A 107508-nucleotide genomic window follows, 5' to 3' on the forward strand; every position below is an offset into this window, starting at 1 on the left:
AACAATGATGGTAATATCATTCGCATCCCACTTCCGATTCTTACGGAAGAAAGACGTCAAGATTTAGTAAAACAAGCGAAAAAAATTGCTGAGGCTTCTAGGGTATCCGTACGAAATGTGCGCAGGGATGCAAATGAAGACGTGAAAAAGATGGAGAAAAACAGCGAGATTTCTGAAGACGAATCTCGAAAATTACAAGATGATATTCAAAAGTTAACAGATAAGAACATTAAAGCTATAGATGAGATTTTGCAGGAGAAAGAACAAGAGATTATGGCTGTATAATGTAACCCCCTCTGGGTGAGGGGGTTTTTTAACAATATAGGAATTGGGGTTTTACAATGAAAGATTTTCTAGGGAAGTTTTTAAGAAAGAATAATAATGTTGATAAAAATATTTTTTCTGAAAAAAAAGAACTAATTCCAAAACACATAGCCATTATTATGGACGGAAATGGCCGTTGGGCGAACAAACGTGGCCTTCCAAGAATTGCTGGACATAAAGCAGGAATGAATGTAGTAAAAGAAATTACAAGGGAATCATCCAATCTTGGGATTCAATACTTAACGTTATATGCGTTTTCTACTGAGAATTGGAAACGTCCTACAGATGAAGTGAACTTTCTAATGAAACTTCCTGAAGAATATTTACAGTCTGAATTAAAAGACTTAGTCAAAAATAATGTACAGGTAAGAATGATTGGTGATATTCAACAATTACCTGATTTTACAAGGCGAGCTGTAGAACAAGCAATCGAAGATACGAAAGGCAATACAGGGTTGGTTCTTAATTTTGCTTTGAATTATGGTAGTAGACTAGAGATGCTAACTGCCATTAAAGAAATAGCTAATGATATTTCTAATCATAAAATTAAGATTGATGATATAACAGAAGCATCGATTTCTAGTCGTTTGATGACAGCAGGAATCCCAGATCCAGATTTATTAATTCGCACAAGTGGTGAAATTAGACTTAGTAACTTTCTATTATGGCAATTAGCTTACACGGAATTTTACTTTTCGGATACCCTCTGGCCTGATTTTTCAATGGACGAATATCATATGGCAATCGCGAATTATATGAAACGTGCTAGAAGATACGGCGGCCTAAAATAGGAGGGTTCATCTTTGAAGGATAGAATCATAACAGGGTTAATTGGCGGTACAGTTTTTTTGTCAATTCTGTATGTAGGGAATATATATTTTTATATTTTTGTATTGCTCTTATCTTTGGTTGGCTTTCATGAGTTATTAAAAATGAGAGGCAATCAATTACTTCAGATTTCTTCTCTATTTGGGGTGTCTGTAATCATTGCGATTTTCGGACAAATCTTATGGGAATATTCTTTTTTTTCTGAAGCTGGTATTATGACTGTATTATTATTTGGTTTAGCTATTCCAGTGATCACTAAAAACCAAGAGAATTACGAACAAATCGCTTTTTCATTTCTATCATCAATGTATATAGGCCTAGGTTTCTATTCGATTTATTTAGTTCGAAGTGAAACTGACTTTATTTTTACAATTATGATATTGCTAGCAATTTGGGCTACAGATACAGGCGCATATTTTACTGGATATATGTTGAAAGGTAGAGGACCGAAGCTTTGGGAATCGATTAGTCCGAAGAAAACTGTAGCAGGTGCCATTGGTGGCACTATTTGTTCTTTACTAGTTGTTTTATTGCTTTCTCCTCACAGTTCAATTGAGCTTTCTCTTTATACGCAAATAATTATCGGAGTATTGATTGCCGTTGTAGGTCAATTAGGTGACCTAGTAGAATCATCATATAAACGTTTTTATAATGTGAAAGATTCAGGCAATATTTTGCCAGGGCATGGTGGCATATTAGATCGCTTTGACAGCCTACTATATGTATTTCCTGTGATATACGTCCTGTTGATATACATAACTTTTTGAGGTGAATCATGAAAAAGAAAATAGCAATCATTGGGTCGACAGGATCCATTGGTACTCAAACGATAGATATAGTAAGGGAACATATAGAACATTTTGAAGTGGTTGGATTGGCAGCAGGAACGAATTTGGAAATTTTGGAAGCACAGATTCGAGAGGTTAAACCGAGAATAGTATCAGTAGCTAACATTCAATTAGCTAAAGAACTTAAAGAGCGCATTAAAGATATCCAACAACCCATAGAAATTGTATACGGAATAGATGGGCTAAACGCAGTCGCTACTATTGATGAAGCAGATGTTGTAGTTACTGCAGTTGTGGGTATAATGGGTTTACTCCCTACAATTAATGCAATTAAAAAAGGTAAGAAAATAGCACTAGCAAATAAGGAAACATTGGTTGCCGCAGGTTCATTAGTTATGAATTTGGCGAAACAATATCAAGCGGAAATTATTCCTGTAGATAGTGAACACTCAGCAATCTTTCAATGTTTGCAAGGGGAAAGCGTTAAGAGTGTCGAGTCAATTATATTGACAGCCTCAGGCGGGTCGTTCCGTGGAAAGAAGAAAGAGGAATTAAAGGGAGTTACGGTGACTCAAGCATTGAATCATCCAAATTGGAGTATGGGTGCGAAAATTACTATTGATTCCGCCACACTTATGAATAAAGGTTTGGAAGTAATCGAAGCACATTGGCTGTTTGGAATTCCCTATGATAAAATCAAAGTAGTTGTTCATCCAGAAAGTATTATACACTCCATGGTGGAGTTTGAAGATACGTCGATTATAGCCCAATTGGGACTGCCAAATATGAGAATCCCTATTCAGTATGCGCTAGCTTATCCTAAACGTATTATAAACCGACAACCAAAACTAGATCTTACAAAAATTTCTAAACTAAATTTTGAAAATCCCGATATTGAAACGTTTCAATGTTTACAAATCGCATATGAGGCGGGTCGTATCGGTGGTACAGCACCAGTAGTTATGAATGCAGCCAATGAGGTAGCAGTACAATTATTTTTACAAGAGCGAATCGAATTTTTAGAAATAGAGCATATAATTAAAGAAATGTTGTCCAGACACTCAGTTATTCAACATCCATCATTAGAACAAATTATTGACGTTGATGACTGGACGAGGAAACAAATACTTACTGGTGGTGAATAGTATGCAAACAGCATTAGCAACAATTATTGTTTTTGGAGTAATTGTGTTTATTCATGAATTAGGACACTTTTTAGTGGCGAAGCGAGTGGGTATTCTTGTTCGTGAATTCGCGATAGGTTTTGGACCCAAATTGATTTCTGTTAAAAAAGGTGAAACGGTGTATTCGATACGTGCATTACCATTAGGTGGATTTGTACGAATGGCAGGGGAAGATCCAGAGACTTTTGATATTAAAAACGGAATTAGAGTCGGTCTATCTCTTGAGAATAATATCGTTACTAAAATTGACTTAAAACCAAATGCAAGTCACCAAATTACTGGTAAGATTGAAGAATACGACTTAGAGAAACGTATGTTTATCCGTTTAGAGACAGAAACGGGTAGCAAGAGCTATCAAGTGTATGAATCAGCTATTATCGTAAAAGACAAGGAAGAAGTGCAATTAGCACCAATTCATAGAAAGTTTAACGGGAAAACTGTTGGACAAAGGGCTGCTGCTATTTTTGCTGGACCTGCAATGAATTTCCTTCTTGCTGGCTTACTATATGCAATGATTATAGGCATAACGGGCGTACCTTCTGAAGCAAATATAGTAGGTGATGTAGTTGCTGGAAATCCTGCTGCGGAAGCTGGTATTATAGCAGGAGATAGAATTGTTGAGGTAGATGGAATAACAATCACAACATGGCAAGACCTTGTGCAACAAATTAGTGCGAAACCTAACCAAGCAATTGATATTGCGATTCAACGTGGTGAACAAAATGTAACAATGTCTCTAACAACTCTCGAACAGGCAGGGACAGGGAAAATCGGTATTGTTCCTACTACAGAGAGTGCAGGCCTCATGAGTATTGTATATGGATTTGAACGTACATGGGAACTAGCGGTATTGTTATTGTCGCATCTTGGTCAGATGATTACAGGACAAATCGCAGCTGACGTTGCTGGTCCGGTAGGTATTATTCAAATTATTGGCGATCAGGCAAATGAAGGTTTATTACAGTTAATCAGTTTAGCTGCATTCTTAAGTCTAAACTTAGGAATTATTAATCTTTTCCCTATACCAGCACTGGATGGTGGAAGATTAGTGTTCTTAGCCTTAGAAGGATTAAGAGGAAAGCCGATAGATCCAAACAAAGAAGGAGTTATTCACTTTGTAGGGTTTGCTCTTTTAATGTTGCTCATTCTTGTTGTTACTTATAAAGACGTGATGCGGATTTTTAGCTAAAAAAAGGAGTTCAAATCCATGTATTTCAGAGAACAAACTAAATCTGTTCTAGTAGGAAATGTGCAAATCGGCGGTCATAATAAAGTTGTGATTCAGTCTATGACGAATACGGATACTTGTAATATTGAAAAAACATTGGAGCAAATCTATCAACTTAGTGAAGCCGGCTGTGAAATCGTGCGAGTTGCCATTCCTAATATAGAAGCAGCGAAAGCGATTAAGAAACTAAAAGATAAATCACCATTGCCTATTGTTGCCGACATTCATTTTGACTATAAACTGGCACTCGAAGCAATGGATAATGGAATTGATAAGATCAGAATTAATCCTGGTAATATTGGCAGCAATCAAAAGGTTAAAGAAGTTGTAGAGAAGGCCAAAACTTACCATGTTCCAATTCGTATTGGAGTGAATTCCGGCTCAATTGAACGTGAGTTATTAAAGAAATATGGCCATCCTACAGCAGAAGCGATGGTAGAAAGTGCAGAAAAACATATTCAAATACTGGAAGAATTTGATTTTCAAGATATAGTAGTATCCCTTAAAGCATCCAATGTGCCATTAAGTATTCGAGCATATCAATTAATGGCTGAGAAATACTCATACCCGCTTCATGTAGGGATTACAGAAGCGGGGACGGTTTACCAAGGTAGCATCAAATCTGCTGTAGGTTTAGGTGCTATTTTATCATTGGGTATAGGAGACACCATCCGTGTATCATTAACGGGAGATCCGGTGGAGGAAATAAAGGTTGCAAAAAGTATTTTGAAAAGTCTACAACTTTTTGAACCAGGTCCAGAATTGATATCTTGTCCTACTTGTGGTAGATGCCAAATTCAATTAATTGACTTAGCAAATCGTGTAGAGCAGGAGATACAACACCTTAAGAAACCGTTAAAAGTAGCTGTTATGGGATGTGCTGTAAACGGTCCTGGAGAAGCACGTGAAGCTGATATCGGTTTAGCAGGTGGGCACGGTGAAGGTTTAATTTTCAAAAAAGGTAAGGTCGTCCGAAAAGTAAAAGAGGACGAGCTATTCGAAGAATTTATGAAAGAATTGCGATCGTTATAAGAAAGGGGATACGAGCTTGAAACAGCAAAAACTACTAATACCAACACTACGCGAAGTACCTTCTGATGCAGAGGTTACTAGCCACAAACTTATGATGAGAGCAGGCCTAATCCGTCAATTGGTATCTGGTGTTTACACATATTTACCACTTGGATTTAAAGTGTTAAAGAAAGTAGAAGCTATTGTTAGAGAAGAAATGAATCGTAGCGAAGCTCAGGAAATCCTTACTTCTGCAATTCAGCCTGCGGAATTATGGCAGGAGTCTGGTCGTTGGGACGCATACGGACCAGAATTGATGCGTTTTAAAGATCGTCATGATCGTGACTTTGTACTTGGACCCACCCATGAAGAAGTTTTTACTTCTTTAATGCGTGATGAAATCAATTCATACAAAAAATTACCTGTAACGATTTATCAAATTCAAACGAAATATCGCGATGAGCGCAGACCGCGTTTTGGTGTGATTCGTGCGCGTGAATTTATAATGAAAGATGCGTATTCATTTGATGTGGATACAGCAGGACTGGATGAAAGCTATCAAGCAATGTATGATGCATATCATCGTACATTTAAACGTTGTGGCTTGAATTATCGTGCTATCGAAGCGGATGGTGGAGCTATTGGTGGAGAAGGTGGTACCCATGAATTCATGGCGCTTTCTGAAATTGGGGAAGATACAATAGTCCATTGCCCTACTTGCGGATTCGCCGCAAACATTGAAAAAGCTGAGAACATTAAAGTCCCTAAACAGCAGCAAAATTTAGAAGAATTGACACTCATCGAAACTCCCAACCAGAAGTCTATTAAAGAGCTAGCTAGTTTTCTACAAGTGGAAGAGAAGACTATCATTAAGACATTATTGTATAAAGCAGATGAACAACAGATAGTAGTTCTAATTGCTGGCGATGATGAAGTGAATGATATTAAATTGAAAAACCTTCTAGATGCTACTAATGTTTCTATGTTACAAGATGATGAGATAGAGGCACTTTTAGGACAAAAACCAGGCTTCTTAGGTCCTAAAGGCTTACCAGCAAATTTAAGAATTATAGCGGATTATAAAGTTGAGGCTATGAATAACGCAGTGATAGGTGCGAATAAGAAAGATTATCACTATAAAAATGCCAACCCTGGTAGGGATTTCAATGTTGAACAATTTGCTGACTTAAGAAATATTCAATTAGGGGATCCATGTCCTAAGTGTAACACACCAGTATTATTCGATCGTGGGATTGAAGTAGGCCATGTCTTTAAATTAGGAACGAAATATAGCAAAGCTCTTAGAGCAAAGTTCTTGGACGAGAATGGAAAAGAGCAATTAATGGTTATGGGTTGTTATGGAATTGGGGTATCTAGAACTGTTGCTGCTATTGTAGAACAGCATAGTGATGAAAATGGAATTATCTGGCCTAAGGAAGTTGCACCTTTTCATGTACACGTAATTCCTATCAATGTCAAAAATGAAAAGCAGTATGAAGTAGCGCTTAACATATATAACGATCTTTTAGCTAAAGGTGTAGAGGTCTTATTCGATGATCGATTAGACCGAGCTGGTTCTAAATTTAAGGATGCAGATTTAATTGGTATTCCATTGCGCATCGTTGTTGGTGGTAAAGTCGATGAAGGCTTTGTTGAGTTAAAGTATCGCAAAACTGGTGAAAGTAGAGATTTAGAAATCACTCAAGTTACAAGTGTATTGTTAGAGGAATTGAACCAATTAGACTTATAGAATTAGGAGTAGGCAATGATTTCAAAACAGCGACAAAATTTCTTGACTCTAACGGAAAAAATTTCATACACGCATTTAGATTCGCCATACTTTGTGGGAGCGCTTATTGAGAAGGTGGAAATCCAGCAGGATCAGAAAGTATGGCACGTCTATTTTCAATTGCCACAGGTATTACCTGTGGCAATTTTAAAAGATTTTTGTTTTCTTTTACACGAAACATATAAGGATATGGCTTCTATCATTTGCTATTTTTGTTATGAGAATGATTGCGTGAATGATGAAGTAATAAAAGAGTATTGGAATCATTATCTTTGGCCACAACTATTGATGGAACAGCCCTACCTAAATGGTTGGTTAACTAAGTTTACAAGTAATTATTTGGAAAAAAGCGTTGTGTTGTATACGTTAAATGATCTAGGAAAAACAACATTACAACAAAAGAACGTTCCTCAATGGGTCGCGAACTGCTTCCGTCGTTTTTTAGGTATAGACGTAAAGATTCAGTTAGAAGGTCAAGAGAATTCAGAAAAGGTAGAAACATTCCTTGCCGAAAAAAAGAAAGATGAAGATTTTTATATTCAACAGTTACTATCGGAAAGAAGCCATTTTACTGACGAAAAAGTGGACCCTAACACAAGAAATGATAATAAACAAGGAAACGGGACACTTTCAAATATCATTATAGGTAAAGAAATTAATCATACGGAACTTCAAAAACTCTCGAATCTATCAGAAATGACCGATCAGATGAGTATAGAAGGTCGGGTATTTAATATAGAAAAGAGAGTACTGAAAAGTGGCAAGCATCTTGTCAGTTTCAACCTTACAGATGAAACCGATTCTATTAAAGTAAAAGTATTTTTAAAAGATGATAAACAACTAGAATCCATTGATATTTTAGAGCAAAAGCCTTATGCGAGAACAAGAGGATTAATTCAATACGACACCTTCGATAAACAGATAGTTCTTATGGCTAAAGATATTGTATTAGCATCTCCTAAAGAAAGAATGGATCGATCGGAACGAAAGAGGATTGAATTACACCTGCATACTCCAATGAGTTCGATGGATGGTGTAAGTAGTGTAAAGTCACTCATATCAACTGCTGCTAAATGGGGTCATAAAGCTATCGCAATCACTGATCATGGGGTAGTTCAGGCATTTCCTGAAGCTCATGAAGTTGCTCAGAAGCATAACATTAAGTTGATTTATGGTGTTGAAGCATACCTTGTCAATGATGGAATACCTATTGTTCACAACTGTAGGGATATGACAATTGATGAAGAAACAACCTATGTTGTTTTTGATACAGAAACAACTGGATTATCAGCCGTAGAGAATTGTCTTACTGAAATTGCTGCTGTGAAAGTACGTAATAATGAAATTATCGATTTTTTTCAATCTTTAATACGGCCTAAAGAGCGAATCTCAGAGAAAATTGAAAAGCTAACTGGGATATCCAATCAAATGGTGGCCAATGCTCCTGAATTAGATATCGTATTAAAGGATTTTATCAATTTTTGTGGCGAAAGTGTTATGGTCGCTCACAATGCCTCCTTTGACATGAATTTTGTAAATACTAGTCTTGATTCAATAGGATTGAAATCAATTTCTATGCCTGTAATAGATACTGTTGCCTTCGCTCGTTTTGCAATACCTGGTTTAAAATCATATAAACTAAATAATCTATGTAAAGAACTAAACATAGAATTAGAACAACATCATCGGGCGTTGTTTGATGCGACTGCAACAGCAAAATTGTTAATAGAGTTACTGAAAAAAATAGATGTTTTAGAAATTGATAATTTGCGAACATTGAATGAGCAAGTAGTAGAATTTGATATGCAAAAATTACGACCTTACCATTGTATTCTTTTAGCAAAAAATCAAATCGGTCTAAAAAACCTATACAAGCTTATTTCTTTATCGCATATCAAATATTTCCATCGTCAACCAAGAATTCCTAAAAGTGAACTTGTTCGTTTAAGAGAAGGTATTATTGTCGGATCGGCCTGTGAAGCTGGCGAACTATACCAAGCAATGATTCTAAAAAAATCGGATCAAGAAATTCAAGAAGTTGCGAAATTCTATGATTATTTAGAGATTCAGCCGCTTGGGAATAATGACTTTATGGTGCAAAAAGGTATCGTCGAAGATTATAGCAAACTGAAAGATATTAATCGGAACATCTATATGCTCGGCAAACAGTTAAATAAGCCAGTTGTAGCCACTGGAGATGTACATTTTTTAAACCCTTCAGATGCAAAGTTTAGAGAAATCCTCATGGCAAGTAAAGGTTTTAGTGATGCAGCTGACCAACCACCACTATATCTGAAAACAACAGAAGAAATGCTAGATGAATTTTCATACTTGGGTACAAAAGAGGCTTTAGAGGTAGTTGTTGATACACCAGAGATGATATGTGAACAAGTGGAGGCATTGAAACCTTTCCCAGATGAATTGTTTACACCTGTAATAGAAGGCGCAGATGAACAAATTCGCAATATGAGCTACGAAAAGGCTAGAAACATCTACGGTGAAGTGTTACCAGCAATTGTCGAAGATCGATTGAAATTTGAACTAGATAGCATTATTGGCAATGGATTTGCGGTAATTTATTTGATTTCACATAAAATCGTAACGAAATCTCTGCGAGATGGCTATCTGGTAGGATCAAGGGGATCCGTTGGTTCTTCATTCGTAGCTACGATGACTGATATTACCGAAGTAAATCCGCTACCACCACATTATATCTGTACGAAATGTAAAAAAAGTATATTTATAACAGATGGTTCCATTGGATCTGGATTTGACTTGCCAAATCGTGATTGTCCAGATTGCAATATTGCGATGCTAAAAGAAGGACATGATATTCCATTTGAAACATTTATGGGTTTTAAAGGCGATAAAGTACCAGATATAGACTTGAACTTCTCGGGGGAGTATCAACCAAACGCGCATAAATATGTCGAAGAACTTTTTGGTAGAGACTATGTATTTAGAGCTGGTACGATATCTACGGTTGCAGAAAAAACAGCTTACGGGTATGTGCAAAAATATGCAGAGGAAAAGAATATTGTTCTCCGAAATGCTGAAATTGAGAGATTAATAAAGGGTTGTAGTGGCATTAAGCGTACAACAGGTCAACATCCTGGTGGTCAAATGGTTATCCCTAATTATAAAGATGTTCATGATTTTACGCCGATTCAATTTCCCGCAGACTCGAAGGATTCTGCCCATTACACAACTCATTTCGACTACCATGCGATTAGTGGACGTTTGTTGAAGTTAGATATCTTGGGGCATGATGATCCAACTGTAATTCGTATGTTACAGGATTTGACAGGCATCAATCCCAATGATATTCCGATTGATGATCCTCTAACGATGAGCTTATTTAGCACAACACAAGCAATAGAAGTTTCGTCTGAGGAATTGAATTCCCCTGTAGCCACTTTCGGTGTTCCTGAATTTGGAACGAAATTTGTTCGTCAAATGCTTGAGGATACTAGACCAACAACATTTGCTGAACTGGTTCGAATTAGTGGCCTTTCCCATGGGACTGATGTATGGCTGAATAATGCTCAAGAATTAATCAAAGCGAAAAAAGCTGTCTTAGCAGAAGTAATTTCAACTCGTGATGACATCATGGTATACCTAATTCATAAAGGCTTAGAACCAAGTACTGCTTTTAAAATCATGGAGAAAGTAAGAAAAGGTAAAGGGTTACAGCCAGAAGATGAAGAGGAAATGAGTAAGCATCATGTACCCGATTGGTACATTTGGTCTTGTAATCAAATTAAGTACATGTTCCCCAAAGCACATGCTGTAGCATATGTATTGATGGCAGTTAGAATTGCTTACTTCAAAGTACATTATCCATTACAGTTCTACTCTGCCTATTTCTCAGTGCGTGCTGACGACTTTGATATCGATATTATGATTCATGGTAAACAGGCGATTGCCAATAAGCTGAAGGAAATTCAGGAGAAAGGTAATTTAGCTACAACCAAAGAAAAAAACTTGGCTACTGTTCTAGAAGTAGCTTACGAAATGACGACACGAGGATATCGTTTTTATCCTATTCAACTTCATCGATCGGACGCCTTGAAGTTCCAAATTTATGAAGAAGGTTTAATTCCGCCATTTGCATCACTTGCTGGAGTTGGTAAAGCAGCTGCACAAGGTATTGCTGCTGCATGTGAGGATGGGAATATTCTATCGGTCGAGGATTTCCAAGAGAAAAGTAAGATTTCCAAAACAGTAATAGAATTACTAAAAGAACGTGGATGTCTGGAAGACTTACCAGATACCAATCAATTAAGTTTATTTTAAACATTTCTGTCTATACTAATATGGATAGGATATTGTTGCAATAGAAGACAATGAATGTTATAATTTCTGTAAGATATTGCATACGACAAATGCTAAAGAGTGGGGAAACCCACTCTTTTGTTCATAAATTGAACAGATTCATTTTATCGGTGTTGTAATTTAATACTTTAAACCTAAGGAGGTTTCATATGTCAGTAAATGTTGAACGCACCATTCAAATCATTGAAGAGATTGCTGGACCTATAGTTACCAAAGAGCAATTAGAGCTGATAGACGTTGAATACGTTCAAGAAGGAGCTAACTGGTTTTTGCGTGTTATCATCGATAAAGATGGTGGAATCGATATTGACGATTGCGGCAAAATTAGTGGAATAATCAGCAAAAGACTAGATGAACTAGATCCTATAAAAGAAAGTTATTTTCTTGAAGTATGCTCACCTGGTGCGGAGAAACCGATTAAGACTGCTGAAGACTTAACGGATTCAGTTGGCGAGTATATTAACGTGAAAACAAATGTAGAAATATACGAAGGCAAAGAATTTGAAGGCACACTTCTATCATTTGATGGTTTTACACTAGTCCTGGAAATAAGAATTGATTCTAGAAAGAAGAAAATAGAAATACCATATGAAATTGTTGCGAAAATTAGATTAGCTATTCAGTTTTAATTTTGGAAGGGGGAGAATTTTACATTGAAAGTACATTTTTTAGATGCGTTATATGATTTGGAGAAAGAAAAAGGTATAAACAGAGAAGTTCTGTTGGAAGCAATTGAAGCAGCACTTATCACAGGTTACAAAAAGAATTTCAATCAAGCTAGCAATGTAAGAGTAAATATTGATCGCGAAAACGGAACGGTGAAAGTATACGCGCGCAAAACAATCGTAGAAGAGGTAGAAGACTTTAATACCCAAATGTCACTCGAAGCTGCCAAAAGAGTCAATCCAGTATATCAAGAAGGAGATATCATAGAAGTTGAAGTAACCCCGAAAGATTTTGGAAGGATTGCAGCACAAACAGCTAAACAAGTGGTCACTCAACGTATTAGAGAAGCGGAACGTGGGATTATATATGAGGAATATGCAGACCGTGCGGATGACATTATCACTGGTTTAATTCAGAGAAAAGATGCTAAATCTGTATACATAGAGCTAGGAAAAACAGAAGCTGTTCTTCCTTTGACAGAACAAATACCGAATGAGATTTACAAGCCAAATGACCGTATTAAGGTGTATATATCAAAGGTTGAAAAGACCACTAAAGGCCCACAAATCCTTGTATCCCGTACGCATTCGGGATTGCTAAAAAGATTATTTGAATTAGAAGTACCGGAAATCTATGAAGGTATTGTCGAAATCAAATCTGTTGCTAGAGAAGCAGGACAACGTTCGAAAATTGCAGTTCATTCGAATAATCAAGAAGTAGATCCAGTAGGAGCTTGTGTAGGTCCGAAAGGATTACGAGTGCAGACAATCGTAAATGAACTGAAAGGTGAGAAAATAGACATTGTTCGATGGTCTGTGGATCCAGCTGAATATGTAGCTAACTCTTTAAGTCCATCGAAAGTTGTAAATGTACGAATCAATGAAACAGATAAATCTGCATTTGTTGTAGTACCTGATTATCAACTATCATTAGCAATTGGTAAAGAAGGACAAAATGCAAGATTAGCTGCTAAGCTTACGAATTGGAAAATTGATATTAAAAGTGAGTCGCAGTATGAACTAGCAGTACAAGAGGGGAAGATTGAACCCTTTGAATCTAGCATAGATTTTTCTGATTCTGATATGTTCAACGAGGAGTGATTGGCATGAAGCAACGTAAGATTCCTATGCGAAAATGTGTAGGCTGTCAAGAAATGAAATCGAAAAAGTCGATGCTTCGAATTGTGCATACTCCAGAGAATGAAACGGATGTTGATCCAACTGGTAAAAAAAGTGGTAGAGGATCATACATTTGTTATGATGAAGAATGTCTAGAAAAAGCAAGGAAACATAAAGGTCTAGAAAAAAGTTTAAAATCAAAAATTTCAGATGACGTATATGAAAAAATCTCGTACACAATTAAAAGATATATTCTTTTAAATAAAGGACCGAATGTATGAAGTTAATTTTGAATTTTCTTGGTTTAGCGAATAGGGCAGGCAAAATTGCTAGTGGTGATACAGTCATTAATAAAATTCAGAGAAAAGAAGCGAAGCTAGTTATTATAGCGACAGATGCTTCAGACTCTTCGAAGAAAAGATTAATTGATAAATGCTCTTTTTATAAAGTTCCGTATGTCGAATTTTTTGAAAAAGAACAACTTGGTTTAGCCATCGGGAAAAGTCATCGAAGTTCGTGTGCAATTTTAGATTTAGGATTTAGTAAAAAATTAGAATCAATGATTATAGAAAATAGCGGAGGTGAGTTTCATGAGTAAAATCCGAATTTATGAGTATGCCAAAAATGTAAACATGAGCTCTAAAGAAATTCTGGAAATTTTAAAACGTTTGAATAAAGATGTAGGAAACCACATGAGTCTAATATCAGATTCTGAAGTTGAATCGATTGAAAACTATATTAAAGGCTTAAAAAACAAAAGTACAACACAAACAAATAACCAAAAACAAGCAAAACCAGAAGGCCAAAATCAACAGACAAGTTCTCAAGCTTCGACTCGTTCACAGGAAACACAGACAAACAGACCTGATAACCGAACGGATAATAGACATCAACAAAATCGCCCGCAAAATCAGCAAAATCTTTCTGGAAATCGTCCGGAAGGAAATGTGAACAGAACGGATACTAGGTATAATAAGCCTGAAAACAGATTTAATAAACCAGACAACAAGGTTAATAACACACCTAGACCAGATAACAAGTTTAATAACAATACTAAGCCTGAAAATAAGTTTAGCAACAATACAAGACCAGATAATAAATACAACAAGCCAGAAAACCGCCCGGCTACCTCAGGTTATAAAAGTAGTGGGCCAGATAGCAGACCACCTTATAACAAGCCAGAAAACAAAGGCTTTAATAAACCAGCGTCAAGTGTTTATAAGAGTCAACAACCTACAAAACCTAATTTCAACGACAGAGAAAAAGAGAAAGAGAAAGAGAATATGATTGATACAACAGTGGATGCAAAGGGACAATCTAAAGTCGTTAAAAAAGAAAAAACTGTAAATAAATTCGACAAATTTAGTGATACGAGAGATATCAATGGAATCAAGAAGAACAAGTCAAAGAAGTATGATCATCGCTCAAGATCATCTCAGCCATCTAAACCAAATACTGAACCGCCGAAGATGCCTTCGAAGATTGTATACAAAGGTGAAATGACTGTTGGCGATCTAGCAAAAGCATTAAAGAAAGAAACCTCAGAAATTATTAAAAAATTAATGTTCTTGGGTTGCATGGCAACAATCAATCAAGAAATTGATTTTGATACTATTACACTTATTTGTGAAGAATATGGGGTAGCAATAGAAGAAAAAATCGAGTTACCATTAGAAGATTTCGAATCTATTGTGGAAATTGATGATGAGAAAGATCTTAAGCATCGACCACCTGTAGTTACAATTATGGGACACGTTGACCATGGAAAAACAACCTTACTAGACACTATCAGGGAAACAAAAGTTACTGAAGGGGAAGCTGGTGGGATTACTCAGCATATTGGTGCTTATCAAGTAAAGGTCAATGATAAGAAGATAACATTCCTTGACACTCCTGGCCACGCTGCTTTCACAAGCATGAGAGCCAGAGGAGCCAAAATTACTGATATCACGATTCTAGTTGTTGCTGCAGATGATGGTGTGATGCCACAAACGATTGAAGCAATCAATCATGCGAAAGCTGCCAATGTTCCGATTATAGTAGCGGTAAACAAGATGGATAAACCATCTGCAAATCCAGATCGTGTAAAACAAGAGTTAACAGAATATGCACTAGTTCCTGAAGAGTGGGGCGGTAGTACGATTTTCGTACCGATTTCAGCCCTCAAGAATGAAGGAATTGAAGAGTTGTTAGAGATGGTATTACTCGTTGCTGAAGTAGAAGAATTAAAGGCAAATCCTAACAAACGTGCACGTGGTACAGTAATTGAATCGCAATTGGATAAGGGTCGAGGATCACTTGCTACGGTACTTGTTCAATCTGGTACATTGAAAATTGGAGATGCAATTATCGTTGGTAATGCATATGGTCGTATTCGCGCCATGATTAATGACCAAGGAAAACGCGTTCGTACTGCAGAACCTTCTATGCCTGTTGAAATTACTGGATTATCAGAAGTTCCAAACGCTGGAGACCAGTTCATGGTTTTAGAAGACGATAAGACAGCAAGGGTAATCGCTGAAAAACGTCAGATGAAAGATAAACAATTATTCTTTAAAGCTTCTACAAAGATTACATTAGACGACTTATATAAACAAATAGCAGAAGGTACGATTAAAGACTTAAATCTTATTCTTAAGGCAGATGTTCACGGGTCTGTGGAAGCATTAAAAGGTGCTTTAGAGAAAATTGATATTCAAGGTGTGCAGGTACGTATTGTTCATACAGGGGTAGGTGCCATTACAGAGTCTGACGTAATTCTTGCATCAGCGTCCAATGCGATTATCATTGGATTTAATGTACGCCCGCAACCAAACGCTAAGAAAACGGCAGAGCATGAGAATGTTGATATTCGTTCACACAGTATCATTTATAAGGTGATTGAAGAGATTGAATCTGCACTTAAAGGCCTTCTTGACCCTGAATATAAAGAAGTAATTTTGGGTCATGCAGAAGTTCGACAAGTCATTAAATTGTCTAAAGTTGGGGCGATTGCTGGTTGCTATGTTTTAGATGGGAAAATCGTCCGTGATCGTAAAGCAAGAGTGATTCGTGATGGCATAGTTATTTTTGAAGGAGATCTTGGCACCTTGAAACGTTTTAAAGACGACGTGAAAGAGGTTGCTACGAATTATGAATGTGGTATCACTTTGGAGAAATATAACGATTATCAAGAAGGAGATATCATCGAAGTATTTGAAATGCAAAAGATAGAAAGAACCTAGTTGAGGTGATCGTGTATGGGAAATGTTCGTAATAATAAAATCGCAGAACAAATTAAAAAAGAAGTCTCCCAGCTTATCCAACAAGAGATTAAAGATCCAAGAATAGGTTTTTCAACGGTTACTGATGTCGAAGTTACTGGTGATGTATCTCAAGCAACCATATTTATTTCAGTTCTCGGTAACGAAACGCAGAAAGAAGACTCGCTTAAAGCATTAAAAAGTGCTGTGGGTTTTATAAGACGTGAGGTTGGGCGAAGAATGCGTTTAAGACATACACCTGAGATATTATTTTCCTTTGATAACTCCATTGAATATGGGAGTCGTATAGAGAAAATATTATCAGATATTAAAAGCAGCTCCCCTGGGGATACAAATGATAAATACTAATACAACTTACGCTTCCTTTACAGATTTTATCAAGGGTAAAGATAATTTTCTTATTGTATCTCATTTCAATCCTGACGGAGATACCCTAGGTTCAGCATTGGCGATTGCAAATATCTTGGACGGTTTTAGTAAACAATATACTTTGGTAAATCGCGATGTTGTGCAAGAAAAGTATCTCTTTTTGCCTAAAGCTACGGAAGTTCTATTACCGGAATCATTAGTGGATCAGACATTTCAATATGTAATTACAGTGGATTGTGCTGATTATCAACGTATTGGTGATGAAGTTACAAAGCTATTGACTCCAGATGTAGAGATATTAAATATTGATCACCATCCGACAAATACAAATTTTGGTTCCAGTAATATTGTGGAAGCTGATGCAGCTTCCACTACTTTCATTATTTACAATCTTTGTAAGAAACTTGAGATTCCTTTAAACCTTGATATTGCATTGTGTTTATACACAGGATTAATGACAGATACAGGCTCGTTTCAATATTCCAATACCAACTCAGAAGTGCATTCAGTTGCGGCAGAACTGATTTCATATGGGATTAATGTGTATGAGGTTGTAGAGAATATATTTGAGACGTCTTCAGTGGAGAGAATGGTTGTATTGAAGAAATCACTCAATACATTAGAAATTGACTCTTCTGGAAAGATTGCATGGTTAGAAATCATTCAAGAGCTATCTACGAAGTCTGAAGATATTGATGGACTTGTCAATTATCCGAGAAGTATTAAAGGAGTAGAAGTTGCTATTTCTTTTAAACAAGTTCATGACGGAAAAGTACGAGTAGGTTTACGCTCCAAGAAATACGTCGATGTGAGCCTAATAGCTATGAAATTCCAGGGCGGTGGCCATAAAAGGGCTGCTGGATGTACCATTGACGGAACGGTTGGAGAAGTTAAGGAAGTTATAGTCCAGGAAATAAAAAAATATATTATTTAGGTGTGGATTCTATGCTACACGGTTTTATTAATGTCAATAAACCAAAGGGTCTAACTTCTCATGATGTCGTTGCACGGCTTCGTAGAATTTTAAAGACTAAAAAAGTTGGTCATACCGGGACGTTAGATCCTGATGTTACAGGAGTACTCCCGATTGCGATTGGACAAGCAACAAAATTGACGGAATATGTGATGGAGAAGCCGAAAACCTATCGAGGGACTATGGTGCTTGGAATAAGTACAACTACTGAAGATATTTCTGGCGAAATTCTCAATAGAGTAACTCCTAAGGACATTTCAACTCAAAGTATTATGGATGTCTTTGCTACATTGCATGGAGAAATCGAGCAAATACCTCCAATGTATTCAGCGGTTAAAGTTCAAGGCAAGAAGTTATATGAATTAGCAAGGCAAGGAAAAGAAATTGAAAGAGAGCCTAGGAAAGTTCAAATCTATCGCTTTCAATTTTTAGATGTTTCAGATGTTGAAATCGATAACATGAAATTTCCTGCCATCTCATTTGAAGTTCAATGTTCTAAAGGTACATATGTGAGAACTCTATGTGTACAAGTCGGACAACTGCTACATACTCCTGCTTGCATGCTTTCTTTGCAACGCACAGAATCGGCAGGTTTTTTAATTGATGATAGTTTTACATTAGAGGAAATTGAAAAGCTAGCTTTAGAAGATAAGCACGTTCAAGTTTTAACACCTATGGATCTTCCGCTACAGCAGATGCCTCGATTGGATATAACTGAAATTGAATTTCAAAAAATGTTGAACGGTATGCCGTATAGGAACTATTCCATTCATTCAAAATCTATTGAATCCGTTCCGCTAGGTAATATCTTTCGCGTTTATAATCATGAAGGTATCTTCTTTGCTCTATATAAACTTACATATATCACAACGGACTATGAAGAGTGGAAGGCAGAAAAGGTTTTTAAAGAGGTGCTATCGTTTGAATCCTAAATTTATTCATTTGAAATTAGGGGAGATTCCAGCTAAAGCTGAACATTCCACCTGCCTGGCTTTAGGGAATTTTGATGGTGTTCATATAGGACATCAGAAACTTATCCAAACTGCAAGGAATATAGCAAATCAGCATTCTTCAAGCTGCTCGTTAATGACATTTTTACCTCATCCACGGAAAGTAGTCAATGGTAACGATGATTACGATACGTATATTACTCCGTGGGAATTAAAGTGTAAACTCCTTTACGAATTAGGAGTTGATCTCATCTATCTCGTAGATTTTAATGAGGGATTTGCACAATTATCGTCAGATGAATTTGAATCTATGTATTTGCATGAGATACAACCACGAGTCATTGTAGTTGGTGATGATTTTCGATATGGAAGATATGGTTTTGGAAATTCATCTACACTTTTAACAAACGGACTTGCAAATAATATCGGTGTAGAGGTAGTATCATCGGTATTACATAATGGGGTTAAAGTGTCAAGTAGTTTTATCAGAGATGCACTAAGTTCAGGACACATTACCACTGTAACGACACTCTTAAATCGTCCCTATCAATTGAAAGGAAAGGTTGTCCATGGTTCTAAGTTAGGTCGAACCATTGGTTTTCCAACTGCAAACATAAATTTAACAGGAAACTTTGTGCTTCCCAAATTTGGCGTATATTTAGTTCAAGTTACTCTATCGAATCATACTATTGTGAACGGAATCATGAATATTGGTGTAAAACCTACAGTGCAACAAGATAATCCACATCCTATAATTGAAATTCATTTGTTAGATTTTAACCAAGACATCTATGATTCTATGATTGAAGTTGATTTGATTCATTATATCCGAGAAGAAATGAAATTTAATCATTTACAAGAACTTAGTAGTCAGATTCGTAAAGATTTATTTTATGCTACAGAATATTTAGCGAAACACGTTTATTTAAATCAATAACGTACAGAAATTGCGCTTGTGGATAAAGGGAATATTTATTTTCTTTACATCATATAGCGCATTATGGTATAATTCAGCAGTATGATTACCTTGTGCGCGGATAATCGACACTCCGACGATTGCCTGGGCCATTGGTATTATAACAATAAAGGAGGTGAATAATATGGCACTTAATGCAGATCGCAAAACTCAATTAATTGACAACTATAAAGTTCATGATCGTGACACTGGTTCTCCAGAGGTTCAAATCGCCATATTGACAGAGAAGATTAATTACTTGAATGATCACTTACGTACTCACAAGAAGGACCATCACTCTCGTCGTGGATTACTTAAAATGGTTGGTAAGCGTCGTAACTTGCTTAACTACCTTAAGAACAACGACATCAATCGTTATCGTAATTTAATCGAAAGCCTAGGGCTTCGAAAGTAAAAAAAGCGGGATATTCCCGCTTTTTTTGTAGTTTATTTTTTTTTATGCAGGGAAAACTGATTATTATGTAGAAATATAGTTGATTGAAGGGAGGCATACATAATTATGGAAAAAAGATTTACCATGGACCTAGCTGGTAGAGAACTTACTATTGAAAGTGGAAAGTTAGCGAAACAAGCAAATGGTTCAGTACTTGTAAGATATGGTGATACAGCAGTATTAGCGACTGTGACTGCTTCGAAAGACGCGAGGGATTTAGACTTTTTCCCGCTTACAGTGAATTATGAGGAACGTTTATATGCTGTAGGTAAAATTCCAGGAGGTTTTATTAAAAGAGAAGGACGCCCAAGTGAAAAAGCGATTCTAGCATCACGATTGATTGATCGTCCTATCCGTCCGTTATTCTCCGATGGGTTTAGAAATGAAGTGCAAATTGCAACCTATGTACTTTCTGCAGACCAGAATTGTTCTTCAGAAATGGCTGCTATGGTAGGTGCTTCTTTAGCATTAGGAATCTCAGATGTACCATTTGAAGGGCCGATTGCTGGAGTGGTTGTAGGACGAGTGGCAGGTGAGCTAGTCATCAATCCGACAATTGAACAAGTAGCAAAAAGTGACTTAGACTTGATCGTGGCAGGTACCAAAGATGCTGTGAACATGGTTGAGGCAGGAGCAAAGGAAGTATCAGAAGAAACAATGCTTGAGGCTATTCTATATGGTCATGAAATGATTAAGAAAATTATAGCCTTCCAAGAGCAAATTATTGCTGAAATTGGTAAATCAAAGATGGCAGTTACTTTGGCTGAACCAAATGCGGATATTGCACAACAAGTGAAGGAATTTGCACTTGAAAAATTATCAACTGCGATTCAAACGGAAGAAAAGCAAGCTCGCATAGAAGCTCTAGATGCAGTGAAGAAAGAGGTATTGGAGCATTTTACAGGTATTCTTGAAGATGCTAAAAAGCTTTCTGATGTAAAGGAAGTTATGAATACACTAATCAAAAAAGAAGTCAGAAGATTGATTGTCGAAGAAGGAATTCGACCTGACGGTAGAACTCATGAAGAGATTCGTCCAATTAGCAGTGAAGTTGGTGTCCTACCTCGTACTCATGGCTCTGGTTTGTTTACTAGGGGGCAAACTCAAGTATTGAGTGTTTGTACATTAGGGCCATTAGGTGATGTACAAATCTTAGATGGTTTAGGATTAGAAGAGTCTAAGCGATTTATGCATCATTATAATTTCCCACCATTTTCTGTAGGCGAAGCACGACCATTACGTCCACCGGGCAGAAGAGAAATTGGTCATGGTGCTTTAGGAGAACGTGCTTTAGAAGTTGTAATTCCAGCGGAAGAAGATTTCCCATATACGATTCGCCTTGTATCAGAAGTGTTAGAATCAAACGGTTCCAGTTCTCAGGCAAGTATATGTGCTAGTACGCTTGCTATGATGGATGCAGGAGTACCAATTAAGGCTCCAGTAGCGGGAATTGCAATGGGACTAGTAAAAGATAATGATAAAATTGCAGTTTTAAGTGACATTCAGGGAATGGAAGATCACTTAGGTGATATGGATTTTAAAGTTGCTGGTACTAGAGAAGGTATTACAGCCTTACAAATGGATATGAAAATATCTGGTATTTCTAAAGAGATATTAGTCCAAGCTTTAGAACAAGCAAAAGCCGGACGTAATCATATTTTAGATAAGATGCTAACAGCTATAGATAAGCCAAGAGCAGAGTTATCTCAATATGCACCGAAAATTATCACATTAACGATTAAACCTGATAAGATTCGTGATGTTATTGGACCAGGTGGAAAAATCATTAACAAAATTATAGAAGAAACAGGCGTTAAAATCGATATCGAACAGGATGGTAAAGTGTTCATTGCTACTACAGATATCGAAAAAGGAAATCGTGCTAAGCAATTAATTGAGAATATTGTAAAAGAAGTTGAAATTGGACAAACATATTTGGGGAAAGTAACAAGAGTCGAGAAATATGGTGCTTTTGTTGAGTTAATCCCTAATAAAGAAGGTTTGTTACACATTTCTCAGTTATCTGATGAGCGTGTGAATAAAGTAGAAGATATAATAAATTTAGGCGATACCATTATGGTAAAAGTCACAGAGATTGATCCGCAAGGAAAAGTGAAGTTATCTCATAAAGCGTATCTAGCAGATGAAAAGAACATTAAGAAGCAAGCAGAGTAACACTAAGCTTGCTTTTTTGCTATAGTCATTCTTACGGATATCTTTCCAGCATACAATATAGAAAAAAGTTGTTGGAGGAGATACCGTTGAAAAAATATACATACTTTACTTTTCAATTTCCTAAAAAAACAATCATTATTGTTCTTATAGTAGTAGCAATTGTAGCAGCTTTACAGACGAGTTTTAATATTAAAGAAAGATGTATACGTAGTATTTTTGGAGTATCCCAAGGAGTTACCTTAGAAGGGGTAGCGATACAACACCATTTGGATCATGAACTCAAAGAATTTATTGATAAAGCAGCGAAAGATAAGTATCACGAACCTATTAATGCAAGAGTCGATAATGTTTGGAAAGGAATTCCTGGATTAAATGGCATTTCTGTTGATGTAGAAAAGACAATAGCGAAAGCAATGTCTGCTAAAAGAAATGAACAGATTCAAATCCAATACAAGCAATGGGAACCAGAGATACAATTAAAAGATTTAGGCGCAGTTCCAGTGTATCGAGGGAATTCTGATAAAAAAGCAATGTCTTTAATGATTAATGTTGCTTGGGGAACAGAATGGATTGAGAATATATTAGATATTTTAGAAGAAAATAATGTAAAGGCAACTTTTTTTGTTGCAGGTAACTGGGTTGAGAAAAATCATGAAAGCTTATTGAAGATACATCTTGCTGGTCATGAGATAGGTAGTCATGCGTACACCCATCGTAATATGAGCACATTAAGTAAAGCGGAATTGGCTTGGGAAATTGATAAAACAGATGAATTAGTGAAAAAAGTGATTCCTCATGCCAAAATCAATGTTTTCGGCCCACCTTCTGGTGATTTTAATCAATTAGTGGTTGATGTAACAAATAGCAAAGGGAAAATTCACGTCTTATGGACACTTGATACTGTTGATTGGCAAAAGCCAGCTTCACAAGTGATTATTCAAAGAATAGTGCCAAAGGCGGAGAACGGTGCTTTAGTTCTAATGCACCCTACGGAATCTACCGTAGAAGCTTTGAAGGCAATGGTGCCTGCTCTTCTAGAAAAAGGTTATAAGTTGATTACAGTATCTGAGTTGTTATCTTCTGAACGCAACGATTTAGTAATTGGTGATTCAATTGGTTTTCCATGAAATATTTAGTATAGTATAAGAAATAATTGATTTGGAGGATGTTCACTTGATTGAAAAAAGAACTTTACCTAACGGATTACGTGTAGTCATCGAAAAAATTCCATCTGTACGTTCTGTTTCGCTAGGTATTTGGATAGGTGCAGGTGCACGTAACGAAGTGCCTGTAAATAACGGAATTTCACATTATATAGAGCATATGCTTTTTAAAGGTACTCACAAATATTCTGCTAAACAAATAGCAGAAATATTTGATGGGATTGGTGGTCAGATTAATGCTCTTACTTCTAAAGAGTATACTTGTTATTATGCTAAAGTAATCGATCTACATTTTGATATGGCTTTAGAAATCCTTGCTGATATGTTTTTTGATTCTAAGTTTGCCGAAGATGATATTGATAAAGAACGTGGAGTCATATTAGAAGAGTTAGCGATGTACGAAGATACTCCGGATGATTTAGTTCACGACTTGATTAGCAAAGCAGCCTATGGGAATCACCCACTGGGCTATGCAATCCTAGGTACAAGAGAAGTATTGGAAACAATGAACCGTAAAGCCATCATTGAGTACATCCAGGATAACTATACTGCTGCAAATACGGTTATAACGATTGCAGGGAATATAGATGAATCTGTTTTTGAAAAGGTTGAGAAGTTGTTTGCTTCGCTAAAAGGTGACAAACCGAAAGCAAGCGATAAAGCGCTGCCTATTTTAAACGATAAATTAGTCATAAATAAAACCACTGAACAAGCGCATATATGTATTGCGAATCAAGGCTACCCAATTGGACATCAGGATATGTACGCGTTAGTTATTATCAATAATATCCTTGGTGGTAGCATGAGCTCTAGATTGTTTCAAGAAATACGGGAAGAGCGTGGCTTAGCATATTCTGTGTATTCTTATCATTCTGCTTATCTAGATACAGGCATGTACGTAACGTATGTTGGAACTTCTCCAAAGCATATTAATGAATGCTTACACATTATTAAAAAAATCAATCATGAAATGTACGAGAAGGGACTATCGAAAGAAGAGTTACATAAAGCGAAAGAGCAGTTGAAAGGGATGCTGATGCTTAGTCTTGAGAGCACAAGCAGCCGCATGAATCGTTTAGGTAAAAATGAATTATTGTTAAATCGGCAAATACCACTTGATGAAACAATAGAAAAAATCAATCAAGTCAATCTCGAGCAGACGAACGCAGTATGTCAGAATGTTTTTGTTAAGACTAGTGCGATAGCTGCAATTGGACCGTTCGATGATATTCAGTACTAATGCTAAAACTATGGGGATATTATGCAAAATTTACGAATAAAAATAAAAAAATTATCAGATAAGATTGGTACTGTTATTCAAGAACCTAACTATGCTACAGCAGGCTCAGCAGGTATAGATTTAGCTGCGTGTATTGATGAACCAATTCTATTAGAACCGAATAACTGGTGCAAAATTCCGACTGGTCTAGCTTTAGAGATTCAATCCTTCAATGTCGTAGGATTAGTTTTCCCTAGGAGCGGCTTAGCATTGAAAAAGGGTATTACCTTGCAAAATGCAGTTGGCGTGATTGATGCAGACTACCGAGGGTCACTTGATATTATCGTGAGAAACGAAGGGACAGAACCGTGGCGCATTGAATGTGGTGATCGAATTGCGCAAATTGTTTTTATGCCAATTTTTAGAGCAGAATTCGAATATACAGAACGACTAGAAACTACATGCAGAGGCGTGCAAGGCTTTGGATCTACAGGTAAATAATAAGTTATTAAAAAGCACAAGGTAATCTTTGTGCTTTTTTTCATGTTTCTTTTATACAATAATTCTAAGGAGTTAGTTATCTAAGCTGATACTAGGGGGATTATAAATGAGATATACAAACCTAAGCACGAAAGAAATTGTAGTGATTGAAACGGGGGAAAAATTAGGAGACTTACAAAAAGTTGATATGGAAATAGATCCGATGACTGGGCAAATTATACGGTTAATCATTCCACAATTTCAGAATTTTTCTTTCCAGCCGAGGAAATCACTGCATACTATTCCTTGGAACCAGGTCCGAATTTTTGGTGAAGATACAGTACTGATATCGATTCAACCAGCAGGAGCTAAGGAAATGTCACAAGACTAGGTAGTAGCGCATAAGATACCAGTAATGAAAAGCGAGACAAATTTAATAATTTCACTTGATATTTTTTTGTTTTCGCTTACAATGTTGGAAAGGGGTTAGAATCGATGCTTACAGGTTGCAAGATTGCCTTTTTAGGCGGTGACGCTCGACAAATTGAGGTCATACAACACTGCTCCGATTTAGATGCTTCCATTATACTGTATGGATATGAAAATTTGAAAAATGAATTTTCAGGTGCCATTAAAAAAAGTATAACCCCCGATTGTTTTCAAGATATGGATGCAATCATATTACCTGTTACTGGTATGCGTGAAGATGGAAAAATCGACTCGTGTTTTACAAACAAAGAACTGAAATTAACAGAAGAGCATTTTAAAAAAGCAAATAAAAATGTAGTTGTCTTTACTGGGATTGCGAATGAGAAGCTAACTGGATTTTGCACAGAAAATCAACGATGTTTGATTGAATTAATGAATCTTGATGAAGTTGCAATTCTGAATTCAATTCCCACTGCAGAGGGCGCTATACTGATGGCAATTCAGAATACTGATTTTACTCTTCACGGTTCAAATGCCGTAGTTTTAGGTCTTGGAAGAGTAGGTATCACTTTAGCTAGGACATTACAAGGCGTCGGTGCTAATGTATTTCTTGGTGCCCGCAAACCTGAGGATCTAGCTAGAGCTAGGGAAATGAGCTTACAAGGTTTTCATCTTGACGAATTACCACTGATTGCTGAGAAGGCAGACATAATATTTAATACAGTTCCAGCTACAATTTTAGACGCTTCTGTACTAGTGAAAATACAACCACATGCTTTAATTATTGACTTAGCTTCTAAGCCTGGTGGTACCGATTTCCGTTATGCAGATAAACGTGGAATTAAAGCAATGTTAGCACCCGGACTTCCAGGAATTGTAGCCCCTAAAACTGCTGGCAAAATCATTGCCAACTCTATAGCACGCTTGCTAGTAGAGCATAAGAGTAAGCTTGGGGGTGAAATATAATGAAATTTGCTGGAAAAACAATTGGTTTTGCATTGACGGGATCACATTGTACTTTTGCTCAAATTATGCCAATTATCCAAAATTTAGTTGATGAGGGAGCAAGGATTATTCCTATTATCTCAGAAAGTGTCAAAAATACCGATACACGCTTTGGGAAATCAAAAGACTGGATTTCTCAGGTTGAAAGTATTACGAATGAGAAATGTATTTCAACGATTGTTGGTGCTGAACCTATTGGTCCCAAAAAAATTCTAGATGGGTTAGTAATTGCACCATGTACTGGAAATACCATTAGCAAATTAGCAAACGCCATTACAGATTCTCCTGTTCTTATGGCTGCCAAAGCACATTTGCGTAATCAAAAACCTCTCATTATTGCTGTATCTACCAATGATGGTCTTGGATTGAATGGTGCAAATATCGGTAGAATATGTGCGATAAAAAATATTTTTATGGTTCCATTTGGTCAAGACGATCCTATAAATAAAGCGAACTCACTGGTCGCTGATATGGAACAAATAGCACAAACTATAGAACTCGCACTAGAATATAAACAAATTCAACCAGTCATTATCGAAGTATTTAATAAAAACAAGAGCCAGTAATCAACTAGAATCATTACTAGTTAAAATAAAGATAGAACATAAAAATACAAATTAAAGGAGTTGCAAGAGGGTTATGTTAAAAGAAAAGTTCAATGTCGCTGTTGTGGGAGCAACAGGAGCAGTAGGTCAAGCAATTGTACAAATTTTAGAAGAAAGAAATTTTCCTATCGATGAGTTAAGACTACTAGCTTCTAAGAATTCAGTAGGTAAAGTAGTAATGTTTAAAGGCGAAGGTGTCACTGTACAAGAAGCTAATACTGACGCTTTTAAAGGTATTGATATTGCTTTATTTAGTGCAGGTGGTTCAGTTAGTAAAGCATTAGCACCAGCAGCAGTAAAAAGTGGTGCTATCGTAGTTGATAACACCAGTGCATATCGTATGGATGCCAATGTACCTTTGATTGTTCCTGAAGTAAATATCGAGAGAGCAAAAGATCATAATGGAATTATAGCGAATCCAAACTGCTCTACCATTCAGATGGTAGTCGCATTAAAGCCTATCCTTGACAAGTGGGGTATCAAAAGAATTATCGTATCAACATATCAAGCTGTTTCTGGTTCTGGAGTAAAAGCAGTTCAAGAATTAAAGAATCAGTCACAAGCAATCTTAGAAGGTAAGACAGATTTCCCTAAAGAAATTTTACCTGTAGGTTCATTGCCTAAGCACTATCCAATTGCTTTTAATGCAATTCCTCAAATTGATGTATTCGAAGATAATGGATATACAAAAGAAGAGATGAAAATGGTAAACGAAACTATGAAGATTTTCGAAGATGACTCGATTCAAGTTACTCCGACAGCTGTAAGAATTCCTGTAGTCAATGGGCATTCAGAATCTGTGTATGTAGAGACGAAAGAGTCGTTTACAATGGATGAAGTAGTAGCAGCACTATCTAATTTTAAAGGGCTCCAAGTTGTGGATCAGTTAGAAGAACAAGAATATCCAATGCCAGCGGTAATCGATGGACAATTAGATGTGTTTGTTGGACGTATACGTAAAGATTTATATAACGATAAGGGTATCAATATGTGGGTTGTTGCTGATAATCTGTTGAAAGGTGCTGCATGGAATGCGGTACAGATAGCGGAATATTTAACTAAGACTGAAGAGGTATGGAACAAAAAATAAATTAACGATAAGCAGGGATCATCATGAGTATCATCGTTCAAAAATTCGGTGGCTCATCATTGACCACCAGAGAACTTAGAGAACATGCTATTCGTCATATTGAAAAGGCGAAAAATCAAAATAAGCAAGTTGTTGTAGTAGTATCAGCTATGGGTCGCAAAGGTGACCCATACGCTACTGATACATTACTTCAATTATTATCAGAAGATAATCATAAAGTTGCAAAACGTGAGAAGGACTTACTATTACATTGTGGTGAGATTATTTCTGCCACCGTATTAGCAAATTTGCTTGAGAATAAGGGGCATTCTACAACGGTACTTACAGGTGGGCAAGCTGGTATCCGTACAAATCAAGAGTATGGGAATGCTCAGATTCTTGAAATTGAGACTTCTAGGATTCTTTCAGAACTTAATCAAAATCGAATCGTGATTGTTACAGGCTTTCAAGGAGCAACTTACGTTGGGGACATCACGACACTTGGTCGTGGTGGTAGTGATACCACAGCAACTGCTTTAGGAGCAGCTCTAAAAGCTGATTATTGCGATATTTTCACAGATGTCGATGGAATCATGACAGCAGACCCAAGAATTGTGAAAGATGCTCGCAAGCTTTCCTATGTAACCTATCACGAGATATGTAATCTTGCTTATCAAGGTGCTAAAGTTATTCACCCTAGAGCTGTTGAAGCAGCAATGAGTGCTAACTTACCGATTAGAATTCGATCCACTTTTCTAGATACTGAAGGCACTTTAGTAGCTGATCAAACGTATTTCGATTCAAATGACCAAAAGCAGCAGTACATCAGTGCTCTAACGGGTATTACGCAGATGTCAAATATTACACAGATAAAGGTTATATTAGAAGAAGGTCCATTCGATTGGCAGATGAAAGTTTTCAAAGCAATGGCTGACCATCAGATAAGTGTAGATTTTATCAACATTAATATGAGTGGAGTAGCCTATACTGTAGCCGATGATTACAGCGGAAAAGTAGTTAAAGTTTTAGAAACATTAGGGCTTCACCCAAAAGTGGAAACTAATTGTGCAAAAATATCATGTGTAGGTGCCGCTATGGCTGGAGTACCAGGTGTAATGGCAAAAATCATAGAAGTATTAACTAAAGAAAATATTCGAATCTTACAATCAGTCGATTCACATACAACTATCTGGGTTTTAGTGAAAGAACAAGATATGGAAAAGGGAGTACAAGCGTTACACGAAGCGTTCTATTTATAATTCACTTATATGGGAGGGATTAATTTTGGTTTTCGGAAGATTGATTACAGCCATGGTAACACCTTTTACAGAGCAATTAGAGGTTGACTATGAGAAGGTAATGTCGCTTGTTGATCATTTAATTCAACAAGGTAATGATGGAATAGTCGTTGCTGGGACTACAGGAGAATCCCCTACTCTAACCAAGCAGGAAAAAATTAAACTTTTTGAAACTGTAGTATCGCATGCCAATGGTAGATTAAAAATCATTGCAGGTACTGGAAGCAATAATACGAAAGATTCTATAGAACTATCGCAAGCAGCAGAGAAAATTGGTGTAGACGGTGTTATGCTAGTTGTACCATACTACAATAAGCCTTCCCAGGAAGGATTATACCTTCATTTTAAAGCAATTGCTGAGTCCGTCAAATTGCCTGTAATGCTATATAATGTTCCTGGAAGAACGTCCATGAACATGGTTGCTGATACGGTAATAGAATTATCGAAAATCAAAAACATATGTTGCATAAAAGAAGCGAGCGGGGATTTGGGGCAAATTAATAAAATTATTATTAATACTGATAGCAATTTTATTGTCTACAGCGGTGACGATAGCAATACACTTCCAATACTTGCGATTGGTGGATATGGTGTTGTAAGTGTTGCTGGCCACATTGTAGGCAAGGAAATTAAAGCTATGATTAACTCTTTTGTATCTGGTAAGACTAATGAAGCATTGGAAATCCATCAAAAGCTATCTCCAATATTTGATGGTATGTTTATTGCATCCAATCCAGTTCCAGTGAAAACATCATTAAACCTTAAGTTTTTGAATGTTGGCAATGTTAGGCCTCCGCTAGTGAAAGCAAACGAGCAACAAATTAAATTTTTAGAAAAATTATTATAATGCTATAAAATAAGAAACAACTGATCTATATAGATCAGTTGTTTCTTTGGGTCGGAATATTTGCCTTTAAAAGGGGATGAACAGGATTGTACATTTTAACCTTACCTGCTAAAAAGTTGCATATTGTCATACCTATTTCAATGGTTTTAGGTTTTACTACAGGAATGTTTTTTAAAACATCCATAGTAAAGCCGGCAATTCTTCCCCTTACTTTTTTTATGGTTCTTTCCGCTGTTTATGGCTATCCATGGGAAGAAATCATAAATAAAAAAGGTACTCCTATCATTGCAGCAGCATCTATAGTAAATTTTGTTTTTATACCGATTGTTGCATGGATTGTGATTAAAATTTTCAACTTATCTCCTGAGTTTGCAGCAGGCTTCGCTATACTAGCGTCTCTACCAACCAGTAGTATGAGCATTATTTGGACAATGCTTGCTGGTGGAAACGTGGCGTTAGCGATTCGACTTAGTACATTGAGTCTTATTATGGGTGCAGTATTATTGCCAATATATCTACATGTTTTTACCGGGTCCACATTAGCAGTACCATTACAGTCAATTTTACAATCAGTTGTTGTTGTTGTCTTATTGCCGTTATTATGTTCATATCTTATCAGTGTTTGCTCGAAATATTTCCATTGGCAAAGTTATGAGAGTACAATTAAATTTCTTCTTCCTAACATTAATAGTTGGATTTTAACTATCATTATATTTCTAAATATTAGTATGCAGTCCAACAGTTTATTTTTGTATAAAGTACAAATCCTATCACTAAGCTATGCTTTTTTGACGTTTTATATTGTAACATTTTCAATTTCATTTTTTATTGCATTTTATTCATTCACCAAATTAGATGGAATTGCTTTTATATATGGAACTGCTATACGGCATCTTTCCATTGGACTAGGACTAGCTATTATAACCTTTGGCAACATGACGGGCTTTGTAATTACCTTTGCATACATATTCCAAGCACAAGCTGCAGCATGGTTTGGGCATTATGTGAAAAATAAAAAATGGAAAGATAAAAGCAATTATAAAATAACAGAAAATTCTAACAATACCTTTTAGGTTATTGATAGCTTGTCTATGGGAAATACTTAATGTATAATGTTCACAAGTGATTGGTGCGGTTTCCCAAAAATACAACAATCAAATATCAACTACGCAGAAAGTTATTCTATATTTTATATACTCTATGGAGGTGTCATATTGTCACGTAATCAAGAAAATCTATCCATTATTCCTCTGGGCGGAGTAGGGGAAATAGGGAAAAATATGTTTTTATTTCAGTATAAGGACGAAATCGTCATTGTTGATGCTGGATTGAAATTTCCTGACGAAGAAATGTTAGGAATTGATATTGTCATTCCAGATTTTACATATCTGATTGAGAATAAAGATAAGATTAAAGGCCTAGTTATTACTCATGGTCATGAAGATCATATTGGTGGCGTTCCGTATTTATTGAAGAATTTGTCTTTACCTATATATGGAACGAAGCTTACCATTGGTCTTGTAGAGAATAAATTGAAAGAACATCATTTATTAGAAACAGCCCAGTTAAATGTAGTGAAAAGTACAGCGACGATTCAGTTAGGAAATTACTTTAACATTGAACTGTTTCATGTAAATCATAGTATTCCTGACTCCGTGGGGCTGGTAATTCAAACTCCAGAAGGAATTGTAGTCCATTCAGGAGACTTTAAATTTGACCAAACGCCAGTAGATGGTAAGGTAACAAATTATCATAAACTTGCAGAACTTGGGCAGAAGAATGTTTTAGCGTTATTAGTGGATAGTACAAACGCAGAACGTCCTGGAATTACACTATCAGAGCGAAGTGTTGGTTTATCAATTGATGAAGCATTCCGATCTTCGAAGCAAAGAATCATTGTTGCGACATTTGCTTCTAACGTCCATAGAATTCAACAAGTCGTTGAATCTGCTGTGAAGTTCCATAGGAAGATAACAGTTGTAGGGCGCAGCATGATTAACGTAGTTCAAATTGCTATGGATTTAGGCTATTTACATGTACCAGACGGCGTATTAGTTGATATAGATGAAATAGATAAGCTACCTGCAGATGAGATTGTAATTTTATCGACAGGAAGCCAAGGGGAACCAATGTCTGCTCTTAGTCGCATGGCTAGAGGAGCACATCGTAAAGTTGAAGTATTACCTGGAGACACAGTAATATTAGCTGCAACACCAATTCCTGGAAATGAGAAATTAGTTTCAAAAACAATTGATTTATTATTTAAATGTGGTGCCAATGTCACGTATCGTTCAGTTTCTGGCGTTCACGTGTCAGGTCACGGCAGTCAAGAAGAGCTAAAACTTATGATGAATTTAGTGAAGCCTAAGCATGTAATTCCGATTCACGGAGAATATCGTATGATGCGCGAATTAGGAAAGATTGCAGAACATGTAGGGATTCCTATAGAGAACGTTATTAAGATGGAGATTGGTGACGTTGTAGAGTTTACGCAAGGTACTGGAAGAATTGCAGGAAAAGTTCCTTCTGGTAATGTGTTAATAGACGGACTTGGAGTCGGTGATGTTGGTAATATTGTTCTTAGAGACCGTAAACTATTGTCACAAGATGGTATATTAGTTGTCGTAGTTACCTTGAGTAAAAAGGACGGCAGTGTGTTATCAGGGCCGGATATTATCTCTAGAGGATTCGTATATGTGCGTGAATCGGAAAAATTGTTAGATGAAGCCAACCAAATTGTCAATGACACATTAGCTCGCATGAATGCTGACAAGATGAGTGATTGGTCTTCAGTTAAGAATAACATTAAGGATTCATTAGGTAAGTTTTTATTTGAAAGAACAAGAAGAAAGCCGATGATATTACCAATTATCATGGAAGTATAGAGTTTTATAATCCAGAAACAGGATGCTGATTGCATCCTGTTTTTTTCGTATCTTTTTGTATACTAAGTGCATAATATGGAAAACATCTAAATTTGATATAAAGTAATGAAAGTGGGTGATCATTCAATGGACCCAAAACAAAATGTACAACAAGAATTTGATGCAGATCAAATTGATGTAGAAAGTTTAGGGGATAGTACATTCTTCGATGAGAACGAGGGACAAGAAACCTGTGAGTAGGGAAATGATACTACTCTTTTAAGTTCTAGAACATTTATCCATTGCATATAATGTATTGATGACAGTAGATTTTACACACTATATGGGAGTGGATATTATGAAACTAGATGACTTAAAAGGAAAGAAAGTAGTGGATTATAAGATAACGAATAAGGATGAAGATATTCGAGTAGAAATTATATTCGAAAACAATTTATATTTAAATATAAATCTTTCTAATCTTCCAGTGGATGCAATCACATTAGGAAAACGAAAAGGATAATAAAAAAATCCGTCACAGAAGGCGGATTTTTCACATTAATACTGTTTATTTTATTTAAAAAGGTTGGATTTTTCCATTTTAAGTCTTATACTTAGAAAAGCACAGTATAATAACAGAAGGGTGGAGAAAATATGAATTCTTACGATACAAATTATTCTTATAGTACATTAGGACAAGTAAACGACACAACAAAAAGGGAAAAACCTAAAAATAGAAAAAATATTACATATATAATGTTGACTGTATTATTTTGGCTTGCTCTCGTACTTGGAGGAATGTATGCTGCTAAAAGTTACGTTGAATCACGGAATCAAATATTTTTGAATCAGATGAATGAAATCAAACAATCCAATGAAATGCTGACAATTTCTATAAAGGAGGAATTTGACACATTTAAAGAAGAAATGGCCCAGGTACACAAAGAACTAACAGTGATTAATGGAGAACTTAATATTATTAAGGAAGAACTACAATTAACAGGCCAATCAGTAGCTGGTAGTAACAATTCAAAGAATGCATTAGCAGACCGGATGACTGAATTAGATAGACAATTAGTAGAATTGAGAAAACAGTTGAAGAAACTGGAGGATGCGGCCCGTGTATATTAGAATTCAATTATTTGCAATTCTACTACTAGCGCCATTTGTTGGCTTACTTGTTGGTTTTATTCATCAAGATACGCAACATGTATTCAGTTTAGGTGAATTAAAAATAGGCCAATCTGTCCCTGTAGATGTTTTACTTGATAATAAGCAAAACTTCGATTCGTTTAAAGATTTAACTTCAGATTCTATTGTTGCTGCAAATGTGACGAAAGAGATTTTATTGAATATGCGCAATAATGCACAAGCAGAAATTAAAGAATATGATGAGCAAAGAGCAGTCGTAGAAGTATTAGTGGAAACAAGTAAAAAAGAAAATAAAAATACTTCGGGAGTTTTAGACCAAATCTTAGCAAGAATTTTAGGAGATCCTATAGGCCAAACGTTTGGGAAGAATGCAACAATAAAGGTATACTCTTTGGAGGAAGCTGGTTATCGTGGCTATATGGCGAAAGTCCGCTTGTTAAACCCTGATGCTATTCAAATGGTTTTAGCCAATAATCAAATAGCGAGTAAGGGAGAGACTACGAGTCAAGCAGCTAAGCGCAATAACGCATTACTAGCAATTAATGCAGGTGGATTCTCCGCGAAAGACGGTAATATTGTACCTTTAGGTATCACGGTTATCAATGGTGAAGTCTTAACATTTTCACAGTCCGATTTGAGCTTTGTAGGTTTCAATCAATCTGGGAATCTGGTGGGAGGGAAGATTTCATCAAAGGAGAAGATCCAAGAGATGGGGATTCTGCATGGGGCTAGTTTTCTTCCTACACTTTTAAAAAATGGGGAGAAACAACCAATTCCGAAAGAATGGGCCAATGCTAGGCATCCAAGAACATTGATTGGTCACTTTCAAAATGGGGATTTATTATTCATCGTGATTGATGGAAGAAGGCAAGGCTGGAGCGACGGAGTAACACTAGAAGAAGCGCAAACAAAACTTTTAGAGTTTAATGTGCGTGATGCATATAATTTAGATGGTGGCGGTTCAAGTACATTTTATTATGATGGTAAAGTACTAAACAAACCTTCCGGAGGTTCAGAAAGACGAGTTACCACCAATATAGTAATTAAACCGTAAGTTGTTTTATTATGATTCGATGATTGATATTGATACGAAAACTAGCATTGAACGGCAATCCGTTTATGCTAGTTTTTTTATGAACTGAATTAAAGAATGCTGATCATTAATAATTGCAAACTTAGGTAATTCTCTTCGCAGAGGTTTAGCAATGCCTGGTTAATATTATGAAAGAAATATGAAATTGCGTGATGGTAGTCACATATTTTTTTTATAATAAGTGCTACTATGAATATATAAATACTGCTAATGTAACGATTTTAACTATAGCATGCTTACGGAATACATAATTCAAAGGGGGAGCCTCGTTGAGAAAATGGCCAGCAATATTTATTGGTTTTTTGATGTTTTATGTAATCAATATTTTTAAAGGGCCGCAAAAACCATTAGTAAGACCGCCAGGAGCATTACCTGAGGATGAGTTTTTAGCTGTATGTATTCGTTGTGGGCAATGTTCGCAGGTTTGTCCGTATCATAGTATTCATATTGCAGATGGGAAAAAAGGATTTTCAATCGGCACTCCATATCTAAATTTACGTGAGAAACCATGTTTTTTATGTAAAGACTTTCATTGTATTGAAACTTGTCCAAGTAAAGCACTAGTCTCTATCGAGAAACAGAATGTAAAGATGGGATTAGCACAAATAGATACGACTACCTGTAATGCTTGGCTAGGTGATGAATGTAGAATGTGTTATGTGTCTTGTCCATTTTACGATAAGGCGATTCAGCTTCCAGATTTCCGTAGACCAGTCATAAGTCCAGAAAATTGTGTTGGCTGTGGAGTCTGTGAATATGTTTGCGTTAAAGATAATCCTGCCATTAAAGTCAACCCTATGGGATAGGAGGTAAACATATGAGAAAAAGCAATCGTTGGAATTATCCTAGAACACTAATTAGAGTACTATTTTTAGGAATTATTGTTTCACCACTTTTTGGATTCACATTCTTTCTGGGGACTTTTAGTTCTGGTCTATTCCTTGGCAAAATTCATTTAACGGATCCATTGGCAGGGCTGCAAATTGCATTAGCTCAACCTGGCTCCTTGATGTCAGGTTTTATAGTATCTATTTTACTGGTGGTTTGTGTGTACGCTTTATTAGGTCGAGTGTATTGCAGTTGGGTATGTCCACTCGGACTATTATTGGAAATTGCAGATCAGTGGCTAGTTAAGATCCCTATTAGAATAAAGGCAACAGGGGATATTAGTAAGTCAATGAAATACACCGTGCTATCGGTCACCTTGTCTCTAGCGCTATTATCGTCAATGCCAGTCTTTGAGATTTTCTCTCCCATGTCTATATTTATGAGAATGTGGTTGTATGGGATAGGAATAGAGATATTACTAATCATTGCCGTTATAGTCTTAAATTGGCTGTTTGGAGCAAATAGTTGGTGTAATAGAATCTGTCCCTTGGGTGCACTCTATTCATTGCTAGGGAAAGTTCGAGTCCTGTCTTTGAATATTGATACAAACCATTGTACTCAATGTGGTGCTTGTTATCAAGTGATTTGTAAGGTTGGTCCAGAAGTGTTACGACCAGCAATTATGTCTGGAAATGCGTACTTAATTTCCAGTGATTGTACAAATTGTGGAGATTGTATTGGAAATTGTCCAAGTACTGCGTTAACCTTTACAATTCGTTTACCTAGAAAAACTAGTATTACAAATATTTATGATGCTCCATCGAAACAAGCTTAATTAATTATGTGGAAAAGTTAATTTAAATAACGTTAGGAAAGGTGATTAAAATGATTATAGCTGGTATCGTAGTAAAAGTAGTGTCTGGAAAAGAAGAGCCATTAGCAGAATATTTGAAAGGCTTCCCCAATGTCACTGTAGAAGGATCAACGGATGGCAATTTAGCCATTGTCGTTGAGGCTAATCATGCACAAGAATTAGAGAAATTAACACAACGATGGCAAGATAATCAAGAAGATATTATCGGTGTTTTCCCGGTATATGTAAATTCAGAAGACATTGATGAGGATATTTCTCGTGATTGCTAATGAACACGCTTTTTCCCGTCGAAAACTTGTAAAAGGGTTCTTGGGTGAAATGCTTGGTTATATAGGAAAAACAGCAGGGATTAATAAGAAGAGTAAATTCCTTAGACCACCTGGTGCGATAGATGAGTTAGAATTTATCTCTACATGTTTACGTTGTGGAAAATGTCAAGTTAGCTGTCAAAAGGGATGTATTGAAATATTAGATCAAGAAAAAGGGATAGGTTTAGGGACACCTTATATACAATACAAGAATCAATCTTGTGATTTTTGTTTAGAGTGTATTAAAGTTTGCAGATCAGGCGCGTTATTGCATCCTGAAGATACAGAATTAGTGATTGGCAATGCTCACATTCATCAATATAAATGTTTAGCGTGGCAAGGAGCAATTTGCAATAACTGTGTTCATAGTTGCAAAAATAAAGCGATAAAACTTAAAGATAATCGGTACCCAGATATTATAGAAGAATTATGTAGAGGCTGTGGAGCTTGTATGATTCAATGTTTTCAACAGCCAACAGCAATCTTTATACAACCTAAAAATTAATTACAAATATTTTATTTTTGGTGATAGCCATCACATACGGAATTAAAATTTGATGATAATATGAAAAGTACAAGAGAATTAAGTGACAAATGACACTTTTTGAAAGTTAGACTTTGAAAACTATTTTTATAGTTTTTCAATCATTATATTAAGGAGGAGTTCTTTAATGTTACGTTTTACTAGAAAGCAAGTTTTAGTAGCTGCTGCGTCTGCTGCTGCATTATCAGCAATTGGAGGTTGTAGCTTAGAGGAAGAAACCCCGGCACAATCTCAACCAGGCCAACCAGCTCAAACAGGTGCTGATGCAGATGCTTGGCACAAAACAGTGTGTCGTTATTGCGGAACAGGTTGTGGTCTGCTAGTTGGGACAAAACAAGGGAAAGCAGTTGCAGTAAAAGGCGATCCTGACAACACGGTAAACAAAGGTATGTTATGTGTAAAAGCTTACTTTTTGGCAAATGTATTATATGCGAAAACTCGTATAACTAAGCCTTTAATTAAGAAGAATGGTAAGTTTGAAGAAGCATCATGGGAAGAGGCATTAAATTTAATTGTTACAAAATTTACAGAGATTAAAACCACTCATGGATCTGATGCTCTAGCGTTCTATGGTTCAGGGCAAGCAAGTATGGACGAATCTTATGTTTATAATAAATTATTTAAGGGCTTTATTGGTACCAATAACGTTGACGGCAACCCAAGAACATGTATGGCGAGTGCTGTAGCTGGCTTTAATCAAACATTTGGTAAAGATGAGCCAATGGGAACATACGATGACTTTGAAAAGGCGGATGTATTCTTCTTTATCGGATCGAATGCTGCAGAAGCTCACCCAATCTTATGGGCAAGAATTATAGAAAGACGAAACAAGAACCCACATGTGAAGATTATTGTATGTGACCCACGTGAAACTCGTACAACTCAAGTTGCTGATAAAAAGTTAATATTTAAGCCAGGTGCAGACATTGCACTATTAAATAGTATGGCGTATGTAATTGTAAATGAGAATCTAGTAGATCGTAACTTTATTGATAGCTATACTAACTTTGCACAAACAGTAGATGGTAAAGATGAAAAGCGTGATTGGAATCAATATGTAGAATTCCTACAACAATTCAAGCCTGAATTAGTAGAAGCAACTACAGGTGTAAAAGCAGAGCAAATTTATGAAGTTGCTCGGATGTTCGCAGAAAAGAGTAAAGAAACAATTTCGTTATGGTGCATGGGTGTGAACCAAAGAATCCGTGGAACGCACACGAACAACGTAATTCATAACCTGCATTTAATTACGGGTAAAATCTGTCGTCCTGGTTCTACTTCATTCTCTTTAACCGGCCAACCATCTGCTTGTGGCAGTGTGCGTGAAGTTGGAGCATTAGCGCACCTATTACCTGGTCATAGAATGATTGCCAATGCACAACATCGTAAAGAAATTGAAACTATTTGGGGAATTGCTGAAGGAACTATTAAGCCTACACCTGGTAGACCTCTCATGAGAATGTTTCAAGGTACGGTTGACGGGGATATTAAGGGTATGTGGGTTATGGCTACAAATCCAGGGCACTCGTTACCGAATGTTAATAAATATCGTGCAGGTATGGAAAAGTGCTTCCTAGTAGTTTCAGAAGGTTTTCATCCGACGAGAACAAGTGAACTTGCAGATGTTATTCTACCTGCTGCAGTATGGTGCGAGAAAGAAGGACTTTACGGCAATGCAGAGAGAAGAACACAACACATGGCAAAGGCTATTGATGCACCAGGGGAAACAAAACCAGATGTATGGGCATTATTAGAAGTAGCGAAACGTATGGGTTATGGAGATTACTTCAAGTATAATTCGATTGATGATATTTTTGCAGAATATAGAAGATGTACAGTAGGTACTGGTTATGATGTTGCACCTTTGGAACGCTTACGTAAAGAGCGTGGAGTTAGATGGCCAGTAGTCGGAGATGGAATGGGGACAGAAGGTTCTATCCGTTATGCAGCACCGTGGGATCCGTATGTAAAGGCAGAAGAAAAGATTAAGTTCTATGGTAAGCCAGATGGAAAAGCAGTTATTTTCTTTAGACCACATTTACCACCTGCAGAAACAGTAAACGCGGAGTACCCAATGTATTTAACTACAGGTAGACTATTGGAACAATGGCATACAATGACAATGACTGGCACTGTAGAACAGTTAAATAAAATTGTTGAAGTACAAACTGCAGGTGAGGGTTGGTTCGTAGAAATGAACCCTAAAGATGCCGAGTCCTTAGGACTAAAAGATGGAGATAAAGTAAGAGTCACATCTCCACGCGGTCAGTTAATTTCTAAAGTAAGCTTACATGGTCGTGGAACACCACAACCAGGACTATTATATATGAACTTCCACGATCCAAATGTGGAAACACTTACAAACATTGTTGTAAGTGACGCTGTTGATGCTGCTTCGGCACAACCAGAATATAAAGTATCCATCTGTAAAATCCAAAAGATCTAATTAAATACACTTTCTATAGATATAATGATTTTATTATTTAGCAAACAAGGAACCCCTTCTACTTGTTTGCTTTTTCTTTTTTAGATATTAACTACTGAAATTATTTATGTTATTCTATAGTAAGTAGATAGTTATTATAGGATTAGAGGGGGAGAAAAATGACTATAAAAAAAACACGAATAACTATCATTTTGTTATCTTTTATTTTGATTGCTCTATTAGTCGGATGTGGTACTGCAGATGAGGCAAAACAAAATGAAGTAGAAAATCAAGCAAAGTTAATACCCCATGATACATTAGGGAAAGAGTCTTGTTTAACTTGCCATTCGCCAAACGTTCCACCTCATAAAATGAAACAAAATAATTGCTTACTGTGCCATAAACCATTTCGCGAATCATAAAACCATCGAAGGACAAAATATTACATTATAAACTGATATTCTTATGAAAGAAGCCGTTGATGCGGCTTCTTTCGATATTCATACATATATTTATTCATATAAAAAAGTGTGTATAGTTTAAGAAGCAATTGAACAAAGAAAAACCTTGTATCTCACTTTAGATTATGAAAATATTTTGATATATTAATTCTTTAGAATCTTATATAATAGTAGTAAATATATCTAGTATATTTATAAAGGGGTGATTGGCATCAGTATTCTTATTGTGGATGATTCAGTTTTAGTAAGGGTATTAATTCATGATTTGTTAAAAGAGAAAGGTTATAAGAATTTAGTTATGGCTTCATCTGCAAGGGAAGCGATTGCCTATATTCACCAGAACATAAATAAGAAACATATTACAAAGAATCAACAAATCGACTTAATTCTTATGGATGGAATTATGCCAGATATAGAAGGCGTGCAGGCTTGTAAAATGGTCAGAGATATTGATGGTATGCAGGATGTACCAATTATTATGGTTACAGGGAAAACGGACATAGCGACATTAGAGGCCGCTTTTGAAGCAGGGGCTAATGATTATATTACGAAACCTTTTAATACACTTGAACTATTAGCTCGAGTTAGAGCTGCTTTGCATCTCAAATATGAGATTGATAAAAGAAAAGCTAGAGAACGTGAATTAGAAGAAGTTAATAAATTGCTACAAGAGCTTTCATCCATTGATGGATTGACAGGTGTAGCAAATCGTAGGAGATTTGATGAAGCACTCTTAACGGAGCTAAAACGTGCTGTTCGCAAAAAAACGCAATTGTCAGTTGTGATGATTGATATAGATTTTTTCAAAGAATATAATGATACCTATGGACATCAACAAGGGGATGAATGCTTAAAGGAAATTGCCAATGTATTAAAGGAAGTAGGAAAGAGGCCTGGAGATGTTGTGGCTCGCTACGGTGGAGAAGAGTTTATCATTATATTGCCAGACACTGATGTTTTAGGTGCAGAAAATATTGCATCGATTGCTAGACAGAAAGTTGAGGAAAAAGAAATACCGCATAGTAAATCAAAGGTTAGTTCGTATGTTACAATTAGTATTGGCGTAGCTACGACAAAAAACCATAGTTATACGAAAGAGAAAATATTATCAGAAGTTGATAAAGCACTATACCATGCGAAAAGAAACGGAAGAAACAGGGTATCCGTTTATGAATAGAACCGTATTTTGAGAATATAAGTAGTAATATAAAAAAGCTTAGACAATGCATATGGGGTGAAGAATTTGAAAAAAGTAATATTATTATCAGGGAGTCCTAATAAAGTAGGAAATACAGTGCAAATCATGCAAGAATGTGAAAAGGTTATAAAAAATCAAGGTCTAGAGACGGAGATTATTTCTTTAGCAGGAAAGTCGATTCATTCTTGTGTAGGCTGTAGAAAATGTAAAGAAATTAAACGTTGTACCATAGACGATGGATTAAATGAAATTTTAGAAAAGGTAAAAGAAGCAGAAGGGTTTATTATTGGCGCTCCAGTTCACTTTGGCACTGCCCGTGGCGATTTAATGAATACGATACAAAGAATTGGTATGGTATCGTACGGGACAGATCGATTCTTATCATGGAAAGTAGGAGGACCTATTGCAGTAGGACGTCGCGGAGGTTTGTCTACTGCTTATAATGAGATGCTTATGTTTTACTTCATTAATGAAATGATTGTACCTGGTTCAACATATTGGAATATAGTATTCGGTAAAGAGCCTGGAGAAGCATTGAAAGACACAGAAGGGTTGAACACAGTAAAACGCTTCTCTGAAAATGTAGCTAAATTGATTACCAAAATTCATAATTAATAGGTAATTCAAATACAACATCTAATCGATTGCAGATGTTGTATTTTTTTTGTTTATTGACAAATACTAACTTCTATATCCAAATATTCTTGAAGGGGACATTGGTATGCCAATATACAATAGAAGAAGACTCTTAAATCAAGATATTCCTACAACGCCGAGCATTGCTCCAGCTGTTCCAGAAAAACCCAAAAATACGACTAACAAAAAAGATGAACAAAATATTATTGATACGATTAAAAATTTTGGACAAACTAATATTCCTCAAACTGAAAGCAACATTCATTGCATTAATATTATTGGACAAGTGGAGGGACATATGATTCTACCTCCACAGAACAAAACGACAAAATATGAACACATTATTCCGCAGATTGTAGCCGCGGAACAAAACGATAAAATTGAGGGGATTTTAATCATACTAAATACCGTTGGAGGAGATGTAGAGGCAGGTTTAGCATTAGCAGAAATGCTATCAAGTCTTTCAAAGCCAACCGTGACACTCGTTCTAGGTGGTGGGCACTCTATCGGGGTGCCGATTGCTGTTTCCTCTGATTATAGTTATATTGCAGAGACGGCTACAATGACGATACACCCTATCCGCTTAACAGGTTTAGTGATTGGAGTGCCACAAACATTTGAATACTTAGATAAAATGCAAGAGCGTGTAGTTCGTTTCGTTACGAAACACTCTAAAGTTTCAGAAGAAAAATTTAAAGAATTGATGTATAAAACAGGCGATTTAGCGAGAGACATAGGTACAAATGTTATTGGTTCAGATGCAGTTAAATACGGGTTGATTGATGAAGTTGGTGGTTTAGGGCAAGCTCTTAAGAAGTTGAAGTCTTTAATAGAACTAAGTAAAAAAGGAGACATGCTTCAGTGATAATATACACTCCACTCCCTATCGAATCTGTATTGCAAAGTAGCGAAGAGGTTCAACCAACGTACATTGAAATAGAATATGAGGGTCGATTGGTTCAATTAGAAACTATTGATAATTATCAAGCAAAAATAGTTCGTCTAGTGAGTAGTAATCCGAATGACTATTTAAACAATACATATATGCCAGGCAAAATTATTTATTTTCGCCCAAATTAATACCAATGTATAATATTCCTCTATCCTTTAGGGTAGAGGCTTTTCTTTCATAGTCAGAATTTATAAAAATTCTGACTATAAGTAACAGCAACTAAGGCATTCACCTTCGTCGGAAGGACTTGCTGTATGCCAAGTTTTGTTTATATATTGCGATAAATTACTTTGTGGATTATGATTAAACAGGGAAGACAAGACAGAGAATAAAGAGGTGGGAGATTGGAATTTTTTAAAGAATTAAATCGTAATCTTAAATATGAATCGATTGGCATTATAATATTAGTTATATCAGCTTTGACTTTAGGTAAGTTTGGATCAATCGGTGGATCGCTAGCGTTTCTTACAAAGTTGATAGCGGGAAATTGGGGGTTTCTCTTACCGTTATTTGCGGGAGCTTTTGCGCTGTATCTCATGATTCATCGTTCTACTGTGAAGCCGAATACGCGCTTTTATGGAGTATTTCTATTTTTCTTAATACTGTTAATTTATAGCCATTTGAACTTATATGTTCAACTTTTAGGGAAGACAGGTTCAGATTTCAATATCATTTCAAGTACATATGTGGCAACGATAGAAAATAGAGTTACTGAAGAGTCCGTTGATTTAGGGGGCGGGCTCATTGGAGCATTACTATTATGGGGGTTCATTTATTTATTTGATGTGAATGGAACGAAACTTGTGCTATTAGGATCTTTTCTTATTGCATTGTTATTCTTTACAAAGCTTTCGATTGGCGATGTATTTAAGAATATAAAAATTAGAGTAGGGAATTTAAGAGATCAATGCGGCAACTACTTTTCCAAACTGTTTGATATCATGAAAAAGGATATAAATAAAAATGACCAGATTGATTCAAAAACACATGAATCGACAGATAAAAATAGCTATATTCATGAAACTAAGAATGTAAATCAAGTGACGAAAGATCATTTTATAACCGCAGAAACGCAGCAAGATGAAACGGAAAAAGATGTAGTAGCAACAAAATTAGAAGATAAGGCAGTTACTGCAAGAAAGTTCGAAAAAGAAGAAGTATTAAAAGATCTAGAAGCAGTATTAGCAGTGGACAATAAGCCTCTTGCCGGTTTAACCAATATGTCATACGATTTTCCTCCCTTACAATTATTGCAACAAAGAGCTACGAAATCTAAGGGCGACGCTGGGATAGTTGCAAATATTCGCAAATTAGAAGCAACCCTAGAAAGCTTTGGAGTAGTCGCTAAAGTTGTTCAATACAGTCAGGGACCTGCGGTTACTCGATATGAGTTACAACCAGCAATTGGGGTGAAAGTTAGTAAGATTTTAAACCTTACTGATGATTTAGCACTGGCCTTAGCAGCTAAAGATATACGAATGGAAGCTCCTATTCCTGGAAAAGCAGCAATTGGTATTGAAGTTCCTAACCAAGAAGTTGCTGTCATTGGTTTAAAAGAAGTGCTAGAAAGTAAAGAATTTAAGCAAGCAAACTCAAAATTAACAATTGCTTTAGGGAAAGACTTGTCCGGTAACTCAATAGTTGCAGATTTGGCGAAGATGCCGCATTTATTAGTTGCAGGATCTACAGGATCAGGGAAGAGTGTTTGTGTCAATGGTATTATTACAAGTATCTTGTATAAAGCAAATCCTGATGAAGTTAAATTTTTTATGATTGATCCTAAGATGGTAGAATTAAACGTATATAATGATATTCCGCATCTAGTGACCCCTGTTGTCACAGATCCAAGACAAGCAGCATATATGCTTAAACGGGTCGTACAAGAAATGGAGCGCCGCTACCGACTTTTTGCTGATCGAAAAACCCGCGACTTAGAACGTTACAACACGATTATCCGCCAAGAAATTGAAAAGGGAAATCATAATTTAGAATGTTTACCGCAGATAGTTGTAATCATTGATGAATTGGCAGATTTAATGATGGTTGCTCCGGGCGATGTTGAGGATGCCATTTGTAGAATTGCTCAAATGGCTAGAGCTGCAGGGATACATTTAATCATTGCTACACAAAGACCAAGTGTTGACGTTATCACTGGAATTATAAAAGCCAATATACCAAGTCGTATTTCATTTGCTGTTGCTTCTCAGACTGATTCTCGGACAATTTTGGATATGGGTGGAGCGGAAAAGCTTTTAGGTAGAGGGGATATGTTATTTTATCCAGTGGGTGCTTCAAAGCCAGTAAGGATTCAAGGGGCGTATATAGCGGAAGAAGAAATTGAAGCAGTTGTAGATTTTATAAAGAAACAAAAAGAAGCAACGTACAATGAAGAATTATTGAAATTTGACAGTGTAACAGAAGAGAAAGAAGCATCAAATGCTATAGAAGATGAGTTATACCCACAAGCAGTGGAGCTGATTCTAGAAGTAGGACAAGCATCTGTTTCATTTTTACAAAGAAAACTAAAAGTAGGATATGCTCGTGCAGCTCGTTTAATCGATTCTATGGAGGAAAATGGAGTTGTTGGTCCATTTGAAGGAAGTAAACCACGAGACGTGTTGCTGACTAAGGATGAGTACTATCACATCAAAGAACAACAAAAAGCTAATTTGGAAAACTAAATTGCACCATATGGTATTTCTTATATTACTATCACATATGATTCATTAAAGTATCTTGTACAAGATAAAGGAGAGATCTTTGATGAAAGATGTGATAATAAAGGACGCCATTAATAAAAGTGGAATCAAAGGCGTATTAACATTTGATCCCGATGTTATTAAGACAATTGCTGCAATTGCTTCCTTAGAAATTGAAGGAATCTATGCCATCAGCGGGGGGATTTTTGATGGCATAGCCCAAAAGCTAAGCAATAAACATTTATATAAAGGTATTAAAGTCGAAATAGGTAGCGAAGAGGTTTCCATATCCTTGTACTTGATTGTTGAATACAACCACTCGATTCCAGATATTTATCATAATTTGAAGTCTAACCTTCAACAATCATTAGAATTTATGACTGGGTTAAAGGTTCAAGAAGTAAATGTAAGAATTGATGGACTAAAAATATATGACGATAAAGAAAAGGAAAAGGAAGTAACGTACTAAGGTACGTTACTCGTAACTATCCATTTTTGTTTTACGATTCATATAGCGGTTTCTTATGAAATAACCGGCAATAGTAAAAGCAGCAAAGCTTACAAATTGAATAATCCACATATTTTTCATCTCGAAATTCGTTACAAAGCTCCATGGGCTTTTGCGTTGAAATTTAAATAACATAATGCTACCTCCTTTCTTTTGTATAATTATTTTTCACAAGTATTAAGTCAGGTATGTAAAGATAAGACGATTATATATTAGCGATATTGGAAATATATTCTAAAAATAACTTGGAACTTGGTTGGTATAACCAAGTTTTTTTGTATTGTGCATACTATCCCGAATTACACAAATAATGTAATTAACAAGAATTTTGAAAGGATAGAGCATATATGGAAATCCCTAAAAGGGCAAAGCGCTTTACTGGTTTAGTAGAACCATGGAACATTCATAAAGAGCTGAGTCGAAATTTATCTGTATTAAAGGAATTATTTAAAAAAAGTGATGATGTCGTATTTAGAGACTTTTTTGTGAAATTCAACAATGTTGAAAAAAAAGGCGTAATTATATATATAGAAGGGTTAATTAATAGCGATGTGATAAACAGAGATATCCTTGAAAGAATCGTCACTGTTGATTTTTTAGTAAATCCATACCTAAAAACAGATGCGATGGATGGAAAAAAATGGATGAAAGAGTTTATCGAACGTTGTTTGTCTGCTAATAATTTAAGTCCATGTGAAACTATTACCGAGGTGAAAGATGGGATATTAAATGCACAAGCAGTGTTATTAATTGATGGTATTGACGCAGGTATCGTTGCAGGTGTAGAAGGATTTAGCTTGCGCGGAATTGATGAACCAGATTCTGGAGTCGTAATCCGTGGGCCAAGGGAAGGGTTTATAGAAAACCTTAGAACGAATACGGCATTGATACGTAGAAAAATTAGAAGCCACCATTTAAAAGGTGAAACAATCACGGTAGGGAGAAAGACGAATACTAAAGTTTGTTTGGTATATTTAGATGACACTGTCAACCACGAAATATTAAAAGAGGTAAAAGAAAGGATACATAGAATCGAAATAGATGCGATTCTTGAGTCAGGTTATATTGAAGAACTAATTGAAGACAATCCATTTTCGCCTTTTCCATCAATGAGTGTAACGGAAAGACCAGATGAAGCAACGGCTGCAATACTTGAGGGAAGAATAGCTATTATTATAGACAATACCCCATTTGTGCTAATCCTCCCAATGGTATTCCAAGATTTATTGCATGTAAGTGAAGACTATTATAATCGCTACACTGGTGGTACGATGATACGAATTATTCGTTTTATCGCTTTATTTATTTCTTTATTTTTACCTAGCTTGTATATTGGTGTTGTCACGTTTCATCCAGAGATGTTACCGACTCCATTATTGATAAGTATTGCTGCCGCACGGGAAGGTGTTCCATTTCCAGTAATTATTGAAGCTTTCTTAATGGAATTTACTTTTGAAGCGCTTAAAGAAGCTGGAGCAAGAATGCCAAAAGCAATTGGTTCCACAGTGAGTATCGTAGGGGCATTGATTTTGGGTGAAGCTGCAGTAAGTGCTGGGCTGGTTTCTCAACCGATGGTTATAGTCGTTGCAGGTACTGCAATCGCTGCTTTTGCAATTCCTGGTTTTGGGACCCATGCAGGAATTCGTTTTATTCGATTTATCTTTCTAATTTTAGCAGGAATTTTTGGGTTATATGGTGTTATTATAGGCTTAATGTTCATGCTTCTACATCTATGTTCTATGAGATCATTTGGTGTGCCTTACATGGCACCTTTTGCACCATTGATTACAGAAGATTTAAAGGACTCCATTGTTCGTGCCCCATGGTGGAGTTTAAAGTATCGTCCTCAATTATTCAATTGGAGGCGACAACGAAGAAATAAAACACCAAGACCAACACCGCCTATTGTCGTTCTATGTTTATGTATTTTAAGTGGTATGTTTTTAACGGGTTGTTGGAATATGGAAGAAATCAATAATCGAGCAATAATCGGTGGTATTGGCATAGATAAAATCAAAGAGGAGGAAGATAAGGAGAATCAGATTTCTATGACGGTCCAAATCATTAAACCTGGAGTGGTGGCTGGTGCGTCCGAAGGTGGTGGCGGGGGCAATCCTAATGCAAATTGGATTCTCGATACGGAAGGAAAGAGTGTTTTTGAGGCAGCTAGAAACCTAGTGAGATATTCTGGAAGACAGATCTATTGGGGACATAATCAGGTTGTTGTCATTGGAGAAGAATTGGCTAGGGAAGGTGTAGGAACAATATTAGACTTTTTCGACCGTACTCCTGAAAATCGTCTAAGAACATGGTTTATTGTCGTAAAAGGAGAAGAAGCGAAAAAAGTTCTTTCAGCTACTCCCCACTTAGAATCCTTATTAGCAGTTGAACTTTCTTCAATGCTACAAGCAAGAAGAGATACATCATTTGCAGCTGCGATAAATTTACGTGATTTTTTATTTTTTCTCTCGATTCCCTCAAGAGCACCAGTAGCATCCGCTGTTGAGGTATACACGGACGCGGATGGAAAAGAATCACTATTAATTACCGGTAGCGCAGTATTTGACCGTGATAAGTTGATTGATTTCTATGATGAAAATCTAACGAGGGGAATACTATGGGTTGTAGGTGATGTCGATGGTGCAGTAATTCCAGTAGACTGGGATGGAATCGTAGGAGCAATTACTGCACGAGTACTTTCAGCTGGATCCAAAATCAAAACTGATGTTGAAAATGGGCAAGTCAATGTGACAATCACAATTGATATGAAAGGTAAAATTACAGAAATTGAAGAGGATATCGACTTAAGATCTTTAGAAGCATTAAAGAGTGTGGAAGATAAAGTTGCAGATAGTATAAAATCTGAAATAGAAAAAGTTATAGAAAAAGCAAAGGAAGATAAGGTCGATATCTTTGGCATCGGAGAACATGTACGGAGACAAAACCCTCGAGAATGGAAGGAGATATCACAAGATTGGAAAGAGATATTTCCCGATATCAATTTTCAGGTACAAGCAAATGTCAAAATTAAACGTTACGGTGTAACTAGAAACGTAGGAATCAGTAATTCACAATAATTAATTATAAAAAAGATGCTAATTATGGCATCTTTTTTATAATTAATGTATGATTTTATGCAGGAAACAGATTCTAAGTGTAGAATACTCTATTGGTGATGCGTGTGAAACGGGTAATTTATTTGGAAAGTGAATACGATAAATTAGTAAACCATATGAGTAAAATCATAAGGGATTATGAATTTTGTTGCATCGGAATCTCTGGAAATACTGGATTAGGGAAAAGTACTGCTGTTAAACAAGTCGCATGTAATCTGAATAAAGCCATTTTAGAGTGTCATGAGTTAGAACCAGAAGCTTGGGGATGTTTAAATGATACTTTTGCTGCAGCAAATAAAACGAATCAGCTACTACTTTTCGATGGAATCATTGTTTCTTTTCATTTGCATCGTAAATTTTATCAAGATTTGTTCCTAAGGTATTTACATGCAACAACCATTGTAATTGAACATCCCGACATCTTTCTCGAGCAAAATAATTTATCTGGGGATGTATTTGATATCATTTTCGAGATTCGAACAAATTCAAATCATCACGTAACATATCCGTTTCTTTATTGAGGTTTGTATGGATTTGATACTTACTACACGGAATCTTAATATAAATTTTTAGGGGTGAGATTGTGAGTTCAATTGGAGAATACTTAAAGAGCAAAAGAATAGAAACTGGGTTAACCATTGACGATATTTCGAATATAACGAAAATTAGCACGCGTTATCTCCAAGGGATTGAGGATGATGATTGGTCTATGATGCCGGGAGATTTTTATGCGAAAGGTTTTATACGAAGTTATGCGAAAGCATTAGATGTAGATATTAGCGAATTATTATCTGAAAGTGAAAGCTTTAGAGACTTATCGAGAACACATAAGTCACAGCAAAGCACTTTTATTGCCCCAAGAACTTCTGCACCAGCTAGAGCGAAACGTTTCGGCAAACTTTTCTCACTTACTTTAGTGCTTTTATTAGTATTTGCTGTTATTCTTACAATTTTTTATTATGTTTCAACGACAGAATTAGATACTCAAGATATTGATAATAATCAACTAAACCCTGACACTGTAATTGATCCGAATCAAGTGTCTGATCTTGAACCACTTCGAGAAAAGGATCCTATTACTATTCCGGAACTTAGTGAGGAGCAGCCAAGACCGGAAAACGTTACGATTACATTGACGGAGCAAACTCAAACAAGTTATACATATCAAGTAAATTCTGCGGAACTAAGTATTAAGATTGAAGCTATAAATGGTACTTGCTGGTATGAGGTAAGGGAGAACGATGGTCGAGGCCGAGTGTTAAGTACGAAATCGTTGACCAAAGGTAATGCAGAGGAAGTGAATCATAATCAAAATCTTTGGATTCGACTTGGTAATCCAGATGCAGTCAATCTATTTATTAATGAGACATTATTGGATAAAGAAGCTAGCTCAAGCCCGAGAAATTTTCAATTGAATATTGAAAAGGATTAAAAACACCCTTAGTGGTGTTTTTTTGACACAAATTAAGCCTTATATTATACTTGAAAAGGGTAAAAGCGATTAGCTTATGGGGGAGAAAAATGAATCATTTATCGGTAACAATTGTAACATTAGGATGCGCTAAAAACTCTGTTGATTCAGATATTATGCAAGATATACTACGTTCAAAAGAATTTCATATCGTAGAAGATTTAAAGGATGCCCAAGTCATTGTAGTCAATACGTGTGGTTTTATTGACTCTGCGAAAGAAGAGTCAATAAACACTATTTTGGATATAGCTGAATACAAGACTACGGGTAAATTACAATATTTAATAGTAACAGGATGCTTAGCGCAAAGGTATAAAGATGAGTTGATGAAAGAAATTCCGGAGATAGATGGAATTGTTGGAACAGGTGATTTTGATAATATACATAAGATAATTTCTGAATGCCATCAGGGATCGCGGCCGGTTTATGTAGGTCATCCAGCTATCTCATATGATCAGTTCACTAATTTCCATGAAAATCGCAAAGCTGGGCCTAGTGCATATGTGAAAATTGCAGAAGGATGCAATAATTTTTGCACTTTTTGCATTATTCCTAAACTTCGTGGAGCTTACCGAAGTAGAACGATTGAATCAATTACACGAGAAGTACAAGCGTTAGCTAAAAATGGAACGAAAGAAATCAATTTAGTTGCTCAAGATTCCAGTTGTTATGGAATAGACATATATGGTGAACCGAAAATAACAGGGTTGCTCTATGCTCTTCAAGAAGTAGAAGGAATTGAATGGATTCGTCTTCTATATGCTTATCCAGGTAACTTTAATGATGATTTAATCCATGCTGTCGCTTCACTTTCTAAGGTATGTAAATATGTAGAATTACCACTGCAACATAGTGAAGACCGAATCTTGAAACTAATGAGACGCCCAGGACTACAAACCAATATTAGGGAGTTGATAGCAAAGATTCGAACACAAATTCCAAACGTTGCCATTCGTACTTCGTTGATAGTTGGTTTCCCAGGTGAGACGATTGAAGATTTTGAATTACTTAAGCAATTTGTACAAGAGATTAAATTTGACCGACTAGGAGTCTTTACTTATTCTTTAGAGGAAGATACTGCTGCTGCAAATTTAACGAACCATATTGAGCAAGATGTTAAAGAACGTCGTGCACATGAAATCATGGAGATTCAGAGGGGTATTACAGAAACTAGAAATTCTAATTTCGTGGGAAAAATTTTACCTATTCTAATCGAAAAATTACATGAAGATGGAACAACATATATCGGTAGGACACCATTTGATGCGCCAGAGATTGATGGTGAAGTATTCGTTACGGGTAAGGAGATAGAAATTGGTAAAATCATACCTGTTACTATTACACATGTAATAGATTACGATTTAGCCGGGGAGGTTTCTAATGTTAAACCTAGCTAACAAAATTACTTTAACTAGAATATTTTTAGTGCCAATTGTCATGTTGTTTATGTTAGTGAAATTTGATTTTGGAAGAGTTTCCATAGTAGGTGTCAGTACATCATTAAGCGAGATTATTGCTGCATTTGTTTTTATATTAGCTGCTAGTACCGATGGTCTTGATGGATACATTGCTAGAAAGAAAAAAATGGTTACGAATTTAGGAAAATTCCTAGATCCTTTAGCAGATAAACTACTAATCTCTGCGGCTTTAATCTCATTAGTAGAAATGGGAAGGTTAGAGGCATATGTTGCAGTTATTATAATTAGTAGAGAATTCGCAGTAACAGGATTAAGACTTGTTGCTGCTGCTGATGGGCAAGTAATTGCTGCGAGTAAGCTTGGGAAAATAAAGACAATTGCTCAGATTGTAGCTGTTGCATTATTAATATTAAATAACTTTCCATTTACGTACATTAATTTACCTTTAGATTTAATCAGTTTATTTTTTGCTGTTATTATCACAATTGTTTCCGGTATAGATTACTTCTATAAAAATCGTCATGTGATTATAAAGAAATCTTAGGTGGAGGGGATTTAGTGAGAGCTGAAATTATTGCTGTAGGGACTGAATTGTTATTAGGTCAAATAGCGAATACCAATGGTCAGTACTTATCGCAAAAGCTTGCAGAAGTTGGGATTGATGTGTATTACCATACTTGCGTTGGTGATAATTTCGATAGAATCATCGAGATTTTAGATATTGCATACAACCGCTCTGACTTAATCATACTCACTGGTGGTTTAGGACCAACGGATGACGATATTACCAAAGATGCAGTTGCTACATATTTGAATCTATCTCTTTTACTCGATGAAGTTTCGGCGCTACAGATTAAACAGTTTTTTTTAGAACGCCAGATACCTATGCCAGAACGAAATCTAAACCAAGCCATGTTACCAGAAGGGTCAATAGCATTAGAAAACTGCAATGGTACAGCTCCAGGTGTTTTTTTAGCTCATAACGAGAAATATATGTTACTGCTTCCTGGTCCGCCTAGGGAATTACAACCTATGTTTAGTAAAGTTGCCATACCAAAACTATTGCAATTTATCCAAAAGGATTCCATCATACATTCATTAACATTACGTTTTTTTGGCGTGGGAGAGTCTCGACTAGTGGATATCATAGATGATATTTTAATATCACAGACGAATCCTACAATTGCTCCACTATGTAGTGATCAAGAAGTTACATTAAGAATCACAGCAAAAGCAGGTAATGTGAAAGAAGCGCAAGAGCTGATTGAACCTGTTCGAGATTTAGTAATAAATCGATTACATGACTATTATTATGGGACTGATGAGCAATCGTTATTATCTCTGGTTCATGCACGATTATTACAACAAGGATATACAATATCAGTTGCTGAGAGTTGTACAGGAGGTCTATTAAGTAATATGCTTTCCACACTTGCAGATAGCTCTCGATATTTCATGCAAGGGTTTGTTTGTTATAGTAATGCAGCAAAAATATCTTTTGGTGTTCCGGAACAATTGATTGAAGAAGCAGGAGCAGTAAGTGCTGAGGTATCAACATATTTGGCAAAACTAGCCAGAGGGAAGCATGATACAAATATTGGCATTGGTATCACTGGTTATGCAGGGCCTACTTCAGATTTTGGAAGAAATGTGGGAGAAGTATTTATAGCTATCGATGCTGATGATTATCAAAAAATACATAAATTCCAGTTTAATGGAAACCGAGATTCTATACGTATGAAAACTGTCAAAACAGTATTATTTCTATTATTGAAACACATGGAAAGTAAGGGTGAATAAATTGGGTATTAAATTTGAAGAACTAGGTATTGATACGAAAATTTTAAAATCATTAAGTGATATGGGGTTCGAAGAACCGACACCGATACAAGAGGAATGTGTTCCAATTGTATTACAGGGGCATGATGTAATAGGCCAAGCTCAGACAGGAACAGGGAAAACAGCTGCTTTTGGAATCCCTCTGATTCAAAAGGTGGAGGAAAATAATAAAAATGTACAAGCATTAGTTCTGACACCTACAAGAGAACTAGCTATTCAAGTTGCAGGGGAATTAAGAAAAATAGGTAAACTTAAACAGATTAAACCGTTGCCGATTTATGGTGGACAACATATTACGCATCAAATTCGTGCTTTGAATCAAGGAGCTCAAATTGTCATAGGGACACCAGGACGCATTTTAGATCATTTGCGCAGAAAAACATTAAAGCTTGATGCAGTCAAAACAATCATATTAGATGAAGCAGATGAGATGCTAGACATGGGGTTTGTCGATGACATTGAGAGCATTGTTTCTTCTGCTCCTAGAGAACGTCAAACTTTATTATTCTCAGCTACTATGCCATATGAAATAAAAAAATTATCGACTAGATATATGAAGTCACCAAAGAATATTGCTATCGCTAAGGGTGATGTGTCAGTACCACTAATTCAACAGTTCTATTACAAAGTATTAGAACGCGACAAATTTGATAGTTTCTGCCGTATTCTCGATCAAGAAGAGATTGGATTAGGAATAGTTTTTTGCCGTACTAAGAAAGGTGTGGACGAATTAACTGATTCTTTACAAGATCGAGGATATCTAGCAGAGGGATTGCATGGAGACTTATCTCAGCCGCAACGTGACAAAGTAATGCAGAAATTCAGAGAAGCATCGATAGAATTATTGATTGCTACAGACGTAGCCGCCAGAGGAATTGATGTAGAAAATGTAAGCCATGTATTTAACTATGATATCCCGCAGGACCCTGAGTCGTATGTACATCGTGTAGGTCGTACAGGAAGAGCTGGAAAAAAAGGTATAGCGATCACATTAGTGACTCCACGAGAGATTAAACAACTAGTAGCTATTCAAAAGCAAACAAAAGTAAACCTAAATGTGAAAGATGTACCATCTTTAGAAGAAGTGGCAAAAAGAATGAAAGAACAGTGGAAAGACAAGGTTACGGAAGCAGTAGAAAGTTCACAGTTATTAGAATATGAAACTGCTCTTCAAGATCTATTTGCTAAATATGGTGCAGAGTCTGTTGCCGCGGCAGCGATGAAAATAGCAGTCGATACATCATTCGCCAAACAAGATGTTCATACATATGATTTTGGTGATACTGGAAGCGCCAAAGGGATGGTTCGATTCTTTATTAATGTCGGGAAGAATGGAGAGTTCACACCGAAAATAGTCATGGATATTCTCCAAGAGCATGCAGGAATCGCTTCCTCTACGATAGGGAAAATCAATATTTTTGACCGTTTTACATTTGTTGAAGTAGCTGAGGCGCAAGCCCCATTTGTTTATGAGGCATTCCAAAACACGCGCGTCAATGGAAAAAGAATTAATGTTGAACCTGCAAAGCCGAGGGTATAAGAATATTTTTAAAAAGTGCTAATTAGCACTTTTTTTTTATAATTGAATCGTGTACAATAGAGTAAATCGAACTTCTGTTCTTTTTATATGCTAAAAAATGGCTGGGGAGGATTTTATTATGAGTGATCGTAAGCAAGCGTTGGAGATGGCTTTGAAACAAATAGAGAAACAATTCGGAAAAGGTTCTATCATGAAATTAGGGGAATCCACATCAAATATAGTAGAAACTAGTTCTTCAGGTGCATTAGCGTTAGATATTGCGTTAGGAATAGGAGGATATCCAAAAGGTCGAATCATCGAAATTTTTGGACCAGAATCTTCGGGTAAAACAACAGTCGCTTTACATGCAATTGCGGAAATTCAAAGTAAGGGTGGACAAGCAGCATTTATAGATGCGGAACATGCACTAGATCCCTTATACGCTAAAAATTTAGGTGTAAATACGGATGAATTATTACTTTCTCAACCTGATACAGGTGAGCAAGCACTTGAGATTGCTGAAGCATTAGTGAGAAGTGGGGCTGTTGAAATTCTTGTTATTGACTCAGTAGCAGCTTTGGTTCCTAGAGCGGAAATAGAAGGAGAAATGGGTGATTCACATGTTGGTTTACAAGCAAGACTTATGTCACAAGCTTTACGTAAGCTTTCTGGTGCAATTAGTAAATCCAAAACAATTGCGATTTTTATTAACCAAATTCGCGAAAAAGTTGGTATTATGTTTGGAAATCCAGAGGTAACTCCGGGAGGACGCGCTTTAAAATTCTATTCTAGTGTAAGATTAGATGTAAGAAAAACAGAGTCTATTAAACAAGGAAACGATATCGTAGGAAATCGAGTGAAGATTAAAGTAGTAAAAAACAAGGTAGCACCTCCATTTAAACAAGCGGATGTGGATATCATGTATGGTGAGGGAATCTCAAGAGAAGGAAGTATATTAGACATTGGAACAGAGCTAGATATAGTGAATAAGAGTGGTGCGTGGTATTCTTTCGAAAGCGAAAGATTAGGGCAAGGAAGAGAAAACGCCAAGATATATCTAAAGGAAAACGACAATATAGCGAAGAAAATTGATCAAAGAATTAGAGACTATTATCAGCTACATAAAGAGGCTGCGAAATCAATAAATGAAGAAACTATAGCAGAATAATCAAAATAAGATGATATGTATCATATTTCTTGACAAGTAATAGCACAAATAATACAATGAAATTGCGTATTTCTGTTTCGTGTAAAATTGTGAAATTTTGGTTTTACTGTTAAATTAGAGACTTTATTCTTTTTCTGTTGGCTTTGTTTTAATAGACATGTGGCCTTCTGGTAATATATTATCAGAAGGAGGTTAGACCTGATGGGGGAAATATCCATTGGAGTAGGTCTAATAGTCCTTATTGCAGTAAGTGTTATAGCATTTGTTATAGGTTTTTTTGTGAGAAAGTCAATAGCCGAAGCAAAAATATCGAGTGCTGAAGAAGCAGCTCGTAATATTGTGGAAAGTGCTAAAAAAGAAGTAGAAGCATCTAAGAAGGAAGCAATATTAGAAGCTAAAGATGAAGCTCATAAAATTCGTACAGAAGCTGAACGTGATTTACGTGAAAGAAGAAAAGAACTTGATCGACTAGAACGTAGAATATTGCAAAAAGAGGAATCATTAGACCGAAAAGTAGAGCAAGTAGAGCGAAAAGAAGAATCGCTTGTTGGAAAAGAACGGAAGATTACTGAACTAGAAGAAAAAATACAAGAAAAACTAGACGAACAAGTAGCAGAACTTGAACGCATTTCAGGACTAAACCAAAAAGAAGCGAAAGAAATTATCCTTAATAAGGTAGAAAATGAAGTTCGTTATGAAACTGCATTAATGATTAAAGAAATTGAATACCAGGCGAAAGAGGAAGCTGACAAACGCGCGCGAGAAGTTATTTCGATAGCTATTCAAAGATGTGCAGCAGATCACGTAGCAGAAACAACGGTATCAGTTGTAGCACTTCCTAATGATGAGATGAAAGGTCGAATCATTGGACGGGAAGGTCGCAATATTAGAACACTTGAAGCCCTGACAGGAATAGATTTAATTATCGACGATACACCAGAAGCTGTAATTCTTTCAGGTTTTGAACCGATTCGACGTGAAGTTGCTCGAGTTGCTTTAGAGAAACTTGTAGCAGATGGAAGAATTCACCCAGCTAGAATTGAAGAGATGGTTGAGAAAGCTCGTAAAGAAGTAGATGAACGTATCCGTGAAGAAGGAGAGCAAGCAACCTTTGACACAGGTGTTCATGGACTGCATCCTGAGCTAATTAAACTATTAGGAAGACTAAAATTCCGTACAAGCTATGGACAAAATGTATTAAAGCATTCAACGGAAGTAGCACATCTTGCTGGCTTAATGGCAGCAGAGCTAGGTGTTGATGTAAAGCTAGCAAAACGTGCAGGACTTTTACACGACATTGGTAAGGCTATTGATCACGAAACTGAAGGTTCACATGTTGAAATCGGAATCGATATCGCGAAAAGGTACAACGAACCTAAGGAAGTCATTAATAGTATCGCTTCACATCATGGTGAATTTGAAGCAGAAAGTATTACGGCAGTATTAGTAACTGCTGCGGATGCTTTATCTGCTGCAAGACCAGGAGCTAGACGTGAAACACTTGAATCATATATTAAACGACTTGAGAAATTAGAGGCAATTGCTGATAATGTAGATGGCGTTGAAAAATCTTACGCGATTCAAGCAGGACGTGAGTTAAGAATTATTGTCCGTCCAGAACGTATAGACGATGTTGAGTCGGTTACAGTAGCTCGAGAAATTAAGAAGAGAGTTGAAGCTGAACTAGATTATCCAGGGCAGATTAAAATTACGGTCATACGCGAAACACGAGCAGTAGAATATGCAAAATAAAGTGGCCTAGGTCACTTTATTTTTTATTCTTTGCTTCTTTTCAGGAAGTATTCTCAAATGACAATTGTGCTTTTAGAATGATAAGATTAAATATAGGAATCATTGAAAGAGCAAACATGAATACTTTAAGATGTATAGTAGAGTGTAGAAAGAGGTATCTTGTGAAAATTTTATTCTTAGGCGATGTTGTCGGTAATGTTGGTATTCAAGTGATTAGGGATTATTTGTCTGTTGCGAAAGATAAATATCAACCAAATCTTATTATTGCAAACGGTGAAAATGCAGCGATTAACGGTAAAGGTATTACTAAGAAAGCTGCTATGAGCCTATACGACTTAGGCATTGATATTTTGACGATGGGAAATCATGTTTGGGACCAAAATGAAATCTATGATTTATTCGTATCCCACCCCAATCGAATTATTAGACCAGCAAACTATCCTAAATCATCACCAGGGCAATCCTATGTAACGATTAAATGTGGTGTGAAAAATGTAACAATTATTAATATTAGTGGTCAGACATTTATGGATTCATTAAATTGTCCATTTCACGCTATTGACGAAATTTTAGAGCAAATTCCTAAAGATCATTATGTTGTTGTAGACTTTCATGCGGAAGCCACTTCTGAAAAACTAGCGATGGGGCATTATCTGACTGGTAGAGTTACAGCAGTATTAGGCACTCACACGCATGTTCAGACAAGCGATGCGCAAATCTTAAATAAACAAACAGCTTATATTACAGATGTTGGAATGGTAGGATGCAGCTCTGGGGTTTTGGGCATGAGCCAAGACTCAGTAATCAAACGTTTCACTACAAAATTACCTGTAAAATTAGAGATTATACAGAATACTGATTCGTGGCAGTTTTCTGCTGTACTGATTGAAACTGAAAGTAATAGTATCAAGGCTAAATCGATACATCAGATTTTAGAGCGCTCATAGTATCTATAATATTTGTAAAATTCTAACGATTGTATATATTTGAATAACGTAAGAAGGAATAGTTGGTAATTTCATAGAATATACATTTAAATGGTAGATATTTTACACACTAGAGGAGGTTCTAATTTATGGAGGTATTAAAAGTTTCAGCAAAATCAAATCCTAATTCAGTGGCAGGTGCTCTAGCAGGCGTATTAAGGGAAAGCGGAACTGCAGAGTTACAAGCAATCGGTGCTGGTGCCATTAATCAAGCAGTGAAAGCAGTAGCTATTGCGAGAGGGTTTGTTGCACCTAGTGGAGTTGACCTTGTATGTATTCCCGCGTTTACTGATATAATGATCGATGGGGAAGAAAGAACAGCTATAAAACTTATTGTAGAACCTAGGTAAAATATCAATAGGACCTGTATTTATTCGAAATGAATAGACAGGTTCTTTTATTTTATATGGAAATTCTATATGGAAAATTAAAAAGATGGGGTGAGTTCTTTGAAAATTGCTGATGGACATTGTGATTATCTTTACCAAAAATCTAGAAAACAGCCGACAGTAATTTCCTATTCAACTCTAAAACAATCTCGTGTCAATATACAAAATTTTGCCTTGTTTGCTAGTAAACAAGGTGGTTCCATAGAGTCATCAGAAAAGATATTGCAAGAATATCAAAAACAAATACAGATATTTAAAGATGATTTCATAAATCGAACGGATTGTGTATTCATAAAATCTAAGAATGATTTTGATAACAATAGTGTATTACATGTTCTTCTTTCGCTAGAAGGTTGTGACATACTTGCATATTCTAGTGATTTCTTCGATCAACTTTGGAACTTAGGTGCCAGGATTTTTGGTTTAACCTGGAACCACGATAATGCTTTTGCTACTTGTTGTCATACGAAAAAAAACACTGGGTTAACGTTTAAGGGTATTGAATTTATGCATAAATTAAGTAAGAATCATGCGATTGTCGATGTATCACACTTATCCGAGCAGTCATTTTGGGATATAATAGCACTCAATGAGAGTCAACCAACAATCATTGCGAGTCACTCGAATAGCAAGACTGTGTGTAATCATGTTCGAAACTTATCGGATGGACAAATTAAAGCAATCATTTCAAGTGGCGGAGTTATAGGAATAAATTATGTGCCAGAATTTCTAAATGAAGAGAAAGAAAAAGCCACTATGGATGATGTGATTCGTCACATAGATACTATAATTAAACACGGTGGAGAAAACGTGGTTGCTTTAGGCTCTGATTTTGATGGTGCTGCATTGATAAAAGAACTAAATTCGCCACATTCTTTACAAATCTTATCTTATAGGCTTAACAAGGAGTTTGGCGATAAGATAGCGAATAAAGTTATGTTTGAAAACTGGAAGAATTTTTTGTTGGATAGATTACCTTAAAAGAAAAGGAGTTTATAGATGATAGATTTACATATTCATACCACAAGTTCCGATGGAACACGTACTCCTAAAAATACAATTATCGAAGCATATGAAAAAAAAATTCAAGCTATTTCTATTACTGATCATGATACAACAGAAGGTTTCTCGGAGGCTGTTACGTTTGCTGAAGAATTTAACATTGAACTAATTCCTGGTGTAGAGATTAGCGCTTTTTACGGGACGCAAGAGATTCATATTCTTGGTTATTATATTGATGTAAAGAACAAGCCCTTGCAAGCAGAATTAGAAGTAATTAAACAATCAAGATCCAATAGAGCAATACAAATGGTCACACTATTAAATAAATATAACTACGACATTAGTATACAAGAAGTAATGGAAGAGGCGAAGACTGGTACAATTGGCAGACCGCATATTGCTAGATGTTTAGTGCAGAAAGGGTATTATCGGTCTACAGATGAGGTATTCCACAATCTATTATCACGTGGGAAAAAAGCATATGTCGAAAGATATAAACTATCGATTCAAGACGCTATAGAGTTGATTAGTAGTGCCGGCGGAATTTCAGTAGTTGCACATCCTGGATTATACAAATCACCACTAGACTGGACACAACTAATAAAGTATGGAATTTCTGGAGTTGAAGCATTTCATAGTAAACATGATAGAGCAACTTCCAAAAAATATAAAGATATAGCAACTAAACATGGTTTAATTGTGACAAGTGGATCTGACTGCCATGGAAATGGAGAGGCGTCAATACTTGGAACAACTGAAGGTGAATATTCTATAATTGAGAATATGAAAGCATTACTACCAACAGTTTAAAAAGAATTGTAAAATAAAGAATAAAAAAATGAAAATTTTTATTAAGCTTGTTCTATAATAAGTAATCCCTCATATACTTTAAGCGAATAGGATTTCGCGCTAAGGAGGGTTTTATTGTGGAAAAGATCGATATTTTTAAAGATATTGCAGAGAGAACAGGTGGAGATGTTTATCTTGGAGTTGTAGGTCCAGTGCGTACAGGAAAATCAACTTTCATAAAAAAGTTCATGGAATTGCTCGTGCTGCCTAAAATTGACAATCCGTCACAGCGTCAAAGAGCACAAGATGAACTACCTCAAAGTTCAGCAGGAAAAACAATCATGACAACAGAACCAAAATTCATTCCAAACAATGCTATTACCATTGAAGTTGAAGAAAATTTAAACATCAATGTTAGGGTAGTTGACTGCGTGGGTTATGCAGTAGAAGGTGCTAAAGGTTATGAAGATGATGAAGGAAATCCACGCATGACAAATACACCATGGTATGACGATCCAATTCCGTTTCATGAAGCTGCTGAAATTGGAACTCGCAAAGTTATTGCAGAGCATGCAACGCTTGGTGTTGTAATCACAACAGATGGAACAATTGCAGACATCGCTAGAGAAAATTACATCGATGCTGAGGAACGTGTAGTTCAAGAACTAAAAGAAGTTGGCAAACCGTTTGTAATGATTGTGAATTCTATCAAGCCATTAAGTGAAGAAACACAGGCTCTAGCAAGTGAATTAAAAGAGAAATATGACATCCCAGTATTAGCGATGAGTTGTGCTATGATGGATTCACAAGATGTATACAAAACATTAAAAGAGGTATTATTCGAGTTCCCTGTTACAGAAGTAAATGTGAACTTACCGAGTTGGGTTATGGTTTTAGATAATGATCACTGGTTAAGAAGTAAATTTGAGAATTGCGTAAGTAATTCTTTGAATGATATTAAACGCATACGTGATGTGGATCGAGTAGTATGCGCATTATCTGAAGAAGAGTTCGTTGAAAAAGCGAACCTATCGAATCTACAAATGGGGCAAGGCTCAGTTGATATTGATTTATTTGCACCTGATGAGTTATATGATCAAGTTCTTACTGAGATTGTCGGAGTTGAAATACAGGGTAAAGACCATCTAATGAAATTAATGAAAGACTTAACATTTGCTAAAAAAGAGTATGACCAAATTGCTGGTGCACTAGCGATGGTGAAATCAACAGGTTATGGTGTTGCATCTCCAAGAATTGAGGATATGCAATTGCAAGAACCAGAATTGATTCGCCAGGGGTCTAGATTTGGTGTTCGCCTAAAAGCGACTGCACCAAGTATTCATATGATTAAGATTAATGTAGAGTCAGAATTTGCTCCAATCATTGGCTCTGAAAAGCAAAGTGAAGAACTCGTAAGATACCTAATGCAAGACTTTGAGGAAAACCCACTCAAAATATGGCAATCCGATATATTTGGTAGATCACTTGCTGATGTGGTTAAGGAAGGTATATCTGCAAAGCTATCACTTATGCCGGAAAATGCAAGATATAAGTTTAAAGATACCCTAGAAAGAATCATCAACGAAGGTAGCGGTGGCCTCATAGCTATCATATTGTAATAAGTCTAAAGAAGCACAAAAAAAGTGCTTCTTTTTTTATTTGTTAGGAGAAAAGTAATGAATTTAAGCTTTAAAATAGTAAAATGTTGAAATAATACTACTCTATGGTATAATCAGTCTTGATTTTAGTAGTCGCTAATAGGGGTTACTATTATATAACGAAAATATAAGAAGGAGGTGAACTCATGAACAAAACAGAATTAGTTGCAAAAGTAGCAGAAATGACGAATTTAACTAAAAAAGATGCGGGTAAAGCTGTTGAAGCGACATTAGACGCAATCTCTGAAGCATTAACGAATAATGATAAAGTTCAATTAATAGGTTTCGGAAACTTTGAAGTAAGAGAACGTGCTGCTAGAAAGGGCCGTAATCCACAAACTGGGACTGAAATTGAAATTCCTGCGAGTAAAGTTCCTGCTTTTAAGCCTGGGAAAGCATTAAAAGACGCGGTAAACTAGTATTTACATAACTTTGCTTTTATATATTTTTATAGAATAGGATATCGAAAAGATATCCTATTTTTATTTCCCTATTTCACTTTTTCAATTATTCAAGGTATACTATTGCATATCGCAATAAGCAGGAGGATTTTATGACTAATTTTGATCATGATAAAATTGTGAAGGCAGTAACAATGATTCTAGAAGCAATCGGTGAAGACCCAACAAGAGAAGGTCTCCAAGATACTCCTAAGAGAGTCGCAAAGATGTATGAAGAAGTATTTGCAGGGATTCATGAAGATCCGGCTAGCCCATTGGGGACTATATTTAATGAAAATCATGGGGAATTAGTGATTGTTAAAGATATTCCATTTCATTCAATGTGTGAACATCACCTAGTCCCATTCTTTGGAGTTGCCCATGTTGCGTACATTCCCTCTGACGGAAAGGTAACTGGATTAAGCAAATTAGCTCGTGTCATTGATATAGTTACTAAGAGACCTCAACTTCAAGAGCGAATTACTACTACTGTAGCTGAAGTTATAGTAGAAAAGTTAAATCCACTAGGTGTTGCCGTAGTGATTGAGGCTGAGCATATGTGTATGACTATGAGAGGTATAAAAAAACCTGGATCAAAAACTATCACGTCTGCCGTACGTGGAATTTTTGAAAATGATATTGCATTACGTGCAGAAGCATTTAGTTTAATCAAGGGTTAGTTATAAAGATCTCTATATTTTACTTTTAAATGGGGGTATAATGATGAAATTTGTAAGGTTTAAAATCAATCAATCGATTCGTTATGGCATATTAGAAGATGATATGGTTCGTGAAATTGATAGTGACTTTCTAGCTGAATATGAACTTACAAATGCTTATTATAAATTGCAAGAAGTCAAGTTATTAGCGCCAGTTATACCTTCAAAATTAATAGCTGTAGGAATTAACTATCAGGATCACGCGGCCGAACTTCAATTTACTACTCCAAAAGAGCCGCTAATATTCCTAAAACCTAGTTCAGCGATTATTGGTTATGGACAGGAGATTAATCAACCCGAAACAGCTAGTCGTATTGATTATGAAGGGGAATTAGCAATTGTAATTGGCGAGGTTGCAAAGAATATTAGACAAGAGGATGCGAGAAGATATATTCTTGGGGCAACCATTTGCAACGATGTGACGGCGCGCGATTTACAAAAGCTAGACAATCAATGGACCAGATGTAAGGGGTTTGATACATTTGCACCTCTTGGACCTTGGATTGTCACAGATTTAGATTATGATAATTTGTCCATCGTAACGAGGCTAAATGGGAAGCAAGTACAATCTTCAAATACAAGTAATATGGTACATAACACAAATCGATTAGTTTCCTATATTTCTTCTATCATGACATTGTACCCTGGAGATGTAATTATCACGGGAACGCCTTCTGGTATTGGACCAATGAAACATGGTGATATAGTAGAAATTGAAATCGAAGGCATTGGAATTTTAAGAAATTCTTTTACAGCATTAGTATAGGAGATTTACATGACGAGAAGAAAAACAACACATATCAACGAGTCATTTACATGTGAAAATTGCGGATTTGAAGTACCACCAATTAAAGGTGGTGGCTGCAGAAATCATTGTCCTAGTTGTCTTGTTTCGAAACATCTAGATAATGTGCCAGGAGATAGAGAAAGTGCATGTAAAAGTTTAATGGACCCAGTGGACATAGAATATAAGAGCCATAAGGGATATATGATACTACATAAATGTCGTGCATGTGGTATGGTAAAGTATAACAAGGCTGCACTAGATACATTAGAATCGCCTGATTGTTTGGATGAGATCTTAAAAATAATGAAAAATAAATCGATCACCTAACAATTATTTTTACAACTCAACATATGATAATAATACAAATATGTTGGGAAGTGTGGTTTATGGACGCCGGCCATACAATAGATATAGTAAATTCACAAAGTGTAACATTTATAGCGATTGTCAGTGCATTAGTCCAATTAAGTAAACGGTATATTAATCCTTATTATGCGCCTTTAGTATCAATTGTATTTGGGTTACTCATTTCAATAGGTTTTTATTATAGTGGCATAGATACAAGTGATAACTGGTTTATTGCTATAGTACGTGGTATAATAATTGGACTATCAGCAAGTGGGCTTTATTCAAATATTAACATGACACAAAAGCGAACGAAGAAAACTTAGAGTATGGAGAGTGTAGCATGGCAGATCATAATAGCAGTGAATATTTTGTAATAAAAGCGCTAGAAAACGGAGTAAACGTAATAGGATTAACAAGAGGTCATGACACAAGATTTCATCATTCTGAGAAATTAGATAAAGGCGAAGTAATGATTGCTCAATTTACTGAGCATACATCCGCTGTTAAAGTTAGGGGTAAGGCAGTAATTCAAACGAAATTTGGTTTACTATATACAACAGACAAGGAAGTGTAGGAATAGCCTGCGCTTTTTTTTCATAAAATGGGGCATAAGGAGGTTTTACATTATGCTCGAGTTCGGAAGAGGGATATTTACCGCATGTGTCATTTCTACGTTTATATTGCTTTTAGTATCTTTTTACCCAATTGGAAATGATGAGTTTACGTTACAGACAGCTACTCCAGTTGTTAAACAGAATGATAGCACTATTCAAGATAAAGAAAAGATAAAAAGCATAATTGGGAACATAGATATAGATCAAACAATCAATAAAATTATTCTCGAAAATGAGGATACAATGGATGTGTATATGAACCTATTAGATGATCCCTCTGATTATGGGTTAATGGATAGTTATAAATTGTCGGATGCCGTATTCAGAGATTTCTCACAAATTAATGCCATTCGATTTTATATGTATAAAAATAATAAGCCTATTCTTTTAGTGAATACGAATAAAACCACCTTTTTTAATGAGTCAAAGAACCTTAATGCGTCTGGAGAATATTTTAAAAATATTCAAAAAGTGTTTTCATACACACTGATTCAAGAGTAATGAAACATATTACTTTCTAGTATACAGTTTGTGCAATTGTATAAAATAATAATGATGATATAGGGGGGATTATTATGATAGAAGCTGATTTATTGAAAAAAGTTGTACAAGAAGCTTTAAAGAACGGTGGAGAATTTGCAGAAGCATACTTTGAACATAAAATAAGACAAGCTATCACTTGTGAAGATGGTAAAATAGAGAGAATTATTTCTGGTTTTGATTTAGGTGTTGGTATTCGCGTCATAGATAAGGATACCATATCTTATGCATTCTCGGATGATATTAGCGAAGAAGCCCTGCTAGAGGCCGCTAGAGTAGCAGGAAGTGCAGCGAAAAATAAAATTAATCATGCAATTAACTTGAATAAATATCACTTTGATAAGATACATAACATTAAAATCAGGCCTGAAACTATTGAAAAGCGCGACAAGGTAAATTGGGTACTACAAGCAGATCAAGCTGCGAGAAAATATAGTCCTTATATTTCACAAGTAATGGTCGGCTACACAGACTCTATTCAGAACATAAAAATCGTAAATTCGAATGGTTTATTCGCTGAAGATGAAAGAATTCATACAAGATTAAGTGTTCAATCTGTTGCAATGAAAGATGGTATCATGCAAACAGGTTATTATGGTCCGGGTCAAATGATTGGCAGTGAACTATTTGATACAGTTTCCCCAGAGAGTGTAGGTATAGAAGCGGCACGTATTGCAGTTACGATGTTAGATGCAAGTCCCGCTCCATCGGGCAGCCTACCTGTTGTTATTTCAAATGGATTTGGAGGGGTTTTGTTTCATGAAGCTTGCGGTCATCCACTAGAGGCGGATGCCATTCAAAAAGGAACCAGTGTATATAAAGATTTAGTGGGCAAACAGGTGGCCTCTCCATTAATAACAGCCATCGATAGTTCTCTAATCGTAAATGGTTGGGGGTCATACCATATAGATGATGAGGGTCATCCCGCACAATCAAATGTTTTAATTAAAGATGGAATCCTACAAGATTACATGTACGATTATAAGCGTGCATTAGTAGAAGGTCGAAAATCCACTGGTAATGGTCGAAGAATGTCATATCAGCATATTCCAATCCCTCGTATGACAAATACTTATATTGATAGAGGGAATTCAAATCCTCAAGATATTATTAGTACTACAAAGGAAGGTTTTTTTGCGAAACGCCTTAGTGGAGGACAGGTGAATCCTGCTACAGGAGATTTTACCTTTGTGGTATCTGAGGGTTATATGATTCGTAATGGTCAGATTGCTGAACCTGTAAGGGGAGCCACTCTAATAGGCAACGGTCCAGAGGTATTAAAGAAAATTGATATGGTTGGAAACGATCTTGAGCTTGCTCCAGGGATGTGTGGTAAAAGCGGACAAAATGTACCCGCTGGTGTTGGTCAGCCTACTTTACGTATAAGTGAGTGTACTATAGGCGGAACTGAAATCAAAGGGGGGAAGTAATGTGAGTAATAATTGGAACCAATGGATAGAATATGCGTTGCAAAAAGGAGCAGAAGAAGTCGAAATCATTTATGAGCACTCTGCGACGAACAACATAAAAGTATATGAACAAAAAGTAGAAGCATTAACGTCAGCGACTTCTAAAGGGGTCGGTATACGTGTGTTTATAAAAAAAGGTATGGGTTTTGCTTATACATCTGATTTAACAACTGAAACGATCCAAAAAGTAGTGGAAGAAGCGATTGAAAATGCAACAATTTGTCCACCAGATGAGTTTAATGGATTGCCAGAGAAGCAAAATTACCAAAGTATTGAAGCTATATATCATGAAAATTATAAAGAAATCAGTATGGAGCAAAAGATTAAGTTCCTAATGGATTTAGAAAAACAAGCAAAGGATTACGACTCAGAAATTACAAAAGTAGTACAGGCTTCCTTTGCAGATCAAGTGACCAGCATTCAATTACTTAACTCGAAAGGGTTTGATGGTAGTTTTAAAAGTAACTACTGTTATGGAGGAGTATATGTAGCCGCTGAGCGTGTCGGGGAAATGCAGACAGGGGGAGGTATGACCTTTAGTCGTAACTTTCATCAATTAGACCCTGATATTGCAGTACAAGAAGCATGTGATACGGCACTAATTTTACTTGGTGGTAAGAAAATCAAGTCACAAAAAGCAAATATTGTATTTGATAAAAAAGTTGGTATGATGTTTATGTACATCTTAGCAAATTCGTTATCCGCGGATGCTGTACAAAAAGGAAGATCGCTTTTTAAAGATAAAAAGAACCAATATATAGCTAGTCCGTTAGTTTCGATTATTGATGATGGATTGTATGAAAAGGGATTGGCTACTTCACCATTTGATGGAGAAGGAGTACCTTCTAGTACGACACATCTCATCCAAAATGGTGTGTTAAAAGACTATATGTATGACACGTATACTGCTAGAAAAGATAAAGTGAGGTCTACAGGGAATGCTTCGAGATCATATAGATCTACACCATCTCTTTCAACGACAAATTTCTACTTAGAAAATGGAACTTCATCGAAACAGGATATTATTGGATCTGTGAAAAATGGATTTTATGTCATGGAAGTTTCAGGACTAGTAACAGGTGGTGCGAATCCAATTACAGGAGACTTCTCTGTTGGTGCTACAGGTAGATGGATAGAAAATGGGGAATTCACAACATCTGTTCGAGAAGTGACCATAGCAGGTAATATAATATCGATGTTAAAGGATATTGAGATGGTTGGTAACGATATGGAAATCATTCCGATTATGGGTTCCTTCGGATGCCCAACCATCAAAGTAAATGAATTAGCCATTAGTGGAATGTAAGAATGATTTTCTTAATACGAATTATATTATAATTGTAAAAAGAGTCTATACTAAAACTAGACTCTTTTTACTTGTTGGCAAATTATTTTAATGGTGGTATAGTTAAATTTAGGTTTTTCTCTTGAAATCAAATGAAGATACGTATTGGAGGAGTATGCGTGCAAGTAGTACAAGGCATCATACAAAAACACATGGATGAAGTACAGCAATCGTTCATATATCAAAGTAAAAATGACTTGTTAGATCAATATATAGAATATAAAAATGCGGATGATTACAAGGCTATTTTAATTCATCTCATGTTACAGTCAAGTGGATTACCGATGAAACAAATACACACGTTATGCATAGCAAGTGAACTTGTTGATTCTGGTATTAAGACACATGAAAAAATCGAAGCAGTTCATCAGGCGGAGATTACAAAACGACAATTAACAGTATTAGCAGGAGACTTTTATAGTAGTAAATACTATAAAATATTGGCAGATCATAATCTAATTCCTGCAATAAAGATTCTTGCTAAAGCGATTCAGGAAATTAATGAAGCAAAAATGAGTAGACACTACGCCAATATTCAAGATATTACACCTAGCGTGTATATAGCTTGGCTTGAAAAGATACATGCCTCTATCTTAGGACACTTAGTAGATGAATATGCTATCGAAAGAGATATTTGGTATGAAATATGCTCAAATGTATCGTTAGTTCAAGCTTTGCTGGAAGAGCAAGTACAAATGGTTCCCACTTATAATGGAGTGTTATCTTTTAAAATAGTACTGTTATATCAAAAATTAAATACTGAAGAAAAAAACGAATTTTCTAATATCCTAAATAATAAGGAAAAACTCACAGCAGTTTTAGTCAAATATAACATACAAGCAATTATTAATCATTACGCGGAACAGTTCTCCAATCGCGCAATACAATGCATTGACCAATTGCAAACGAAGTTTGTAAAAGATGAAGTTCGCAAGTGCGTGAATCAATTATTTCAACATACAATGAATCATTCGTTAGCACATGAATAGGAGGTAGCTAGATGCAGCAACAGAAAAAAGAAGAGCTGGTCCATTCAGTGTTCTCTTCAATAGCAAGTAAATACGATATTATGAATACGATATTAAGCTTTAATCGCCATAAGGCTTGGCGAAAGTTCACAATGGGAAAAATGAATGTTAAAAAGGGCCAAAGTGCTATTGATTTATGTACTGGAACCGGAGATTGGGCTTTATCATTAGCGCAATCCGTTGGGAGTCAAGGTAGAATCGTAGGGCTTGATTTTTGTGAGAGTATGCTGGATGTTGCAGAAAAGAAAATTGCGGAAAGTAAGTATCGCGATGTTATAGAATTAATTCACGGTAATGCAATGGAAATCCCATTTGATGATAATTCTTTTGATTTCGCAACTATAGGCTTTGCATTACGGAACGTTCCTGATATTAAACAAGTTTTATCAGAGATGCAAAGAGTTGTAAAACCAGGTGGAAAAGTTGTATCTCTAGAGTTATCAAAACCAACTTGGCCACCTTTTCGATCCCTATATTACTTGTACTTTAATCATTTATTACCAATTATGGGCAAGTTAGCTGTGGGGAAAGCAGAACCTTATCAATGGTTACCAGAATCTCTGAAAAACTTTCCTGATCATATACAGCTTAAAAATATATTTGAAGAATTAAATATGGATACGGAAGTATATCAACTGACTGGTGGAATTGTAGCACTACACATTGGAACTAAGCGTAATAATATCATTGAAGAGAAAGAGGATTTCAATGTATAAAAAAGTTAAAGATATTTTAAATATGATTAAGTTTGAACATACAATTTTTGCTCTACCATTTGCTTTTATCGGTGCTTTTATTGGTAGTATTATTACATATGGAGAAATCCCTTCTATCTATACGATTTTTTGGATTACAGTTGCTATGGTGGGTGCTAGAAGTGCTGCGATGGCACTAAACCGTCTCATTGATCGGTCGATTGATGCGGTGAATCCTAGAACAGCGAACAGAGAAATTCCAGCAGGTAAAATATCTGTTCGTGATGTGTTAATATTTACAGTGATTTCTTTTGCTATTTTGTTTTTTGCGGCGTATCAGTTAAATTCATTAGCGATAAAACTTTTACCTATTGCTGTTTTTGTATTAGTATTATATTCGTATACTAAGCGATTCACATGGCTTTGCCATGTAGTGTTAGGCGCTGCTATTGGACTAGCCCCGCTAGGTGGTTGGGTAGGAGCTACCGGAACATTACCAGCGGAGGCATGGATTATTTTTGTAACTGTAACCCTTTGGACAGCAGGGTTTGATATTATTTATGCTTGCCAAGACTTCGAGTTTGATAAAATGAGAAAACTACATAGTATACCCGTAAGATTTGGTATTAAAAAGGCACTATTATCTGCACGAATTATGCATGGAATAACAGCAATATTATTATTTAGCTGGCTTCTTGTGTACCCGCTAAGTTGGTGGTACGCAATTGGAGCTTTTATTGCGAATTTAATTCTTCATTATGAGCATACTTTAGTGAAACATGATGATTTATCGAAATTAAATACAGCTTTCTTCACTATGAATGGAATCTTAAGTGTTGTAGTCTTTACTTTTACACTGCTTGATATCTTACTATAGAAAATTGGTGGTAGATTTGAAACAACGGAAAATAGTAGTTGGGATTACTGGTGCTAGTGGAAGTATCTATGCTATTGAGTTAATCAAATTTTTACTTCAAAATAATATTGAAATTCATCTCCTCGTTACAGACGCTGGACGTTTGGTAATTGGGCATGAACTCTTACACTTTAATTCGAAAGAGCTAATGGGTAAGAATATAACAGATTTGCTCACACAGCTAAAGATTGATACAGAAGATCATAATTTGAATATTCATGAGATGAATGATTTTGCCGCTTGTATTGCGAGTGGCTCTTATTTCATAGATGGTATGGTAATTTTACCGTGTACGATGGGGACATTATCAGCTATTGCTAATGGTGCATCAAAAAACTTATTAGAAAGAGTAGCGGATACAGCTTTGAAAGAGGGCAGAAAACTTATCATAGTTCCACGAGAGACTCCTCTGAATCGCATCCACTTGAAAAATATGCTATCGGTTGTTGACGCAGGGGCAACTATTTTACCAGCTATGCCAGCCTTTTATCATCAGCCACAGTCAATAAAAGATATTGTCTTGTTTTTGGTAGGAAAAATACTGGACCAACTAATGATTGAACATCAGCTATTTAAACGCTGGGGAGAATAATTCAGGAGGTACAAATAATGGAAATCATAACTGAGCAAAACAACTTATATGATATATGGCAAAAGGTGAAGAACGGAATTCGTCTTACGAAAGAAGATGGACTTCGTTTATTTGCATCTAAAGATTTATTAGAAATTGGATATATGGCAAATTTCGTTCGTGAGAAAAAACATAAAGATAATGCATTTTTTATAGTCAATCGTCATATTAACCACACGAACATATGCGTTACACGTTGCAAACTATGTGCATTTGGTGTAGATAAAGAAGATATTACTTCTTATACGATGACTCTTGAAGAAATAGAAAAGAGAGCCAAAGAGTCAATGAAAGCAAACATTACAGAATTACATATCGTAGGCGGTCTAAACCCTGAGCTTTCATTAGAATTTTATGAAGAAATGCTACAAAGATTGTCAAAAATTATGCCAACCGTCCACCTACAAGCATTTACAGCCGTAGAAATACACTATTATGCTCAGGAAAATCAATTAACAATCGCAGAAGTATTAAGTCGCTTGAAAAATGCTGGTTTAGGGTCTTTGCCTGGTGGAGGTGCGGAGGTATTCGCGAAACGAGTTAGGGATAAGATTTGTCCAGAAAAAATAAGTGGTGAACAATGGCTAGAGGTACATAGAACCGCTCATCAACTTGGTATGCGTAGTAATGCTACGTTATTGTATGGGCATGTCGAGACCTACGAAGAGAGGGTTGACCATTTCATAAAGCTTAGAGAACTACAAGATGAAACAGGTGGATTCCTTACATTTATCCCATTAGCTTTCCATCCTAAAAATACGGAACTTTCCGGAGAGTTAGTAGGCTTAAGTCGCACGACTGGAATCGAAGACTTAAAGATGCTAGCGATTTCGAGATTGATGTTAGATAACTTTGACCATATTAAAGCGTTTTGGATTATGGTTGGACCCAAAATTGCACAAATCTCTTTGCGTTTTGGTGTAGACGATATTGATGGTACGATTATCGAAGAGCGTATTACTCATGCTGCAGGAGGGGAAACTGAACAGGGTTTATCAAAAGCAGACATTGTAAAGATGATTAAAGACGCTGGTAGAAAACCGATTGAAAGAGATACTTTATATAACATTGTCAATCAGGAGTTTTAATATGACAAAGATTAAAGTGGGCCGTATAGATTTTCTGAATATTTTACCGATTTATCATTATTTCGATCAGATGAAACCAGAGAATGTAGAAGTAGTGAATAAAGTTCCGGCTGTATTAAATGAATTATTAGCAAAAGGAGAAATTGATGTTGGGCCAATTTCATCTTTTGCATATGCTCAAAATGCAAGCGAATATTTATTATTACCTAATTTATCTGTTTCTTCCTATGGGAAAGTTCGTTCTATTTTTCTCATTTCAAAGAAGCCTATAGATCTATTACAGGATTCAAATATAGCTTTAACTAACACATCAGCTACATCCATTCATCTCTTGAAAATAATTCTAGAAAAGTATTATCATATCGATGCGAACTATGACGTAATGTTACCAAACTTAACTAACATGCTAGAATATCATGATGCTTCTCTTTTAATCGGGGACGATGCGTTTGTTGACGAACAAGTAATATTAGACAATAATCTGTTCATATACGACCTTGGTGAGTTATGGAGACAATTAACAGGGTTAAGTATGACTTTTGCTGTATGGGCAGTTCGAAAAAGTTCTATAGAAAAGTTTAGGGAGTCACTTTTAGATGTTTATCACGCATTCATTGATTGTAAGCAATTAGGAAAAGAAGACTTAAATACAATTATAGATATTGCAAATAAGAAATTCGAACGTGGACACCAATTCTGGAAAAACTATTATGAAGGCTTAATTTATGATTTTGACCAACCTATGATCGATAGCCTGAATAAATTTTTCTATGATGCATTTGAGTGCGGTTATCTACCAGAACCAGTGGAAGTAGAAGTCTGGAGGGAAGCAAATGAATCCAATCGATGAAATTTTACATAAAGCACTACAGATGCAGCGAGTTACGAATCTCGAGGCAGAACAATTATTTGATTCTGGTGACTTACTAGATTTAGGATTTGTAGCAAGAAAGAATATGCAACATAGAAATAAGGACGGTATTATAACCTTTGTCATTGATAGGAACATAAATTATACTAACATATGTGATACGAAGTGTAAGTTTTGTGCTTTTTATAAAACAGAGCAAGATACTGAAGGGTACGTACTTTCTTATGAACAAATTTATGAGAAAATTGAGGAAACAATCGCCCATGGTGGCACACAGATTTTGATGCAAGGTGGCACTCATCCCACCTTACCCTTTGAATACTATTTAGAATTAATCAGAAACATTAAAGAAAAATACCCAGTCATTCATATTCATTCTTTTTCACCGCCAGAAATTTGGCACTTCTCTAAGATTTCTGGTTTGACATTGGAGAAAGTAATAAGTGAGTTAAAAGCTTATGGTCTAGATTCGATTCCTGGTGGCGGTGCAGAGATACTTGTAGATCGTGTAAGAAAAAGAGTCAGTCCCAATAAAATTAGTGCGGATCAATGGATTGAAGTGATGCGTGTTGCTCACCATCTTGGAATGAAATCTACAGCAACGATGGTGTTTGGTCTAGGTGAGACTTACCAAGAGAGGATAGAACATTTTCAAAGGATACGTGACTTACAGGATGAAACGGGAGGATTCACAGCATTTATTCCTTGGAGTTTTCAGCCGAATTTTACGGAGTTAGGTGGTAAAGCATCCACTTCGTATGATTACTTAAGGACGCTGGCTATTTCAAGAATTTATCTCGATAATGTGCCGAACATACAAGCTTCTTGGGTAACCCAAGGTGGTAAAATGGCACAAATTGCATTATACTTTGGTGGTAATGATTTTGGAGGTACAATGTTAGAGGAAAATGTAGTACGGGCAGCTGGCACACAAAATAAAGTTCCTTTACAGGAAATCTTAACGCTTATTAAAGATACAGGATATACTCCAGCAAAACGTAACACAAAATACGAAATCATTGAGACCTACTAAGGTGGAAAAATATGAAACTAGTGAACTTATACAATAAGCTAAGACCAGAATTAATAAAAATCGAGAATCAACTCCAAAAGGAAGTCGATTCTGATCATTTGTTGCTAAAACAAACAGCGCAGCATTTATTAGAAGCTGGCGGTAAAAGGATCCGCCCTATTTTTGTGCTGCTAGCAGGAAAATTCGGGAACTATGATTTTGATAAGCTTAGCAAGGTAGCTATCACTTTAGAACTGATTCATATGGCTTCTTTAGTACATGATGATGTGATAGATAATGCAGATACAAGAAGAGGATACCCTACAGTGAAAGCGCAATGGGATAATCTTACGGCCATGTACACAGGCGATTATATCCTAGCGCGGTCACTAATCTTGATTTCTCAATTTGACAATCAAGAAATACACAAGATTTTGTCAAAAGCAATTGTACAGATGGTAGAGGGTGAAATTGAGCAAATTAGAGATTTTTATAACGTTGATCAAGATTTACCTAACTATCTAAAAAGAATTAAGCGGAAAACTGCCCTACTAATTTCAGTGAGCTGTCAGCTTGGGGCTTTGGCAGTGGATACGCCAAGACAACATATCATTAATATTAAAAGGTTCGGTTATAATGTAGGTATGGCATTTCAAATTACTGATGATATTTTAGATTTTACGGCAACGAGTGAACAGTTAGGAAAACCAGCAGGTAGCGACTTAAAGCAAGGAAATATTACTTTGCCTGTAATCTATGCTTTACAACAGAAAGAAAATCCTATGCTAGCTAAAGAGTTAAGGAATCTAATTGCTTCACCTAAGTTAGCAAACAATATAGAACATGCGATACAACTTGTAAAACAAAGTGGAGGATTAGAATTCTCTACGAAATTAAGCGATCAATACTTAGCAAAAGCTTTTGATGTACTACAAGAACTTCCAGATATACCTGCAAGAAAACACATGTATGACATAGCTGCTTTTATAGGCAAGAGAGATTATTAGAATTGTAAGTTGCATAAACTCTGGGTTTTTGGTAGGATGTTTTTTGTTGAGTCAATTATTAATTAGAGATAATGGAGGATTTAAAAGATGGAAAGAACTTTTGTAATGGTAAAACCAGATGGCGTTCAAAGATGCATTGTTGGTGAGGTTGTAAGTAGATTTGAGAAAAAAGGTTTTAAAATTGTAGGTGCTAAATTATTACAAGTATCGAAGGAACTAGCTGAAGAGCATTACGAGCAACATAAAGAGCGTCCTTTCTTTGGCGAATTAGTTGACTTTATTACTTCAAGCCCAGTTTTTGCAATGGTATTAGAAGGGAATAATGTTGTTACATCTGCTAGAACAATGATGGGTGCAACGAATCCTAAGGACTCTGCTCCTGGTACTATTCGTGGAGACTATGCTGTTAATATTGGTATGAACATTATTCATGGTTCTGATTCACTAGAGAGCGCTGAGCGCGAAATTAACCTATGGTTCAAAAATGAAGAACTAACTCAATATGATGTAACAGTTAGCAAGTGGATTTAATATTTTACATAGTTGCATAAAACTACAAGTAGTGTGTTTCCGCTATTTGTAGTTTTTTTTATTCTTATCCCTTATAATTAGGTATATGGATTTTAAATTTTGTAAAAAGCACGAAGGCGAGGTTTTTTATGAAGCAACCGATATCGAATAAAAGAAACTTGGCTAAAATAGTGGTGACTATTCTCTTTGTTTGTGCATGGACAGCTGGAGGGCTATATTACTTTCTTGACGATACCACTCATCTCTCAAGTCATATAATAGACGAACCTGAAACTCCATCGAATCTAGAAGATGTAACAAGTCAAGAACTTGATTTACAACCCTATGCGATTGTTACAATTGATTCTTACTCTAGTGTGGAATTAACGATTAATAAAGACTATCAAATACTATCGGCATTAGGTCTAAATGAACATGGAAAATCACTCGTCCTTGCAATAAGTGTTCTAGGAAATCCTTTCGAAAATGCTTTGCAGCAAATTTTAGATTACAATAAGGCAAATCATTTATCGCTACCTGCGAGTGATCTCGTTGCTACAGTGTATTTTGTTAATGAACGGAATGGCTATTCTGACATTGAGAGTCATATCTTAGATGTATTTAAACAACGTATCAACATAGAAAATATATACGTAATTGAAGTAAATGAAGCTATTATACAAGGGGCAAAAAAAAATCATGTATCTCCTAGTAAATTTGCTTTCAATTTATTACAAAAGAGGCAGTTAGATGATTCGCAACAATATAATCTTGAAAAAATAGTAGAACAAGCAGAAGTAAATAAGGCATCAAATGCCTCAAATAAAGAATCAATAACAGTTAAAAAATATAAAATTGAAGCTCCTAAGGCACCATTAGTGCCTACGATTCCTAAAATTGATGAAATATCCATTAAATAAAAAAATAACTTCAGTGTTTTTTAGTTGAAGTTATTTTTTTCTTCTTATGAAATTTAACTTTCCAATTGCTATTTTAATGCGTTCGAAATAGATTACACGATATCTCTTAAGGAAGAAATATAAGATTAAGTAAATAGCACCACCAAAGAATATACAATTAATCATTGCTCCCACAAAAAAAGATGTCCCAGGATTGATTGTATGAATTAAAGTTTCGTCAAGCTCATCATAGGTCTGTAATGGTGCGTTTATGTTTAATATAAAATTCCCAACAGAGAAATTCAAATAAAATAAAAATGCCCAAAAAAATGTTAATGATGCGCCACCAATTAAGCCTGCTATTGGATTTCCACCGAATATTCTAGCAAATACTGGAGATATTAAAACTCCGAAACCAAATGTTGGGAAAAAATTCACTATCATTCCTAGGGAGAATCCCCTAGCAATTTTTTCATCGCTACCTTTAATACGTAGCAACCGGATAGCATAATATAAGTAAAACTTCTTCATCCATTGTAGCATCCGTTGATTTTCTCCCCAAACCAATCATTAGTAAATACACATTTATAGTAACACATAATGTATTGAATTGAAATAATATAATGATAGTATATTTTAAGCTACTTTCTTTTTTTTAGAAAATATCCTAGAATAGAGTAAGTACATATTATTTTTTGAAGGGAAGAATTCTATGCGATACGTGTCTCTTGATACAGTCGAGCCTGGTCATGTTTTGGCACGTAGTATCTATGCCAGTGACAGCAGAACTTTATTACAACAAGGTGTACATTTGACAGTTGGTATGATTAATCAATTGCGACGCGTTGGCGTACAAATGATATATATTGAAAGCAAGTATACGGATGATGTGAAAATAGAAGATGTTGTTTCTGAAGAAACACGACGTCAAGCGATGTCAAATCTAGCGTCTGCTGTCCAATGCGTTCAAGGTGGAAAAGAAATTAATGTAAAAGATATCAATAATACGGTGAACAACATCATTGACGAAATATTGAAAAATAAAGAAGTCTTACTTCATTTATCCGATATTAGAACGGAAGATAATGAGCTATTCGTACACTCGCAAAACGTGTGTATTATGTCTATTCTTATTGGCATTAAATTAGGTCTCACGCAAACACAACTTAAAGATCTTGCAATGGGCGCAATCTTGCACGATATTGGGAAAGTAGTGAAAGACCAGGCAGGTACTCAAGATAAGAAAAAAATTCCTTCCTACGCATCCAAAGATGATGATCATACATGGAAAGGGTTTAATTTATTAAGAAAAAGGCACGATATCACCACTGTAGCAGCCCATATACCTTTACAACATCATGAACATATAGATGGAACGGGTTTCCCTAGAGGTATAGAGGGGGCAGAAATTCAACCTTTAGCAAAAATTGTAGCAGTGGCTAATCACTTTGATAACTTAATCTCTAATATTGCAGGAAATGAGATGTTACTTCCTCATGAGGCATGCGAGATTATCATGGGGTATACGAATTCAAGATTTGATCACAAGGTAGTAGTTAAATTTCTTGAAAGTGTAGCTTTGTATCCTACGGGATCATCTGTGTTACTGAGTACAGGAGATGCTGGAATTGTAATTAACCAGCACAATGGTCTGCCAGCTCGACCTATTGTCAGGGTAATTCGAAAATATAGTCAAGAGGATCAAGATCCTGAGATTTTTGAAATAGATTTAGCAAAAGAAACGACAATTTTTATCAAAAGGGTCTTAGCATAGTTTCAGAGATTATTATGAATGATATAGGGAGAGGTAAATAAAAATGGATGATTTTAAGGATTTTATATCTAAAGTATTTAAAAAGACCGGCTTAGATTTAGCTCAATACAAAGAACCACAAATGAAACGCAGATTAACATCGCTATACTTAAAACATGGACATAAAAACTTTAATGAATTCTTTCAAGCAATAGACAAAGATCGTAAACTGTACGATGAGTTTTTAGATCGCATGACAATTAACGTATCGGAGTTTTTCAGAAACTCCAATCGTTGGCAAATTTTACAGGACAAGATTCTACCAAGAATTATTAAGGATAATCGAAGGCCAAAGGTCTGGAGCGCAGCATGTTCTACTGGAGAAGAACCATATACACTAGCGATCATTTTATCAGAGCTTTTACCGCAGAGTCAGGTACAGGTAATAGCGACGGACATTGATGAAACAGCTATTAGTAAGGCTAAAGAAGGAATTTATGTAAAAAGGTCTTTACAAGAAGTGCCACCACATATTGTCAAAAAGTATTTTAGTGAGACGGCAAAAGGATATGCCATAAGTGATGACATAAAAAAATTAGTCACTTTTAAAAAACATAACCTTCTCGCGGATAAATTTGATACAAATTATGATCTAATCGTCTGTAGAAATGTAATGATATATTTTACCGATGAAGCAAAGCATGAGCTATATATGAAATTTAGTGGTGCACTAAAGAATGAAGGAGTATTATTTGTAGGAAGTACAGAGCAGATTTTTAATCCGCAGACTTATAATTTTAAAGCTCTTGATACCTTCTTTTACGAAAAATATTAGGAGTCACAACAAATTTACAATCGCTAGGCAATAGATATGTGCTTTTTACTAGTACGTATCTATTTTTTTGTATAGAATATAGATAATGCATTTACTTGGAGGTAGGTACTATGGGGGATTATAAAAAATATTTATTACAAATTCCAATATTCTCAGAGTTAACTGAAGAAGGGCTTTCGGAAATCAGTGAACTAGTATTAGTTCGTAAGTATAAAAAAAGACAAATTATGTTTGTTGAAGGGGAACCAGGGGAAGCGATTCATTTTGTGATTAATGGCAAGGTAAAATTATCAAAAAGCACAGCAGATGGTAGAGAACTGATTTTAGGAATACGACAATCAGGCGATACATTTGCAGAAGTTGTATTATTTGATGGTGGAACGTACCCCGCAACTGCGGAGGCAATTGAAGATTCTGAGGCAGGGCTAATTCGTAACAAGGATATCGATCAGTTAGTTAGGAATAATTCATCAATTGCAATCGCCCTTATTAAGACAATGAGCAGAAGATTGCGTTTATTTCAGCAACAAATGCGCGATCTGGCTTTAAAAGATACATTAGGAAGTATGGTTAGTACGCTACAGAGACTTGCTAAAGAGCATGGCATTGATACTCCTGAAGGGCTTTTAATCGATTTATCACTAACTCACCAAGAGTTAGCAAATTTTATAGGAACTTCTCGTGAAAGTGTGAATCGACTGCTCAGTGATCTGAAAAAAAGTAATGTCATTTCTGTAGACAAAGGGAAAATAATGATTATCGATATGAAAAAATTAAAAGAATGGGCATGATAGTATACATAGATATGTAAAGATAGTGATAAGTATTTTTGATGAGTATTGGTTCTAAGGGGGATTGTATGAAGACGAAGGATTTACTAAAGCGAATAACAGAATTAACAGGTGTATCAGGTTACGAACACCAGGTTCAGAAATTTGTTATTGAAGAACTCCATAAATATACTACAGATATAAAGACAGATGTTTTAGGAAATGTAATTGCAATGATTCCTGGCGAGGGAACTGGAAAAAAACCATCAGTTATGGTAGCAGCTCATGCCGATGAAATAGGCTTCATGATTACCAAAATAGAAAAAGGCGGGTTTGTAAGAGTCACCTCAGTTGGAGGCATAGACCCACGTACTGTGATTGCGCAGGAAGTTATCGTCCATGGGAAAGAGGATTTGCTAGGTATATTTGGAGCGAAGCCCCCCCACCTATTAAGTCCTGACGATTCTAAAAAAGCAATACCTTTAGATGAACTCTTTATTGATTTAGGTATGACAGAAGAGCAAGTGAAAGCATTGGTAAGAATTGGTGATACAGCTACAATTAAACGCTCAACTACATCGTTATTAGGAAAACACATATCAGGTAAAGCGATGGATGACAGAGCTGGACTTGTCGTTTTATTTGAAATGCTAAAAGAATTGAAGAAAATTAGATTTCAATGTGACGTATACTTTGTGTCTACAATTCAAGAAGAAGTAGGAGTTAGGGGAGCTATGACAAGTACCTACGGCATTGTACCGGATGTAGGAATTGCTGTAGATGTGTGCCATGGAGAGATGCCTGGAGTACCCTCGGATGTAGCCTTTGAATTAGGAAAAGGACCAGTGATCGCTTATGGTCCGAATATTCATAATAAAGTCTATCACGTACTAGTGAACGCTGCTAAAGAAGAGAACATCCCTTATCAGATAGAAGTTTCTCAGGGACCGACAGGAACTGATGCTCGAGCCATGCAGATCACCAGGTCAGGTGTAGCAACTGGCTTACTATCTATACCATTACGATATATGCACACATCAGTGGAGACATTATCCTTAAAAGATGTATCTAATGGGGGGAAGCTGTTAGCAAAAACGATTCAAAGAATAGATTCTTCATTTGTGGAGGGATTGACATGTTATTAAAAAAACTCACAGAAGCAAATGGAGTGTCAGGTTGCGAAGACGAAGTCAGACAATTGATTATTGATGAAATTAAACCGTATGCCGATGAAATCGAAATCGATGTGTTAGGAAATATCATTGCGAAAAAGAATACAACATTACCAGGGCCTAAACTTATGCTAGCTGCACATATGGACGAAGTAGGATTGATGATTGTCAGTATAGAGAAAAATGGGTTGTTAAAATTTCGACCTGTAGGTGGGATTGACAGTCGCATATTGGTTTCCAAACCAGTCCATATTGGCAAAGAGAAAATTTACGGAGTAATAGGTGCGAAAGCAATACACTTACAATCCCCTAATGAACGGACCATTCCGTTAACGATAGAACAGCTATATATTGATATTGGCGCGAAAACAAAAGAAGAAGCAGAAACGAAAGTGAACATAGGTGATTATGTAGCATTTATTTCTGATTATCAGAAAATGGGAGTAGATTGCGCAAAAGGTAAAGCATTTGATGATCGTGTTGGATGTGCTGCGCTGATTGAAATATTAAAACAAAGATATGATATCCCTCTATATACAGTGTTTACTGTCCAAGAAGAGGTGGGATTACGTGGTGCAACCGTTGCAACCTATTCCATAAAACCAGATATTGCAATAGTTTTAGAGGGTACTACTGCATCAGATGTGATTGGTACTAAGGAAGATCAATATATTACACAATTAGGAAAAGGGCCTGCAATATCTGTCATGGATCGTAGTACAATTGCGAATCCAATGTTTACAAAATTTATCCTACAAGTAGCACATCAATATAGCATTCCTGTACAGATACGTGAAGGAGCTACAGGTGGAAACGATGCAGGGAAAATACACATCACAAATGAAGGTGTTTTGACAGCTGTTATCTCTCTTCCTATTCGATATATTCATTCACCAAATTCAATGATTCACTTACAAGATTATAAGAATTATTTAGAGTTGACGAATCGCTGTATAGAAGAGATAGCAAAAGGAGGACTTATATAATGAAAGAAACGTTAAAAAAACTGGTTGAAGCCTATGGACCTCCAGGCAACGAAATAAATGTACGAAACATTATAATTTCTGAAATTGAAGATTATATAGACGATTTAAAAATAGATGTTCTTGGTAATATAATAGCTCTAAAAAAAGGGAATCCCAATGGAAAGAAAATGATGTTTGCAGCTCATATGGATGAAATCGGTTTAATGGTAACTCACATTGATAAAGATGGTTTTTTACGGTTCGCCGTAATGGGTGGAGTCAAGGTTCATAATCTCGTTGGCGAGCGAGTTCAATTTGCGAATGGCATTCTAGGTGTCATTGGTGTAGAATCACTCAAAAGCTGGAAGGATATTGATGTTTATAAATTATTTATCGATATTGGAGTAAAGAGTCGAGAAGAAGCACAAAAAAAAGTAAGTGTCGGCAATTCATGTGGTGTGAATCGTGATTTCTTAGCATTAGAAGATCGTATTGTTGCTAAATCATTGGATGATCGAATTGGTTGCTTAATTCAAATTCAAATGCTAAAACAGATGAAAAGTATTGTTCCCTCACATGACGTATATTTCGTATTTACTGTGCAAGAAGAAGTAGGATTAAGAGGGGCTAAAACAGCAGCTTATGGAGTATATCCAGATATTGCAATAGCAATCGATGTAACAATCGCAGGAGATACACCAGAGCCACCTAAGGTAGATTTATATCTAGGCAAAGGCCCAGCGATAAAAATTAAGGATGTAAGCATGATAACGAATCAAGTAGTAAAAGATTTTATGATTGATACATCAGAGAAATACAAGATACCTTATCAATTAGAAGTTTTACCATATGGTGGGACAGATGCAGGTGCTATTCATTTAACGAAAGATGGTGTGCCTTCAGGATGCATCTCCATTCCTTGCCGATATGTACACAGTCCATCTGAAATGGTTGATTTACATGATGTTCATTATGCGATACAATTGGGGTTAAAATTAATAGAGAGTTACAAATAGTATAGTTTATAGTATTCGTAACTATTGTAGGTGGGGGTATGAATATGGGAATACGATATTTATCATCAGGGGAATCCCATGGTCCAGAACTAACAGCAATCATTGATGGGTTTCCTGCAAATGTAAAAATTGATTTAGAGACAGTTAACTTCCACCTGTCTAGAAGACAAAAGGGACACGGTCGTGGCGGTCGCATGAAAATAGAGAAGGATCAAGCGCAAATTGTCGCAGGTGTACGTTTTAGTCACACGACCGGGGCTCCTATATGTATCAAAGTGAATAATAACGACTGGGTGAATTGGGAGAAAAAAATGGCCCATTTCGGAGACGACTTTAATGACGTAGAAGTGATTACAAAACCACGTCCTGGACACGCTGATTTAACTGGGGCGATGAAGTACCAGCAAAGAGATATCCGTAATATACTTGAAAGAGCCTCAGCGAGGGAGACAACGATTAGAGTTGCGATTGGCGCTTTTGTGAGGCAATTACTAGAAGGGTTTGGAGTGCAAATATATAGTCATGTATTACAAATCGGTCGTACAAAAGTAGGCCAGCCTGTAAGGCCTTTTGAAGTAACGAGTTCAGAAGATTGGAAAAATCGGATTGAAGAATCGCCTGTACGGTGTTACGATCAAACAATAGCTGATCAAATGATGCAGGAAATTGATTCAGTTAAGCAACAAGGTGACTCAGTTGGTGGGATTGTTGAAATAGTAGTTACAGGACTACCTATCGGTCTTGGCAGCTATGTTCACTGGGAACACAAGCTAGATAGTAAATTAGCAAGTGCAATTTTAAGCGTTCAGGCAATTAAAGGAGTAGAATTTGGTTTAGGCTTTGATACAGCAGAACACTATGGTTCTGAAGTTCATGATCCAATTTATTATCAAAACCAGCAAGGATTTTATAGGGATACAAATCGTGCCGGCGGTATTGAAGGTGGCATGACCAATGGAGAGCCAGTAATTATTCGTGCAGTTATGAAGCCGATTCCAACATTATATAAGCCTTTGCAAAGTGTTGATATCAATTCTAAAGCAGTGTTTGAAGCGAGTATTGAACGATCCGACTCTTGTGCAGTACCTGCAGCAGCAGTAGTATTAGAAAATGTAGTAGCTTGGGAGCTGGCAAATGCATTTATTGAAAAATTCTCTGGGAACTCCATAGAGGAGATCAAATTACAATTCGATGCATACCAAAAATTAATTGATCAATATTAGGGGATTTAGGGAGAGAAAGAATGTGTCTGTATATCATAAGATTCAATTAGAAACGAACACTGCTAGTTATCATATTAGTTTTGGGAGCGGCCTACTACAGTCAATAGGTCAATGCATTACTGATTTATTTGATTTTCTACCTACGAAAGTCATAGTTCTTAGTGATGATAAGGTGGCACCTTTATATGGTCAAACAGTATGCACATCAGTTCAAACTGTTGTCCCCGACACAAAAATTTTTGTCGTGCAACATGGAGAACAATCGAAGTCATTAACTGTTTATGATCAAGTTGTAGGATATATGCTTGAGAATAACTTTGATCGTAAATCGCTAGTCATTGCATTAGGTGGAGGAGTTGTTGGTGATCTGGCAGGATTTGTAGCAGCTACATACATGCGCGGTATACCCTTCATTCAAGTACCTACTACGATATTAGCACATGATAGTAGTGTAGGGGGCAAAGTTGCAATCAATCATCCCCTTGGAAAAAACACAATCGGCGCGTTCTACCAACCGAAAGCTGTGATATACGATGTTGATACATTAAAAACTTTACCGAAGGAACAATTAGATAGCGGCATTGCTGAAGTAGTAAAACATGGTCATATTCATTCTCCTGAATTAATTGATTGGTTAATGGAAAATTATTATAAAATTGATCAACTTAATCAAGCAACATTAGCAGATATGTTGTATCGTTCTTGTCTAGTGAAAGCAAATATTGTGTCACAGGACGAGCGTGAGCAAGGAATTCGTGCATATTTGAACTTCGGACATACAATTGGTCATAGTATAGAAAGTGCGCTTGGTTACGGTAATATCCCACACGGTATTGCAGTGGCTATTGGCATGGTTACGGCAGCTATAATTGGATATCAGAAGGGGATTACGCCTAAACATGTTTTGGATCAAGTGATTTCAGTGAATAAGTTTTTGGGGTTACCAATGCGTTTACCTAAGGAAGTAACATATGATAAAATTTTACAATATATTCAGTATGACAAGAAAAATGTTGGTGGATTTTTAACATTTGTCTTATTGAAAGATATTGGTGCACCAGAAATATTCAAAGGAATTACCAAAGAAGAGGTTTTGGATGCCCTATATTATCAGTTAAATATAGCTCTGGATGTAACGAAAGGTTAGTAAAACAAAAAAACATTGCACATTTTGTTAATACGTGTTAGAATTTTTGTTATATATATGAAATTATTGAATGAAAAATAGTTGAGTATTAGTCCTTAAGTAAGAGTTTTTTAGTGAATAATATAGTAGAGCAATTTAGAGTAGAGTTTAGAGGTTTTTAGCTGAGGCAAGATAATATTGGCATTACACCATAGTTAGAGTTTAGTAGAGTTGAGCAGAGACGAGTTTAGGTGAGCAGAGCGTAATGTTGTATTACGTATATTTCTGCATATCAAGTGTCTCGTAGGAGGCACTTTTTTATTTATAGCATTATGTTACATTATGTAATGCTCTCCTTTACTATTTTTGCTCTCCATTTTGAAAGGAGAGATCCCCAATGTACCCATCTTTTCAAACATTTTGCGAATTTGCAAAAGACTATCAAATGATTCCTATTCAAAAAGAGTATATTGCTGACTTTGAAACACCCATCAGTATTTTTAATAAAATTGTACATGAGAAAAATGTCTTTTTATTAGAAAGTGTCGAAGGTGGTGAAAAGTGGGCTAGATATTCCTTCATTGGTAAGAACCCATTTCTTATTGCCACAATTCATAATCAACAACTAATTTTAAAAGGTACGATTAATCAAGAAATAAAAACGTTACAACCTTTAGACGAATTAGAAAGAATTCTTTCTGATTATAAGAGTCCAATGATTCATGGGATGCCACCTTTTACAGGGGGAGCGGTAGGTTTTTTTGCTTATGACATAATCCAATATTTTGAGAAAATCCCTAAAAAATCAGGCGTTCATAATACACCAGAAGCATGTTTCTTATTATGTGATGAAATTATCGTTTACGACCATAAACTCCAAAAAATGATTATAATAGCAAATATAAATATTGATCGTACAACAGAGTTATCTAAGGAAAAGTTAAAAGAATTATACATGCTAGCTGAGCAAAGAATTGATCATCTGTACAGTCAATTAAAGAGTAATACACCACAAAAATCGGTTACAGAAAAGGTATTGAAAGATAAGATTCCTGCATTTAGATACCGAGTACAAAGTGATACGTCCAAGGATGAATTTTTCGCGATGGTAGATCAAGCGAAAGAATATATCAAATCAGGCGATATCTTTCAGGTTGTATTATCACAAAAATGGTCTATCGATACACTTGCAACTCCATTTGAGACTTATCGAATCCTAAGAACATTAAATCCTTCACCATATATGTATTACCTTGATATTGAAGGGATTCAGGTAGTAGGCACATCCCCAGAATTGTTGGTACGAGTAGCGGATAAGAAAATTGAGACGAAGCCAATCGCAGGCACAAGACCAAGGGGAAGAACTGAAAGTGAAGACTTAGAGCTTGAGCAAAATCTTTTAAATGATAAGAAAGAGTGTTCGGAACATTTAATGTTAGTTGACTTAGGAAGAAATGACGCAGGTAGAGTATCGGAATATGGTAGCGTTAAAGTAACGCAATTTATGGAAATAGAGCGCTATTCCCATGTAATGCATATCGTATCTAATGTTCAAGGTCAATTACGAGATGGCTTAACTCCCTTTGATGCATTAAAAGGATGTTTCCCAGCAGGAACAGTGTCTGGTGCACCTAAGGTGCGGGCAATGGAGATTATAGCAGAATTGGAGAAACAAAGCCGTGGTCTTTATGCAGGAGCCATTGGATATATAGGATTCTCAGGTAATTTCGATAGCTGTATTACAATACGAACAATAATTTTTGAGAATGGAAAGGCCTACTTGCAGGCTGGAGCAGGTATTGTATATGACTCAATACCAGAGATGGAATACCAAGAAACTATTAACAAAGCAAAAGCACTTATGAGTGCTATTGAACATGCAGAAGAGGTCTTTCACATTGAAGAGAAGGGGGATTTATATGCTTAATCTATATCTAGAGAGGATTAAGAGCGGTAAAGATCTCACAGAGGTTGAGGCCCAATCTGCACTTTCTCACATCATGGAAGGCAAAGCGACAGAACAAGAGATAGAAGATTTGTTAATTAATTTATCATCTAAAGGTGAAAGTATAGAAGAAATTATAGGTTTTGCTAGAGCCATGCGTCAATATTCAATAAAGGTAGATTTAGGAACTACAGAGCTTCTTGATACATGCGGTACTGGAGGAGACGGTGGTAAAATATTTAACGTTTCAACTGCAGTAGCGATTATAGCAGCAGCCGCTGGAGTTGCCGTAGCAAAACACGGGAATCGTGCAATATCAGGGAAAAGTGGTAGCATTGACGTTCTAGAGCAACTTGGTATCGCCATCGACCTGGATGTTGCGGAGTTAAAGACTATCTTTATGCAGACAAATTTAGCTTTTTTATTTGCTTTGCATCATCATCCAGCTATGAAATATGTAGGACCAGTAAGAAAAAAACTAAAAAAACGAACCATTTTTAACATGTTAGGACCGATAACGAACCCTGCAGGTGCAAACTATCAATTAATAGGAGTATATAGTGAAGAATTAACTGATAAAATTGCAACTGCGTTACTTAAGCTTGGTTGTAGAAAAGGGCTAATCGTTCACAGTTATTCTGGTCTAGATGAGCTTAGCATTGATGGCCCGACTAAAGTAACTGAAATTAATAACGGAAATCTGAGCAGCTTTAATATAGAGCCAACGCAGGTGGGTCTACAACAATCCCTGCTACATGAAATCTCAGGGGGTACGCCAGAAGAAAACGCTAATATAATTCGCAAAATATTAGAAGGTGAAAAAGGGCCAAACCGTGATATAGTATTATTCAATGCAGGTGCGGCCTTGTATACATCAAACCATAGCACTTCCATAGAAGCGGGAGTAGAACTCGCAGCTAGAATTATTGATGAAGGCATTGCCTGGACCAAATTAAATCAATATATACAGATATCAAATGAACTTGTAATGAATAGGGGGGCGCAACATGATATTAGATAAAATAGTAGAACAAAAGAAACTTGAAGTAGAGGCATTAAAAGAGTTGTACCAAGGTAAAAATTATCAAAAACTTTTGACAGAAGTATTACCTGTTCGAAACTTTTATCAAAACCTAAAAGAACATAGTAGAACATATCCTCTAGCAATCATTGCAGAAGTAAAAAAAGCATCACCATCCAAAGGAATCATCAAAGAAGATTTTGATCCCATTCGTACTGCCAATGAATATGCAAGTAATGCTGTAGCGGCAATCTCAGTTTTAACTGATAGTGAATTTTTCAAAGGGAGTTTTGAATATTTAAAAGCCATTCGATCAGAAGTGAATCTGCCATTATTATGCAAAGATTTTATTATTAGCCCCTATCAGATTATTCATGCAAGAAAACACGGTGCAGATGCCATTCTCTTAATTGCCAAAATATTAGAAAAGGAAGACATTCAATCTTTATATCAGTTTGCAACTGATTTGGGCATGGATTGCTTAATAGAAATACACGATGGTAATGATTTGGATAAAGCACTTACCTTAGATGCTAAAATTATCGGAATCAATAACAGAGATTTAGATACATTTGAGACACATTTAAGAAACACTGAAAAGTGGATAAAGCACATACCACAGCATATTATCAAGATTAGTGAAAGTGGAATTGATTCTAAGCAAGACAGTCAAACTGTTCGAAAATATGGTGCCAATGGAATATTAGTTGGAGAATCGTTAATGAGATCCAACTCTATCGCTAATAAAATCAAGGAGCTTCGGTTAGAGGAGCTGATGCTCAATGCTTAAAGTGAAAATATGTGGAATCAATGATAAACATATTTTTGAATTCTTAATTCAAGAACAAAAGATACATTATCTAGGAATGATCTTTGCAGAAAGTAAGCGTAAAGTTACAATGGAATTGTTAAGTGAGTTTGCTCAATCACTGCCAATCGATAAAGAAAATAGCAATATAAATACAAAGTTCGTAGCGGTTTTTATGAATCAGAGCTTGGATGAAGTAGAGTTTGCTCTAAACGCATTTCCATTCGATATGATTCAATTACATGGAGAAGAAACCGTTGGTTACTGCAAAAAAATCAAAAAGATGTATCCGAATATACAAACCATAAAAACACTATCGATACCACACAACATCATTGATGAAAGTTTAATTATACAAGATTTACAGCGCAAAATTTCGTATTACAGAAATTGTGTCGATATGTTTTTACTTGATACCAAGATTGGAAATTTAGTCGGAGGGACAGGTGAAGTGTTCCCTTGGGATGTTGTGAAACCGCTCATAGATAATACGTATCGGGATTATCCTATAGGAATAGCAGGTGGACTTCATCCAGACAATGTAAGAAATCTAATGGAAACAATTGCACCTGATTTCATAGACGTTAATAGTGGTCTAGAAGTAGACGGCATAAAGAACAAAGATAAAATATTGCAATTAATGAACGTATTGGAGGGTGTCAATCGTGTCAAATAAAGATATGGATTCGAAACAAAGCAAACAAGGCAAACAAGGTCGTTTTGGAAAGTTTGGTGGACAGTTTGTTCCTGAAACTGTAATGTTTGCAGTGAGAGAGCTAGAAGAACAGTATAATCATTATAAATCAGATCCGGATTTTATAAAGGAATATCATTATCTTTTAGAGAATTATTCTGGTCGCAAAACACCACTGTACTTTGCTCAACGATTAAGTGAACAGTTAGGCGGAGCCAAAATATACCTAAAAAGAGAAGACTTGAATCACACGGGTGCTCATAAAATCAATAATACAATTGGTCAGGCTCTTTTAGCAAAGAAAATGGGGAAAACTAAAATAGTTGCTGAAACAGGTGCTGGGCAACATGGTGTAGCGACTGCGACGGTTTGTGCTTTATTAGGATTAGAATGCACTGTTTTTATGGGAGAAGAAGATGTACGCCGACAAAAACTTAATGTATTCCGTATGGAGCTATTAGGTGCTAAAGTTCAAGCTGTAACTTCTGGTACGAGAACCTTAAAAGACGCTACTAATGAGGCATTGCGATATTGGGTTGCTAATGTAGAAGATACTTTTTATATTATAGGATCCGTCGTTGGACCTCATCCATATCCAACGATTGTACGTGATTTTCAGAGAATTATAGGTGATGAGGCAAGGGAGCAGTTTTTGGCTCAAGAATCGAAACTTCCTGATTGTGTCGTTGCTTGCGTAGGTGGTGGCAGTAATGCAATAGGTATGTTTACGGCCTTTCTTGACGATCAACAGGTACAACTGATTGGTGTTGAAGCAGCTGGTGAAGGAATTGATACGGACCGCCATGCCGCTACGATGACGAAGGGAAGTATTGGAATCCTCCATGGAATGAAAACCTATTTATTACAAGATTCGTATGGACAGATTATCCCTGTTCATTCAATATCTGCAGGATTAGATTATCCAGGCATAGGACCAGAACACGCTCATTTAAAAGACATTCAAAGGGTTGAATATAAACCGATTACCGACCAGGAAGCACTAGATGCCTTTCAGCGTCTTTGTAAAACAGAAGGTATCATAGCTGCATTAGAAAGCTCCCATGCAGTAGCTGAAGCGATTAAACTTGCGCCATCTATGAAATCTGACCAAAGTATAATTATTTGCCTATCTGGAAGAGGAGATAAAGATGTGCATACAATTTTAGAGTATTTAGGGGGTGCACAAAATGAGTAAATTATTTGTTCCTTTTATCAGTGCTGGATATCCAACGATAGACACAACGAAAAATATTTTACTTGAATTTAACGATATGGGTCTTCCATATATAGAACTCGGTATCCCATATTCAGACCCAATTGCTGATGGTCCAGTGATACAAAAAGCAAGTGAAATCGCTTTGCAAAATGGCATAAATCTTTCCTGTATCTTTGATATGGTCAATGATATAAAAGAAATTATGACATCGAAATTGATTGTCTTTAGCTACTATAATCCATTATATGTGTTTGGGTTTGAGAAGTTTTGTCAGAAGTGCAAAGAAACTGGCATCTATGGAGTGTTAATACCGGACATTCCGACAGAAGAAGAGTCTGAAGTTATTGATTTATTAGAAGAATTCGGATTAGTACTTATACCACTCGTAACTCCAACTTCTAAAGATCGACTATCCTATATATTGCACAACAAAAAGCGAGGATTTGTTTATTGTGTATCCTCTTTGGGAGTAACTGGTGAACGTGCAAAATTCCATGTGAATTTAAAACAATTTATCGCTCAAGTTCGTGCCCATACGCAGCTTCCAATCGTCATTGGTTTTGGTGTTTCGAACCGAGAACAAGCTCGAGAGATGGCCGAGATGTCTGACGGTGTTGTCATAGGCAGTAAAATTATAAGTATTATAAAAGAAGCTTCTGAAAAGATTTTTCAAGAAGATTATGATAGATTCTCAAATGATGCAGCGAAAACGGTTGCTAAAGAAGTAAGAAAGCATGTTGAAAAACTTTGTCCCTATGTGTACAATAAGTAAAAAATAGCGCGCTAAAGGAGTCTCATTTAGTGAACCAAATAACGAATACTAAACAAGTTTGCATTATAGGCGTCGGACTAATTGGAGGTTCGATCGCCTTATCTATTAAAGAAACATTTCCAGAGTATGAGATCGTTGGAATCGACACAGATTTGAGCATTATTCATGAAGCTATATCTATGGGTGTAGTAGACTGGGGAACAATTGACTTAAATCAAGGAGTGGAGAAGGCTGATATTATTTTTGTTGCAACACCAGTCAAAGCAACTGAATATATCATTAAACAATTATGCCAAGCCCAATTAAAACCGGATTGTATAGTCACAGATGTGGGTAGTACGAAAGAGAACATTTATGAATCGGCAAGATGCTTTCAAGAAAAGTCAATATCATTCATTGGTGGACATCCGATGGCTGGATCAGAAAAATCCGGAGTAAAAGCATCAAACCGCAGACTATTCGAAAACGCATATTACATTCTAACGCCAAGCGATTGGACTCCTCAGCATGCAGTAGATGTTCTGAAGAATGTATTAGAATCGACAAAGGCAGAGATTATTGTCATGTCCTCTAAGGTACATGATGAGGTAGTAGGAGCTATTAGTCACTTACCGCACATCGTAGCATCAGCCTTAGTCAATTTCGTACGTGAGAAAAAGGATAATCCATATTATACAGCGCTGGCAGCAGGAGGATTTCGGGATATTACTCGTATCGCTTCAGCAAGTGTTGAAATGTGGAGAGATATTGTCATTAGTAATAGAGAATCGATGCTTGAAATACTGACAGAATGGGAACGTCATATAGCGGACATTAAACAAGCGATTGACGTGAATGATATAGTTCAAATTGAGCAGTTTTTTGATACGGCGAAAAATTTCCGTGATGATTTACCAATTCGGCAACAAAGTTTAATTCACCAAGCATATCAACTCAATGTCGATGTGCCTGACCATCCGGGTGTCATTGGTAATATCGCTAGTGTACTTGGACGTAATGGTGTAAATATTAGAAATATATATATTACACACAATCGTGAGCGTGGAGAAGGTGCTATGCGTCTAACATTTGTGTCCCGAGATGTACAACAACGAGCGTATGAGGTCTTAACCACAGCCGGGTACGGAGTGCAGATTGAAGATTAAGGAGAGAGCTTTATGGGCCAAAACAACAAGATTGCGTTTCATCCTATAAGTACATTGACAGGTGAATGTGAGGTTCCTGGAGATAAATCAATATCTCACAGAGCTGTTATTTTTGGTAGTATTTCTAAGGGTATAACAGAAATCAATAATTTTTTGCCTGGTTTAGATTGCATTAGTACGATAAGTTGTTTCCAAAAACTAGGAGTAGAGATTAAACAAAAGACATCGAGCACAGTTATTGTGAAAGGTGTCGGGTTACATGGTCTCTTAGAACCATATGATGTATTAGATGTTGGAAATTCTGGAACAACTATCAGGTTATTAACGGGGCTGTTAAGTGGTACGAAATTTTATTCCGTATTAACTGGTGACTCTTCTATTCGTAAACGTCCAATGAAAAGAGTGAAAGAACCTTTACAACAAATGGGTGCTAATCTTATGGGGAGAGATCAAGGGAATTTAGCTCCTATTACAATCATTGGAGCTCCATTACAACCGATGCATTATCACTCTCCAGTGGCAAGCGCACAAGTTAAATCTAGTATTTTATTAGCTGGGTTATGGGTTGATGGACAAACGGTTGTTACGGAACCTACAAAGTCCCGAGATCACACAGAGCGTATGTATACATCTTTTGGCGGTTCATTACATGTAGATGGAAATACAGTGACAATTCTTGGAGGATCTCCAAAATTAGAGGGACAAAAAGTTAATGTTCCTGGTGATATTTCTTCTGCTGCTTTTTTAATGGTTGCTGCATCCATTATTCCAAATAGCGAAATTTGTATTCGAAATGTAGGAATGAATCCAACTAGGTCAGGAATCGTTGATGCTTTGTTAGCAATGAATGCAGACATAGAGATAATCAATGAAAGAAAGTACGGAGAAGAGCTAGTTGCTGATTTCATTGTTCGTTCAAGTAACTTAATAGGTACAGAAATTTCGGGTGATATCATTCCTCGTTTAATTGATGAAATCCCAGTCTTACTAATTGCCGCAACGCAAGCAAAAGGGAAGACCGTAATAAGAGACGCGAAGGAATTACGGGTAAAAGAAACAGATCGTATTCAAGTTATGCATGACGAGTTATTAAAACTTGGTGTTATAACTATCCCAAGGGAAGACGGAATGGAAATAGACGGTGAACAAGAGTTCACAAGTGGTACAATATATACTCATCACGACCATAGGATAGGTATGTGCTTTGCAATCGCTGGTTGTGTTGCTAAAGGGCCAATCTTCATTGAAGACTATGATGCAGTTAAAGTTTCATTTCCTAATTTTACTGAAGTTATGAATTCACTAGGGGCAATCTGTGAATAATCTAGAAACCAATAAACACAACTTGGCAGAAGTGGAGGAGCTATAATTACTCATGAACGTTACAATTGATGGTCAGTCATACCAAGCAAAAAAAGGACAAACTGTATTTGAGTTATGTAGAGAACATCATATTCCACTTCCTGTTTTTGATAAACAATTATTATGTAACTTCATACCGTCCGATGTTACTTATGATATAAGTTTTGTAGAAATAATAGACTCATACCATAGTGCAATAAAGATTGCTGATCAATTGAAATGCGAGAATGGTATGGTACTCGTAACGAATACTGAAAGCGTTATAGAAAAACGCCGAGGAATCATACAAGAAATTTTACAAAATCATCCATTAGATTGTATTTCCTGTAAACGAGCTGGTAAATGCTCTTTACAGGATTTGTGTTATATTTATGGATTGATAGACTCAAATGGTAGAAGGCAATTGAATAAATTTGGTAATGTTCAGATACCTATTGATTCGAGTAACTCATTTTTCATACGAGATTTCTCAAAATGTATCATGTGTGGGAAATGTGTCTCCGTATGTAAAGATATAAATGGCGCACATGCGATTGATTTTGTTTCAAAAGAAGATTATCGAATTGTAACCTCTGTCGGAGACGATAATTTAGAGAACACAAATTGTAATTTTTGTGGAATGTGTATCCAAGTATGTCCTGTTAACGTTTTTATTCCAAAAACTGAAATTCCTTATATAAATCACAAAGATATGGAATTAGTGAAAACCACATGTGGATATTGTGGGGTCGGATGTCAAATGCAATTGAAAGTTGCGGAAAATCGTGTGGTTGGAATTGCTAAAGATGTCACTGGTTCAAATAAAGGTCATTTATGCGTCAAAGGACAATTTGGTTGGCAATATATTCACTCCCAAGAAAGATTAACACATCCATTAATCAAAAACCCAAATACTGGACAGTTTCAGGCAGCTACGTGGGAAGAGGCAATTGACTATATTTATGACAATATCCAACCTATCATCGATGAATATGGTAACAACAGCATAGGAGGACTTTGCTCTGCAAAGTGTACAAATGAAGAAAATTACCTTTTTCAGAAGCTGTTCCGCACCGTGTTTCATACAAATAATGTAGATCATTGTGCTCGACTCTGACACAGCTCATCCGTTGCCGGTCTGGCAACTGTATTTGGAAGTGGAGCTATGTCTAACTCATATAACGAAATCTTAAATACAGACGTAATTATTGTTACTGGTGCGAACACCACAGAAGCCCATCCAGTGATTGGTTATCGTATCAAGCAAGCGGTGAAAAAGGGTGCTACACTAATTGTGATAGATCCACGTAAGATTCCTTTAACGAATTACGCAAGCAAATGGATCGCGTTAAAGCCTGGTACAAATATTGCTTTCTTTAATGGTCTAGCGAATATTATATATCAACAAGGTTGGTGGAATCAGTCCTTTGTAGAGCAATATACGGAGGATATCGAAAAATGGCTAGAATCCAACCAATACTATACTCCTGAACGAGTCGAAGAGATTACAGGAGTTACTTGTGAAGATTTATATTACGTTGCTAGAGTATATGCAAATGCCAATAATGCCATGATTCTATATGCAATGGGGATAACGCAACATAGCTCAGGGACAGACAATGTCCTATCGTTAGCAAACTTAACAATGTTAACAGGGCACATAGGCAGAGAAAGTACAGGATTGAATCCATTAAGAGGTCAAAATAATGTCCAGGGTGCTTGTGATATGGGTGGTTTACCAAATGTACTACCAGGTTATGCAAGTATAAATGATGATTCACAACGAAGGCGTTTTAGTGAAGGATGGAGTACTCCACTTCCTGATAGTACAGGGCTAACGCTAACAGAGATGTATGATGAGGCATTAAATGGGAATTTAAAAGCCATGTATATTATGGGGGAAAACCCCGCTGTTGCTGATCCTGATAGCACCTTTATAAGGGACGCAATTGGTAGTCTACAATTTCTGATTGTTCAGGATATATTTATGACGGAAACTGCACAACAGGCGAATGTAGTACTTCCTGCAGTTACATTTGTTGAAAAAAATGGAACCGTTACCAATACGGAACGTTGTGTTCAACGAGTCCGACAAGGCATTCAACCGATCGGTCAGGCGAAAGCTGATTGGGAGATTATACAGCTGATGGCAAGACGTTTTCATGCACAATGGAAATTCACAGATCCTGAGGAGATTTTTGAAGAAATACGACTACTAGTACCTCAATATCACGGGATTCGTTATGATAGAATTAACCAACAGGGTATTCAATGGCCTTGTCCAACACTAGAACACGCAGGGACTCCATATCTTCATAAGGGTGGCTTTGCTCGAGGAAAAGGTCGATTTACGCCAATCGATTATAGAGTATCAGGTGAAACGGCTGATGAAGAATATCCATTTATTTTAACGACTGGTAGAAACTTATACCATTGGCATACAGGAAGTATGAGTCGCAAAGTACAAGGGCTCGAACACATACTATCCGAAGAGCACATGCAAATTCACCCTGAAGATGCTATATTATATAATCTACAAGAAAATTCTAAAGTCCAAGTAACTTCGAGACGGGGATCGGTCGTGACAAATCTTGAAATTACCGATATGGTACCAAGAGGGACTTTATTTATGACGTTTCATTTTAGTGAAACATTAACAAACACGTTAACGAGTTCGCATCGAGATCCAGTGAGCAAAATACCAGAAGCAAAGGTAACGGCAGTTAACATTAAGAAAGTTAGTATATAAGGTGTTATGAGGCGTTGTTGTTTTCATTTATCTTCATCTAAAGCTCCACTAGGGCAAGTGCTGCAAAAAAGAAAATAAAGATAATGAAAATGATGAGAGCACTAGGATAGAAAAAGGCATAGAAGAACAAAAATACGGTTCCTGTTAACACAAGCATTTTTGCTATGCCTGCTAATTCTTCTAGAAAGCATTGATAGCTCCGTCTTCTCATCATAGCAAACCATAAACGTCTTAAGGAAGTGGGGAATCCTTTAAGCATAAAGTAACCTCCCTATATTTTTACTTCACATATTTAATAAACTGTTGGATAGTTTTTTTAAACAGTTTTTTTTCGCTTTTGGCAAATACCGCCAAATATATTTGACTGTTTTTTTGAAAAAAAAATAAAAAACATTTTCCCGCTTTTGGAGTGTAGCCAGTTTTACCAGCTATCACTCCATTTTTATTGAGCAGTACGTTTGTTGTACTATAAATCTTATATTTTTTCGATTTATGAAATAGCTTGCATTTTGGCTTTTGTAATATATTCATAATCGTTTGATTTTGATACACATGGAGGCCTAATATGACTAAATCACTGATAGTCGTGAAGTGAAGTTTATTGTGTAAACCGTGGGGATTAATGAATGAGCTTTGATGCATACCTATCTGTAATAATTTTTTCTTAGCTAGTTGATGCCACAATTGCTGGGTACGTTTTTCTGTATGAGTAGCTAAAATCATTGCAATATCATTCATACTCTTGATCAGTAATCCATTCAATAATTCCTCGATTGTATAAGCATGACCTAATTGTAAATCCGCACGATATCTAGGTACCTTAGGTGCATAATCTACTATGATTTTTTCTTTTACATCAAAATAATCAAGCACAACAAGAGCAGTGATAAGTTTAGTTATACTAGCAGGATATATTTTTTTTTGAATATTACATTGGGTTATCCATGCCTGGTTTGTTAAAGAATAGATACCATAATTACTACTTAAATGTTGTACGGGACCCATGTTATTGCTCATTTCTTTTTGCAGTTAATTTACGTATTAAAGTTTCCATACGGAAGTCTCTGGATGCTTTAAAATATACGTACATATCTTTACTAAAGCGATTCCGTAGATATTGATAGGCTGCTTTCTTATTTTTCAGATATGTGCTATTCACCGTATTATTACTACTATTCGCACCATCCACAACAGATTTACCATGGACACCTATACCAACAACATCTATACCTAAATCTGCAGCATGTTTTCCAACTTTTTTATGACCCTGTATTGTGTGTGTACCTTGTTCGCTCATATCACCAATTACAGCAAGCATAGGTTTGCCTTTTGAAATTTTTTTCATCGTATTTAGTCCTTCTATAGCTGCCGTAGGATTGGCATTATAAGCATCACTAATTAATGTTGTACCATTAAGACCTCTAAGTACTTGCGTGCGCATGCCAGCATTTTTAAAAGTAGATAATCTTTGTTTCATACGACTGTAAGGCACGTTTAGGATGAATCCAGTAGCAATAGCTGCAAGAGCATTATATAGATTATGTTCACCAATGGTTGGAACGTGAAAACTATAGGTATTATTCTCATATTCAATCTTAAAAGAAGTTGCCCGATTTAAGTATTGGATATCATAAGCTTTGATATCAGCCTTATTGTGGATTCCGACATATATGATTTTTTTTCCTTTAAATTTTGATACATTAATTCTATCTGTATAAGGATTATCAGCATTTAAAATTAGATAGCCATTGCTAGAAATTTCTCCAACAATCTCACTTTTTGCACGGATAATATTCTCGATTGAGTTTCCTAGTTTTCCTATATGCGCATCGCCGATGTTGGTTATAATCCCTATGGTAGGCTTTAAGTATGAACCCATAACACGAATTTGCCCTAATCCTTTCATCCCCATCTCAAACACTCCATAACGATGGGAAGAATTGATTTTCAATGCGTACATTGGGGCAGTACCCACAGCATTCACAGAAGCAACTGTGTGTATTACTTTGCCTTGACTTTTTAAGATTTGACTTACCATGTTTTTAGTTGTGGTTTTACCTGCACTACCAGTAATACCAATTACAGGTAAATTAAATTGATTTCTATGATAGTTGCAATACTTCTTAATCATTGATTTGTTCACATATACATAATGGATATGGGAATGCTCTTGCAATCTACCTCTTAATGATAATGGGCTAATTATGCCTACCGCTCCGCGTTGAATAGCTTTTTTAATTTTTCCGATATTTCCTTCACGATCGCGCACCCAGAAAAAATCACCTTTTGATACGAAACGTGTATACTCATAAATAATTCTGGAAATTGGAATACTACTTGGTGATTTTGTAACACCGTTTACAATGGAAACGAATTTTCCTATATTCATAGAAATCCTCCTCAGACTGTCTCGCAATATAATATTCATGAATGTCGATAAAGGTTTCATAATACAATAAAAAAAACACCTTATATTGAAGAATATCAATATAAGGTGTTCCAGATGCTAATATCATTTTATATGCGATTACATAGAAAGTAAGAAATTAGCTACATAACCTGTTTGAGCACCGAATTTAATTTGTACCCATTCGTTCTCAAGACTTACGACTTCTACAACTTGTCCTTTAGTTATTGTTCCAATCACACCAAAGTTTCTTCCAGCTCCAATACGAACATTTACGATTGTACCGATTACTGTTGCTTTTTGTGTGGCGTTTGAGCTGCTTTGAATTTGTTTAACTTGTGGTGTACTCACCAAGGAACTAGAGATAAAACCTTTATTTCCATTCCAGTCAATTTCATACCAGCCACTTAATTGTCTAGTTACAACAACATCGTCACCTTTGCGAACTACACCCAATATTGTAGATGTAGTAGAAGCACTTGCACGTACATTTACACTAGTACCTGTAACTTGACTCACTAATACACTACTTGTTGTATCGGTAGTTGAGCTGCTTGTTGTAGGACTAGTAGTATTTTCTACATGCACTTTCACTAGCGAACTAGATACATATCCTAATGTTCCAGATGTTGTTCTAAAGCTAACCCAACCATTAGTATTGCTAAGTGCTTGAATAATGTCTCCATTTTTTAAAGTACCTATGATAGAGAAATTAGTGCCGGCACCTGAACGAATATTAACTGTGTTACCAGATACAATCATAGCTGTCGTATTAGAATTAGTTGTTGTTGGTGATGTATTTGTTGAAGTATTATTTAACACTGTATTGTTAGGCATAATTATTGGTTTTTGCGGTGGTAATACATATGATGTTGGGATAACAGGGCTTGTAGCGCTATACTTGCTACCGGCCGCAGGATTCCACGCATCAGATGGTAGGACTCTTCTAGCCTCTAGGAATTTCTCGCCATAGTAGAATGAGAAATTATTAACAATTCCTAAAGCTGTAGGTCGATCTTTAACTGTATTTATAACGGCTGGTTTTCCGTTAATCACTCCCAAATATATGGCTACGTGGGAAATGTATTTATTATCTGCAGTACCACCCCAATATGTTAAAATATCTCCAGGACGTAGATTTTCAATCCCTTTAATGCCATATAAGGTTTGTCCACTAGCAGATTTACCTACGATAGTAGAAGATACTCCTGCAACTTTTGTTCCTACTTGATTATATTGTCTAGATACTGAAGTAATGTTAATACCGAAATCTCCATAGACAAGTTTTGTATAGTTGGAACAGTCAATTTTTCCTGTGTCGGCATATTTAGCAGTCTCGTATACGGTATAACCATTTTCCATATACCAGATTGCGCGAGCAACAACTTGGTGTGCTAAACTTCCATCATATTGTCTTTCAAATTCCTTTATAATAGGCACTTCATGATTGTTATATGATGCTTGAAATTTGTTGTACTTTTCAATCGCTTGTTGTTGCGTTAATGATGCAGCAGATACTTCTTGAATTGTAATAGGAGCGATTGAGAACGCACTAAATGCCAATGTTGTAGAAATCGCATAAGTTGTAAGTTTTTTTGTGATATTCATCATTATCAGCCTCCTGTATAAACAGTATACTATAAAAAACACCGTTCTCAGCGTGGTAAGTTATGTAAACCTACTTAGAACACTATTAGATAAACGTTTAAGTAAAGTAATTATCAATTAAATTATGAAGGAGAAATGAACTAAATGAGAATATTGATAGCGCCGGATTCATTTAAAGGAAGTTTATCAGCCCAAGAAATATGTGAAGTGTGCGAGGATGTTGCAAAAAGACACTTTTCTAATATTGAAGTTTTTAAATATCCTCTAGCTGATGGGGGAGAAGGAACTGTTGAAAGTTTAGTAGGTTGCACAGGTGGGGAGTTTCGTATTGTACGAGTATCAAATCCTTTAGGTGTATATATAGAAGCAAGGTATGGGATTCTAGGTAATTCTGATACAGCCGTCATAGAGATGGCTGAAGCATCAGGATTAAATAAAATTCAAGAAAAGCAAAGAAATCCAATGATTACGAGTACGTATGGCACTGGGGAATTAATCCGACATGCGTTAGATCAGGGATGCAAGCGTTTCATTATTGGGATTGGGGGAAGTGCTACAAATGATTGCGGAATCGGTGTAATACAAGCCTTAGGAGCAAAAGTATTAGATATTAGTGGAAACATAGTTGCACCAGGAGGCGATGGATTATTACAAGCCCATAGTATTGATTTATCTGGTTTTGACCCAAGAATTAAGGAATGTAGTTTCACAATTGCATGTGATGTGAATAATCCTTTAACAGGGCCTAACGGGGCTGCTTATGTGTATGCACCCCAGAAAGGCGCGACAGAGGAAATGGTAGTTACATTAGATTCGGGCCTTAAGAATTTTGCTTCATTAATAAAGCAACAAATAGGTGTTGACGTGGAATCAGTCCCTGGAGCGGGAGCTGCTGGTGGTTTAGGTGCTTGTTTCTTAAGTTTCTTTCAGGGTAAATTACAATCAGGAATAGAGATTGTTATGAAAGAATCAAATATTGAACAAATTATGGAGAAAGTAGATATAGTAATCACTGGGGAAGGGAAAATTGATACTCAAACCAAATGTGGAAAGACACCATTTGGAGTAGCAACTTTAGCGAAAAAATACAATATACCTGTAATTGCTGTATGTGGAGTACTTGATATATCACACATCCAACTTTCGAGTATTAATATTGATGCAGCATTTTCTATTATTAATTCACCTTGTAATTCAGCAGATGCCATTTCAAATGGTAAACATAATTTAAAGAACACTTTGTATAATGTAATCAAACTATTACAACTAAAAAATAAATAGGATATTTCAGGTCTTATTTGTTGACTTTTTATCTGAGATTAGTATACTTAAATTAGATTCAATAAAGATAATCTTGTTTTATAATATTTTAATTGTAAGGAGGCATACTATTGGCTGTATGGAAATGTGGGTTTATTAAGGAGAGCCGCTGTTGCTCAGGGAAATGCCCTGAGTGCGGAGGTACTAAAGAGGACTTTTATAAAGAAGTTTAATATTTTAACCATAGGAGGATGTATATGAAGAAATGTGTTGACTATTTTAAAGAAGCTGAGTTTCTTGAGGAAGCTTTAAATAAAGTTACTCATATTAAAACAGAAGAGTTAGGTTCAGATGTTTATTATTTTAAATCAGGACAAGTACTAGATTTTCATAGACATAAATCAGATCAAATTTTCTTTGTTTTAAAAGGTGAAGGAACTTTTTATCTTGAAGATCAAGACGGTAATACAGAACAGTATGATGTTAGACCAGGTTTTTCAATGCTTGCCCCTAAGACTGTTTGGCATAAACTTGTAAATACAGGTTCAGATGAGTTAATTGCTGTGCAAGTTACATATCTTCCTACAGATTTGGAACAAAAGAAATAGGGACTTTAAGTTATCTACATAGAAAAATTTAGAAATAATTGTTCCAAAACAGTTGACGCACTATTCGTAACTGTATTATAATACATTTAGAAGTGTGATTTCTCTCCACTCCTATCCATTATTAATCCAGCTTATCATATAAGCTGGATATTTTTTTGTTTTGATTCATTAGTTATTACCATTTTTTATATCTAGATAACTATCAATCGATACTATATACTTTTTATAGATTATGGTGTTGGTATTACTGTGATTGAAATGGTCTGCTGTTTCTTACATATAATTGTTACAGCTCGTTTCATTTCAAGTCGAAATAAAGGGATTTATCATAATCTTGAAGAATTAATATAATAGACATAAAATATTAATTAAAATGTATAAAATCATTATGAAACATTATGAAACAATTATGTAACATTTTTTAAGAAAATCACTTAATTTATATAAATACACGCAACTTTTTTACCACGGTTTAGTCTAATGTTAATAACTGGGGTGAAAATTGGCGGAACTTGGGGAGGCTCGCCCGGTGACTGATTCCCAGATCATACAATTGATCATTGAAGGCAAACATGAATATTATGCAGAACTTATTCAAAGGCACGAACAAAAGGTGTTAATTTTCATACATTATATGTTAAAAAATAATGCTATGGAAGGTTTGGCTGAAGATTTATGCCAAGAGACATTTTTTAAGGCTTATAAAAGTTTATATAGTTTTCGAGATAAGGAAGCTACCTTTTCTACTTGGCTATATACAATTGCACGTAATACTGTTCTTAGTGAATTAAGAAAATCAAAGAAGAATGGGCAATACTTAGAAGATACAAATTATGAGCCGAAGACTGAGTTAGAAGAACAGCCAGAATATAAGTTAATTAAAAATGAACGGATTCAATTGGTTAGGGAAGCTATCAATACACTACCTGATAACCAAAGGCAAGCGTTAATCCTGAGGGAATATGAACAATTAGACTATAAGCAAATTAGTGAAATGATGAATTGTTCAATTAGCGCTGTAAAATCGCTTATTTTTAGAGGACGATCTGCAATCAAGAATAGACTAGAGCAATATATACGACCTAGTGCTGAATAAGATGAAAGGGACGATTTTTATGAGATGTGAAGAAGTACAGTCTAGTATACTTGATTTTATAGACTGTGAGTTAGACCAAACTATGTGTCAGAAAATCACAGAACATTTGAATTCTTGTCAATCCTGTAGATTGCAGCATAAAGGATGGGAAGAAACAATTTATGCGATTCAAGCGAGCAAGAATGATGAATTTGCAAACGAATATCGGTCAGTAAAAGAAAATGTTATGAACCGAATTCAACATTTCGAAAACCACAAAACTGTATTTAAAAAGAACATCAAAGTCTGGAATCGTTTAGCTGGAATTGCTGCAGCTTTTGCTATCTTATTCGTTGGTTATGCTGGCTATAATGATATCAACAGTTCAAGTAGTCAGAGTCTTCCAATGGAGCAGGACGTTTCTATAACTACTGTGAAAAAAGGGGATGTTGTTAGAATCTCTAGCAATGAACAAGAATTAGCGAACATGGGATTATCTAATGAGAATGTCCCATACTCCCTAAGTGGTATATTCTTTGGTATTGGTGTGATGTCAATATTTATGAGAAAAAAGATCGAAAAGCAATTAGAAAATCTATAAACACGCGCTCACATACTTATATACATAGACCTTTTAGTCGTTCCAACATACATAATACGTAACCGCTCAATAACATGGTGCCTTACAATTTAATATGATTCATGTAATAATACCTTCAAAATAACATTTATAGTTTTTAGAGTTAGAGTTTTTCAAGTTTTTCAAGTACTCTAAAGCTATACGATGGAGGTATTATTCATGGATGAAATAACCCAAGTAAAAATCCAGTTCCGCAAGGAACAGTGGTCAAAGCTAATAATGGAATGCCAAGATAGTGGAATGACCGTACGAACTTGGTGTAAGCA

106 protein-coding genes (1 of these 106 only partly in view) are annotated in these 107508 nt (G+C 36.0%); 100 read left to right on the forward strand and 6 right to left on the reverse strand.

Annotated features, from left to right (window positions below):
* From frr to BHU72_RS07375, 45 genes are all read left to right on the forward strand, one after another.
* Positions 1-285 carry the 3' portion of a ribosome recycling factor gene (frr, locus tag BHU72_RS07160; RefSeq protein WP_069701930.1) on the forward strand. The gene continues 270 nt to the left of window position 1, outside the view, so the window shows 285 of its 555 coding nt (coding positions 271-555); the start codon falls outside the window, past its left edge; its stop codon occupies positions 283-285.
* A gap of 56 nt (positions 286-341) precedes the next feature.
* Positions 342-1115, forward strand: coding sequence for an undecaprenyl pyrophosphate synthase (uppS, locus tag BHU72_RS07165; RefSeq protein ID WP_069701931.1), 774 nt, complete (start codon positions 342-344; stop codon positions 1113-1115).
* Between the two features lie 12 nt (positions 1116-1127).
* The gene (locus BHU72_RS07170) at positions 1128-1919 is read left to right on the forward strand and encodes a phosphatidate cytidylyltransferase (protein ID WP_069701932.1); all 792 of its coding nucleotides are present in this window, start codon (positions 1128-1130) and stop codon (positions 1917-1919) included.
* 8 nt (positions 1920-1927) lie between these two features.
* The gene (locus BHU72_RS07175; protein WP_069701933.1) at positions 1928-3085 is read left to right on the forward strand and encodes a 1-deoxy-D-xylulose-5-phosphate reductoisomerase; all 1158 of its coding nucleotides are present in this window, start codon (positions 1928-1930) and stop codon (positions 3083-3085) included.
* Between the two features lies 1 nt (position 3086).
* Complete coding sequence (gene rseP / locus BHU72_RS07180; protein ID WP_069701934.1) at positions 3087-4313, forward strand: RIP metalloprotease RseP; 1227 nt, start codon at positions 3087-3089, stop codon at positions 4311-4313.
* An 18-nt stretch (positions 4314-4331) separates the two neighbouring features.
* The gene (ispG, locus tag BHU72_RS07185; protein ID WP_069701935.1) at positions 4332-5384 is read left to right on the forward strand and encodes a flavodoxin-dependent (E)-4-hydroxy-3-methylbut-2-enyl-diphosphate synthase; all 1053 of its coding nucleotides are present in this window, start codon (positions 4332-4334) and stop codon (positions 5382-5384) included.
* 16 nt (positions 5385-5400) lie between these two features.
* Entirely contained in the window at positions 5401-7113 is a 1713-nt protein-coding gene (locus BHU72_RS07190) for a proline--tRNA ligase (RefSeq protein ID WP_069701936.1), read from the forward strand.
* A gap of 15 nt (positions 7114-7128) precedes the next feature.
* Complete coding sequence (locus BHU72_RS07195; protein WP_069701937.1) at positions 7129-11448, forward strand: PolC-type DNA polymerase III; 4320 nt, start codon at positions 7129-7131, stop codon at positions 11446-11448.
* A 188-nt stretch (positions 11449-11636) separates the two neighbouring features.
* Positions 11637-12116, forward strand: coding sequence for a ribosome maturation factor RimP (gene rimP / locus BHU72_RS07200; RefSeq protein WP_069701938.1), 480 nt, complete (start codon positions 11637-11639; stop codon positions 12114-12116).
* Positions 12117-12140: 24 nt separating this feature from the next.
* Entirely contained in the window at positions 12141-13253 is a 1113-nt protein-coding gene (gene nusA, locus BHU72_RS07205) for a transcription termination factor NusA (protein WP_069701939.1), read from the forward strand.
* Positions 13254-13258: 5 nt separating this feature from the next.
* On the forward strand, positions 13259-13552 hold the full coding sequence (rnpM, locus tag BHU72_RS07210) for an RNase P modulator RnpM (RefSeq protein ID WP_069701940.1): 294 nt from the start codon (positions 13259-13261) through the stop codon (positions 13550-13552).
* An 8-nt stretch (positions 13553-13560) separates the two neighbouring features.
* The gene (locus BHU72_RS07215; RefSeq protein ID WP_301553505.1) at positions 13561-13869 is read left to right on the forward strand and encodes a L7Ae/L30e/S12e/Gadd45 family ribosomal protein; all 309 of its coding nucleotides are present in this window, start codon (positions 13561-13563) and stop codon (positions 13867-13869) included.
* Positions 13862-16495, forward strand: a complete 2634-nt coding sequence (infB, locus tag BHU72_RS07220; protein ID WP_069701942.1) for a translation initiation factor IF-2 — start codon at positions 13862-13864, stop codon at positions 16493-16495. The genes BHU72_RS07215 and infB overlap by 8 nt, the downstream gene beginning before the upstream one ends.
* 15 nt (positions 16496-16510) lie before the next feature.
* The gene (rbfA, locus tag BHU72_RS07225) at positions 16511-16882 is read left to right on the forward strand and encodes a 30S ribosome-binding factor RbfA (protein WP_069701943.1); all 372 of its coding nucleotides are present in this window, start codon (positions 16511-16513) and stop codon (positions 16880-16882) included.
* Positions 16869-17837 (forward strand): DHH family phosphoesterase, encoded by a 969-nt coding sequence (locus BHU72_RS07230; RefSeq protein ID WP_069701944.1) that lies wholly within the window; start codon positions 16869-16871, stop codon positions 17835-17837. Before rbfA ends, BHU72_RS07230 begins: the two co-directional genes overlap by 14 nt.
* 11 nt (positions 17838-17848) lie before the next feature.
* Entirely contained in the window at positions 17849-18808 is a 960-nt protein-coding gene (truB, locus tag BHU72_RS07235; protein ID WP_069701945.1) for a tRNA pseudouridine(55) synthase TruB, read from the forward strand.
* Positions 18798-19763, forward strand: coding sequence for a riboflavin biosynthesis protein RibF (gene ribF / locus BHU72_RS07240; RefSeq protein WP_176720427.1), 966 nt, complete (start codon positions 18798-18800; stop codon positions 19761-19763). The genes truB and ribF overlap by 11 nt, the downstream gene beginning before the upstream one ends.
* Before the next feature lie 163 nt (positions 19764-19926).
* Complete coding sequence (rpsO, locus tag BHU72_RS07245) at positions 19927-20196, forward strand: 30S ribosomal protein S15 (protein WP_069701946.1); 270 nt, start codon at positions 19927-19929, stop codon at positions 20194-20196.
* A 105-nt stretch (positions 20197-20301) separates the two neighbouring features.
* Positions 20302-22410, forward strand: coding sequence for a polyribonucleotide nucleotidyltransferase (gene pnp, locus BHU72_RS07250; RefSeq protein ID WP_069701947.1), 2109 nt, complete (start codon positions 20302-20304; stop codon positions 22408-22410).
* An 86-nt stretch (positions 22411-22496) separates the two neighbouring features.
* Positions 22497-23537 carry a polysaccharide deacetylase family protein gene (locus tag BHU72_RS07255; RefSeq protein WP_069701948.1) on the forward strand — a complete coding sequence of 347 codons (1041 nt, stop codon included), beginning with the start codon at positions 22497-22499 and terminating at the stop codon, positions 23535-23537.
* A 46-nt stretch (positions 23538-23583) separates the two neighbouring features.
* Positions 23584-24813, forward strand: a complete 1230-nt coding sequence (locus BHU72_RS07260) for a M16 family metallopeptidase (RefSeq protein ID WP_069701949.1) — start codon at positions 23584-23586, stop codon at positions 24811-24813.
* Between the two features lie 21 nt (positions 24814-24834).
* Positions 24835-25293, forward strand: coding sequence for a dUTP diphosphatase (gene dut, locus BHU72_RS07265; protein WP_069701950.1), 459 nt, complete (start codon positions 24835-24837; stop codon positions 25291-25293).
* A 106-nt stretch (positions 25294-25399) separates the two neighbouring features.
* Entirely contained in the window at positions 25400-25663 is a 264-nt protein-coding gene (locus BHU72_RS07270; RefSeq protein WP_069701951.1) for a YlmC/YmxH family sporulation protein, read from the forward strand.
* Between the two features lie 104 nt (positions 25664-25767).
* On the forward strand, positions 25768-26667 hold the full coding sequence (gene dpsA / locus BHU72_RS07275; protein WP_069701952.1) for a dipicolinate synthase subunit DpsA: 900 nt from the start codon (positions 25768-25770) through the stop codon (positions 26665-26667).
* Positions 26667-27272: a dipicolinate synthase subunit B gene (locus BHU72_RS07280; RefSeq protein WP_069701953.1), complete on the forward strand. Its 606-nt coding sequence runs from the start codon at positions 26667-26669 to the stop codon at positions 27270-27272. The genes dpsA and BHU72_RS07280 overlap by 1 nt, the downstream gene beginning before the upstream one ends.
* A gap of 73 nt (positions 27273-27345) precedes the next feature.
* Positions 27346-28401, forward strand: a complete 1056-nt coding sequence (locus BHU72_RS07285; RefSeq protein WP_069701954.1) for an aspartate-semialdehyde dehydrogenase — start codon at positions 27346-27348, stop codon at positions 28399-28401.
* A gap of 23 nt (positions 28402-28424) precedes the next feature.
* On the forward strand, positions 28425-29639 hold the full coding sequence (gene dapG, locus BHU72_RS07290; RefSeq protein ID WP_069701955.1) for an aspartate kinase: 1215 nt from the start codon (positions 28425-28427) through the stop codon (positions 29637-29639).
* Positions 29640-29661: 22 nt separating this feature from the next.
* The gene (dapA, locus tag BHU72_RS07295; protein ID WP_069701956.1) at positions 29662-30525 is read left to right on the forward strand and encodes a 4-hydroxy-tetrahydrodipicolinate synthase; all 864 of its coding nucleotides are present in this window, start codon (positions 29662-29664) and stop codon (positions 30523-30525) included.
* 86 nt (positions 30526-30611) lie between these two features.
* Entirely contained in the window at positions 30612-31598 is a 987-nt protein-coding gene (locus tag BHU72_RS07300; RefSeq protein WP_069701957.1) for an arsenic resistance protein, read from the forward strand.
* A 138-nt stretch (positions 31599-31736) separates the two neighbouring features.
* Positions 31737-33410, forward strand: a complete 1674-nt coding sequence (locus BHU72_RS07305) for a ribonuclease J (RefSeq protein ID WP_069702048.1) — start codon at positions 31737-31739, stop codon at positions 33408-33410.
* Positions 33411-33747: 337 nt separating this feature from the next.
* Positions 33748-33912, forward strand: a complete 165-nt coding sequence (locus tag BHU72_RS15855; RefSeq protein WP_176720428.1) for a hypothetical protein — start codon at positions 33748-33750, stop codon at positions 33910-33912.
* Between the two features lie 131 nt (positions 33913-34043).
* Positions 34044-34520: a coiled-coil domain-containing protein gene (locus BHU72_RS07310; RefSeq protein WP_069701958.1), complete on the forward strand. Its 477-nt coding sequence runs from the start codon at positions 34044-34046 to the stop codon at positions 34518-34520.
* Positions 34501-35595, forward strand: a complete 1095-nt coding sequence (locus BHU72_RS07315) for a phosphodiester glycosidase family protein (RefSeq protein WP_069701959.1) — start codon at positions 34501-34503, stop codon at positions 35593-35595. The genes BHU72_RS07310 and BHU72_RS07315 overlap by 20 nt, the downstream gene beginning before the upstream one ends.
* 308 nt (positions 35596-35903) lie before the next feature.
* Positions 35904-36440 (forward strand): 4Fe-4S dicluster domain-containing protein, encoded by a 537-nt coding sequence (locus BHU72_RS07320; protein WP_245671869.1) that lies wholly within the window; start codon positions 35904-35906, stop codon positions 36438-36440.
* A gap of 11 nt (positions 36441-36451) precedes the next feature.
* Positions 36452-37297, forward strand: coding sequence for a 4Fe-4S binding protein (locus BHU72_RS07325; protein WP_069701960.1), 846 nt, complete (start codon positions 36452-36454; stop codon positions 37295-37297).
* Positions 37298-37347: 50 nt separating this feature from the next.
* Complete coding sequence (locus BHU72_RS07330) at positions 37348-37605, forward strand: chaperone NapD (protein WP_069701961.1); 258 nt, start codon at positions 37348-37350, stop codon at positions 37603-37605.
* Positions 37595-38149: a 4Fe-4S dicluster domain-containing protein gene (locus BHU72_RS07335; RefSeq protein ID WP_083248313.1), complete on the forward strand. Its 555-nt coding sequence runs from the start codon at positions 37595-37597 to the stop codon at positions 38147-38149. Before BHU72_RS07330 ends, BHU72_RS07335 begins: the two co-directional genes overlap by 11 nt.
* Positions 38150-38315: 166 nt before the next feature.
* Positions 38316-40634 carry a molybdopterin oxidoreductase family protein gene (locus tag BHU72_RS07340; protein ID WP_069701962.1) on the forward strand — a complete coding sequence of 773 codons (2319 nt, stop codon included), beginning with the start codon at positions 38316-38318 and terminating at the stop codon, positions 40632-40634.
* 158 nt (positions 40635-40792) lie between these two features.
* Positions 40793-41035 (forward strand): hypothetical protein, encoded by a 243-nt coding sequence (locus BHU72_RS07345; RefSeq protein WP_069701963.1) that lies wholly within the window; start codon positions 40793-40795, stop codon positions 41033-41035.
* 265 nt (positions 41036-41300) lie between these two features.
* Positions 41301-42251 (forward strand): diguanylate cyclase, encoded by a 951-nt coding sequence (locus BHU72_RS07350; RefSeq protein ID WP_218076112.1) that lies wholly within the window; start codon positions 41301-41303, stop codon positions 42249-42251.
* Between the two features lie 66 nt (positions 42252-42317).
* Positions 42318-42887 (forward strand): flavodoxin family protein, encoded by a 570-nt coding sequence (locus tag BHU72_RS07355; protein ID WP_069701964.1) that lies wholly within the window; start codon positions 42318-42320, stop codon positions 42885-42887.
* Positions 42888-42993: 106 nt separating this feature from the next.
* Complete coding sequence (locus BHU72_RS07360) at positions 42994-43773, forward strand: ClpP family protease (protein ID WP_083248314.1); 780 nt, start codon at positions 42994-42996, stop codon at positions 43771-43773.
* Entirely contained in the window at positions 43770-43988 is a 219-nt protein-coding gene (locus BHU72_RS07365) for a YlzJ-like family protein (RefSeq protein ID WP_083248315.1), read from the forward strand. Before BHU72_RS07360 ends, BHU72_RS07365 begins: the two co-directional genes overlap by 4 nt.
* Positions 43989-44204: 216 nt before the next feature.
* Positions 44205-46541 (forward strand): FtsK/SpoIIIE family DNA translocase, encoded by a 2337-nt coding sequence (locus tag BHU72_RS07370; protein ID WP_069701965.1) that lies wholly within the window; start codon positions 44205-44207, stop codon positions 46539-46541.
* Between the two features lie 82 nt (positions 46542-46623).
* Complete coding sequence (locus BHU72_RS07375; protein ID WP_083248316.1) at positions 46624-47028, forward strand: Asp23/Gls24 family envelope stress response protein; 405 nt, start codon at positions 46624-46626, stop codon at positions 47026-47028.
* A 6-nt stretch (positions 47029-47034) separates the two neighbouring features.
* On the opposite strand, the gene BHU72_RS15860 is transcribed toward BHU72_RS07375, so the two are convergent.
* Positions 47035-47202 (reverse strand): hypothetical protein, encoded by a 168-nt coding sequence (locus tag BHU72_RS15860; protein ID WP_176720430.1) that lies wholly within the window; start codon positions 47200-47202, stop codon positions 47035-47037.
* Positions 47203-47414: 212 nt separating this feature from the next.
* Between BHU72_RS15860 and BHU72_RS07380 the strand changes: the two genes are divergently transcribed.
* From BHU72_RS07380 to BHU72_RS07540, 33 genes are all read left to right on the forward strand, one after another.
* Positions 47415-50144, forward strand: coding sequence for a Ger(x)C family spore germination protein (locus BHU72_RS07380; RefSeq protein WP_069701966.1), 2730 nt, complete (start codon positions 47415-47417; stop codon positions 50142-50144).
* Positions 50145-50248: 104 nt separating this feature from the next.
* Complete coding sequence (locus BHU72_RS07385) at positions 50249-50704, forward strand: DUF3388 domain-containing protein (RefSeq protein ID WP_176720431.1); 456 nt, start codon at positions 50249-50251, stop codon at positions 50702-50704.
* A 62-nt stretch (positions 50705-50766) separates the two neighbouring features.
* Positions 50767-51615 carry a helix-turn-helix domain-containing protein gene (locus BHU72_RS07390; protein ID WP_069701968.1) on the forward strand — a complete coding sequence of 283 codons (849 nt, stop codon included), beginning with the start codon at positions 50767-50769 and terminating at the stop codon, positions 51613-51615.
* Positions 51616-51704: 89 nt separating this feature from the next.
* Positions 51705-53051, forward strand: a complete 1347-nt coding sequence (rimO, locus tag BHU72_RS07395) for a 30S ribosomal protein S12 methylthiotransferase RimO (RefSeq protein ID WP_069701969.1) — start codon at positions 51705-51707, stop codon at positions 53049-53051.
* Positions 53035-53616, forward strand: a complete 582-nt coding sequence (pgsA, locus tag BHU72_RS07400) for a CDP-diacylglycerol--glycerol-3-phosphate 3-phosphatidyltransferase (protein ID WP_069701970.1) — start codon at positions 53035-53037, stop codon at positions 53614-53616. The genes rimO and pgsA overlap by 17 nt, the downstream gene beginning before the upstream one ends.
* A gap of 14 nt (positions 53617-53630) precedes the next feature.
* On the forward strand, positions 53631-54872 hold the full coding sequence (locus BHU72_RS07405) for a competence/damage-inducible protein A (RefSeq protein WP_069701971.1): 1242 nt from the start codon (positions 53631-53633) through the stop codon (positions 54870-54872).
* A gap of 61 nt (positions 54873-54933) precedes the next feature.
* On the forward strand, positions 54934-56451 hold the full coding sequence (locus tag BHU72_RS07410) for a DEAD/DEAH box helicase (RefSeq protein ID WP_069702055.1): 1518 nt from the start codon (positions 54934-54936) through the stop codon (positions 56449-56451).
* 118 nt (positions 56452-56569) lie between these two features.
* Positions 56570-57598 (forward strand): recombinase RecA, encoded by a 1029-nt coding sequence (gene recA / locus BHU72_RS07415; protein WP_069701972.1) that lies wholly within the window; start codon positions 56570-56572, stop codon positions 57596-57598.
* A 201-nt stretch (positions 57599-57799) separates the two neighbouring features.
* On the forward strand, positions 57800-59350 hold the full coding sequence (gene rny, locus BHU72_RS07420) for a ribonuclease Y (RefSeq protein ID WP_069701973.1): 1551 nt from the start codon (positions 57800-57802) through the stop codon (positions 59348-59350).
* A 161-nt stretch (positions 59351-59511) separates the two neighbouring features.
* Positions 59512-60297 carry a TIGR00282 family metallophosphoesterase gene (locus BHU72_RS07425; protein WP_069701974.1) on the forward strand — a complete coding sequence of 262 codons (786 nt, stop codon included), beginning with the start codon at positions 59512-59514 and terminating at the stop codon, positions 60295-60297.
* 128 nt (positions 60298-60425) lie between these two features.
* Positions 60426-60686, forward strand: coding sequence for a stage V sporulation protein S (locus BHU72_RS07430; RefSeq protein ID WP_069701975.1), 261 nt, complete (start codon positions 60426-60428; stop codon positions 60684-60686).
* Between the two features lie 99 nt (positions 60687-60785).
* A complete protein-coding gene (locus BHU72_RS07435) occupies positions 60786-61706 on the forward strand; it encodes a dipeptidase (protein ID WP_069701976.1) in 921 nt (306 codons plus the stop codon).
* Between the two features lie 18 nt (positions 61707-61724).
* Entirely contained in the window at positions 61725-62537 is an 813-nt protein-coding gene (locus tag BHU72_RS07440) for a PHP domain-containing protein (protein ID WP_069701977.1), read from the forward strand.
* A gap of 116 nt (positions 62538-62653) precedes the next feature.
* Positions 62654-64135, forward strand: coding sequence for a stage IV sporulation protein A (spoIVA, locus tag BHU72_RS07445; protein WP_069701978.1), 1482 nt, complete (start codon positions 62654-62656; stop codon positions 64133-64135).
* A 185-nt stretch (positions 64136-64320) separates the two neighbouring features.
* Positions 64321-64593 (forward strand): HU family DNA-binding protein, encoded by a 273-nt coding sequence (locus BHU72_RS07450; RefSeq protein ID WP_069701979.1) that lies wholly within the window; start codon positions 64321-64323, stop codon positions 64591-64593.
* A gap of 134 nt (positions 64594-64727) precedes the next feature.
* The gene (gene folE, locus BHU72_RS07455; RefSeq protein ID WP_069701980.1) at positions 64728-65294 is read left to right on the forward strand and encodes a GTP cyclohydrolase I FolE; all 567 of its coding nucleotides are present in this window, start codon (positions 64728-64730) and stop codon (positions 65292-65294) included.
* A 43-nt stretch (positions 65295-65337) separates the two neighbouring features.
* On the forward strand, positions 65338-66099 hold the full coding sequence (locus BHU72_RS07460) for a fumarylacetoacetate hydrolase family protein (protein ID WP_069701981.1): 762 nt from the start codon (positions 65338-65340) through the stop codon (positions 66097-66099).
* 9 nt (positions 66100-66108) lie between these two features.
* Positions 66109-66447 carry an RNHCP domain-containing protein gene (locus tag BHU72_RS07465; RefSeq protein WP_069701982.1) on the forward strand — a complete coding sequence of 113 codons (339 nt, stop codon included), beginning with the start codon at positions 66109-66111 and terminating at the stop codon, positions 66445-66447.
* Positions 66448-66506: 59 nt separating this feature from the next.
* Positions 66507-66791 (forward strand): hypothetical protein, encoded by a 285-nt coding sequence (locus tag BHU72_RS07470; protein WP_069701983.1) that lies wholly within the window; start codon positions 66507-66509, stop codon positions 66789-66791.
* A 17-nt stretch (positions 66792-66808) separates the two neighbouring features.
* On the forward strand, positions 66809-67042 hold the full coding sequence (mtrB, locus tag BHU72_RS07475) for a trp RNA-binding attenuation protein MtrB (protein ID WP_069701984.1): 234 nt from the start codon (positions 66809-66811) through the stop codon (positions 67040-67042).
* Between the two features lie 52 nt (positions 67043-67094).
* On the forward strand, positions 67095-67583 hold the full coding sequence (locus BHU72_RS07480) for a hypothetical protein (protein ID WP_069701985.1): 489 nt from the start codon (positions 67095-67097) through the stop codon (positions 67581-67583).
* A gap of 74 nt (positions 67584-67657) precedes the next feature.
* On the forward strand, positions 67658-69052 hold the full coding sequence (locus tag BHU72_RS07485; RefSeq protein WP_069701986.1) for a TldD/PmbA family protein: 1395 nt from the start codon (positions 67658-67660) through the stop codon (positions 69050-69052).
* Position 69053: 1 nt separating this feature from the next.
* On the forward strand, positions 69054-70397 hold the full coding sequence (locus BHU72_RS07490; RefSeq protein WP_069701987.1) for a TldD/PmbA family protein: 1344 nt from the start codon (positions 69054-69056) through the stop codon (positions 70395-70397).
* Between the two features lie 158 nt (positions 70398-70555).
* Positions 70556-71425, forward strand: coding sequence for a heptaprenyl diphosphate synthase component 1 (locus BHU72_RS07495; RefSeq protein ID WP_069701988.1), 870 nt, complete (start codon positions 70556-70558; stop codon positions 71423-71425).
* An 11-nt stretch (positions 71426-71436) separates the two neighbouring features.
* A complete protein-coding gene (locus tag BHU72_RS07500; RefSeq protein WP_069701989.1) occupies positions 71437-72180 on the forward strand; it encodes a demethylmenaquinone methyltransferase in 744 nt (247 codons plus the stop codon).
* Positions 72173-73036 (forward strand): UbiA-like polyprenyltransferase, encoded by an 864-nt coding sequence (locus BHU72_RS07505; protein ID WP_069701990.1) that lies wholly within the window; start codon positions 72173-72175, stop codon positions 73034-73036. Before BHU72_RS07500 ends, BHU72_RS07505 begins: the two co-directional genes overlap by 8 nt.
* 16 nt (positions 73037-73052) lie before the next feature.
* Positions 73053-73667: a UbiX family flavin prenyltransferase gene (locus BHU72_RS07510; RefSeq protein WP_245671870.1), complete on the forward strand. Its 615-nt coding sequence runs from the start codon at positions 73053-73055 to the stop codon at positions 73665-73667.
* A 17-nt stretch (positions 73668-73684) separates the two neighbouring features.
* Complete coding sequence (mqnE, locus tag BHU72_RS07515; RefSeq protein ID WP_069701991.1) at positions 73685-74794, forward strand: aminofutalosine synthase MqnE; 1110 nt, start codon at positions 73685-73687, stop codon at positions 74792-74794.
* A gap of 1 nt (position 74795) precedes the next feature.
* Entirely contained in the window at positions 74796-75644 is an 849-nt protein-coding gene (locus BHU72_RS07520; protein WP_069701992.1) for a menaquinone biosynthesis protein, read from the forward strand.
* Positions 75628-76698 carry a cyclic dehypoxanthinyl futalosine synthase gene (mqnC, locus tag BHU72_RS07525; RefSeq protein WP_069701993.1) on the forward strand — a complete coding sequence of 357 codons (1071 nt, stop codon included), beginning with the start codon at positions 75628-75630 and terminating at the stop codon, positions 76696-76698. The genes BHU72_RS07520 and mqnC overlap by 17 nt, the downstream gene beginning before the upstream one ends.
* 11 nt (positions 76699-76709) lie before the next feature.
* On the forward strand, positions 76710-77684 hold the full coding sequence (locus BHU72_RS07530) for a polyprenyl synthetase family protein (protein WP_069701994.1): 975 nt from the start codon (positions 76710-76712) through the stop codon (positions 77682-77684).
* Between the two features lie 87 nt (positions 77685-77771).
* A complete protein-coding gene (gene ndk / locus BHU72_RS07535) occupies positions 77772-78215 on the forward strand; it encodes a nucleoside-diphosphate kinase (RefSeq protein WP_069701995.1) in 444 nt (147 codons plus the stop codon).
* 128 nt (positions 78216-78343) lie between these two features.
* Positions 78344-79114, forward strand: a complete 771-nt coding sequence (locus tag BHU72_RS07540) for an anti-sigma-I factor RsgI family protein (protein ID WP_069701996.1) — start codon at positions 78344-78346, stop codon at positions 79112-79114.
* Positions 79115-79144: 30 nt separating this feature from the next.
* On the opposite strand, the gene BHU72_RS07545 is transcribed toward BHU72_RS07540, so the two are convergent.
* Positions 79145-79636 (reverse strand): DUF2062 domain-containing protein, encoded by a 492-nt coding sequence (locus tag BHU72_RS07545; RefSeq protein ID WP_069701997.1) that lies wholly within the window; start codon positions 79634-79636, stop codon positions 79145-79147.
* A gap of 169 nt (positions 79637-79805) precedes the next feature.
* On the opposite strand from BHU72_RS07545, the gene BHU72_RS07550 reads away from it, so the two are divergent.
* The 17 genes from BHU72_RS07550 to fdhF all read left to right on the forward strand — a co-directional run bounded on the left by BHU72_RS07550 (position 79806) and on the right by fdhF (position 99644).
* Positions 79806-80867 carry an HD-GYP domain-containing protein gene (locus BHU72_RS07550; protein ID WP_069701998.1) on the forward strand — a complete coding sequence of 354 codons (1062 nt, stop codon included), beginning with the start codon at positions 79806-79808 and terminating at the stop codon, positions 80865-80867.
* A gap of 43 nt (positions 80868-80910) precedes the next feature.
* Positions 80911-81681, forward strand: coding sequence for a CheR family methyltransferase (locus BHU72_RS07555; RefSeq protein ID WP_069701999.1), 771 nt, complete (start codon positions 80911-80913; stop codon positions 81679-81681).
* Between the two features lie 110 nt (positions 81682-81791).
* Positions 81792-82472 (forward strand): Crp/Fnr family transcriptional regulator, encoded by a 681-nt coding sequence (locus BHU72_RS07560; protein WP_069702000.1) that lies wholly within the window; start codon positions 81792-81794, stop codon positions 82470-82472.
* Positions 82473-82540: 68 nt separating this feature from the next.
* Entirely contained in the window at positions 82541-83596 is a 1056-nt protein-coding gene (locus BHU72_RS07565; protein ID WP_069702001.1) for a M42 family metallopeptidase, read from the forward strand.
* The gene (locus BHU72_RS07570) at positions 83587-84609 is read left to right on the forward strand and encodes a M42 family metallopeptidase (RefSeq protein WP_069702002.1); all 1023 of its coding nucleotides are present in this window, start codon (positions 83587-83589) and stop codon (positions 84607-84609) included. Before BHU72_RS07565 ends, BHU72_RS07570 begins: the two co-directional genes overlap by 10 nt.
* A complete protein-coding gene (locus tag BHU72_RS07575; RefSeq protein WP_069702003.1) occupies positions 84609-85604 on the forward strand; it encodes a M42 family metallopeptidase in 996 nt (331 codons plus the stop codon). Before BHU72_RS07570 ends, BHU72_RS07575 begins: the two co-directional genes overlap by 1 nt.
* 50 nt (positions 85605-85654) lie before the next feature.
* The gene (gene aroC / locus BHU72_RS07580) at positions 85655-86827 is read left to right on the forward strand and encodes a chorismate synthase (RefSeq protein WP_069702057.1); all 1173 of its coding nucleotides are present in this window, start codon (positions 85655-85657) and stop codon (positions 86825-86827) included.
* Positions 86828-86849: 22 nt separating this feature from the next.
* Positions 86850-87974 carry a 3-dehydroquinate synthase gene (gene aroB / locus BHU72_RS07585; RefSeq protein ID WP_176720432.1) on the forward strand — a complete coding sequence of 375 codons (1125 nt, stop codon included), beginning with the start codon at positions 86850-86852 and terminating at the stop codon, positions 87972-87974.
* A gap of 376 nt (positions 87975-88350) precedes the next feature.
* Positions 88351-89880, forward strand: coding sequence for an anthranilate synthase component I (trpE, locus tag BHU72_RS07590; RefSeq protein ID WP_069702004.1), 1530 nt, complete (start codon positions 88351-88353; stop codon positions 89878-89880).
* Positions 89873-90919 (forward strand): anthranilate phosphoribosyltransferase, encoded by a 1047-nt coding sequence (trpD, locus tag BHU72_RS07595; protein WP_069702005.1) that lies wholly within the window; start codon positions 89873-89875, stop codon positions 90917-90919. Before trpE ends, trpD begins: the two co-directional genes overlap by 8 nt.
* On the forward strand, positions 90906-91709 hold the full coding sequence (gene trpC / locus BHU72_RS07600) for an indole-3-glycerol phosphate synthase TrpC (protein ID WP_069702006.1): 804 nt from the start codon (positions 90906-90908) through the stop codon (positions 91707-91709). Before trpD ends, trpC begins: the two co-directional genes overlap by 14 nt.
* Positions 91702-92403 carry a phosphoribosylanthranilate isomerase gene (locus BHU72_RS07605; protein WP_069702007.1) on the forward strand — a complete coding sequence of 234 codons (702 nt, stop codon included), beginning with the start codon at positions 91702-91704 and terminating at the stop codon, positions 92401-92403. The genes trpC and BHU72_RS07605 overlap by 8 nt, the downstream gene beginning before the upstream one ends.
* Before the next feature lie 4 nt (positions 92404-92407).
* Positions 92408-93616: a tryptophan synthase subunit beta gene (gene trpB / locus BHU72_RS07610; protein WP_069702059.1), complete on the forward strand. Its 1209-nt coding sequence runs from the start codon at positions 92408-92410 to the stop codon at positions 93614-93616.
* On the forward strand, positions 93609-94409 hold the full coding sequence (trpA, locus tag BHU72_RS07615) for a tryptophan synthase subunit alpha (RefSeq protein ID WP_069702008.1): 801 nt from the start codon (positions 93609-93611) through the stop codon (positions 94407-94409). The genes trpB and trpA overlap by 8 nt, the downstream gene beginning before the upstream one ends.
* Positions 94410-94438: 29 nt before the next feature.
* On the forward strand, positions 94439-95554 hold the full coding sequence (locus BHU72_RS07620) for a prephenate dehydrogenase (RefSeq protein ID WP_083248322.1): 1116 nt from the start codon (positions 94439-94441) through the stop codon (positions 95552-95554).
* A gap of 12 nt (positions 95555-95566) precedes the next feature.
* Entirely contained in the window at positions 95567-96877 is a 1311-nt protein-coding gene (aroA, locus tag BHU72_RS07625; protein WP_069702009.1) for a 3-phosphoshikimate 1-carboxyvinyltransferase, read from the forward strand.
* A 271-nt stretch (positions 96878-97148) separates the two neighbouring features.
* A complete protein-coding gene (gene fdhF, locus BHU72_RS16140) occupies positions 97149-99644 on the forward strand; it encodes a formate dehydrogenase subunit alpha (RefSeq protein WP_367114474.1) in 2496 nt (831 codons plus the stop codon).
* A gap of 37 nt (positions 99645-99681) precedes the next feature.
* On the opposite strand, the gene BHU72_RS07640 is transcribed toward fdhF, so the two are convergent.
* From BHU72_RS07640 to BHU72_RS07655, 4 genes are all read right to left on the reverse strand, one after another.
* Positions 99682-99903, reverse strand: a complete 222-nt coding sequence (locus tag BHU72_RS07640) for a hypothetical protein (RefSeq protein ID WP_069702012.1) — start codon at positions 99901-99903, stop codon at positions 99682-99684.
* A 20-nt stretch (positions 99904-99923) separates the two neighbouring features.
* A complete protein-coding gene (locus BHU72_RS07645) occupies positions 99924-100649 on the reverse strand; it encodes a D-alanyl-D-alanine carboxypeptidase family protein (protein WP_069702013.1) in 726 nt (241 codons plus the stop codon).
* 1 nt (position 100650) lies between these two features.
* Positions 100651-102033, reverse strand: coding sequence for a UDP-N-acetylmuramoyl-tripeptide--D-alanyl-D-alanine ligase (locus BHU72_RS07650; RefSeq protein WP_069702014.1), 1383 nt, complete (start codon positions 102031-102033; stop codon positions 100651-100653).
* A 138-nt stretch (positions 102034-102171) separates the two neighbouring features.
* Entirely contained in the window at positions 102172-103659 is a 1488-nt protein-coding gene (locus BHU72_RS07655; RefSeq protein ID WP_176720433.1) for an SH3 domain-containing protein, read from the reverse strand.
* A 144-nt stretch (positions 103660-103803) separates the two neighbouring features.
* On the opposite strand from BHU72_RS07655, the gene BHU72_RS07660 reads away from it, so the two are divergent.
* From BHU72_RS07660 to BHU72_RS07675, 5 genes are all read left to right on the forward strand, one after another.
* Entirely contained in the window at positions 103804-104940 is a 1137-nt protein-coding gene (locus BHU72_RS07660) for a glycerate kinase (protein WP_069702016.1), read from the forward strand.
* A gap of 110 nt (positions 104941-105050) precedes the next feature.
* A complete protein-coding gene (locus tag BHU72_RS16640; protein ID WP_436796452.1) occupies positions 105051-105152 on the forward strand; it encodes an RCKP-type rubredoxin-like domain-containing protein in 102 nt (33 codons plus the stop codon).
* 24 nt (positions 105153-105176) lie between these two features.
* Positions 105177-105527 carry a cupin domain-containing protein gene (locus BHU72_RS07665; RefSeq protein ID WP_069702017.1) on the forward strand — a complete coding sequence of 117 codons (351 nt, stop codon included), beginning with the start codon at positions 105177-105179 and terminating at the stop codon, positions 105525-105527.
* A 529-nt stretch (positions 105528-106056) separates the two neighbouring features.
* Positions 106057-106623 (forward strand): RNA polymerase sigma factor, encoded by a 567-nt coding sequence (locus BHU72_RS07670; protein ID WP_069702018.1) that lies wholly within the window; start codon positions 106057-106059, stop codon positions 106621-106623.
* 1 nt (position 106624) lies between these two features.
* Entirely contained in the window at positions 106625-107203 is a 579-nt protein-coding gene (locus BHU72_RS07675; protein ID WP_141709273.1) for an anti-sigma factor family protein, read from the forward strand.
* The last annotated feature ends 305 nt before the right edge of the window (positions 107204-107508 follow it).

This window comes from Desulfuribacillus stibiiarsenatis (genome assembly GCF_001742305.1).
GTDB lineage: Bacteria > Bacillota > Bacilli > Desulfuribacillales > Desulfuribacillaceae > Desulfuribacillus_A > Desulfuribacillus_A stibiiarsenatis.

What these genes read in the sequence shown, in the direction of transcription:
- trpB (WP_069702059.1), top strand. Translation starts at nt 92,408, where the DNA reads ATGGATTCGAAACAAAGCAAACAAGGCAAACAAGGTCGTTTTGGAAAG.
- BHU72_RS07605 (WP_069702007.1), top strand. Translation starts at nt 91,702, where the DNA reads ATGCTTAAAGTGAAAATATGTGGAATCAATGATAAACATATTTTTGAA.
- BHU72_RS07485 (WP_069701986.1), top strand. Translation starts at nt 67,658, where the DNA reads ATGATAGAAGCTGATTTATTGAAAAAAGTTGTACAAGAAGCTTTAAAG.
- BHU72_RS07530 (WP_069701994.1), top strand. Translation starts at nt 76,710, where the DNA reads ATGAAACTAGTGAACTTATACAATAAGCTAAGACCAGAATTAATAAAA.
- dpsA (WP_069701952.1), top strand. Translation starts at nt 25,768, where the DNA reads ATGCTTACAGGTTGCAAGATTGCCTTTTTAGGCGGTGACGCTCGACAA.
- rny (WP_069701973.1), top strand. Translation starts at nt 57,800, where the DNA reads ATGGGGGAAATATCCATTGGAGTAGGTCTAATAGTCCTTATTGCAGTA.
- BHU72_RS15855 (WP_176720428.1), top strand. Translation starts at nt 33,748, where the DNA reads ATGAAACTAGATGACTTAAAAGGAAAGAAAGTAGTGGATTATAAGATA.
- BHU72_RS07470 (WP_069701983.1), top strand. Translation starts at nt 66,507, where the DNA reads ATGGACGCCGGCCATACAATAGATATAGTAAATTCACAAAGTGTAACA.
- BHU72_RS07345 (WP_069701963.1), top strand. Translation starts at nt 40,793, where the DNA reads ATGACTATAAAAAAAACACGAATAACTATCATTTTGTTATCTTTTATT.
- BHU72_RS07340 (WP_069701962.1), top strand. Translation starts at nt 38,316, where the DNA reads ATGTTACGTTTTACTAGAAAGCAAGTTTTAGTAGCTGCTGCGTCTGCT.
- BHU72_RS07175 (WP_069701933.1), top strand. Translation starts at nt 1,928, where the DNA reads ATGAAAAAGAAAATAGCAATCATTGGGTCGACAGGATCCATTGGTACT.
- mqnE (WP_069701991.1), top strand. Translation starts at nt 73,685, where the DNA reads ATGGAAATCATAACTGAGCAAAACAACTTATATGATATATGGCAAAAG.
- dut (WP_069701950.1), top strand. Translation starts at nt 24,835, where the DNA reads ATGCAAAATTTACGAATAAAAATAAAAAAATTATCAGATAAGATTGGT.
- BHU72_RS07375 (WP_083248316.1), top strand. Translation starts at nt 46,624, where the DNA reads ATGAAAGATGTGATAATAAAGGACGCCATTAATAAAAGTGGAATCAAA.
- BHU72_RS07270 (WP_069701951.1), top strand. Translation starts at nt 25,400, where the DNA reads ATGAGATATACAAACCTAAGCACGAAAGAAATTGTAGTGATTGAAACG.
- BHU72_RS07555 (WP_069701999.1), top strand. Translation starts at nt 80,911, where the DNA reads ATGGATGATTTTAAGGATTTTATATCTAAAGTATTTAAAAAGACCGGC.
- BHU72_RS07520 (WP_069701992.1), top strand. Translation starts at nt 74,796, where the DNA reads ATGACAAAGATTAAAGTGGGCCGTATAGATTTTCTGAATATTTTACCG.
- folE (WP_069701980.1), top strand. Translation starts at nt 64,728, where the DNA reads ATGACTAATTTTGATCATGATAAAATTGTGAAGGCAGTAACAATGATT.
- pnp (WP_069701947.1), top strand. Translation starts at nt 20,302, where the DNA reads ATGGAAAAAAGATTTACCATGGACCTAGCTGGTAGAGAACTTACTATT.
- BHU72_RS07545 (WP_069701997.1), bottom strand. Translation starts at nt 79,636, where the DNA reads ATGCTACAATGGATGAAGAAGTTTTACTTATATTATGCTATCCGGTTG.
- BHU72_RS07325 (WP_069701960.1), top strand. Translation starts at nt 36,452, where the DNA reads ATGAGAAAAAGCAATCGTTGGAATTATCCTAGAACACTAATTAGAGTA.
- BHU72_RS07465 (WP_069701982.1), top strand. Translation starts at nt 66,109, where the DNA reads ATGACGAGAAGAAAAACAACACATATCAACGAGTCATTTACATGTGAA.
- BHU72_RS07500 (WP_069701989.1), top strand. Translation starts at nt 71,437, where the DNA reads ATGCAGCAACAGAAAAAAGAAGAGCTGGTCCATTCAGTGTTCTCTTCA.
- BHU72_RS07450 (WP_069701979.1), top strand. Translation starts at nt 64,321, where the DNA reads ATGAACAAAACAGAATTAGTTGCAAAAGTAGCAGAAATGACGAATTTA.
- BHU72_RS07560 (WP_069702000.1), top strand. Translation starts at nt 81,792, where the DNA reads ATGGGGGATTATAAAAAATATTTATTACAAATTCCAATATTCTCAGAG.
- BHU72_RS07195 (WP_069701937.1), top strand. Translation starts at nt 7,129, where the DNA reads ATGATTTCAAAACAGCGACAAAATTTCTTGACTCTAACGGAAAAAATT.
- rimP (WP_069701938.1), top strand. Translation starts at nt 11,637, where the DNA reads ATGTCAGTAAATGTTGAACGCACCATTCAAATCATTGAAGAGATTGCT.
- BHU72_RS07540 (WP_069701996.1), top strand. Translation starts at nt 78,344, where the DNA reads ATGAAGCAACCGATATCGAATAAAAGAAACTTGGCTAAAATAGTGGTG.
- recA (WP_069701972.1), top strand. Translation starts at nt 56,570, where the DNA reads ATGAGTGATCGTAAGCAAGCGTTGGAGATGGCTTTGAAACAAATAGAG.
- BHU72_RS07440 (WP_069701977.1), top strand. Translation starts at nt 61,725, where the DNA reads ATGATAGATTTACATATTCATACCACAAGTTCCGATGGAACACGTACT.
- rseP (WP_069701934.1), top strand. Translation starts at nt 3,087, where the DNA reads ATGCAAACAGCATTAGCAACAATTATTGTTTTTGGAGTAATTGTGTTT.
- BHU72_RS07565 (WP_069702001.1), top strand. Translation starts at nt 82,541, where the DNA reads ATGAAGACGAAGGATTTACTAAAGCGAATAACAGAATTAACAGGTGTA.
- rbfA (WP_069701943.1), top strand. Translation starts at nt 16,511, where the DNA reads ATGGGAAATGTTCGTAATAATAAAATCGCAGAACAAATTAAAAAAGAA.
- truB (WP_069701945.1), top strand. Translation starts at nt 17,849, where the DNA reads ATGCTACACGGTTTTATTAATGTCAATAAACCAAAGGGTCTAACTTCT.
- BHU72_RS07285 (WP_069701954.1), top strand. Translation starts at nt 27,346, where the DNA reads ATGTTAAAAGAAAAGTTCAATGTCGCTGTTGTGGGAGCAACAGGAGCA.
- BHU72_RS07650 (WP_069702014.1), bottom strand. Translation starts at nt 102,033, where the DNA reads ATGAATATAGGAAAATTCGTTTCCATTGTAAACGGTGTTACAAAATCA.
- uppS (WP_069701931.1), top strand. Translation starts at nt 342, where the DNA reads ATGAAAGATTTTCTAGGGAAGTTTTTAAGAAAGAATAATAATGTTGAT.
- BHU72_RS07550 (WP_069701998.1), top strand. Translation starts at nt 79,806, where the DNA reads ATGCGATACGTGTCTCTTGATACAGTCGAGCCTGGTCATGTTTTGGCA.
- BHU72_RS07570 (WP_069702002.1), top strand. Translation starts at nt 83,587, where the DNA reads ATGTTATTAAAAAAACTCACAGAAGCAAATGGAGTGTCAGGTTGCGAA.
- BHU72_RS07280 (WP_069701953.1), top strand. Translation starts at nt 26,667, where the DNA reads ATGAAATTTGCTGGAAAAACAATTGGTTTTGCATTGACGGGATCACAT.
- BHU72_RS07675 (WP_141709273.1), top strand. Translation starts at nt 106,625, where the DNA reads ATGAAAGGGACGATTTTTATGAGATGTGAAGAAGTACAGTCTAGTATA.
- BHU72_RS07480 (WP_069701985.1), top strand. Translation starts at nt 67,095, where the DNA reads ATGCTCGAGTTCGGAAGAGGGATATTTACCGCATGTGTCATTTCTACG.
- rnpM (WP_069701940.1), top strand. Translation starts at nt 13,259, where the DNA reads ATGAAGCAACGTAAGATTCCTATGCGAAAATGTGTAGGCTGTCAAGAA.
- BHU72_RS07505 (WP_069701990.1), top strand. Translation starts at nt 72,173, where the DNA reads ATGTATAAAAAAGTTAAAGATATTTTAAATATGATTAAGTTTGAACAT.
- BHU72_RS07380 (WP_069701966.1), top strand. Translation starts at nt 47,415, where the DNA reads ATGGAAATCCCTAAAAGGGCAAAGCGCTTTACTGGTTTAGTAGAACCA.
- trpE (WP_069702004.1), top strand. Translation starts at nt 88,351, where the DNA reads ATGTACCCATCTTTTCAAACATTTTGCGAATTTGCAAAAGACTATCAA.
- ndk (WP_069701995.1), top strand. Translation starts at nt 77,772, where the DNA reads ATGGAAAGAACTTTTGTAATGGTAAAACCAGATGGCGTTCAAAGATGC.
- BHU72_RS07645 (WP_069702013.1), bottom strand. Translation starts at nt 100,649, where the DNA reads ATGGGTCCCGTACAACATTTAAGTAGTAATTATGGTATCTATTCTTTA.
- mqnC (WP_069701993.1), top strand. Translation starts at nt 75,628, where the DNA reads ATGAATCCAATCGATGAAATTTTACATAAAGCACTACAGATGCAGCGA.
- BHU72_RS07430 (WP_069701975.1), top strand. Translation starts at nt 60,426, where the DNA reads ATGGAGGTATTAAAAGTTTCAGCAAAATCAAATCCTAATTCAGTGGCA.
- BHU72_RS07330 (WP_069701961.1), top strand. Translation starts at nt 37,348, where the DNA reads ATGATTATAGCTGGTATCGTAGTAAAAGTAGTGTCTGGAAAAGAAGAG.
- BHU72_RS07640 (WP_069702012.1), bottom strand. Translation starts at nt 99,903, where the DNA reads ATGCTTAAAGGATTCCCCACTTCCTTAAGACGTTTATGGTTTGCTATG.
- BHU72_RS07660 (WP_069702016.1), top strand. Translation starts at nt 103,804, where the DNA reads ATGAGAATATTGATAGCGCCGGATTCATTTAAAGGAAGTTTATCAGCC.
- rimO (WP_069701969.1), top strand. Translation starts at nt 51,705, where the DNA reads ATGAATCATTTATCGGTAACAATTGTAACATTAGGATGCGCTAAAAAC.
- BHU72_RS07410 (WP_069702055.1), top strand. Translation starts at nt 54,934, where the DNA reads ATGGGGTTCGAAGAACCGACACCGATACAAGAGGAATGTGTTCCAATT.
- infB (WP_069701942.1), top strand. Translation starts at nt 13,862, where the DNA reads ATGAGTAAAATCCGAATTTATGAGTATGCCAAAAATGTAAACATGAGC.
- rpsO (WP_069701946.1), top strand. Translation starts at nt 19,927, where the DNA reads ATGGCACTTAATGCAGATCGCAAAACTCAATTAATTGACAACTATAAA.
- aroA (WP_069702009.1), top strand. Translation starts at nt 95,567, where the DNA reads ATGGGCCAAAACAACAAGATTGCGTTTCATCCTATAAGTACATTGACA.
- pgsA (WP_069701970.1), top strand. Translation starts at nt 53,035, where the DNA reads ATGTTAAACCTAGCTAACAAAATTACTTTAACTAGAATATTTTTAGTG.
- trpD (WP_069702005.1), top strand. Translation starts at nt 89,873, where the DNA reads ATGCTTAATCTATATCTAGAGAGGATTAAGAGCGGTAAAGATCTCACA.
- BHU72_RS07360 (WP_083248314.1), top strand. Translation starts at nt 42,994, where the DNA reads ATGCCAATATACAATAGAAGAAGACTCTTAAATCAAGATATTCCTACA.
- BHU72_RS07310 (WP_069701958.1), top strand. Translation starts at nt 34,044, where the DNA reads ATGAATTCTTACGATACAAATTATTCTTATAGTACATTAGGACAAGTA.
- trpA (WP_069702008.1), top strand. Translation starts at nt 93,609, where the DNA reads ATGAGTAAATTATTTGTTCCTTTTATCAGTGCTGGATATCCAACGATA.
- mtrB (WP_069701984.1), top strand. Translation starts at nt 66,809, where the DNA reads ATGGCAGATCATAATAGCAGTGAATATTTTGTAATAAAAGCGCTAGAA.
- BHU72_RS07460 (WP_069701981.1), top strand. Translation starts at nt 65,338, where the DNA reads ATGAAATTTGTAAGGTTTAAAATCAATCAATCGATTCGTTATGGCATA.
- BHU72_RS15860 (WP_176720430.1), bottom strand. Translation starts at nt 47,202, where the DNA reads ATGTTATTTAAATTTCAACGCAAAAGCCCATGGAGCTTTGTAACGAAT.
- ispG (WP_069701935.1), top strand. Translation starts at nt 4,332, where the DNA reads ATGTATTTCAGAGAACAAACTAAATCTGTTCTAGTAGGAAATGTGCAA.
- dapG (WP_069701955.1), top strand. Translation starts at nt 28,425, where the DNA reads ATGAGTATCATCGTTCAAAAATTCGGTGGCTCATCATTGACCACCAGA.
- trpC (WP_069702006.1), top strand. Translation starts at nt 90,906, where the DNA reads ATGATATTAGATAAAATAGTAGAACAAAAGAAACTTGAAGTAGAGGCA.
- BHU72_RS07655 (WP_176720433.1), bottom strand. Translation starts at nt 103,659, where the DNA reads ATGAATATCACAAAAAAACTTACAACTTATGCGATTTCTACAACATTG.
- BHU72_RS07665 (WP_069702017.1), top strand. Translation starts at nt 105,177, where the DNA reads ATGAAGAAATGTGTTGACTATTTTAAAGAAGCTGAGTTTCTTGAGGAA.
- BHU72_RS07315 (WP_069701959.1), top strand. Translation starts at nt 34,501, where the DNA reads ATGCGGCCCGTGTATATTAGAATTCAATTATTTGCAATTCTACTACTA.
- BHU72_RS07230 (WP_069701944.1), top strand. Translation starts at nt 16,869, where the DNA reads ATGATAAATACTAATACAACTTACGCTTCCTTTACAGATTTTATCAAG.
- BHU72_RS07575 (WP_069702003.1), top strand. Translation starts at nt 84,609, where the DNA reads ATGAAAGAAACGTTAAAAAAACTGGTTGAAGCCTATGGACCTCCAGGC.